The sequence below is a fragment of the Variovorax sp. Varisp41 genome, assembly GCF_047325085.1.
GTDB lineage: Bacteria > Pseudomonadota > Gammaproteobacteria > Burkholderiales > Burkholderiaceae_C > Variovorax.
Genome location: NZ_CP168540.1, coordinates 392,701 through 505,478, shown reverse-complemented (window position 1 = coordinate 505,478; position 112,778 = coordinate 392,701). Strand labels below are relative to the sequence as shown.

Sequence of the window (112,778 nt, the reverse complement as noted above, 5' to 3'; positions counted from 1 at the left end):
CAGCACGCGGCGCAGCCGCTCGACCTGGGCCGGCCCCGTGCCCTCGTGCTCGATGCGCTCGACCACGCCGACCAGCACGGTGTCGGCCTGCTTGATGGTGTCGTCGGCCTGCTGCGCCAGCGCGCGCGACAGGTTCGAGGTCGCCACGCCCATCTGCTCGAGCAGCACCGTGCGCGACTCCCAGCTGTGCCAGATGTCGAGCCCCACGAGGGCGAGGCACACGGCGGCCACGAAGGCCATCGTGCGCACGGCAATGGAGGGACGTTGGAACACGGGAAACCTGGCGGCAGTGAAGGCGGCCGGATTCTCGCCGGTATCCGGCCCCGCCGGCCTGCGCACGATCCCGCGTCAGCGGCCGGTCAGGGTGCGAGCCCCGCGGTCTTCACGACCGCCGCGTACTTGCCGGCCTCCTCGCCGACGTAGGCGGTGAACTGCGCGGCATTGCGCGGATCGGGCTCGGCGCCGATCTCGCGCAGCCGCTGCGCCAGCGCCGGCTCCTCGAGCACCTTCGCCATGGCGGCCGACAGTTGCCTGAGCACCGGCGGCGGCAGCTTCGCGGGCGCGAACACGCCGAACCAGGCGCTGACCTCGAAGCCCGGCAGCCCGCTCTCGGCCACCGTGGGCACATCGGGCAGCAGCGGGCTGCGCCGGCTGCCGGTCACGGCCAGCGGCTTGAGCTTGTGGGTGGCGATGTTGGGCAGCGACGTGGTCTGCAGGTCGAACATCAGCGGCACGTGGCCCGCGAGCACGTCGGCCAGCGCCGGCGCGCTGCCGCGGTAGGGCACGTGCAGCAGCTTGAGCTTGGCGGCCGAGGCCAGCATCTCGCCGGCCAGGTGGTTCGAGGTGCCGGGGCCGGCCGAGGCATAGCTGATCGATCCCGGCGCCTGCCGGGCCGCCGCGAGCAGCTCGGCCACGCTGCCGTAGGGCGCGCCGGGATGGGCCACCAGCACGAAGGGGATCGATGCCAGCGCGCTGACCGGCACGAAGTCCTTCACCGGGTCGTAGCCGACCTTGGACATCGCCGGGTTGATGGCCTGCGAGCTCACCGTGCCGAGCAGCAGCGTGTAGCCGTCGGGCTTCGCTTCCGCGACGAAGCGCGCGCCGATCGCCGTGCCGGCGCCGCCTTTGTTCTCGACCACCACCGGCTGCCCGAGCTGCGCCGCCAGCTTCTGCCCCACCGTGCGCGCCAGGATGTCGGCCGAGCCGCCGGCCGGATAAGGCACGACCAGCGTGACCGGGCGATCGGGAAAGCCCTGGGCCAGGGCCGGCGCGGCGATGCCGGCGGCAACGAGCAGCAGGCCCGCGAGCAGCGTGCGAGGAAGATTCATCGGGGGACTCCTTGGTGGGAACCGCATGGTGCGAACGGGGGTGGCGGTCTGTCCAATACGTTCACTGGCCGGCGTTCATATATGAAATGAATCACCGGGCCGCCGAAGTCCGGCGCCGGCTACAGTGAATCCCGCCGGTTCGAAAAAAATTTCGGATTCGTGTCGATCCGTCCGGAGCTCGTCCGTCGTGTCAGTGGAGGGTCGTCCTCCGCACCACTTCACCAGGAGAACACACCATGGCTACCCACACCGTCCGTCTGCACCGCGTGCTGCGCGCACCGCCCGAGCGCCTCTACCGCGCCTTCACCGAACCCGGCGCCTTCGAACGCTGGCTGCCGCCCTTCGGCTTCACCGGCAAGGTCCACCAGATGGAGCCGGTGGTCGGCGGCAGCTGGCGCATGTCCTTCAGCAACTTCAGCTCGGGGCACAGCCATTCGTTCGGCGGCAAGTACCTCGAGCTGGTGCCGGGCCAGCGCGTGGCCTACGACGCGACTTTCGACGACCCCAACCTGCCGGGCACGATGAAGACCACCGTCACGCTGACCGCCGTGTCCTGCGGCACCGACGTGGCCATCGTGCAGGAAGGCATTCCCGAGATGATTCCGGTCGAGATGTGCTACCTGGGCTGGCAGGAGTCTTTGGTGGCACTGGCGCAATTGGTGGAGCCGGATATTCCGGGTTGAGACGCCCTCGCTGGCGCCACCGGAATGAACCACGCCCACCCCTACTGGCCGAAGCTCGAAGCCGCCTTGTCCGACACCTCGGGAATCATCGTCCCTCAGGGCGAGGACGAGGGGGCGTATTTCGAGCGGCTGCGGTCCAGCATTCGCGAACATGCCACCGGGGCGGAGATGGTGTCGGCCACGGTCGCGGCGCCCGGATTCGCCCATCGCGAACTCGGGTCGCGGATCTCGGGCTGGCTTCTCGCGCGATCCGAAGGCTACTGGCTGGTCTACGAACCCGACGAGGACCAGTACTACTGCTTCTGGGGCGCGGACGCGGACAGCCTCGGCGCGCACGGCGTCTGCGGAAACCCGCTCTATTGCTGGTGGGACTGAGGCGACTCGGTCTTCGCGCGCCCTATCGCCCCGCCCCCTCCACCGCCTTCCTCGCCACCGCCAGGAACGACTGCACCACCGGGTTGTCGTTGCCGCTCGCATGCGCGAACACCAGGCGGTAGGTCGGCGGCGGCCGCGCGCCCGCGATCTCGAGGAAGGCGACATCGGCCATCGCGAGCACGCGCATCGCGGCCGGCACCAGCGCGATGCCCAGGCCGCCCGCGACCAGCGTGAGGATGGACTGCATCTGCGCGGCCTCCTGCACCACCTTCGGCAGGAAGCCCGCCGCCTGGCAGGCACCGAGCAGCGCGGCGACGAAGCCCGCGCCCTCCGCGGCCGGGAACGAGATGAAGGATTCGGCCGCCAGCGCCTCGATCTTCACCGAACGCTGCGCCGCCAGCGGATGACTGCGCGGCACGGCGATCACGAACTTCTGCGCCTGCAGGTCCAACAGCACCAGCCCGCGCGATTCGTAGACCGGGCCCACCACCAGCGCGAGCTCGACCTCGCCCTTGCGCAGGTCCTCGAGCTGGCGCGCGGTGGTCTCGGCCGTGAGGCGCAGCTGCACGGTCGGGTAGTCGTGCTGGAAGCGCTTGAAGATCGCGGGCAACACGTCGAGCGCGGCGCTCGGCACGAACGAGAGCCGCAGCGAACCCTCCAGCCCCTGCGCCGCGCGGCGCGCGCGTTCGCCGGCCGCCTGGGCCTGCTGCAGCAGGCGCTGCGCGTCCTTGTGGAAGACCTGGCCCGCGGGCGTGAGCCGCACGTGGTGCCGGCTGCGGTCGAACAGCACCGCGCCGAGCTGCTCCTCGAGATTGCGCATCGCCACGCTCAGCGGCGGCTGCGACATGTGGAGCCGGATCGCGGCGCGGCCGAAGTTCAGTTCCTCGGCCAGCACCACGAACTGGCGCAGTTGTCTGAATTCGAACATGGGCGTGGAGATAGCTGCAGCGAATGACGAGCCACTTTAAACAGTATTGGATGTATGAGCGCGGCCTTCCTAGCATGGCCTTTCCCCCACCCACGACGGACACCGCCCATGCAAGCCTCGCTGCTCGAAGAGATTCCTTCCGTGCCGAACCCCTATCCCGTGGTCTCGAAGGTCGAATACCCCGAGGTCTGGCGCCTGTGCACCCAGGCGCGCGAACTGGCCTGGGACCCGGTGGCCGACATCGATTACGCCGACCTGCGCGAGGCCGAGCTGCCGCCCGAGGTGCGCCAGGCCGGCGCCGAATGGTGGAGCCTGCGCGCCTGGATGGAGCACGGCGCCACGCCCTATGGCGCCGAGCGGCTGCGCGAGGCGATCTTTGGCCACCAGCCCTTCGAGATCAAGCAGCACATCACGAACTTCATCGCCGAGGAGTTCCGCCACCACGAGGCCAGCTTCCGCATCGCCGAGCACCTCGCGGCCTACGAGCCCACGCCGCGGGCCGACTACTTCCGCGACATCATCCCGCGCTTCCACGACGAGAAGGACGAAAAGGCGATGAGCTTCTTCGCGGGCCTCTCGGTCAACACGCTGTTCGAGCAGCTCTCGGGCGAACTGCTGCAGGCGCGCTACGAGAACGCGCGCTTCGGCTCGATCCGCGAGGCCTGCCGGCTGATCCTGCGCGACGAGGCGCGCCACATCCAGTTCGGCCGCATCATCATGCGGCGCTTCTTCAGCGAACTGCCGGCCGACGAGAAGCGCACCATCGGCGAGAAGGTCGCGAAGAAGCTGCGCGGCAGCCTGCTCAACGGCGTCTACGCGGTGGTCAACCTGCCCGAGGACGAACGCCGGCGCTCGGGCCGCAACCGCGCGCTGGCGGCCGACCACGGCCTGGGCGCCACCCATCCCGACGAGGAGATGGGCATCATCAAGCGCGGGGTCGACAAGATCCGCGAGGACATCGGCGCCTATGGCGTCGAGATCCCGTTCATTCCCGAACTCGACGGCGCGGTGCATTGATGACGAGCACCGCCGCCACCCGCCTCGCACCCGGGGACGTCGCGCCGCCGGTCGGCGCCTACAGCCACGGCATCGTCACCCAGGGGCCCGGCCGCTGGCTGCACATCGCGGGCCAGATCGGCACCGCGGCCGACGGCACGCTGCCCGAGGGCTTCGAGGCGCAGGCCAGGCAGGCCTGGACCAACCTGGTGGCCGTGCTGCGCGCGGCCGGCATGGACGTGTCGCACCTGGTCAAGGTCACGACCTTCCTGACCGACGCCACCGACCTGCCGCGGCTCGGCCCGGTGCGCGCCGGCTTCCTCGGCGAGGCGCGCCCGGCCTCGACCTTGCTCGTGGTGCAGGCGCTCGCGCAGCCGGCCTGGCGCATCGAGGTCGAGGCCTCGGCCTTCCATGCCGACTGAAGACGGCATGCGCCCCGACGGACGCTCCGAGGCCATCGACCGGATGCTGCGCGAGACCGGCCCGGCCTGGCAGGCCGACATCCGCGCGGCCGGCGACCGCGTGAAGGCCGCCTACCTGCCGCTGCTGCTGGCCGCGCCCGCCCACGGCTGCGAGGTCGTGCGCGACCTGCCCTACGGCGCGCATCCGCGGCAGGTGCTCGACGTCTACCGGCCGCGCGGCGCGCGGGCCGCGCCGGTGATCGTGTTCGTGCATGGCGGCGCTTTCGTGCGCGGCGGCAAGGACATCAACGCCGCGATGTACGGCAACGTGCTGCGCTGGTTCGCGCGCCGGGGCTGCGTGGGCATCAACATCGAATACCGGCTCGCGCCCGAGGCCATGCATCCGCAGGGCGCGCTCGACGTGGCCGCGGCCTGCGACTGGGTCGCGCGCCATGCGGCCGGGCACGGCGGCGATCCCGCCGCGATCTGCCTGATCGGGCATTCGGCCGGCGGCACGCATGCGGCCAGCTATGCCTGCGATCCCTCGCTGGGCTTCATGGGCCGGCACCTGCGCGCGCTGGTGCTGGTGTCGGCGCGGCTGCGCGCCGACGCGCGGCCCGAGAACCCGAACGCGGCCGGCGTGCGCGCCTATTTCGGCGACGACGCCGCGGCCTACGACGCGCTGTCGCCGATGGCGCATGCCCACCGGCTGGCGCTGCCCACCTTCGTCGTGCATGCCGAATACGAGAACCCGCTGCTCGACGTCTACGCGACCGAGTTCGCCTGGCGCATGGCCGAGACCCGGGGCCACGCGCCGCGCCACCTGAGCCTGCCCGGGCACAACCACGTCTCGGTCATGGCCCACTTCGACAGCGGCGAGCAATGGCTGGGCGAGGAGATCCTGGCCTTCCTCGAGTCGGCACGCGGCTGACTATCTCTTTCGGGGAATCGATCGCGCCGCGCCGGTGCGGTACGCTGCCGGCCTTCGCCGCGCCCGCGCGCGGCCTCCCTCCACCGCATCGACCACGGAAAGACCTCCAGCCATGACCGCGTTCACCCTCGAAGAAGCCAGGGACGTCCTCGCCACCGCCTTGCCGGGCTGCGTGCGCAGCCTCGGCGTCAGCGTCGAATCGCTGGGCGAAGGCAAGGCCACGCTGCGCATGCCGGCCGGCGAGCAGGCCACGCGCGAGGGCAACATCTTCGGCGGCCAGGCGCTCTCGGTGCTGGCCGACAGCGCGATGTGCTTCGCGATCTGGACCGACGGCCGCGGGCGCCGCCCGATCGCCACGGTCGACCTGCACATGACCTTCATGCGCGCGGGCGGCGGCGAGGACGTGCTCGCGCATGCCGAGCTGGTGCGCTCGGGCCGCTCGCTGGCCTTCGCGCGCGTGACCATGGACCTGGCCTCCACCGGCCAGACGCTCGCGACCGCGGTCGCGACATTCGCCCTACCGGCCTGAGCCAGCGCCCACGCGGGCGTCGCGCTCAGAGCTTGTAGGCCTCGACCGGTCCGTGCGAATAGAACAGGAAGTAGCCGGTCGAGGTCCGGAAGCCGTTCTTCTCCCAGCCCGGCGGCACCTTGAACAGCGCGAGCTGCTCGCTCTTCATGCCGACGAAGGCCGTCCGCGCGCCGTCGGTGGTGATGCGCCGCCAGTCGTCGCGCGTGGCGGGCGCGAGCTGCATCTTGGGCTCGCTCCAGTCGGGCGTGCGCACCTTGTCGCGCAACACGTAGCGCCCACCCTGGCGCTCGATCTTGATCAGCTCCTTGAGCGCCCCGCCCTGCTTCACGGCATAGACGCCGACCAGCTCGGCCTCGGGGCCGCCGCGCGCGCCGCAGGCGGCCAGCAGCAGCGCGCAAGCGATGCACGCGAGCGCGCGCAGTGCGTTGTTCCATGTGCTCATCGATGGTCTCCGGTGAAAGATGGGTGGCCCGCCGGGGGCGTCGCCCGGCGGGCTCGGGCCGTCAGCGCTGGAGGTTCTCGCGCAGCTTCAGGCTGCCCTGGAAGCGCAGCGCATGCGGGTACTCCTCCTTGGCGCCCGCATCCACCGCCGCCATCTTCTGCTGGCTCTCCTGCGTCTTGGCCAGCAGCGCGGTCGGCAGGTTCAGCACGCCCTTGATCTGGTCGTACTGCGCCTGCGTGATGCGCCCCACGCCGAGCAGCCGGAAGGCATCGCGCTCGATGTTCAGCAGCAGCGGCTTGTTGCCGGCGAAGTTCTGCGCCTGCGCCAGCAGCGCGCTCCACGAGGCGGCGCTGTAGTTGCTCACGTAGTAGTCCTGCCCGGTCGGCCCGGCCAGCACCGCGGTGCAGCCCGGCAGCTCGAGGTTGGTGCGGTTGCTGTCCATCACGAAGGTCTTGCGCTGCGCCATCGCGTCGCCATAGGCGAGCGTGACGGGCACGGTCCAGGTCGAGGCCGGGTACTGGTTCTGGTTCGGGAACGACTCCTGCGTGATAGCCACGTAGGTGCGGTCGCCCGCGCACTGCGCGTCGACCGTGAGCAGCGGCACGCCGGTCTGGCGAATCAGGCTGTCGCCAATGGCACTCACCTTCTTGTCGGTCGCCTTCTCGAGCGAGCTCCACAGCCGCGAGGGCGTGACGTTGCCATAGGCATAGTCCTTCAGGTAGATCTGCAGGCCCTTCTGCATTGCCTCCTCGCCGATGTAGTTCTGGATCGTCTCGAGCACGTGGCTGCCCTTGTTGTAGACGAAGATCGACGGGCTGATGAAGCCGAACGAACCCGCGTCGTTGAGGTTGCGCTGCACCGGCACCGCCGTGTTCTTGAGGTCGGCCACGATCACGCTGTGCTTGTCGAGCACGTAGTCCGAGAAGCTGTAGTACTCGGGGTGAAACTTGATCGTGGTGCGCCGTTCGAACCAGCGCGCGAACGACTCGTTGAGCCACACGTTGTCCCACCAGTCGAGCGTGACCAGGTCGCCGAACCACTGGTGCGCGACCTCGTGCGTGACCACCGTCACCGAATAGAGCGTGGGCGTGTCGCCGGGCTTGGTCAGCACCGAGTCGGCGAACTCGAAGATCGAGCCCCAGTTCTCCATGCCGCCGAAGCCGGTGTTGGGCTTGTTGTCGTAGCTGTCGTTGGCGGCCACGGTGTCGAACTTGTCGAAGGGCAGCGGGATGCCGGTGTACTTGTAGTAGTAGTCCATCGCGACCTTGGTCCACTCCATCGCGAAGGTGGCCCAGGTCGAGCGGCCGGGCGGCGTGAACCAGCGCAGCGGCATGGTCTTGCCGTCGAGCGGGCTCTTGAATGTGTCCTCGAGGATGTCGAACTTGCCGCCGCCGAAGAAGGTCAGGTACATGGGCATCGAGGGCGTCTTCTCGAACGACACCAGCTGGTAGCCGTCGGGCAGCCGGGTCTGCGATTTCTGCGCGCCGTTCGACACCGTCTTCCAGTCGCCCGGCACCTCGGCCGAGATCTCGAAGGTATGGCGGAACGCGGGCTCGTCCCAGCCCGGGAACCACTGGCGCGCGAAGTTGGTCTCGCCCTGCGTCACGATGGCATCGCTGCTCACGCCCTCGGGCGTGGAGAGGCCGACCTTGAACACGCCGGTGGCGGCCGAGCACAGCGGGTTCTTGATCATCTCGGCCGGCGGGCAGTACTCGGCATCGGAGAACTGGATCTTGCCGTCCCACTCCATGTGCAGCAGGTACTTGCCCTTCGCGATCTGGCCGTCGTTGAGCCGCAGTTGCACGAAGTCGCCGCGCGTCTGCGGCGTCGGGATCAGCGCGATCGCCTCGCCCGGGCTCGAGAGCTTGCGCAGCGTGGTGCGGCCGTTGGCGAACTTGAGGTCGTGCGCGGCCACCACGATCGCATCGACCGGCTTCAGCACCTCGATCTCGACGTCGCCGCGGCCCGTGAAGGTCTTGAGTGCCGCATCGGGCCGGAACCACAGCTTGTAGTTCTTCGGCCAGACCGTGTCGGGCAGCTCCATCGGCTGGGCCGAGCGATCGATGTTGCCGTTCGCCGCCGCGTCGGGCACGGCCGAGGGATTGCCGTCGTCGGGCGCGTTGGCGTCGCCGTTCTGCGCCACCACGTTGCCGGTGTCGGGGGCCGCGCCGGTGCCGCCGAACGATGGCGTGCCGCCACCGCCGCCACCGCAAGCCACGAGCGCGGCAAGGGTCACTGCACCGATGGCAAAGTACGGGACTGCGGGCTTGAGAAATTTCTTCATGATCGCCTCTTGTAGGGACATGCGCCGTCCTGCACCTGCCGGCGTGTGGCCGGCTCCTGCATGGAACGCGCGCGGGTTAAGGGGGTGAAAGGCTCGCGCGTCGGCAAGACGCCACCCTCCCGTCGAACCGATCGTTCGACAGGCAGGCAGTGCCAGCCATGAGCAGCGGTTTCAGTGGACGCGGCAAGCGCGTGCCGCGTGCGACCGCACCGGCGGTCGATGCGGCGGGCCGAGGATCCGCGGCATCAGCGGACTCGGCGTGCGGAAGAAGCGGATGTGCATACCCGACGATGCGCGGGGCAGCGGGAGGACGAATCGCACCAGGAGCCGGAGCGTTCGATTCAGCGAAGGGCGCGCGTGCGATGCACGCGACGCGCGATGGACGAAGCCGCGTTCGGCATGGCCCCATCGGCCGCCTTGCGTCTTCCCGCACCGGCCACGAGGCGATCGGCAGCGAGGACGCAACGGCGGGAGTATGTGCGCTTGGTGTTCGAGATCTTCACGCGTTCTCCCTCCATCGAGTGCGCACAGTTCTAACTGCCGCTCCCCCCACGCGTCAACGAAGCGCGGAACTTTTCCCTCTCAAATTGTTCGCGCTTCATACGAAGAATGGAGTCAACGAGGCGTGGTGCTTCGTGGGGTACGAAGATGGACTCACGCCATCCGCATCGCCGCGCTTTCGACGCGATGCGCCCGGACAACAGCGCGTTGCTTTTTCGTTGATGCAGCGCAGTTGCATCAATCGCGGCGCACGCGTTCTTTGGTTCGCGTCGCCGCCGCCGCTGCGGACTTTGGACCGCGCTACAGCACGTAGCCGCGTCCGCGGAAATGATCGAGCAGTATCTGCCCCACCCGCTGCGCCTGATCGAACTCGATCGCATGCCCCGCATCGGGCACCACCATCAGCTCCACGCGCGGCGCATTGACGCGCAGCCGCCGGCTCGCCACGTCGACGGCATGCAGCGCATCGTCCTCGCCGAGCAGCACGCGGGTGCCGGCCGGCAGCAGCCGCATCTCGGCATCGCTCAGGCCGGCGGCGCGCGGCGGTCCGGCGCCCTGGCTGCGCCAGCGCACGAGCAGGTCCTCGAGCGCCCAGTCGGACAGCGGGCAGGCATGCGGCGAGGAACTCAGCGCCTGCAGGCGGCGCAGGTTGCCGTCGGAGGGATGCAGCCGCGCGAGCAGCGCGAAGACGGCGGGAACGACGCGCCGCGGGCCGATGCGCGGCGGCGCGAGCAGCGCGAGCCTGGAGACGCGGCGCAGCGAGCGCCGCAGGTAGGCGGCGGCCAGCCAGGCGCCGAAGGAGGCGCCGCACAGCCCCAGCTTGGGCCGGCCGATGCCGATCAGCACGTCCTCGAGCCAGTCGCAGTAGTCGTCCTCGCTGGCCGGGCGCCGGCCCTCGCTGCGACCGGCATCGCCCACGATGTCGACCGCGTACACGCGCAGCGCACCCGAGAGCACGCCGGCCATGTGCACCCAGGTGCTGGCATTGCCGCCCTCGGCATGCAGCAGCAGCACCGGCACGCCATAGGCCGGTCCCCAGGCCAGCAGGTGGGCGCGGCCGCGCCGCGTGTCGACATGGCGCGATTCCACCGGCACCGGCCAGCGCGCGAGCACGCTGTCGTACGACCGCGAGAGTGCCGCATGGGCCTGGGCCGAGCGGAAATGCGGCAGGAAGGAAATGGCGTCGAGGGACATCGTCGAAAGGCGAAGAGGACGTGGAGGATGCGAAGCCGGCCCCGGGGACCGGCCCGTGAAGCAACGCGCGAGCCTGCTGGATCGTGGGCGGCGCAAGATGAAGGTCTGCTGAAGATTCGGCGGCTCGGCCTGCCTTGCACCTTTCAGGCCTGGTCGAGAAGCTTTAGGAATTCCTTCAGCTTCGCCGGTTAGATTGCATTCATGAAGATTCTTGTGGTGGAAGACGATTTCGACCTCGCGACCGGCATCCGGGTGGCGCTGCAGACGCAGGGCATGGAGGTGGTGTGGGTGCGCCGCATCGAGGACGCGCAGCGCATCCTCGATGGCGAGGGCTGCGACCTTCTGCTGCTCGACCTGGGCCTGCCCGACGGCGACGGCCTGGGCCTGCTGCAGCACGTGCGGCGCGCCGAATCGCGGCTGCCGGTGCTGATCCTCAGCGCGCGCGATGCGCTCGACGACCGCCTGCTCGGGCTCGACAACGGCGCCGACGACTACCTGGTGAAGCCTTTCGTTCTCGCCGAGATGCTGTCGCGCGTGCGCGCGCTCGCGCGCCGCAGCTACGGCAGCGACGGCGTGACCTTCGAGGTGCGCGGCCTGTGGCTGCACGAGCCGACGCAGCGCGTGCAGGTCAACGGCCAGCCGGTGGACCTGTCGCGCAGCGAGTTCAAGCTGCTGAGCCTGCTGATCAAGCGCACCGACCGCGTGATCACGCGGCGCATGCTCGAGCAGCAGGTGCTGCCGGCCTGGCAGACCCATGGCAGCAACGTGCTCGAGGTCCACATCTCGAACCTGCGCCGCAAGATCGGCGACGGCTACATCCGCACCGTGCGCGGCATCGGCTACGTGATCGACCAGGCCGCGCTGAAGCTGCCGGGAACGCCGTCTTGACGGCCGCGGCGGCGGCCTCCGACGCCCCGCGCGGCTGGCGCCGGCTGCTGCGGCCCACGCTGGTGCGCCGGCTGATGCTGGCGCAGGTGGCGATGCTCACGCTGCTGTGGAGCATCGCGGTGGGCCTCGTGCTCGGCACCTCGCTGACCGAGGACATGGGCATGGTCGACACCTCGCACCGCAGCGTGCTGTCGGTGGCGCACAACCTGGCCGACCGGCCCGCGGCGCTGGCCGAGAGCCTCCAGCGCATGGACACCGCGCTGCGCGAGACCATGGGCAGCGACAACGATCCCTCGCTCTCGCCGAGCCTGCTGGTGTGGCAGCACGGCCGGCTGGTCTACCACTCGGAGGGCGTGCCCACCGACATCGCCAACAGCCGCCTCGGCGTGGCCGAGGACGTGACCGCGCAGGGCAAGCAATGGCGCACGCGTTCGCTGGAGAGCGAGGACGGCGCCACGCGCGTCGCGCTGGTGCTGCCGGCCGGCCCGCAGATGTGGCTGACCTTCCATTCGCGCGGCTACTACATCCTGCCGCTGGTCATCAGCGTGCCCTTCCTGCTGCTGCCGGCCTGGCTGTCGATCCGGCTCGCGCTGCGGCCCTGGCGCAAGGTGGCGCGCGAGATCGCGTCGCGCGACGTGCGCGAGCTCGCGCCGCTGGCCACGCAGACGCGCCACGACGAGCTGCGCCCGCTGGTCGACAACTTCAATGCGCTGATGCAGCGGCTGCGCGCGAGCATCGAGCGCGAGCAGAGCTTCATCGCCGATGCCGCGCACGAGCTGCGCACGCCGATCGCGGCGCTGCGCGTGAACGTCGAGGCACTGCAGGGCCTGCAGGCGCAGCCCGCGCCGGTGCCGCCGGCGCGCCAGCAGGAGCTGATGGCGCGCGTGGTCAGCGCCAGCGCGCGCGCCGAGCGGCTGGTGAACCAGCTGCTGCACCTGATGCGCAGCGCGGCCCAGGTCTCGGCGCCGCGCCCCGCCCTGCTGCGCCTGGACGACCTGGTGCAGGAACGGCTGGCCGCGCTGTCGGTGCTCGCGCGCACGCGCGGCGTGGAGGTGGAGCTGCTGAGCGACGACCCGGCGCCGGTGGCCGGCGATCGCGACAGCCTGGTGTCGATGATCGACAACCTGATCGACAACGCCACCAAATACGCGCCGCCGGGCTCGGCCGTGACCGTGGGCATCCGGCGCGACGGCGCGCAGGCCGAACTGACCGTGGCCGACCGCGGCCCGGGCATTCCGCCCGAGCTGCGCGAGCGCGTGTTCGACCGCTTCTTCCGCGACCCCGACCAGACCCAGACCGGCAGCGGCCTGGGCCTCGCGATCGTGCGCTCGGCCACCGAGGCACATGGCGGCAGCATCGTGCTCGGCGACACGCGGCCCGGCCCGGGCCTGCTGGTGACGGTGCGGCTGCCGCTCGCGCGCGAAGGCATCGAGCCGGGCGCCACGGCCTCGGTGAAGACCCGCGCCGTGCTGACGGCGGATTGACAGCCGGTGCTCCTACGATGACGGACGCGACATCGACACAGGAGACCCCATGACCATCCAGCGCCCCCGCCTCCCGGCCTTCACGCGCCGCGCCCTGCTCGGCGCCGCCCTCGGGCTCGCGCTCGCGGGCTGCGGCAGCCCCGCCGGCAATGCCCCGGCACCGAAGCCCGAGCTCCACGTGATGACCTCGGGCGGCTTCACGGCCGCCTACAACGAGCTGCGCCCCGGCTTCGAGCGGGCCAGCGGCCGCGCGGTGAAGACCGCCTACGGCGCCTCCATGGGCAATGCCAGCGACTCGATCCCGAGCCGCCTCGCGCGCAAGGAGCCGGTCGACGTCGTGATCCTGGCGCGGCCCGCGCTCGATGCGCTGGTCGCGCAGGGCCAGGTGCGGCCCGGCAGCCAGGTCGACCTGGTGCGTTCCTCGATCGGCTTCGCGGTGCGCAAGGGCGCGCCCAGGCCCGACATCTCGAGCGTCGAGGCGCTCAAGCGCACCCTGCTCGCGGCGCCGTCGATCGCCTATTCGGCCAGCGCCAGCGGCACCTACTACGAGACCGAGCTGCTGAAGAAGCTCGGCCTCGAGGCCCAGGTCAAGCCCAAGAGCCGCCGCATCCTCAGCGAGCGCGTGGGCAGCGTGGTGGCGCGCGGCGACGCCGCGCTGGGCCTGCAGCAGGTCAGCGAGCTGCTGCCGATCGAGGGCATCGATTACGTCGGCCCGCTGCCGGCCGAGGTGCAGCAGGTGACGGTGTTCTCGGCCGGCATCGCCACGGCCTCGACGCAGCCCGAGGCGGCGCGCGAACTGATCCGCTACCTGAACTCGCCGGCCAGCGCGCCGACGATCGCGAAGACGGGGCTGGAGCCGCTGGCTTCGCGTTGAGGCGCGCGCCGCCTCAGGCGCCGCCCGGCACGGCGAGCGGCGCATGCTTCGCCATCAGTTCGTCGACCCAGTCGATGAACACGCGCAGCTTCGCGCTCAGGTGCCGGTTCGGCGGGAACACCAGGTACAGCGGCATCGAGGCCACTTCCCAGTCCTCGAACAGCGGCACCAGCTCGCCGCTGTCGAGGTGCGCCTGCGCCATGTAGCGCGGCAGCCAGAGCACGCCCATGCCCGCGACACCGGCCGCGGCATAGGCATTGCCGTCGTCGAGCGCGACCACGTAGCGGCCGCGCGGGGCGAGCTGCTCGCCCGCGCGCGACAGCGCGATCGGCGCCAGCGTGCCGCTGCGCGAGCGCAGGAAGCCGACGATGCGGTGATGCGAATCCTCGAGCTCGCGCGGATGCGCGGGCGTACCGGCGCGCGCCAGGTAGGCGGGCGAGGCATAGACGCCGAGCCGCAGGTCGCCCACGCGGCGCGCCACCAGCGAGGAGTCGGTGAGCTCGCCGCCGCGCAGCACGCAGTCGACGTTGTCGCCAATCACGTCGACCACGCGGTCGCTCACGCCCAGGTCGAGCTGGATCTCGGGATGGCGCGCATGGAAGGCCGGCAGCGCCGGCACCAGGATCAGCCGCGCCAGCGGGGCCGGCACGTCGACGCGCAGCCGCCCCTTGGGCGAGGCCGTGACGCTGGCCAGGCGGGTGTCGGCATCCTCGAGGTCGGCCAGCAGGCGCACCACGCGCTCGTAGTAGAGCGTGCCCTCGGCCGTGACCTTGACCTGCCGCGTCGTGCGGTGCAGCAGCTTCACGCGCAGCCGTGCCTCGAGCTGCTGCACCAGCTGGGTCACGGTGGTCTTGCTCATGTGCAGGGTCTGCGCCGCCTTGGTGAAGCTGCCGGCTTCCACCACGCGCGCAAAGGCCTGCATCGCATCGAAACGGTCCATGTCGTCGTCCGATTGTTTGGGATTGTCAAACAGTCATTGTGCGTCTTGCCCATTTATCCGCGAAGAGCGAACACCTAGATTCACTGCATCCGCAACCATCGAAGAAGGTGAATCCCATGTCTTCCCCCCGCGATGTCGTCTTTCCCGCCGGCCGCCAGGCGCTCTACGAGCTTCACCGCTACTCGCCGGCCGTGCGCGCCAACGGCCTGCTGTTCGTCTCGGGCCAGGTCGGCAGCCGGTCCGACGGTTCGCCCGAACCCGAGCTCGAGGCCCAGGTCCGGCTGGCCTTCCAGAACCTGAATGCCGTGCTCGCGGCCGCCGGCGCCAGCTTCGCCGACGTGATCGACGTGACGGTCTACATCGTCGATCCGGCCTCGAAGTTCGAGCGCATCTGGAACCTCGTGCTCGCCGAGTTCTGGGGCGAGGCGCCCCATCCCACGGCCACCGCCATCGGCGTGACCTGGCTCTACGGCTTCGACTTCGAGATCAAGGTGGTCGCGAAGCTGCCGGAAACGGCCGCCGCCTGAGACGCTAACGAGCGACGATCCGCTGCACGCCGAGCATGACCAGCATGCCGCCGGCCACGCCATCGACCCAGCGCTCCACGCGCAGGTAGCGCGCGCGGATCGCCTCGGCGCCGAACACCACGGTGATGCCGAAGTGCCACAGCAGCGAGAGCACCGCCACCATGAGGATGGTGGCGGGATAGAACCAGCCCGCGGCCTGCGCGGGCACCAGGGTCGCGAACACGCTGGTCCAGAAGGCCGCGCCCTTGGGGTTGGTGATGCCGGTCAGCAGGCCGGCGCGGTAGGCGCCGCGCGCATCGCGGCGCGTGCCCGCGGGCGCGCGGCGGGCGCTGCCCGCGGCGGTCTTCACGGGGCGGGCCACGGCCCGCCACAGCAGGCTCGCGCCATACCAGACCAGGTAGCTCGCGCCGAGGAAACGCACGGCCGAGGCCAGCCACGGATGGTGCGCCATCAGGGTGGACATGCCCGCGAGCGAGAGCACGACCCAGAAGATCGAGCCGGTCGTGAGCCCCAGCACCACGTAGCGCGATTCGCGCTGGCGCCCGTCGAGCGCCATCTGGCTCAGGATGAAGAAGTTGGGGCCCGGGCTCGCGAGCACGGCGAGGTAGACGCCGGCGATGAGCAGCAGGGGCGAGAGTTGGGTCATGGCGCTGGGGACGGAGGCGAACGGACCCGCCGATGCTAGCGGCAGGCGAACGCCCCTGCCCTCAGCGGGCCTCGATCAGCGCCTTGACCCGGTTCGCCAGCGCATCCATCTCGAAGGGCTTGGTCATCACGTGCATGCCGGGTGCCAGATGGCCGTGGCTCAGCACCGCGTTCTCGGCATAGCCGGTGATGAACAGCACCTTGAGGCCGGCGCGCAGGGTGCGCGCGGCGTCGGCCACCTGGCGGCCGTTCATGCCGCCGGGCAGGCCGACGTCGGTCAGCAGCAGGTCGATGCGCTGGTTCGACTCGAGGATGCGCAGCGCATCGGCGCCGTCGCCGGCCTCGAGCGTGGCATAGCCCAGGCCCTGCATCACCTCCACGATCAGCATGCGCAGCGAGGCCTCGTCGTCGACCACCAGCACGGTGTCGCCACGGTCGGCGCGCGGCGCGGTCTCGACCTGCTCGGCCTCGGCGGTGCTCTCCTCCTTGTGGTCGTGGCGCGGCAGGTAGATGCTGACCGAGGTGCCCTGGCCGACCTCGGAATAGATGCGCACCTGCCCGCCCGACTGCTTGGCGAAGCCGTAGATCATCGACAGGCCGAGCCCGGTGCCCATGCCGATGGGCTTGGTGGTGAAGAAGGGATCGAAGGCGCGCGCCACGACCTCCGCGCTCATGCCCACGCCGTTGTCGCTGACCGTGAGCGAGACGTACTGGCCCGCCGGCAGGTCGCGGCCCGGCGCGCTGCGCGCGTCGATCCAGCGGTTGGCGGTCTCGATCACCAGCGTGCCGCCCTCGGGCATGGCGTCGCGCGCGTTGATGCACAGGTTGAGCAGCGCGTTCTCGAGCTGGCTCGGGTCGGCATGCACGTTCCACAGGCCGACGGCGGCCACGGTCTCGAGCGCGATCTCGGGGCCCATGGTCCGGCGCAGCAGGTCCTCCATGCCGCTCACGAGGCGGTTGAGGTTGACCGACTTGGGCTCCAGCGTCTGCCGGCGCGAGAAGGCCAGCAGCCGGTGCGTGAGCGCGGCCGCGCGCTTGACCGCGCCGTGGGCCACGCCGATGTAGCGCTCGAGGTCGGCCTGCCGGCCCTCGAGCCCGCGCCGGCGCATCAGTTCCAGGCTGCCGCCGATGGCGGCCAGCAGGTTGTTGAAGTCGTGCGCGAGGCCGCCCGTGAGCTGGCCCACGGCCTCGAGCTTCTGGCTCTGGCGCAGCTGCTCGCGCGCCGCCTCGAGTTCGGCCGCGCGCTCCTTCTGCTCGGTGATGTCGCGCGCGGCCGAGTAGTTGAGGCCGCCATCGGGCACCGCGGTCCACGACAGCCAGCGGTAGCTGCCGTCCTTGGCGCGGTAGCGGTTCTCGAAGCCGCGCGTGCGCTCGCCGCGGGCCAGCCGCGCGAGCTCGGCCTCGGTCGCGGCCAGGTCGTCCGGATGCACCAGCTCGCGGAACGGCATCGCCATCAGCTCCTGGCGGCTCCAGCCGAGCACCTCTTCCCAGGCCGGGTTGGCGCTCTCGAAATAGCCCTGCCCGTTGGCCACGCCCAGCAGGTCCTGGCTCAGCTCCCAGGTGCGGTCGCGCTCGCGCGTGCGCACCTCGACCTCGCGCGCCAGCGATTCGGCGAAGGCCTGCAGCTCGAGCTGGGCCTCGCGCCGCGCGATCGCCGAGCGGATGCGCTCGCCGACCTCGCCGATGAAATCGAGCTCGTCGCGCGACCAGGCGCGCGCGCTGCCGTGGTTGAGGTAGAGCAGCCCGACCAGCCCGCCGCGCTCGGTCAGCGGCATGTTGACCGCGGCGCGCGCGCCGATGCCGTCGAGCGCGGCGGCATTGGCGCGCGTGCGCGGGTCTTCGTGGGCATCGGCGAAGACCACCGTCGTGCCCTGGCGCAGGTCGTCGATATAGCTGCCGTAGTCGCGAAAGCGCAGCGTGCCGGCCAGGCTCTTGACGCCCGGTGCGGTCCAGTCGCGCTCGATCTCGATGGTCTCGGCCGCCTTGTCCACCAGGCCGTAGCCCGCGCGGTCCACCTGCAGCCGCGTGCCGAGCATCTGCGAGGCGGTGTAGGCGATCTCGCAGATGCCGTCCATGTCGCGGATGCGGTCGCTGAGCTCGATCAGCGCCAGCCGGCGCGACTCGGCGGCCCCGAAGATCTCGTGGGCCACGCGCAGCTTGGCCTCGGCCGCCTGCTTGGCCTCGCGGTCGGCCGCCTCCTTGAGCGCGCGCTCCATCACCACCGGCAGCCGCGCCAGGCGGCCCTTGCTCACGTAGTCGGTGGCGCCGCGCTTGAGCAGTTCGACCGCGTTGTCCTCGCCGATCACGCCCGAGACGAAGATGAAGGGCGTGAGCGGCGCCACCGCGCGCGCGATCTCCAGCGCATGCGCGCCCGAGAAGCCCGGCAGCTCGTAGTCGGACAGGATCAGCTGGTAGCGCGCGCTTTCCAGCGCGCCCGTGAAGCCCTCCTCGTCGCACACTACGGTCACGCGCGCCCCAGGCAGCGCGGCGACCAGCGCCTCGGTCAGCAGTTCGACGTCGAAGCGCGAATCCTCGAGGACGAGGATGTCGGGGGCCGTCGTGGACGCCGTGCCGCTACTCATGGCGCCGGGTGGCCTTGAGCGACCCCGGCGGCGGTTCGTTGAGCACGGCCCAGAACACCCCGAGGTCGGCGATCGCCGAGACGAACCGGTCGAAAGCCACCGGCTTGACCACATAGGCGTTGACGCCGAGTTCGTAGCTGCGCAGCACGTCCGACTCCTCCTGCGAGGAGGTCAGCATCACCACCGGGATGCTGCGCAGCGCGGCCGAGGCGCGCACTTCCTGCAGCACCTCGAGCCCGGTCACCTTGGGCAGCTTGAGGTCGAGCAGGATCACGGCCGGATTGCCCTCGGCGCGATCGGCATGCTCGCCCTCGCGCTTGAGATAGTCGAGCGCCTGCGCGCCGTCGCGCAGCACCACTACGTCGTTCGCCAGTTGGCTGCGCTCCAGGGCCACCAGGGTGAGTTCCAGGTCGCGCTTGTCGTCCTCGACCAGCAGGATCGGCTTAAGCATCCTCTTCTCCGTCAGTTGCGTTGCTCGAATTCGTTCCATCCGCCTCCGCGCCCGGCAGCACGAAGCCGAAGCAGGCGCCCGCGCCCAGTTCGCCGCGCGCCCACACCGTGCCGCCATGCCGCTCCACGATCCGCTTCACGTTGGCCAGCCCGATGCCGGTGCCCTCGAACTCCTCGGCCTGGTGCAGCCGCTGGAACACGCCGAACAGCTTGTCGACGTACTTCATCTGGAAGCCCACGCCGTTGTCCTCGACCTCGAGGCCGGTGCCGGCGGCGTTGCGCACCGCGCGCACCGTGATGACCGCGGGCTCGCGGGTGCGCGAGTACTTGACCGCGTTGGCCAGCAGGTTGCGCACCGTGACCTGCAGCAGCAGCGGGTCGGCATACAGCGGCGGCAGGTCGGGCTCGACGCGCCATTCGATGGCGCGCGTGGGCTCGATGCGCACCAGCTCGCGCACCAGCCCCTCGACCAGCGAGGGCGTGTCGACCGCGCGCTTCTGCAGCGCGGCGCGGCCCATGCGCGAGAAGTCGAGCAGCGCATCGACCATCTGCCCCGCGAACGCGGCCGCGTCCTTCACATGCGAGAGATAGCGCCGCGCGCGGTCGGTGAGCTGCTGGCCCTCGGTCTGCGTCACCAGGTCGACATAGCCCGCGATGTGGCGCATCGGCGCGCGCAGGTCGTGCGAGACGGTGTACGAGAAGGCCTCGAGCTCGCGGTTCACGCGGCCCAGCTCGGTCGCCACGGCCGCGAGCTCCTCGGCGCGCCGCAGCACGATGCCGATCAGCGCCTGGCGCAGCTCGACGGCCGCGCCCTGCTCGGCGCCGGTCCAGGGATTGGAGCGCCCGCGGATGTGCTCGACCCAGCTCTGGAAGCTCAGCCGCGGATGCATGCGCCGGCCATCGGGCAGCATCGGCTTGCGCGGGTCGCCGGCCCATTGCACGGTCTGCACGATCTCGGGCCGGAACCACAGGATCAGGTGGCGGTGCACCTGCGAGATCGAGATCGCCAGCACGCCGGCCGCGACCGACTGGCAGTCGGCGAAGGGCGCGAAATGCGCGGCCAGCGCGTCGCTTTCGTAGACCTCGACACCGAGCCCCGCGATCCAGTGCGCGAGCTCCTGGATCTGCGCCTCGGCCGGCACGTCGCCCACGGTCCAGACCGCGTCGTCGAGCACCACGGCCGCGCCGGTGGCGCGCGCCACGCGCAGCAGCAGCGAGCCCTCGTCGACCAGGCGGCGCAGGGTGGCGTCGCTGTCGGCGAGCTGCGACACGGTCTGCAGGGTGAGCTGGCGCAGCTCGAGCCGCTCGGCCACCTCGCCGTGGGTTTCCTTGGCGTCGATCTGCATCGACAGCAGCTGGCCCATGTGCTCGCAGGCCAGCCGGGTCGCGGTGTCGAGGAAGCGCGGGTCGTGATCGTGGCAGGAGATCAGCCCCCAGAGCCGGCCGCGCACCACGATCGACACCGACATCGAGGCCAGCGTGCCCATGTTGCGCATGTACTCGAGATGGATCGGGGACACGCTGCGCAACTGCGCCTGCGACAGGTCGATGCCGGCCGGCGCCAGTGCCGCGTCGTTCGAGACCAGCGGCACCGGGCTGTAGTTGGCGTCGGCGATCAGCCGGAAGTGATTGACCAGGTAGAGCGCGCGCGCCTGCTGCGGAATGTCGGAGGCCGGGAAGTGGTGGCCGACGTAGCTGTCGTAGCCCGCGTCGGCGGCCTCGGCCAGCACCTCGCCGTGGCCCGCGGCATCGAAGCGGTAGACCAGGCAGCGGCCGAAGCCCGTGAGCTGCTTCATCGCGCGCGCGACCAGGCCGGTGAGCTCGCCCACGTCGACCGCCTGCTGCAGCGCGGGCAGCAGGATGCGGCTCAGCGCGTAGATCGGCGCCTCGTTGCCCGCGGCCGGCTTCGCGGCCTCGAACTCGGCGACCAGGTGCTGTTCGGTGCGGTGCACCGCCACGTCGAGCAGGTGGCCGGCGATGTCGAGCGCGCCCAGCGACACCGGCGAGGCGCCGGGCTGCAGCGCCGGCAACGCCATGGCGCGCAGCACCCGCGCCGCCGCGGCGGCTTCGCCCTCGGGCCAGTTGTCGCTCCAGGCCAGCGGCGCCAGGCCCTCGGGCGCCAGCACCAGCATCCGGCCATGCGGCTGGATCGAGCCCGGCACGCGGATCGGCTCGAGATCGCAACTCGACAGATCGACCGCGTCGACGCTGCCGGGGAGGGATTGCGAGGGCGTGGGGGAAGCTGGCACGTTCGGTGGAAAGGACGAGGCCGGATCGGTCGGCGCGGGGTGGGAGGGGAATGGATCGAGGTCGGTTCGATCATGCCAGCGGCCTCGGCGGCGTCCTCGTCGGCGGATTCCTACGAGGCATGCAGGTTGGCGTCGCGGCTTGGCGACGGCGCGCTTCCGCCGTCGCGCCCGAGGCCGAAGCACGGCATCAGCGCCTCGAAGCCCGCCCCCGCGCCGCGCTGCGCCGACGGCACGGCCGCGCCGTCGGCGCAGCGCCTCGCCGAGCTGGGCGACGAAATGGCGCCAGTGCGCGGGCGTGCCGTCCTCGGCGCCCACGGGCGCGAAGTAGCGCATCGGATGCGGCGCGAGCCGCGGGGCCAGCCGCCGGTGCATGACGCTGCCGCCGAGCCGCGAGCCTTCGACCACGTAGGCCAGGCCCCAGGCGAAGCCGGGATCGGTGGCCTGCGCGGCGAGCGTGCCGGTGTCCGGCAAGGCCGGCAGCGTGGCCGGCCCGGCCGCCTGCGCGTCGCGCAGATCGAGTTCGAGCGCCTCGAGGCGCAGCGCGAGCTGCCGCGCCACCGCCTCGAGCGCCGCGACGCCCGAGCCGGCGAGCGCGTCGCGCACGGCCGCCAGCCAGGGCCGCAGCGCGCGCAGGTGCTCGGCATAGTCGGCCAGCGTGGCGTCCTCGCCGCCGATGCGCAGCCGGCTGTCGAGCGCATGGTGCAGTTCGCGCGTGGCCTCGCGCAGCGGTTGCAGCGCGACCGAAGCCGCCGGTCCGGGTGCCGCCATCAGCGCGCGCCCTGGGCCTCGGCCCCGAGGCCGGCGCAGAACGAGAAGAAGTCGTCGAGCCCGCCCGACTTGTCGAACACCGCGTCGGCGCCGAGTTCGCGCGCCCAGCCCGCGATGTCGTCGGTGCCGTAGTTGGTCAGCACCACCACGCGCTGGCCGGCGCGGCGCTCGCGGTAGCGCTTGACGATGCCCAGGCCCGAGCCCTCCTCGAGGAACAGGTCGACCACCAGCAGTTCCCAGGGCGGATCGCAGGCGTCGAGCCGCTCGATGGCCTCGGCCTCGGTGGCGGCCGTGCCCACCAGCAGGATGTCGGCCTCGTCCTCCATGGCGGCGATGAGGTTGTGGCGGATGAGTGGGTTGTCTTCGACGAGAAAGGTGGAGATCGGCACGATGGGCGACAGCCTCGGTATTTTTTTTCGGATGGCGAGAGCCTACGCGATGGCGCTGAATATCCGGTGAGCGAGAACCATCACCCCGAGTAGGAAATCCGGCCGCCAGGCCCCCCGGACCACGGCAACCGGCGGGCCGGCGGCCGCGCCCGTAAACTCCGGGGCCGGGCCCGCCGCCCGCGCGCCACCCCAGACGGACCGCCATGACCCAGATCTCCCCCGCCCTCGTCTCCGCCTTCGCGCCCAGCGGCACGCTGCGCGCCTCGATCAACCTCGGCAACCCGATCCTGGCCAACAAGCACCCGGTGAGCTACCAGCCGGTGGGCGTGTCGATCGACCTGGCCCACGAGTTCGCGCGCCGCCTGGGCGTGGGCGTCGAATTGGTGGTGTTCGACAAGGCCGCGGCCTCGGTCGACGCCGTCAAGGCCGAGCGCGCCGCCATCGGCTTCTTCGCGATCGACCCGGCGCGCAGCGAGGGCCTGCGCTTCACCGCGCCCTATGTGCTGATCGAGGGCAGCTACCTGGTGCTCGACGGCTCGGCGCTGCAGGACAACGCCGAGGTCGACGCCCCCGGCCATCGCATCGGAGTCGGCGCGGGCAGCGCCTACGACCTGTTCCTCACGCGCGAGATCCACCGGGCCGAGCTCGTGCGCGTGCAGGGCGCGCAGGCCGTGCTCTCGGCGCTGCGCGCGGGCCAGGTCGACGTGGCCGCCGGCATCCGTCAGCTGCTCGAGACCGAGGCGCGCCGCTCCTCGGGCGTGCGCCTGCTGCCGGGCCGCTTCATGGTGATCCAGCAGGCCATGGGCACGCCGGCCAGCCGCGGCGCCGAGGCCCAGGCGCTGCTCGCGGCCTTCGTCGAGGAGATGAAGGCCAGCGGCTTCGTGGCCGAGGCGCTGCAGCGCCACGGCATCGAGGGCGCGAGCGTCGCGCCCTAAGAAGCCCGGGACACCCCTTCCGCAAGGCCGGCCGCCCGCGGCGCCCGGTCGCGCCGCCACAGCGCCAGCCCGCAGCCGAACACCACCACCTGCGTGCCGATCAGCAGCGCGAAGCCCGCGAAGAAACCCGCCGCCGATCCGCCGCCCGCGCCATGGCCCGCCGCGCCGGCCGACGACAGCGCGCCGATCACGCCGCCCATCAGCACCGGCATGAAGCCGGCCACCAGGCTGCCCACGCCGTTGGTCACGCCGAAGGCGCTGGCCGTGTGCTCGGGCCGCGCGCAGTGCTGCACCGTGCTCGGGATCGCCGGGCTCTGCAGGCCCCAGAAGAAGTTCGCCGCCACCAGGCAGCAGGCCGCCACGTAGGGATCGCGCGCGCTGATCGCCAGCAGCACCGACAGCGCCACGCCCGCGCTGGCGCCCATGAAGATGAAGGGCACGCGCGCGCGGCCCAGCCGGTCGACCAGCACGCCGCCCACGAACACCGCGAGCACGGTCGCGTACTGCGGCAGCGAGGCCAGCCAGCCCATCTCGCGCAGCGAGAAGCCGCGCGCCTCGCGCAGGTAGGTCGGCAGCCAGTTGCTGCTGCCCCAGAGGTAGGCCAGCGCGGCCGAGGTCAGCAGCGTGATCAGGAACAGGTGGCGCGTGTGCAGCGCGCCCTTCACGATGCCGCCCACGCGCGCCATCGCGTCGCCGAAGGACTTCGGCGCTATCGCATCGCCCTGCCCCGCCGGCATGCGCACGAAGGCCAGCACCAGCGGAATGCCCAGCACGATGTTGAGCACGCCCAGCACGTGGAACGAGGTGTCCCAGGCGTACTGCGCGAGCAGCCAGCCCACGAGCGGAAAGCCCAACGCCAGCCCGAGGCCGGTGCCCATGTTGACGATCGCGTTGGGCTTGCCGTTCTCGTCGCCGCGGAAATGCGCCTTGATGTACGACGAGGCCAGCGAGAACAGCGGCCCCTCCGACACGCCCAGCAGCACGCGCGAGGCCAGCAGCAGCCCGTAGCTGTGGAACAGCGGCGAGGCCCAGGTCACCACGCCCCACAGCACCAGCCCGAAGATCAGGCTGCGCCGCACGCCGAACAGCGCCGAGCAGAACGGCGTGAGCACGAAGGCCGAGATGCCGTAGCCCAGCATGAAGGCCGTCGCGAGGAAGCCCTGGCGCACCCGGTCATCCGGCGCGATGCCCACGTGGCGCAGGAAGTCGGCGTCGGTGATCAGCACCGCGATGTTGATGCGGTCCACGTAGGAGATCGCGACGATCAGGAACAGCGTGATCACGCCGTACCAGCGGAGGTTCTTGCTCTGGCTTCGCATAGCACTTTCCGGGCGTGGGCTCCCTCTCAGAACATGTGGCGCATGCCGAACTCGGTGCCGCTCGAGGACCGGTTCGGCGCCGTGATCGCGCCCGTGAGGGCCGCGGCCGCGCCGTTGCTGTTGCTGATGCGCGCCACGGTCGCGTAGAGCGCGGTGCGCTTCGACAGGTTGTGCACGTAGCCCAGCGCGAGCTTCGACGAGGTGGGGTTGCGCAGCGCGCCAAAGGGCTCGAGCCGGTAGCGCGCGTACGAACCCTTGATCTCGCCCGGCCCGATCGGCAGGTGGAAGCCGATCAGCGCGCCCCTGGCATCGGTGGAGCCCTTCGACTCGCCGTAGAGCTCGCCCGTGAGCTTGAGGTTCATCAGCGACGGGCCGAAGGTGTAGGAGGCGCCGAGGTTGGTCACGCGCAGGTCGCCGCTCGCGTAGCGCGTCCTGCCGGTCGCCAGCGCGATGTTGAAGCCGCCGTCGGCATAGCCCAGGCGCAGGCCCGTGTGGTTGCCGTCGCGCTTGTTCGACACCAGCGTGCCCGGCAGCACCGAGGTCGACTCGTTCTCGCCCATCGCGTACATCACCTGGCCGTAGAAGCCGCCGAGGCCGCCCGGCAGCAGGTAGCCCACGCTGTTGGAGGCGCGCGTGCCGGTCGGCGCCGTGAGGCCGCCCAGCCCCGAGAAGTAGAGCTGGTTGGCGCCGATGCCGCCGCCGGTGCCGAAGGGGTCGTAGATCGCGGTGTTCCAGAACGCCGGCACGTAGTCGCGGCCCAGGCGGATCTCGCCGAAGGGTCCCGCGAGGCTCACGGTGGCGCGGCGGTTGAAGCTCAGCACGCCGGGCGTGCCGTTGCCGCTGGCCTGGTTGTTCGAGTTCGAGGGAAAGCCCAGCGCGCTGTCGTTCTGCAGCCCCATCTCGAGCCAGAAGCCCGCCGACAGGCCGCCGCCGAGGTCCTCGGTGCCGCGGAAGCCGAGGCGGCTGAACATGTTGCCGCTGTTCGTGAGCTGCGTCTTGCTGCCCGCGCCGGGCCCGCTGCCGCGCGTGTAGGTGACGGCGGCATCGACCACGCCGAAGATCGTGAGGGAGGATTGGGCCAGCGCTCCGCCAGCCGCGCTGATCGAAACCAGCGTGAGCAAGTACTTTTTCATGGAATGTCTCGGGTGGTTTTCTTCTGGCCTGGGGCCTTGGGGGAATCAGATATCGAGCACCAGGCGCGCGCCCTTGCAGCGCGACACGCAGATCATCATGGTCTTGTTGGCCGCGCGTTCGGCCTTGGTGAGGATGCCGTCGTGATGGTCGACCTCGCCTTCGATCACGGCCGTCTCGCAGGCGCCGCACACGCCTTCCTTGCAGCTGTGGTCGGGGTCGAGGCCGGCATCGATCAGGCTGTCGAGGATCGACTTGCCCGCGGGCACCTCGACCTCGCGCTTGCTCTTCGCGCAGGCCACCACGCAGCTTTGCGTGGCGGCCGGTGCCTCCACCTGCACGGCGGCGAAACGCTCGATGTGCACGTTGGCATAGCCCAGTTGCTCGCAGCCGCGCTCGAAGGCATCGAGCATCGGCGTGGGACCGCAGCAGTAGTAGTGGCTGTCGTCGCCGCGCCCGGCCAGCAGCTTCGCGAGATCGGGCGGCGCGCCCTTCTCGTCGTCGCAGTGCCAGCTCAGTTCGATGGCCTTCTCGCGCGCCAGCGCCTCGATGGCCTCGACGAAGGCCGCTTCCTTGCGGCTGCGCGCGCAATAGACCAGCTCGACCGGCCGCCCGAGCGACGCGAGCCGCTGCAGCATGCACCAGATGGGCGTGACGCCGATGCCGCCGGCCACCAGCACCGAGCGCCGAGCGTCCTCCTCGAGCGCGAAGTTGTTGCGCGGCGCCGAGATCGGCAAGGTCATGCCCACGCGCAGTTGCTGGTGCACGTAGCGCGAGCCGCCGCGGCTCTTGCGGTCGTTGAGCACGCCCACCACGTAGCGCTGGCGGTCGCTGGCCGGGTTGCACAACGAGTAGCTGCGCACCAGGCCGTTGGGCAGGTGCAGGTCGATGTGCGAGCCGGCCTCGAAGGCGGGAAAGTCCACCGCGGGCGTGGCCGGCCGGAACTCGACACTGACGATGCCGTCGGCCTCGTAGCGCATCGTGTGCACGAGGGCGTTCAGCGTGGGAGAGGACATGGCGATCGCTTCCTCGCTCAGGCGGTGGCTGGCTCGGCCGCTTGCGCGAGCTGCGCCACCGCCAGGTTGCGCATGTGGCGGCGCAGCCGCACGATGCCCAGGTCGTGCTGGTAGAGGTTCTCGTGCTGGTTGGCGTCGGCCTCCATCTCCTCGAGCATCACGCGGTCCTGCTCGAGCACGTGCCAGTGGCGCGCCTCGAGCCGGTTGCGGTAGAGGAAGCGCCAGGTGTCGCGCTGCCAGCCCGGTGCCAGCTTGCGCACGCGCCAGAAGAAGGTGGCGGTCATGCCCTTCACGATCGGCGAGAAGGCGCCCACGATGATGAAGTTGCCGCCGGGGCCGCCGGTCTTCGGATACGGGATCTCCAGCCGCATCCAGTGAATGCCGGTGTCGGCCCATTCGGTCCAGTCGAAGTTGACGTTGCGCTGGCCTTCCTTCTCGAACACGAAGCCGATGTCGGTCGGCCGGATGCCGAACTTGGCGCTCGCGTCGCCCTCGGCCATCGAGTGCGACTGCTTGTGCAGGTAGGTGCCGTGCATCGGGTCCATCACGTTGTCGAGCACGTAGCGGTAGTCGCCCTTCCACTCGGTGTAGCAGAGGAAGCTCGAATACTCGGCGTCGTCGGTCAGTTGCTCGGGCAGCACCAGCGGCGGCGGCACGTCGACCGGCTCCTTCGCGTTGTAGAGGAACACCGCGCCCGCCCGCTCCTGCACGTGGAAGTGGCGCGTGGCCTTCGAGCCCTCGAGCTTGCAGCCCGGGCTGCCGGGCACGCGCGTGACCACGCCGTCGTGCCGCACTTCCACGCCGTGGTAGGGGCAGGAGAGCCGGTCGCCGAGCACCACGCCCTGCGACAGCGGCGCGCCGCGGTGCGGGCAGCGGTCCTCGAGCGCATGCAGCACGCCCTCGCCGTCGCGCCACAGCGCGAGCTTGCGGCCCAGGCGGCGCAGCGAGACGGGGTTCTCCTTGATGAAGTGCGAGGGGCAGATCGGATACCAGAGATCCTTGAGGCCGATCTCGAGCAGGTGGTCGACCGGGTCGGCCGGAACGGGTTGGATGGCGATGCTCATGGGTGTCTCCTCAGCCGGCCAGCGTGGCCATTTCCTTGCGGTACAGCGCCTCGGTCCAGGCCAGGCCGCCGGGCGTGGCCAGGCCGCTGTCGTTGAGCCGCTGCACCAGGCCCGGCAGGTCGTGGATGCCGTCGGCGAAGGCGCGCTCGATCACGTCGCCCAGCAGGTCTTCGTAGGTGGTGGCCGGGCGCTGGCGCGCCTGGTGCGGTTGCAGGTAGCGGTCTTGTGGCATGGGGTCCTCCGTGGGTGAGGTGGAATTCTTCAAGCGGTCGCGGCAGTCGCGGCCATCGCGGGCGTGGCCAGCGGCGCGGTCCAGGCGTCGTAGCCGTAGACCCAGTCGGCGTTGCCGCCCTCGCGCAGCCAGTTGTTGCCGCGCGAGCCGAGCTGCACCTGGCTCGCGCGCTCGATGCGGGCGGTCTCGAAGTCGGCCAGCGCGGCGGCGACGCCGTCCATCGCCACGCCCTCGAGATGGCGCGCGAGCACCACTGCGTCCTCGATCGCCATGCCCGCGCCCTGCGCCATGAATGGCAGCATCGGATGCGCTGCATCGCCGATCAGCGCCATGCGCCCCTGCGCCCAGGCGGGCATCGGGTCGCGTTCGTAGAGCGCGGTCTTGAGCACCGTGTCGCAAGCGTCGAGCAGCGCGCGCGCCTCGGGGTGGTAGGCCGTGTACTGGGCGCGCAGCTCGTCCACGTCGCCGGGCGCGGTCCAGGACTCGAGCTGCCAGCTGTCCTGCGGCGTGGTCGCGAAGATGAAGATGTCGCGGCCGCGGTTGAGCGGGAAGGTGACGATCTGGCTCTGCGGATTCGGCCCCCACCACTTGGTGAAGGCGCCGAGGTTCGGCAGGCCGGCCACGCGCTCGGCCGGCACCACGGCGCGGTAGGCCACGATGCCGGTGAAGCGCGGACTCTCGGCGCCGAACATCGCGTTGCGCACGCAGGAGTGGATGCCGTCGGCGCCGATCAGCGCGCCCACGCGGGCCTCGCTGCCGTCGGTGAAGGAGATCGACACGCCGCCCTCGTCGGCCGCGATGCGCTCGGCGCGCCTGGCCAATGCCACGCGCTCGGCCGGGAACATCTGGGCCAGCGCGGCCAGCAGGTCGGCGCGGTGGATCGTGAGCTGCGGCGCGCCGTAGCGTGCCTCGGCCGATTCGGCCATCTCGAGGCGCGAGGTCTCGGCGCCGCTGTCGTAGGTGCGGCTGATGCGGTGCGAGGGCCGCGCGGCGGTCACGCGGGCCGCCTCGCCGACGCCGAGGCCGTCGAGCGCGCGCACCGCGTTGGGCGTGAGGTTGATGTCGGCGCCGACGCGCGCGAACTGCTTCGCCTGCTCGAACACGACCACGTCGTGGCCGGCGCGGCGCAGCGCGATGGCGGCGGCCAGGCCGCCGATGCCGGCGCCGACGATGCCGATGGTGGATTCGCTGGTGTTCATGGGTGTGTGTCTCTTCCTTCTTGTTCGCGGCTCACTCGGCCACGATGTTTCGTGCCTTGACGATGCGGGCCCAGACGGCCGTCTCGTCGCGGATGTGGGCGGCGAACTCGGCCGGCTTCATCGCGGCGCCGGTCATGCCCTGCGCCTTCAGGCGCTCGCGCACCTCGGGCTGGGCCAGCATCTCGGCCGCGTCCTTCGCGAGCTGGTCGACCACCGCCGCCGGCGTGCCGCGCGGCGCCATCAGGCCGTACCAGGAGGTCACGGCCACGCCCTGGATGCCCTGCTCCGCCAGGGTGGGGATGTCGGGCGCGGCGGGGCTGCGCACGGCCTCGGTCACACCGAGCGCGATCAGCTTGCCGTTGCCGATGAACGGCAGGGTCGCGGGCAGGTTGCTGAACATCAGCGGCACCGAGCCACCGAGCACGTCGTTGAGCGCGGGCGGCGTGCCCTTGTAGGGCACATGCAGCAGGTCGATGCCGGCCTGCTGCTTGAACAGCTCGCCCGCCAGGTGCAGCCCGCTGCCCACGCCGGGCGAGGCATACGACAGCGTGCCGGGCCTGGCCTTGGCCTGCGCCACCAGCTCCTTCACGCTCTTGATGCCCGAGGCCGGCGATGCCACCAGCACGTTGGGTGCCTTGGCCAGCATGGTGATCGGCACGAAGTCCTTCTGCATGTCGAACGGGAAGTTCGGCATCAGCGTGGGATTGATCGTGACGTTGCCGGCCGGGATCACCAGCAGCGTGTGGCCGTCGCCCTTGGCGCGCTTGACCTTCTCCATGCCGATGTTGCCGGCCGCGCCGACCTGGTTGTCGACCACGGCCGCTTGCCCATAGCGCCTGGCGAGGCCGTCGGACAGCACGCGCGCCAGCGTGTCGACCGGCCCGCCCGGCGGGAACGGCGAGACGATGGTGAAGCGCTCGGCGGCCAGTTGCTTGTGCACATCGCTTTGCGCGCTCGCGGGCAAGGCGATGGCGGCCAGCGCCGCGAACAGGAGGGAGACACAGAAGCGTCGTTGCATGGTGATCGGAGCCATCATTGCTTCTCGGTGAGGAAGGCGCCCTTCGGCCCCTCCGCGTTCTTCTGGCGCCGCGTGTGGCCGTCGAGGCCGCCATCGACCGCCCATTCGGCGAACACCGTCGGCCCCGGCTCGAACTCGCGCGGCTGCCAGTCGGCCGTGAGCTGGTCCTCGTCGGCGTAGTACTCGATCAGGCCGCCGGCCGGGTTCCTGAAATACCAGAAGTAGGCCGAGGAGACCGGGTGCCGGCCCGGGCCGAGCTGCGTGTCCCAGCCCTGGCGCGAGAAGTGCAGCCCGCCGCCGAACACCTCGTGGATGTCGCGCACGGTGAAGGCCACGTGGTTGAGCCCGCGCTTGCCCGAGGGAATCTGCAGCAGGAACAGGTCGTGGTGGCCGCCTTCGGGCGCGCAGCGCATGAAGGCGCCGCGGTTCGGATAGCTGTCGGAGCCGACGAAGCCGAAGCGCTCGGCATAGAAGGCGCTCGTGGCCTTCACGTCATTGACGAAGAACACCACATGGCCGACCTCGATCGGCGTGGCGCGCTCGTAGATCGGCGCGGGCTGGTTGAGGCGCGGCTTGGCGTTCCAGGTGTTCATCGCGCCGCAGTCGACCTCGACGGCATGCTTGCGGCTCACCTGCAGCCGCACGGCCAGGCCGTTGGGATCGATGCAGCCGATGCGGCGCGCGCCGTCGATGCTGGCGTCGAGGAAGCCCGGATCGTTCGCGATCGCGGCGGCGTAGCGCTCGAGGTCGGCCTCGCTCTCCACGCCCCACACCACCTCGCGCAGGGTCGGGCCCTCCTCCATCGCGGGCGGCAGGTTCGCGTCGTCCAACGCCGCGACGACGACCCGGCATCCGTTGAGGCACTCGAAGACGAGTTCGCCGGGCGCCTCGGACTTCAGCGCGAGGCCCCAGTCCTCGAAGAAGCGGCGGCAGGTGGGCAGGTCGTCTGCCCCGTAGGTGATCTGGTCGATGCCTAGAACGCTCATGCTGTGGCCCTCTGTTCAGTTCGCCCACGCGAGCGGTTGTTCGTTGGTGCCCCAGTACATGCTCTTCTGTTCCATGTACTGGAAGATGCCTTCGCGGCCCTTCTCGCGGCCCAGGCCGCTGTCGCGCCAGCCGCCGAAGGGGGTGGAGACCGAGAATTGCTTGTAGGTGTTGACCCAGACCGTGCCGGCCTGCACCGCGCGGCCGAGCTTCCAGGCGCGCTTGAAGTCGCGGCTCCACACGCCCGCGGCCAGCGCATAGACGCTGTCGTTGGCCTGCGCGATCAGCGAGGCCTCGTCGTCGAAGGGCATCGCGACCAGCACCGGGCCGAAGATCTCCTCCTGGCTGGTGCGCGCGCCGTTGTCCAGGCCTTCGATGATGGTCGGCCGGTAGAAGTAGCCGCTGTCGTAGCCGGCGCCCTGCGGACGCACGCCACCGGTGCGGATGCGGCCGCCCTCGGACACGCCGAGCTCGACGTAGCGCTCGATGCCCTCGCGGTGCTTCGCCGTGATCAGCGGGCCCATCTGTGTGCGCTCCGAAGCCGGGTCGCCCACGCGCAGTGCGTTCGCGCCTTCGGCCAGCCGCGTGAGGAACTCGTCGTAGATGCCGCGCGCCACGAACAGCCGCGAGCCCGCGATGCACGATTCGCCCGACGAGCTGAAGATGCCGTAGAGCACGCCGTTGACGGCATGGTCGAGGTCCGCGTCCTCGAGCACCATGGTCGGCGACTTGCCGCCGAGCTCGAGCGACACCGGCATCATCTTGTCGGCCGCGATGTGGGCGATGTGCCGGCCGGTGGTGGTGCCGCCGGTGAAGGACACGCGCTTGACCAGCGGATGCTTCGTGATCGCATCGCCGATCACCGAGCCCCGGCCCGGCAGCACGCTGACGGTGCCCCTGGGCACGCCGGCCTGTTCGCAGATGCGCGCCAGCTCGAGCGCCATCAGCGGCGTGACCTCGGCGGGCTTCACCACCACCGCATTGCCGGCCGCCAGCGCGGGCGCGAGCTTCTGCGCCTCGCTCGCGATCGGCGAGTTCCACGGCGTGATCGCCGCGACCACGCCCATGGGCTCGTGCACGCTCATCGTGACGAAGGCGCCGCGCGACGGGGTGATGCTTTCCTCGAGCGTCTCGAGCGCGGCCGCGAAGAACTGGAAGGTGCCCGCGGCACTGGCCACGAGGTTGCGCGTCTCGTTGATCGGCTTGCCGTTGTCGAGGCGCTGCTTCTGCGCCAGCGACTCGGCCTCGTCGCGGATCAGCTGCGCCACGCGGTGCAGCACGGTGGCGCGCTCGTGCGGCAGGCGCTGGGCCCAGCCGCTGGTGCGGAACGCGCGGTCGGCGCCCGCGATGGCCTCCTCGACGTCGGCCAGGCTCGCGGCGCGCAGGCGCGCGATCGGTTCGCCGGTGGCCGGGTACAGGCTCTCGTAGACGTCGCCGCCGCCCAGGCGCCATTCGCCGGCGATGCAGATCGGAAGAAGTTCGGAAGAAATCATGGGGTGGCTCAGATGGCGAGCGCCGCGACGCGGTTGCGCAGCGCGCGCACGGCGCTGTAGACGGTCAGCGCGGAGGTCTTGGGATTGGCCGCGAGCGGCTTGTTGCGCATGGTCAGCTCGAAGCTGCCGAAGGCGCCCTCGGCTTCGACGGTGTGCACGTTCTCGGCCGTGGCCGGGTCGGCGATCAGCCGCACCTGCGTGCGGTCGAGCCCCAGCCCCGCGAGCGAGACGGTGGCCGCGACGTTGGCGTTCTTCGGATAGAGCAAGGCCGCCTCGCGCGCGCTGCCCTCGAAGATGACGGTGGCCTGCGCCAGCGCGTCGAGGTCGAGCCCCTGCTCGGCCGGCGTGCCCTTCCAGGCCTTCGGCGGCTTGCGGCCGGTGTAGCGCACGCTGGCCAGGCCGCCGATGCGGGCCGCGGCCAGCGCGTCGATCGCGCCGATGGCGCCCGGGATCAGCTGCACCTGGGTGCGGCCCGCGACCGCCGCGGCCTCGAGCCGTTCGGCGAAGCCGGCCGCCGACAGCGCGCCCACCGAGGCGACCACGCAGGGCGTGCCGCGTGCCAGCGCCGGCAGCACGTGCTGCTCGATGGCCGCATGGCCCGCGGTCTCGACCACGAGGTCGATGCCTTCGGCCGGCACCGCGGCGAGCACCTGCGCGCCGGGCGCGGCCTGGCGCGCGGCTTCGGCGCCGTCGGCGGGCACGACGACGGTCGTCACCTTCAGGGCCGGGTCGTCGCGCAGCAGTTCGAGCACCGCGGTGCCGATGGCGCCGCAGCCGACCAGGGCGATGCGCTTGGGGGCGGTCATGGATCGGGTCTCGCTCGCTGTCACTTTGCCGTGCCGAGCGCGGGAATCTGCGTGACCGTGTTGGTCGGCGGGCCCGCGAAGCTGGTCTTGAAGCCGCCGATCGACAGCATGTCGATCTCGAGCAGGAAGGGGCCGTCGGTGGACAGCGCCTCGTCCAGGCGTGCCGGCAGCTCGGCCAGGTCCTTCACGCGCGCATGCGGCAGCGCGATCGACCGGCACAGCAATTCGTAGTCGGGCGTGTGCAGCTCGGCATAGCACTGGCGGCCGCCGTACTGCGCGTCCTGGATGTTCTTGATCACGCCGTAGCTCTGGTCGTTCATCAGCACGATGGCCATCGGCGCCTTCTCCTGCACCATGCAGGCCAGCTCGCCCAGGTTGAGGATGAAGCCGCCGTCGCCGGCCAGGCAGAAGGTCTTGCGGCCCGAACCGGTGACCGCGGCACCGATGGCCGCGCCGATCGCCATCGGCATGCCCTGCCCGATGCCGCCGCCCGTGGCATGCACGCCGGCGCTCGGCTCGAAGATGCGCAGCTCGCGGTTGCCCCAGGTGCTGTTGGAGACGGTCACGTCGCGCACCCAGTTGAACTGGCGGCCGGCCGCCGACTGCAGGCGGCGCACGAGTTCGGCATAGGGGCCGAGGCCGTCGCGCAGCGTGGCCACCGCCTGCTCGTGCGCGGCGCGCAGGTCGACCAGCAGTTGCGGGTCGGCGCGGTAGCCGGCCGCCTCGAGGCGATCGGCCAGGCCCTCGAGCGCGAGCGCCGAGTCGCCGCAGACGAAGGCCTCGGAGGCATAGCAGCGGCCTTCGGCGGCCGCGTCGGCATCGATGCGGTAGAGCGGGCGCGGCAGCTTGAGTTCGTACTTGAGCGTCTCGTTGCCGCGCAGCCGCGAGCCGACGACCAGCAGCGCATCGCAGCTCTGGTAGAAGGCCTCGACCGGCTTCTGGATGTTGTAGGCGCCGAGCGAGCCGGCATCGTCCTCGGGCACGGTGCCGCGGCCCTGCGTGGTCGTGACCACGCCGAAGCCCAGCTTCTGCAGCCGCTGGATCGCGGCGCGGGCATGGCGCGCGCCGCCGCCGATCCACAGCAGCGGACGCTTCGCGGCGGCGAGCCGCGCGGCCAGCGCATCGAGCCCGGCAGCCGAGGGCACGGGCCGCTCGATGGGCAGCGGCGACAGGTCGGCCGGCATGGTGGTCAGCGCCGACTGGATGTCGATCGGGATCTCCACGCTGACCGGGCCGGTGGGCGCGGTCAGCGCGAGCTGCACCGCGCGCTTGAGCGTGCCGAGCACGGTCTCGACGCTGCGCACGCGCAGCGCCGCCTTCGACACCGCCTTGAGCATGGTGAGCTGGTCGGGCGCCTCGTGGATGTACGACATGCCCTTGTCGAGGTAGGGCGTCTCGATCTGGCCGGTGATGTGCAGCAGCGGCGCGCCGGCGGTCAGCGCCTCGACCAGGCTGCCCGCGATGTTGCCCGCGGCCGGACCGGTGCTGGTGATGCACACGCCCAGGCTCGCGGTGGAGCGTGCATAGGCGTCGGCCATGTTGCCCGCGCCGGCCTCGCCGCGCGCCGAGACGAAGCGGATCGTGCCGCGCTGCGCGAAGGCATCGAGGATCGGCATGTTGTGGATCGAGATCACGCCGAAGGCGGCCTTGACGCCGCACTGCTCGAGGAAGGCGGCGACGACCGCGCCCACGGTCACGGGGCTGTTGTTGTTCTGGGGGTTATGCATGGCGGGAGTGGCCTCCGGAGATGTCGATATGGCTGCCGGTCGTGTACGACGCGAGTGGCGAGGCCAGGAAAAGAATCGCGCGCGCGGCTTCGGTCGGAAGCCCCAGGCGACCCAGCGGGATGTGTTTGGTCTTCGCGAGCTGGCCGCTCCAGGCGGCCCAGTCCAGCGACTTGTCTTCGCGCGCCTCGAAGCGGCGGCGCCACTGGCCCGACTCGACCAGGCCGATCAGGATGCCGTTGACGCGCACGCCCTGCGGCGCGAACTCGGTCGCCATCGAGCGCACCAGGTTCAGCAGGCCAGCGCGCGCGGCCGAGGTCGCGACCATGTGCGGCTCGGGCTGGCGCGCCAGCAGCGAGTTGGCGCAGACGATGGCGGCGTCGCCAAGCACGGCGCGCTGCGCCGCGAGCTGCGGCAGGAAGGCGCGCGTTGGATGGATCACCGAGAAGAACTTCAGGTGCAGCTCCTGCGTCCACGCCTCGTCGTCGGTGTCGGCGAAGGTCGAGACCCGGCCCTGCCCCGCGTTGTTGACCAGCATCGAGGCCGGGCCGAGCGCGGCCTCGCTGGCGGCCGCGAAGGCGCGCACCGCGGCGGCATCGAGCACGTCGCAGGGCTGCGCGAACAGCCGCGCCTCGGGAAAGCGCGCGCGCAGGCCGGCCACGGCGCCATCGAGCCGCTCGGCGTTACGGCCGCACAGCGCGACCGCGGCGCCGCAGGCCAGCAGCAGCTCGACCGTGGCCAGGCCGATGCCCGACGACCCGCCCGTGACCACGGCCACGCGGCCGGCCAGTGCATCGGCGGCGAAGAAGGAAGAAGAGGAAGCAGCCATGGATCTCAGGCGCTGCGCAGCGGCACCACCTTGGCGGCGCGCGCGGGCGAGTAATTGAGCAGGCCCGAGATCTCGTCGGCCGTGCCGCGCACGCGCTGCACCATCTCGTCCATGCGGCTCTCGTCGATGTGGCCCGAGGTGATGGTGGCGCCCAGTGCCGCCACGATGTGGCCGCCGTGGTCGCGCACCGGCGCGGCGATGGTCGAAATGTTCGACTCGAAGAAGCCCTCGCCGAGCACATAGCCGCGCTGGCGGTCGGCTTGCACCATGTCGAACAGCTCGTTGACGGTCTTCGGCGTGCTCGGCGAGAAGGTCTCGAGCTTGTCCTCGGGATAGAGGGCGCGCAGTTGCGGCAGGGTCAGGTCCTCCAGCAGGATGCGGCCCAGCACCGTGGCATGGGCCGGCAGCCGCGTGCCCACGGTGACCGAGCTCGCGAAGGGCGTGGGCGGCGCGACCTTGGCGACGTAGACGATCGAGCGGCCGTCGCGCACCACCAGGTTGCAGGGCGTGCGCAGCTCCTCGCAGAGGCGGTTGAGCAGCGGCGTGCCGAGCTGCGTGAGCTCGAGCGAGGCCAGGTATTCGAAGCCCAGGCGCAGCACGGCTAGGCCCAGGCGGTAGTCGCGCCCGCCTTCGGCGCGCTCGAGGAAGCCCATGTTCTCGAGCGTGGTGAGCAGGCGGAACACGGTCGAGCGCGGCAGGTCGAAGCGGCGCGCCAGCTCGGGCGCCGAGAGCGTGCGGCTCTCGCGGCTGAACTCGCACAGCACGCGCAATCCGCGCTCGAGCGCAGGCACGTTGTAGCGGTCCGCGCCCTCTTCCATCGCGTCGGTGTCATTGGTGGCCATGTCTCTTGATTTCCTTCGTTGGATAGGGGTGGTGGCGCTCAGTGCGCGAGCGATTCGCGCAGCAGCGCGGCGACGGCCCGCGGTTGCTCCACGTAGCCGGCGTGGCCCGCATCGTCCACCAATTCGAGCGCCACGCCGCAGCGCCGCGCCACTTCCTCGCAGGCCGCGGGCGGCGTGACCGCATCGAGCGCGCCGCAGGCCACGCGCACCGGCATCGGCGGCGGCAGCTCGGCCAGCAGGTCGGCGTTGCACAGCAGCTCGACGGCCTGGCGGTAGCCGCGGTCGTTGAGGCGTGCCATGTTCCAGCGCACCCATTGGCGCGCGGCCTCGCTGGCCTGGTCGGACACCAGCCGGCCCGCGCGCTGCGCAGCCATGCCGGCGATGCCGAGCTGCTCGAGCGTGGCGAGCCGTTCGGCGCGGACCTTGGCGCGCGCCTCCGCGCGCTGCGCGGCGCCGTAGCCGATCGCGGGGCTGACCAGCAGCAGCCGGCGAATGCGCGCATCGCGGCGCGCGGCCGCGGCGGCGACGATCGCGCCGAGCGAATGGCCGAGCAGCACGCAGGACTCGATGCGCAGCGCATCGAGCAAGGCGCTCAGGCGCGCCGCATAGTCGGCGGCTGTCGGTGCATCGGCCTCGAGCGGCGTCGATGCGCCGTAGCCCGGGGCGTCCCAGGCGATCAGGCGCGCCTCGGGTGCGAGCAGTTCGGCGACCTCGAGCCACGAGGCCGCGCCCGAGCCGATGCCATGCAGGCAGACGATCGCCGGGCCCTGCCCGCGTTCGCGCACCGACACCACGGCGTCGCCCGCGACCGCGACCTCGCGGGCCGCGAAGCGCGCATCGAGCCGCGCCAGCTCGGCAGCGGGCGGCATCGAGGCCTGGGTATCGAGGGTCTGCATGGCCGCCGTGCTCAACGCTTGATCTTGGCCAGCGGGTGGTCGGCCGGATAGGTCGGCGTCACCGGCTTCTTGGCGCCGAGCATCACGCACATCAGGGCGTCCTCGTCGCCGATGTTGATCTCCTCGCGGTAGACGCCGGGCGGCACCGAGATCAGGTCGCGGTCGGTCATGATGGTCTCGAAGCGCTCGCCGTCCTTCTCGATCACCACCTTGAGCTTGCCGCGGATCAGGAAGAACACTTCCTCCACGTCGGTGTGCAGGTGCGGCGGGCCTTCGTGGCCGGCCGGGATCACCATGGTCGAGAAGGTGAAGTGCTCGGCCGGCACGGTGTTGACGTCCTTGGCGACGCCGGTGCCGCCCGTGCCCACGTAGCGCATCTGGGCGCGGCGGAACTTGGGATCGAAATCGGCCTGGAACTTCAGCGCGTCCCAGTCGTACTTGCGGGTCGAATAGCGCGCGATGCGGCTGTCCATCCACTCGGCGAGGCTGCTGCCCGCGGGTTGCGCCAGGCTGTTGCCGCCGGCATCGTTGATCTTTTGCTGTTCGGACAGATCGCTCATGGTGTGGGACTCCTGGGTCGAAGAGGAAGGGATTCAGTGCATCGCGAAGCCGCCGTTCACGGCCAGCAGCTGGCCGGTCACGAAGCGCGCGAGGCCGGAGAGCAGGAACACGGTGGCGCCGCAGACGTCGGCCGCCTGCTGTTCGCGCGGGATGGCGCGGCCCTCGAGGTATTTCTGGTGGCGCGCCATCGGCACGTACTCGGTGGCCTCGACCAGCGTGAGGCCGGGCGCCACGGCGTTGACCGTGATGCCGTCGCCGCCCCATTCGCGCGCCAGCGAGCGCGTCATGGAGATCACCGCGCCCTTGCTCGAGGCATAGGCCAGCAGGTTGGGCGCGCCCCACAGCGCAGTGTCGGAAGCGAGGTTGACGACGGCGCCGCGGCCGCTGTCGGCCAGCGCCGCGCGGCAGGCGCGGCCCATGAGCCAGCTGCCGCGCACGTTGACGGCCATCACGCGGTCCCACGTGTCGATCTCGAGCTGGTGCGCGTCGCGGCCGCCCGAATTGGTGATGGCGGCGTTGTTGACCAGGCCGTCGAGCCCGCCGAGCAGCCGGATCGCCTCGGCGGCGCCGGCCTCGATCGAGGCGGGGTCCGCGAGGTCGATGGCCAGCGCATGCGCCTGGCGGCCGGCGTCGCGCAGCGCCTTCGCTTCGCTTTCGGCCTGCTCGCCGAGGATGTCGGCCAGCACCACGCCGGCACCGGCCGCGGCGATGCATTGCGCGAACGCGAGGCCGAGGCCGCGCGCGCCGCCGGTGACGAGCACGCGGCGGCCGGCCAGCAGGTTGGCCGGCAGTTCGGCCAGCAGCGCCTGCAGGCTGGCGGGATCGGCGGTGGTCTTGAGTTCGGTCATGGCGGGTTCAGTCGGCCTGGATGCCGAGCTCCTTGATGACCTTGCCGAAGCGCGCGTAGTCGGCGGCATTGGTCTTGCCGAGCACCTCGGCCTCACCGCCCACGGGCGTGGTGCCGAGCACGGCCATGCGCGAGACGATCTCGGGCATCTTCAGGATCTCGTTGAAGTGGCCGTTGAGCGTCTTCACGATCTCGGGCGGCAGGTTGCGCGGGCCCCAGAGGCCGTTCCAGGCCGTCACCTCGACGTCCTTGTAGCCCTGCTCGGCCAGCGTGGGCACATGGGGCGCGAGCGGCGTGCGCTGGGCCGAGGCCACGGCCAGCGCGCGCAGCTTGCCGTTGGCGAAGTACGGCGCCACCGGGCCCAGCGTGATGAAGGTGACGGGCACGTGACCGCCGAGCACGTCGTTGACCGCCGGCGCCACGCCCTTGTAGGGCACGTGCGCGAGGCTGGCGCCCGAGGCGCGCGCGAACATCTCGCCGAGGATGTGCATCGGCGAGCCGCTGCCCGGGCTCGCGTAGCCGAGCGGCTTGGCCGGCTTGGCCGCGGCCACCGCGTCCTTCAGGCTCGCGAAGCCGCTGCCGGCGCCGGCCACCAGGAACAGCGGCTGGCTGCCGGTCTGCACGATCGGCGTGAAGCCCGCGAGCACGTCGTAGCCCGAGGTGCCGCCGGTCTTGAGCACCAGTTGCGCGATCGAGAAGGTGCTGGGCGCGAGCAGCAGCGTGTAGCCGTCGGGCGCGGCCTTCGACACGAAGGCGCTGCCGATGATGCCGCTGGCGCCGGGCCGGTTGTCGACCAGCACCGGCTGGCCGACGCGCGTGGCGAGCTTCTCGGCGAACAGCCGCGCGAGCGCGTCGGTGTCGCCGCCGGCCGGGTAGGCGACCACCAGCGTGATCGGCTTGGCCGGATAGGCGTCGGCCCAGGCGGACCCGGTGGCGCTGGCGGCGGCCGCGCAGACGGCGGCGGCAAGGGCGTGGCGGCGAGTGAGGGGCATGGATTCGTGGGTCCGGGTGGATCGCTGCTTGTTTTACTAATGAAACAACGATTTATTAATGGAACGCCACGAAGGATAACGATCAGGACAACTTCATATCTAGGTAGAAACCCTAGTCGACTTTGCGCATGCAAAAACAGGGCGGCTCCTCTCGGAACCGCCCTGCCCTGGCGTCGAAGCAGCGCTGCTCAGCTGCCGTAGCGCGCGACCGTCAGCCCTTCCATGTCGATCGCGGGCACACGCCCGCCGACCAGGTCGGCCATCACGCGGCCGGTGCCGGCCGCCATGGTCCAGCCCAGCGTGCCGTGGCCCGTGCTCAGCAGCAGGTTCGGGATGCGGCAGGCGCCGATCACGGGCGTGCCGTCGGGCGTCATCGGGCGCAGGCCGGTCCAGAAGCTGGCCGTGCCCACGTCGCCGCCGCGCGGAAAGAGATCGGTCACCACGTGCTCGAGCGTGTCGCGCCGGCCGGCATCGAGGCGCAGGTCGAAGCCCGAGAGCTGGGCCGTGCCGCCGACGCGGATGCGCTCGCCGAGCCGGGTCACGGCGACCTTGAAGGTCTCGTCCATCACGGTGGATTCGGGCGCGCCCGTCGGGTCGGCGATCGGCACCGTGATCGAGAAGCCCTTGACCGGGTACACCGGCAGGTCGATGCCCAGCGGCCTGGCGAGCGCGGGCGAGTAGCTGCCGAGCGCGAGCACGTAGCGGTCGGCGACGAAGCGACCGGCATCGGTGCGCACCGCGGTCACGCCGCCGCCGTCGTGCTCGATGGCCTCGATGTTCACGCCGAAGCGGAAGCTGGCGCCGTGGCCCTCGGCCAGCACCGCGAGTGCCTGCGTGAACTTGAAGCAGTCGCCGGTCTCGTCGCCCGGCAGCCGCAGGCCGCCGACGAACTTCTCGCGCACCGCGGCCAGCGCGGGTTCGTACGCCACGCAGCCGTCGCGGTCGAGCAGCTGGTAGGGCACGCCCGAGGCCTTCAGCACCTCGACATCCTTGGCGCTGCCGTCGAGCTGCTGCTGGCTGCGAAACAGCTGCAGCGTGCCCTGCATGCGCTCGTCGTAGGCGATGCCGGTGTCGGCGCGCAGCGCCTTCAGGCAGTCGCGACTGTATTCGGCCAGCCGAACCATGCGCGCCTTGTTGAGCTCGTAGCGCGCCTGCGTGCAGTTGCGCAGCATCGCGAGCCCCCAGCGCCACATGGCCGGGTCGAGCATCGGCTTGATGACCAGCGGGCTGTGCTGCATCAGCATCCACTTGACGGCCTTCCGCGGCACGCCGGGCCCGGCCCAGGGCGCCGAATAGCCGGGCGAGACCTCGCCCGCGTTGGCGAAGCTGGTTTCGAGCGCGGGCGCCGGCTGGCGCTCGAGCACCGTCACCTCGTGGCCGTCGCGCGCCAGGTAATACGCCACCGAGGTGCCGATGACACCGCTGCCCAGGACCAGGATCCGCATCGAAGACCTCCCGCTGCCGAAGCCGGCATGCCGCGAGGGTACAGCGGCCGACTTACAGCTTCAAAGCGTCTTGCAACTGCCGTGCCGAGAAGCGCTGCCGCGCCGCGGGCCAGGCCTCGAGCAACTCGACCATGCGCGCGTTGCGCGGCGCCTCCAGGCCGCAGGCCTCGGCCAGCCGCACGATCTCGCCGCTGAGCGCATCGATCTCGGTGCGCCGGCCGAGCGCGAGGTCGTCGGCCATGCTCGAGCGCGCCTTGGCGTCGATGCGCAGCATGCGCGCGGCGACGATGCGGAACAGCCAGTCGGGCAGCCGCAGCACGCCCGGCAGCCGGCGCGGCGGCACGGCCGTGACCTGGGCCGGCGCGATGCCGGCCTGGCGCAGCACGCGCAGGCCCTCGTCCATGAGCGCCGCGAAGCAGCGCCGGTAGCCGCGCTGCATCAGCTGCTCGCGCAGCGGCAGGCCCGACAGCGCATTGACCGGGTTGTTGAGGTTGATCAGCAGCTTGCCCCACTGGATCGGCCGCAGGTCGGCATGCAGGTCGAGCGGCACGCCGGCGCGCTCGAACACCGGCAGCCAGGGCCGCAGCGCCTCGTCGTCGCGCGCCGCGAGCCGGCCCGGCGTGCCGCGGTGGAAGGCACCGGGGCCGAGCTCGGCGACGTTGTAGGGCACCATCGCCGGCACCACGTTGAGCGTGGGGCCGGCCTCGGACGCGACCGCGGCATTCGAGACCCCGTTCTGCAGCGAGACCACCAGCGTGCCCGCGGGCAGCGAGAAGGCCAGCTCGGCCGCGGCCTCGGCGGTGGCACCGCTCTTCACGGCAAGCAGCACCAGCGCGGGCTTGATGCCGCCGGGGACCCGGTCGACCAGGTGCAGGCCTTCGGCCGGCAATTGGTGGCTGCGGCCTTCGAGATCGGTCAGGGCCAGGCCCTGCGCGGCCAGCGCCTGCAGCACGCGCGCACGCCCGACGAAGGTGACCGGCACGCCGGCCGCCGCGAGGCTGCCGCCGACGAAGCAGCCGATGGTGCCCGCGCCCATCACGAGGACTTCGCCGGGCACCGTGTCGGTCATCGCGACGGTTTCCGCGGGATCAGAGGCGTTCGCTCACCCAGGCCTGCACCGACTGCAGCGCCGCGGGCAGCGCGGCGGCATCGGTGCCGCCGGCCATCGCCAGGTCGGGCTTGCCGCCGCCCTTGCCGCCCACCTGCTGGGCCACGAAGTTGACGAGCTCGCCGGCCTTGACCTTGCCCATCGCGTCGGCCGTGACGCCGGCCGCGAGCTGCACCTTGGCGCCGTCGACCGCGGCCAGCACGATGGCGGCGCTCTTGAGCTTGTCCTTGAGCTTGTCCATGGTGTCGCGCAGCGTCTTGGCATCGGCGCCGTCGAGCTTGGCGGCCAGCACCTTCACGCCCTTGACCTCGATGGCCTGCGCCAGCAGCTCGTCGCCCTTGGACGAGGCGAGCTTGCCCTTGAGCGAGCCGACTTCGCGCTCGAGCGCCTTGACCTGGTCGAGCACCTGGGCCAGCCGGCCCTGCAGCTCGGCGGCCGGCGCCTTGAGCGTGGCGGCCGCGCTGTGCACGGTGGATTCGAGGTCCTGCAGGTAGGCCAGCGCATTGGCGCCGGTGATGGCTTCCACGCGGCGCACGCCGGCGGCCACGCCGCCTTCGCTCACGATCTTGAACAGGCCGATGTCGCCGGTGCGTGCCACGTGCGTGCCGCCGCAGAGTTCGCGGCTCGAGCCGATGTCGAGCACGCGCACGGTCTCGCCGTACTTCTCGCCGAACAGCATCATCGCGCCGGTCTTCTGGGCCGATTCCATGTCCATCACGCGCGCCTGCGTGGCGGCGTTGGCGAGGATCTCGGCATTCACGCGCTGCTCGATCTCGAGGATCTGCTCGCGCGTGACCGGTGCGTTGTGCGCGAAGTCGAAGCGCGTCTTGTCGGCATCGACCAGCGAGCCCTTCTGCTGCACATGGCCGCCGAGCACCTCGCGCAGCGCCTTGTGCATCAGGTGGGTGACCGAGTGGTTGCGCATGGTGGCGGCGCGGCGCGCGCCGTCGACCGCGGCCTTGACGCTGTCGCCGACCTTGAGCGTGCCCTGGGTCTGCGTGCCGTGGTGGCCATAGACGTCGGCCTTGATCTTGAGCGTGTCCTCGACGCCGAACTGCACGCCCTCGGCCGAGATGAAGCCCTGGTCACCAATCTGACCGCCGCTCTCGGCGTAGAACGGGGTGGTGTCGAGCACGACGATGCCGCTCTGGTCTTCATTCAGTTCACTGACGGCCGCGCCTTCGAAGTACAGCGCGACGACCTTGGCGCTTTCCTCCAGGCTTTCGTAGCCGGTGAAGGTGTTGCCCGCGCCAGCGTATTCGACGGCACGCTCCATCTTGAACTTGCCGGCAGCGCGGCCGGCTGCCTTCTGCTTTTCCATAGCAGCATTGAAGCCGGCTTCGTCGACTGTGATGCCGCGCTCTCGGCAAACGTCTTGAGTCAAGTCCAAAGGGAAGCCAGCGGTATCGTGAAGATAGAACGCAGCCTCTCCCGACAAGTGCGTGTTGTACGCCTCTGCCAGTACTCGAAGCAGTTCGGGAGAATAAACACGAATTTCGATTTGCTTGCCATGCGGCGAAAGCCGCAACTTATCAATCGGGGGTGCCTCCCCACTTCCCACAATGGCAAAAACACCGCGAGCGCATCTTGACCCATCCAGTGCTTCGGCGAAAGCGGATATCGCCTGCACTTTTTCCAGATCACGAAGTCGGAATTTGGCACTCTTGAACTCAATCGCAAGACCTTCTTTCGAGCTTGTCTCGAGAACGGCATCAAATCTAAATGAACGCGAAGACTCGAATGAAGAAGAGACCTCGCGGCCTACCGAAGTAGCACCCGTCTCCATTTGAAGGTGCATCAAGGCCACCATTTCCCAAGTTACTCGGTCGATGTATTCCATTCCCGAGCTGAGCGTCTCGAAGAAGCGCTCTTCCTCGGCTTTTAGCGTGTCGGTGATGCGCTTTTCATCAGCCACCAGCTTGGGGTAGGCCGCGCCCATAAGCCTCACGAGTTCGGGCACCAGCTTGTGGAAGAACGGCTTCTTCTGCCCCAGCTTGTACCCATGCCGGATCGCGCGGCGGATGATCCGCCGCTGCACGTAGCCACGCCCTTCGTTCGAGGGGATCACGCCGTCGGCCACCAGGAAGGCGGTGGCGCGGATGTGGTCGGCGATCACCTTGAGCGAGTTGTTCGCGAGGTCCTTCTCGCCGGTCTCGCGCGCGGCGGCCTTGATCAGCGCATCGAAGATGTCGATCTCGTAGTTGCTGTGCACGTGCTGCAGGATCGCCGCCAGGCGTTCCAGGCCCATGCCGGTGTCGACGCAGGGCGCGGGCAGCTTGACGACGCTGCCGTCGTCCTGCATGTCGAACTGCATGAACACGTGGTTCCAGATCTCGATGAAGCGGTCGCCGTCTTCCTCCGGGCTGCCCGGGGGGCCGCCGGGGATGTGCGGGCCGTGGTCGTAGAAGATCTCGGAGCACGGGCCGCAGGGGCCGGTGTCGGCCATCATCCAGAAGTTGTCGGACTTGTACTTGCCGCCCTTGTTGTCGCCGATGCGGATCACGCGCTCGGGCGGCAGGCCGATCTCCTTGGTCCAGATGTCGAAGGCCTCGTCGTCCTCGTGGTAGACCGTGGCCAGCAGGCGCTCGGGCGGCAGCTTGAAGACCTGCGTGAGCAGCTCCCAGCCCCAGTGCAGCGATTCGCGCTTGAAGTAGTCGCCGAAGCTCCAGTTGCCCAGCATCTCGAAGAAGGTGTGGTGGCGCGCGGTGTAGCCCACGTTCTCGAGGTCGTTGTGCTTGCCGCCGGCGCGCAGGCAGGCCTGGACCGAGGCGGCGCGCACGTAGGGGCGCTTGTCTTCGCCGAGGAACACGTCCTTGAACTGCACCATGCCCGAGTTGGTGAACATCAGCGTCGGGTCGTTGCCCGGCACCAGCGGGCTCGAGGCCACCACCGTGTGGCCCTTGGAGGCGAAGAAATCGAGAAAGGTCTTGCGGATGTCCGCGACAGTGAATGTGGGCTGGCTCATCTTTGGATTCGTCTTCTGTCGAGGGCGGCGCGGCGATGGCGACCCTCATGTCGAACCCACTGCGGCGAACCGGCCTAACTGCTTGATTTGCTTGAACAATCGATTATAGGTTTGGCGCCCGCCGGGCGGCCCGGCCGGATGCAATCTCCCGCTGCACGCTCCCTGGCGCGGGGCTAATATGTGCCCTGACGCGAACCCGGGGACCGGCGAGAACCAAAACCGGCCGGCCCCCTCCTATTCATCTGGACATGAATCAAGGAACACGCATGGCAAGCCACGAGGCGGAAGCGCACTGGACGATCGAAGACCTCGACTTCTCGCGCATCGCGCTCGACAGGGTGCGCAGCGACGAGAACCTCTTCTACCTGGTGGCCGCCGCCTCCTTCATCGAAAGCGGTTCCGACCTCTACACCCACAACCTGGTCGATTTCTTTCGTGGCGATGAGGAAGTCACCGCCTGGCTCAGCACCCAGTGGGAGCAGGAGGAACTGCAGCACGGCAAGGCGCTGCGCGCCTACGTCGAGTACGTCTGGCCCGAGTTTCCCTGGGAGCAGGCCTACCGCGGCTTCCTCGAGGAGTACGCCACCTACTGCAAGGTCGAGCTGCTGGCGCCCACGCGCGGCCTCGAGATGAGCGCGCGCTGCGTGGTCGAGACCGGCACCGCCACCTACTACAAGGCCATGGCGCGCAGCACCGACGAGCCCGTGCTGCACGACCTCGCGACCCGCATCGCGACCGACGAGGTCAACCACTACAAGCACTTCTATCGCTTCTTCCGCCGCTACCGCGAGCAGGAAGGACTGGGCCGCTTCCGCGTGCTCGGCACCATCGGCCGGCGCACGCTGGAACTCAAGAGCGAGGACGCGGACTGCGCGATCCGCCACGTGGTGCGCGCGCGCTCGCCCGAGCGCGCCGACGATGCCGCCTACGTGCGCGGCCTCGGCGCCACCATGAACCGCACCATCCGCACCCACCTGAGCCCGGGCGCCACGCTCAAGATGCTGATGCGTCCGCTCGAGCTGCCGGCGCGCGTGCAGACGGTGGTGCAGTACCCGATCCAGCAGTTCATGCAGCACGTGTTCCTGCGCTGAAGCGCGGTGCATGCAGGCCCGCGCGGCCATCCATTCACGACAGCGAATAAGGGACAACGAGCATGCCGCCATCGGCATGAAATTGACGCGCGTCAAGAGTTTTTGAGGCGAACGCTCCGACAGTGGAAACCGTTTCGGAAGCCATCCATGCGAAGGCTCCGAGCACCTTCCATAACTACAGACTCGCCCAGAGACAAAGGACAGGTTCGTCATGACCACTCCCTCGCCCATCGCCGTGGAGAGCAGCAGCGCGCCGCGCGCCGCCTCGGCTTCCTCCACCACCCGCAAACCCTCGACGCGCTGGATCCAGCTCTCGCTGGGCATCGTCTGCATGGCGATGATCGCCAACGTCCAGTACGGCTGGACCCTGTTCGTCGCACCGATGGAGGCCAAGCACCACTGGGGGCTGGCCGCGATCCAGATCGCGTTCTCGGTCTTCGTCGTGGTCGAGACCTGGCTGGTGCCGATCGAAGGCTGGCTGGTCGACCGCTTCGGCCCGCGGCCGGTGATCGCCGGCGGCGCGATCCTCGCGGCCTGCGGCTGGATCATCAACGCCTACGCCGACAGCCTGCCGGTGCTCTACGCCGCGGCCGTGATCTCGGGCATCGGCGCCGGCTGCGTCTACGGCACCTGCGTGGGCAACGCGCTCAAGTGGTTCCCCGACCGCCGCGGCCTGGCCGCGGGCCTCACGGCCGCTGGCTTCGGCGCCGGCGCGGCGATCACCGTGATCCCGATCGCCAACATGATCCAGACCTCGGGCTACGAGCACACCTTCCTGTACTTCGGCATCCTGCAGGGCGCCTGCATCTTCGTGATGTCGATGTTCATGGTGAAGCCCTTCGTACCCAGCGGCGTCATCGCGCAGACCCGCCTGGTGATGACCAAGGTCGACTACACGCCGGCCGCGATGGTCAAGACCCCGGTCTTCTGGCTCACCTACCTGCTGTTCGTGCTGGTGGCCGCGGGCGGCCTGATGGCCACGGCCGAGATCGGCCCGATCGCCAAGGACTACCACATCGACAAGATGCCGATGCACTTCCTCGGCCTGTCGATGCCCCTGCTGACCATGACGCTGGCCATCGACAACCTGGCCAACGGCTTCACGCGGCCGCTGTGCGGCTTCGTGTCGGACAAGATCGGTCGCGAGAACACCATGCTGATCGTCTTCATCGGCGAGGGCCTGGCCCTGCTGGGCCTGCGCCAGTACGGCCACGAGCCGGTGGCCTTCATGACCTTCGCGGCGCTGGTGTTCCTGTTCTGGGGCGAGATCTACTCGATCTTCCCGGCGCTGGTGGCCGACACCTTCGGCATCAAGAACGCCGCCGGCAACGCCGGCACCATGTACACGGCCAAGGGCACCGCCTCGCTGTTCGTGCCGCTGGGCACCGTGCTGGCCGCGGGCGGCAACTGGGACCGCGTGTTCCTGCTGGTCGCGGTGGTGTCGATCGCCTCGGGCATCGCGGCCAAGCTGGTACTGGCGCCGCTGCGCCGGCGCACCATCGAGGCCGCGAACGCGGCGGCGGCCGCGCGCAACTGAAGACGTTTCCACCCCAAAGAAAAACGGCCGCATCAGCGGCCGTTCAGATTGCTGACAAACCCCAAGCCCTCGCCCCCGGCGAGGGCTTTGTGCTTTTAAATGGCGGGATGCTCAAGAGCCCCACCCCCGCGCAGCAAGAACTCGAGATGGTGACGCTGGAGATGCTGGTGCCGCAGGACCACTTGCTGCGCAAGATCGAAGCGGCGATCGATTTCGAGTTCATCCGGGCCAAGGTCGCTCACCTGTACTGCGCCGACAACGGCCGCCCGGCGCTCGATCCGGTCGTGATGTTCAAGCTGCTGCTGGTGGGCTACTTGTTCGGCGTACGCAGCGAGCGGCAGCTGATGCGCGAAGTGCAGGTCAACGTGGCCTACCGCTGGTTTGCCGGCTTTCGCCTGACCGACAAGGTCCCCGACGCTTCCACCTTCTCGCAGAACCGGCGCCGCCGCTACAGCGACACCACCGTGTACCAGGAGATCTTCGACGAGATCGTGCGCCAGGCCATCGGCCACGGCATGGTCGATGGCCGGGTGCTGTACACCGACAGCACCCACCTGAAGGCCAACGCCAACAAGAACAAGTTCGACCTCGTGCAGGTCCAGCAGACACCCTCGGCCTACCTGGGAGCGCTGGACGCGGCGGTCGATGCGGATCGCGCCGCGCAGGGCAAGAAGCCCTTGAAGCGTGATGACGACGATACCCCGCCGCCGAGCAAGGAAGTCAAGCGCAGCCGCACCGATCCCGACAGCGGCTTCATGGTGCGCGACGACAAGCCTCGAGGCTTCTTCTACCTGGACCACCGCACGGTCGACGCCAAGCACGCCATCATCACCGACACCCACGTCACGCCGGCCTCGGTGCACGACAGCCAGCCGTACCTGGGGCGGCTGGACCATCAGCGAGAGCGCTTCGGCCTGCAGGTGCAGGCCGTGGGCCTGGATGCGGGCTACTTCACACCGGCGATCTGCCAGGGACTGGAGACGCGTGGCATCGCCGGGGTAATGGGCTACCGCACGCCGACCCACAAGCCGGGCACCTTCTACAAGCGCCAGTACGAATACGACCGCTACCGCGACGAGTATGTCTGCCCGGCGGGGCAGGCGCTGGCGTACAGCACGACCAGCCGGGTGGGCTATCGCGAGTACAAGTCCGATCCGGCAATCTGCCGACGCTGCGAGCTGCGCGGGCAGTGCACGAGCAGCGCCAATGCGGTGAAGGTGGTGGTGCGCCACGTCTGGGAGTGGGCCAAGGAGCGGGTGGACACCAGGCGTCTGACCGAAGAGGGCAAGCGCCTGTATGCGCGGCGCAAGGAGACGGTGGAGCGCAGCTTCGCCGATGCCAAGCAGCTGCACGGGCATCGCTACGCACGCATGCGAGGGCTGCGCAAGGTGGCCGAGCAGTGCTTGCTGGCGGCGGCTGCGCAGAACATCAAGAAGATCGCGCTGCTGCTGGCGCGTCTGAGGGCGCTTTTACGTCATCGCAGGCGCGTTCTGACTGCGCAACAGCGCATCCAGGCCTGCTCGGACCTCGTTGCAGCTCGATGGGGCGAGCGCCGCGCAGAAATCGGCTTCGCTTGAAAGACAAAACCCCATGTTCCGGAAAACATGGGGTTCGTCAGCAGCCTGAACGGCCGCATCAGCGGCCGTTTTGTCTTCTTTCTGCGGGCAGTGTCAGCTCGCCGAGGTCGCACCGGCACGCCGGCCGGCATCGAGCGAGTAGAGCTGAGGTTGCGGGCGCTCCTCGGACACCTTGGGCGCATCCGCACCGCTGGAGGGCTGCGGCCGGTAGAGCTCGCTCTCGAGGCGCCGCACCCGCTCGGCGTACATGCGCGCCAGCGCGCTGTGGTGCTCGGCCGCGGCCTGGTGCTCGATGCGCGCCATCTGCGCCTCCTCGAGCAGCGTCGCTGCGCGCTTCAGGTAGGCGGTCGGGCTCGAACGAAGGAAGTCGAACATCATGGGAAGCTCCTTTCGGATGTGATGCGATGGAGCCATCCTTGGCCGCCGGGCGGCGGCGGTCTGTAGTCTCATGCGCCACGCGGGCGTAGACACGAGGGAATCGTTCACGGAATCGCGGCCGGCATGAGGGCAGGGAAAGTACCGACGTTAAACTTTTGTTTTCATCGGAAACTTCGCTCGAATCCTCCCTCCCCCTGAGCTACATGCTCACCTCACCCGCTTCGGCGGGTGTTTTTTTGGGTCTCAGATCCGCTGTTGCCATTTCGCCAGGAAGGCCGCGACGGCCGCGCCGACCAGCAGCCCGATCGCGTCCGCCAGCAGGTCCTCGAACTCCGCCGAGCGATCGGGCGTGAACGACTGCAGCACCTCGATCAATCCGCCATAGGCCAGCAGCGCCGGCAACACGAAACGCAGTCGCCCGGGCCATGACCAGCAGCCCAGGCCGCCGAGCGTCGCGAAGGCCAGCAGGTGGTTGGACTTGTCCCAACCGGTGGTCGGCATCGGCACGTTCTGGGGCAGCAGGCTCAGCACGAGCACCGCGAGCATCGTGAGGGCCAGCAGCCAGCGCCACTTGCGCGGGCCGGCGAGGGCCGCATGCGAAAAGATCTCCGGTCGGCTCACGCCATCTCCTGTAGCAAAGCCCTCGATTGTGCCGCCCACGACAGCTGCGGCTTGCCCTCGCGCGCAACGTCCCCGCAGAATCGCGCGTGCCCGCATCCGGGCGCATTCGCCACAAGAAGAACACGAGGAGACAACCGATGCTGAAACGGCTTCTGGCCCTGGCCATGCTTGCCACCGCGCTCGTGGGCTGCACCACCGCGCCCCCCGTTCCACCCGATGCCGGCAAGCTGCCCAAGGGCGCGAAGGTCGGCCTGCTCGTCAACATGCCGGCGCCCGCGCAGCACATGCACGTGGGCACCACCGTCTTCACCAACTTCGCGACGAGCCACCAGTTTCCGTGGAACCCCACGTCGCGGACCTACGACATCTTCACGGCCGACCTCGAGCGAGCCGGCTTCCAGGTCGTGCGGCTCACGAACTACGCCACCACCAGCGTCAATGCGCTCGCCGTCTCGCAGAACGACGGCTGGCGCGCCAATCCGGCCCAGGCCTGGGCAACGCAGAAACTCAAGGAACAGCAGATCGCGGCGGTCGTCGTCGTCGAGGGCAAGCGCACCCTGACGCGCATGGAGTGCAGCGGCGGCCCCTGCGCCGAAAGCCACATGGCCAATTCGGGACTCTTCACGCGCAGCATGCTCGGTTCGACGCGCTATTTCGCCGTGCCCGCGATGGAGGCCAAGGTCTTCGCCATCGCCCCGCCGATCGAGCTCTCGGCCTACGAGCCGCTGAAGACGTTGCAGGCGGGACGCGTACGGCAGCTCAAGGACTTCGCGGAACCGAAGGATTTCAACCAGCTGAACCAGGCCGAGTTCCAGCCGGTGGTGACGGCGATCGATGCCCACATCGCAGCGATTTCGCGTGCGACGGTGCAGGCGCTGGTCAACGGGGCGAAGTAGCAAGACCCCATGCACGTCCAACCGCTGTTCGCCATGACCGAGCGCCACGAGCTGCACCGGCTCATGCGCGACTACCCGCTCGCCACCGTCGTCGTCGCCCGCTCGGGGAAGATGGACGCGAACCTGCTGCCCCTGCACCTCTCGGACCGCGGCGCGCATGGCCTGCTGTCGGGCCACGTGGCGCGAAGCCATTCGCTGTGGACGCAGGACCCGGGAGAGACCGAGGTCACCGCCGTCTTCCAGAGCCCCAACGCCTACATTTCCCCGCGCTGGTACGTCAACGGACAGCGCAGCGGCCGCAATGCGCCGAGCTGGAACTACGTGGCGGTGCAGGCGCAAGGGCGGCTGCGATTCATCGACGACGCCGACTGGATGCGCGCCCACCTTGCGGCGTTGACCGCGTCGCAGGAGGCGGGACGACCGCAGCCCTGGTCGGTGGAGGACGCATCGCCCGAATTCCTCGGCGAGACGGCACGGCGGCTCGTGGGCTTCGAGATCGAGATCGAGGCCTTGACCGGCAAGCGGTTTCTTTCCCAGCAGCGCACCGAGGCGGATCGGGAGAGTCTGGTGCGGAACCTGGAGGGGGAGGTGTCGCTGGCGGCGCGGGTCGTGGGTGGGCTCATCAAGCGGTGACCTTGGCCCTGGGCGTACTGCCCCACCTTCGGACTGACGTTAGAATCCGCCCCCGACGCGGGTGTAGTTCAATGGTAGAACGGCAGCTTCCCAAGCTTCATACGAGGGTTCGATTCCCTTCACCCGCTCCACACCCCTGACCCCTGACCCCCGGGCGCGCAACGCGGCCCGTCGTGCTTCTGGCAAGCACTCTTGCGCCCGCTCTCCTCCCCGCCCGACACTGGCGGCCAGCCGCCATCCGAGCGGCACGGCACGAAGAGATGGATGGAGACAAATCCCGCATGGAAAACTCGCCCACGCCCGAGCGCATGAGCCTGCCCGCGATGGAACCGCTGTCGCTCGGGCTGCGCGGACTGGTCCGCGAACTGCGCCGCGACAGCCCGAACCTCTCGACGCGCATGCTCGACACGCTGCGCGGCAGCATTCCCGAATACGGCGCGCTCGGCCAGGCGCTCGCGCACGACGTCTACCGCGTCGGCCTGCGCAACGCGGAACTCTGGTACGACGCGCTGCTGATCCGTGACAAGCCGCACGACGACGACCTGCAATGGATCGGCCGCTTCAGCCAGCGCCGCCACGCACAGGCGCTCTCGCTGTCGGCGCTGCTGCAGGCCTACCGCACCGGCACGCGCGTCTACATGGACGCGCTGCTCGCGCACGTGCGGCCGCATCCCGCGCTGTGCGACGAGGTGCTGTTCCGCGTCTCACCCTTCCTGCTGTACTACAGCGACCTGCTGAGCCGCACGGTGAGCGATGCCTACCTGGCCGAGCACACGCGCGAGATGCGCTGGAAGGCGCAGATGCAGGCCCGGCTGGCCGCGGCGGTGTTCGATCCGACCTGGGTCGGCGCCTTCGACGACGCGGCGCAGGCGCTGGGCATCCAGGCCGACCAGCCGCACGTGGCGCTGGCGCTGCGGCCGATGCCGCTGGAGCCGACCACGCCCGAGGCCGGCGAGCGGGTGCTGGAGGCGGTGGCCGCGGCGGTGCGCGAAGACCTGGGACCGGTCGCGCTGGCGCTGCATCGCGGCCACTGGGTGGCCTGGCTGCCGGCGCCGGCCGGCGAAGCGGCCGATGCGCGCGAGCGCCGGCTGCTCGCGAGCATCGAGCAGGCGATGCGGCTACGCCCGAGCATCGAGGCGGCGGGCCTGGGGCTGCCGTCGCAGGGCGCCGCGGGCTGGCGCGGCAGTGCCGAGCAGGCGCTGGCCGCGATCGAGATGGGGCAGCGCCTGCGCCGCAACGACGCCAGCTTCTGCTATTCCGAATTCGCGCTCGACACGCTGATGCGCCAGTCCTCCGAGGTCTCGGCGCTGTGCAACGAGATGATCGCGGCCCTCGCGGCCGAGCCGCCGCTGCTCGAGACGCTCGAAAGCTACTTCGACCACCGGCAGAACCACAAGGCGACCGCGGCCGCGCTTGGCATCCACCGCAACACGCTGCTGCACCGGCTCGCGCACATCGAGTCGCTGCTCGGCGCGCGGCTGGACGACATGGCCTGGCTCTCGCGGATGTACCTCGCGCTGCGCCAGCGCCGCCTGGGCCGCGGCGCCAATCCGTCGCTGCACTGACCGCGGCCGCCTTGTGCAGATGCACAGCCCGGCAGGGCACCTTGCCAATGGCGCGCGCGGCAACGCCTCCGTAGAGTGCGCGAGCCGCATCCCAACAACACGACGGAGACGAACACCCATGCCGATGCCCGACCGCGCGCAGGCCCCTGCGCGCCCACCCTTCCCCCACCCGACCCGCTGGCGCACACTGGCCGGCACCGCGCTGCTGGCCGCCGCGGCGGTGCTCGCCGGCTGCGGCGGCGGCAGCGGCGGATCGGGCCTCGGCTTCGCCGGCCTGCCGCCCGCCTCGGGACCGGGCACCGGCAATCCGCCGTCCGACCCGCCAATGCTCGCGAGCATCGATGCCCAGTTGCCCGCCGGCACGGCGGACACGGCGCAGCGCTGCGACTTCCTCGATCCCGCGCACTGCATGCTGCCGTTTCCCAACGACTACTACACGGTGGCCGACGCCAGCACCGACACCGGCCGCCGGCTGAATCTGCAGACGGCCTCGATGCCGCGCAGCGAGGTGGTGCGCAACAAGCCGATCGACACCACCGAATGGAACCGCAACGACGGCTTCTCGCCGGGCGCGATGATCGTGACGCGCGTGCCGGGCGTGGACCTCGCGCGCACCGGCGCGCCGGGCATCGGCGATCTCTCGGCTTCGCTCAAGGTCGACGCGCCCGTGGTGCTGATCGATGCCGACACGCTCGAGCGCAAGCTGATCTGGGTCGAACTCGACAAGAACAACGTCAGCGCGCCCGACCGCCAGAGCCTCAATATCCGCGTGGCGAAGAACCTCGAGTGGGGCCATCGCTACATCGTGGCGATGCGCAACATGAAGGATGCCGCCGGCAAGGCCATCGAGGCCGGGCCCGCGTTCCGCATCTACCGCGACCGCCACGAGAGCGCGCTGGGCTTCGTGAACGATCGCCGAGCGCACATGGAGAGCATCCTCTCGACGCTGCAGCGCGCGGGCGTGGCGCGCGAGCCGCTCTACCTGGCCTGGGACTTCACGGTGGGTTCGCAGCGCAGCATCACGGGCCGCATGCTCGCGATCCGCGATGCCGGCTTCGCGGCACTCACCGACGGCACGCCCGGCTTCAAGGTGACGACGGTGCAGGACCTGACGCCCGCGCAGGACGCGCGCATCGCGCGCCACATCGAGGGCACCCTCACGGTGCCGAGCTTCGTCGCGGCTCCCACGACCGGCACGGCCGACATCACGCCGGTGATCGCCGCCGTGGCGCCCTACCTCGGCGGCGGCGCGCTGTCGGTGCCGGCCGTCAAGGCGGCCTTCGACACGCTGGGCGACCGGCCGCTGCCGCTGGAGAGCTTCCGCTACGCCTCGGCCTCGCCCGGCGTCTACGACACCCCCGTGTGGGACGGCCGCTCGACGCTCACCGTGCCCTTCATCTGCAACATCCCGCGCGCGGCGCTCAACCCCGACGGCAGCATCAACCCCGCGCGCATCTCGCTGTACGGCCACGGCCTGTTCGGCAAGCCGACCGAGGTCAATGCCAGCAACGTGAAGGACATGAGCAACGAGCACAATTTCGTGTTCTGCGCGACCAACTGGTACGGCTTCTCGCAGACCGAGATCGTGCCGTCGGTGTTCGGCTTCTTCGACCTGTCGAACGCGCGCGTGCCCTTCGACACCACGCAGCAGGGCGTGCTCAACATGCTGATGCTGGGCCGCGCGATGCAAAGCGCCAAGGGCTTCGGCAGCAATGCCGCCTTCCAGATGGGCACCACGCCGCGCAGCGTGCTCGACACCAGCGAGCTGTTCTACGACGGCAACAGCCAGGGCGGCATCCTCGGCGGCATGCTGATGAGCGTGGCGCAGGACATCCACCGCGGCGTGCTCGGCGTGCCCGGCATGAACTACTCGCTGCTGCTCGAGCGCAGCGCGGACTTCCCCGAGTTCGCGACCATGGTCTACGCCGCCTACCCCGACAGCCTCGACCAGCAGTTCATCTTCTCGCTGTGGCAGACGCTGTGGGACCGCGCCGAGGCCAGCGGCTATGCGCAGGCGATGACCGACAAGCCGCTGCCCGGCACGCCGGCGCACAAGGTGCTGATGCACGTGGCCTTCGGCGACCACCAGGTCACGATGTGGTCGGCCGAGGTCGAGGCGCGCACCATCGGCGCCAGGCTCTACTGCCCGGCCACGGCCAGCGGCCGCCATCCCGACGCGGTGCCCTACTTCCAGCTCTCGTGCATGGACCTGGGCGCCGGCGGCTACGACGGTTCCGCGATGGTGGTGTGGGACAGCGGCCCGGGCCGGCTGCCGCCCCCGCCGCAGGACAACCTCGCGCCCACGGCCGGCAGCGATCCGCACGAGGATCCGCGCGCCACGCCGGCCGCGCGGCAGCAGAAGTCGGAGTTCCTGCGCAGCACCGGCAAGGTGGTCGACGTCTGCGGCGGCGCGCCCTGCCGCTCGGCGGCCTACGCGCCCTGAAGTCGTGAAGGGGACGCGGCGCGCTCAGGCCGCCGCGCCCTCGCGGTACGCGCCCGCCGGTTTCGCGGGCCTCGCCTCGCGCGCGAAGCTGCGTTCCATCGCTTCGCCGCCTTCGCGGTAGTCGCCCGGCGTGCCGCCGGTCCAGCGCCGGAACGCGCGGTGGAAGGCGGCCACGCTCGAGAAGCCGAGGTCCGAGGCGATGGCGATCAGCGGCTCGGAACCGCGCGTGAGCCGCTCGATGGCGACGTCGCGGCGCAGCGCGTCCTTGATGTCCTGGAAGGTCGCGCCCTCGGCCTGCAGGTGCCGTACGAGCGTGCGCGCCGACAGGCCGAAGGCACCCGCCACATGGGCGATGTCGCAGTCCTCGCCGAGCCGTGCCTGCAGCCAGCCGCGCACGCGATGCGCGGCGCTGTCGGCGCTCGGCGGCACGAACAGCCAGTCGAGCGGCGCGCGATGCAGCAGGTCGCGCAGCTCGAGGCCGGAGCGGCGGCGCACCGGCCGGTCGAGGTACTTCGGGTCGAAGACCATGGCCGTGACGGGCTGCCCGAAGCGCGCGGGGCCGGGGAACATGAAGAGGTAGTCGGCGGCATCGTCGGGCCGCGCGAAGCCGAAGTCGATGCGCTCGAGCTCGATGCGCGCGCCGATGATCCACGAGCACAGGCCGTGCACCAGCTTCATGTGCAGCTCCTGCACCAGGCGCGCGCTGCGGGCCTGGCGCGGATAGGCATCGATGCGGATCACGGCCTCGCGTTCGTCGCGGTGCAGGGTGAACACCGAGCCGTCGTCGAGCACGCGGTTGAACTGCATCCATCGCTTGATGGCGACCTGCAAGGTGGGCGCGTCGAGCATCAGGATGCTCAGCACCTTGAGCGTGCCGCAGCGCAGCGGCCGCGCATAGAGGCCGGGCATCTCGTCGTCCATGTGCAGCGCCACGCTGCGGAACAGCTCGGCGAACTGCTCCTCGGTGACGCGGCCGTGCCGCTGCGCGAGCAAGGTGGGCGAGATCGTGGCCAGGTGCAGCATGCCGTGCAAGGTGGGCGCATCGATCGGCAGTCCCTCGAGGAAATCCCTGACGTACGAGATCGGCAAGGTGGGCCGGCCCGCGAAGTTCAATGAAACGGATCTCGCTGCAGGAGGCATGTGCATGGCGCGATTGGCAAATGAAGTTGGCGCGATCGGAGAACACGGGATCGCATGCGCTGCATAGAGTGAAGCCGACGCCGTGCGGCGAGGGCTCGATCAGGCCGTGCGCGTCGACATCATCCGTCCCACGAAAGAAGAACACCATGAGACAAACGCTCGGTTCGACCCGAACCGCGCCGCCGCTTGCGCGGCCGGCACGCATCCTTTCCCTCGGTATCGCCTGCGCGGCGCTGCTGGCCGCCTGCGGCGGCGATGGCGGCGGCGGCGGGGGCTTCATCCCCGTCGTGCCGGCCTCGCCGCCGCCCGCGGCGCCGGCGGCGCTCGACCAGGCCTCGATCACGGTGCTGTCGTCCAAGCCGCAGTTCGTGAGCGGCGGCGATGCGCTGGTCGAGGTGAAGGCGCCCGCGGGCGCGACGGCCTCGGGGCTGGAACTCACGCTGAACGGCAAGCCGGTGACGGCCCAGTTCGCGCGCGATGCGAACGGCAACCTGCGCGGCATGGTCAAGGGCCTGGCCATGGGCGCGAACACGCTGGCGGTGAAGGCCAGCGCCGAGGGCCGCGCGTCCTCGAATGCCGAACTGGTGCTCACCAACCATCCCGACACCGGCCCGATCCTCGCGGGCGCGCTGCTCACGCCCTACGAATGCCGCACGGTCGAATCGAACATGGGCACGCCGCTCGATGCGAACTGCTCGGCGACGCGGCGCTTCGATTACTTCTACCGCACGCCTGCCGGCAGCTTCAAGCCGCTGGCCGATCCGCTCGCGCGCCCGTCCGACCTGGCGCAGACCACGACCATCGAGGGCAAGACGGTGCCCTACATCGTGCGCGTGGACTCGGGCACGGTGGGCCGCACGATCTACCGCATCGCGCTGCTCGACGACCCCACGGCCGAGACCGTGGTGCCCGCCGGCTACAAGCCCGCCGCGGGCTGGAACGGCCGGCTGGTGGTGAGCTTCGGCGGCGGCGCGGGCACGCAGTACAACCAGGGCGTGAACCAGGCCACCGATGCGCTGAGCGACCTGCACCTGTCGCGCGGCTTCGCCTACATGATCTCGACCGAGCTGGTGAACGGCCAGCGCGGCAACGCGGTGCTGCAGGGCGAGACGCTGATGATGCTGAAGGAGCGCTTCATCGAGACCTACGGCGTGCCGCGCTGGACCGCCGGCTCGGGCGGTTCGGGCGGCGCGATCCAGCAGCTGGTGATCACGCAGATCTACCCGGGCCTGCTCGACGGTCTGCAGCCCTCGCTGACCTTCCCCGACGGCAGCCTGCACGTGGCCGACTGCCGCCTGCTGGAGAACGTCTACAAGGCCGACACCGCGACCTGGACCAATGCCAAGCGCACGGCGGTCGACGGCTTCACCAACGGCACCTGCCGCGCCTGGGACCTGAGCTTCGTCAACACCATCGTCGCGACCAACGCGGCCGGCTGCGCGCTCAAGGACGTCTCGAAGGTCTACGACCCGATCAACAACCCGACCGGCGCGCGCTGCACCACCTCCGACATGCGCACCAACATCATGGGCCGCGACCCGATCACCGGCTTCGCGCGCAGCCCGCTCGACAACGTCGGCGTGCAGTACGGGCTCGAGGCCTTCAACAAGGGCGCGATCAGTGCCGAGGAGTTCGTGACGCTCAACGAGAAGGTCGGCGGCTACGACAAGGACGGCAAGCCGGTACCGCAGCGCACCGTGGGCGACGCGCTCGCGCTCGAGCGCGCCTATGCGAGCGGCCTGGTCAACTCGGGCGGCGGCGGCCTGGCCTTCGTGCCGATCCTGCATTCGCGCACCTACAACGACGCCTCGGGCGACATCCATTCGCACGAGCGCGACCTGGTGGTGCGCGCGCGGCTGCAGCGCGCCAACGGCCGCGTCGACAACCAGGTCATCTGGGTCGGCCCGCGCACCGGCTATCCGCTGGCCGCGCTGTCGCTCGACGTGATGACGCAATGGCTCGACGGCCTCGCCGCCGACCCGGCACCGCTGACCACCGACAAGGTGGTGGCGCACAAGCCCCGGGCCGCGGTGGATGCCTGCTTCGACGGCAGCGGCACCAAGTACGAGGAATCGCCTGCCTATGGCGCCACCGGCACCTGCGCCACGATGTACCCGCTGCATGGCGAGCCGCGCCAGCAGGCCGGCGCGCCGCTGACGAACGACATCAACAAGTGCCAGCTGAAACCGGTGCTGGCGTCGGACTACGCCCAGACCCTCACGCCCACGCAGCTCGCCCGGCTGCGGACCGTGTTCTCCAGTGGCGTGTGCGACTGGACCAGGCCGGGTGTCGGGCAGGTGCCGCTGAAGGGCACCTACCAGAGCTACGCGGTCGCGCCGGGCTGATCGGGCAGCCGCGGCGAGGCGGCGCGCAGCACGTGCTCCGACAGCAGGCGCGCGGCCTGCTGCAGCCGCTCGAACTGCGCCTCGCTGAGGCTCTGGCGCACCAGGTCGAAGTGGCACAGCGTGCCGGCCAGCCGGCCGTCACCATGGGTCAGCGGCACGCCGTGGTAGGCGATCACCATGCCCTGGTAGGGGCTGCCGTCGAGCAGCCGCTCCTCGCGCGAATCCTCGGTGCACAGGCGACCGTCGCGCAGCACGAATTGGCAGAAGCTGCTGCCCAGCGGCACCACGGCGAGTTGCTCGGGGCGCGCCTCGCCGAGCTTGTCGACCATGTAGAGGTTGCGCAGCAGGTCGCCGTCGAGCACGAAGACCGCGGTGTAGCGGTGCGGCACGCCCGCGTTGAGGTGGCGCAGCGCCTCCTGCACGCCGTGTTTCCGCAGCACCTCGCCCAGGTTCTCGGAAAAGGCTGCCGCGGCGTCTGGCGTGGAATTCATCGCCAGACTGTAGCAAAAAGAATTCATTTCCAGCGCCCGCCAAGGCGCCGGGCGCGGCCGGAAGCGCTTCAGGCGCGGCGTGCCGAGGCCGCGTCCTCGGCCAGCGCGGGACCGTCGTAGGACACGCGGTAGTTGCCCAGGCCCGTGAGATCGAGCACGGTGAGCCCGCGCTTCTCGAGCCGGATCAGCCCCAGCGCCTGCAGCCGCTGCAGCGCGACGTTCACGCGCTGGCGCGAGACGTTGGCGAGCAGGCCGATCTCGGTCTGCCCCACCTGCAGGTGGCGCGGCGCATCGGGATAGAGCTCGGGGTTGAACAGGCTCGCGAGGCAGTTGGCCACGCGCGCGTCGGTGTCGAGCAGGCGCTCGTGCGCGAGCGCGCCGATGAACAGGCTCAGCCGCGCGTTGAGCAGCTCCTGCAGGTAGTGGTTGAAGGGCACGCTGGTCTCGCGCAGCCAGTCGAAGGTGCGGCGCGGCATCAGCGCCACGCGCGTGGGCCGCAGCGCGAACACGTCGTAGCGGCGCGCCTCGTGCTTGAAGAGCGAGCCCTCGCCGAACCACACGCCCGCCGACACGCCCGTGAGGGTCGACACGCGGCCGTCCTCGGAGGCCACCGACATCTTCGCGAAGCCGTCGATCAGCGCCATCCAGTGCTCGACCAGCTGGCCCGCGCCCGCGATGCAGGCACCGCGCGCGTACTGGCGCTCCTGCATGCCGCCCAGCACGCGCTCGAGATCGGAAGAAGAAAGACCGGCCGCCCACCGGGAGCGCCGCACCATGCCCTCGAGGCAGGCCGCGGGCTGCGGGGTATCAGGGATTACCTGTAGCAATTCACGCCTCATCTGTCGTCGCAACGACCGTGGTGCCGCGTGCCGCTCCTTAATCTTTGTGGAGATCGACACCAACACAGGAGACCTCATGTTCGCCATCCCCCACGCACCGCGCAAGCGGGTTTCTCCGTGGCCGGCCCTTCGCGCCGGCTCCGTCGCGGCACTGGCCATTGCCGCGGCCGCGCTGCTCGCCAGTTGCGGCGGCAGCTCGGACAGCGGCGCGGTGTTCCTGCCGGTCGCGCCGCCCCCGCCCGCGCCGCCGCCCGCCCCGGCCGCCTTCGACGTGCGCACGCTGTCGTCCAAGCCCGAGATGGTGAGCGGCGGCGACACGCTGCTCGAGGTGCGCGCGCCCGAGGGCGTGGCGACCGACAAGGTGCGCGTGAGCCTCAACGGCAAGGACGTGAGCGCGCAATTGACCACGCGCGATGCCGCCACGCGCACGCTGCGCGGCCTGGTCACGGGCCTCGCCGAAGACCCGGCCTCGGCCACCGGCAAGGAGAACCTGATCGTCGTGACCAACGCCGACAAGCCCGAGCAGCGCACCGAGCTCAAGCTGGTCAACTACCCGATCACCGGCCCGATCGTCTCGGGCCCGCACATCACGCCCTACGAATGCCGCACGGTGCAGAACGGCCTTGGCGTGGCGCTCGACGCCAACTGCTCGGCCACCACGCAGGTGGTCTGGTACTACCGCAGCAAGGCCGGCAGCTTCAAGCCGCTGGCCGACCCGACCGGCACGCGCCCGGCCGACCTGGCCGACACCACCACCAACGACGGCGTCACCGTGCCCTACATCGTGCGCGTGGAGTCGGGCACCATCAACCGCGGCGTGTACCGCCTCGCGGTGCTCGACAACCCGGCGAAGGACGCCCCCGCCACCTGGAAGCCCGGCAAGGGCTGGAACAGGAAGCTGGTGCCCTACTTCGACTGCTGCGGCTCGGCCCAATACAACCAGGGCGTGCATCCGATCGAATCGATCCTCGACGCGGTGGGCGACATCTACCTGTCGCGCGGCTTCGCCTTCGTCAACTCGACCGAGCTGTGGAACAACCAGCACGCGAACCCGCACCTGCAGGGCGAGACGCTGATGATGATCAAGGAACACGTGATCGAGGAATTCGGCGAGGTGCCGAAGTGGACCGCGGGCATCGGCGGCTCGGGCGGCGCGATCCAGCAGTACCTGATCGCGCAGCTCTACCCGGGGCTGCTCGACGGCATCCAGCCGATCGTCTCGTTCCCCGAGACGCTGATGCCCGAGGTGATGGAGTGCCGGCTGCTCAACAACGTCTACAGGCTCGACATGGCGACCTGGACCACCGCCAAGCAGGACGCGGTCAACGGCTTCAACACGAATACCTGCGTGGCCTGGGACCTGTCGTTCGCGAGCATCATCAAGTCCGACAACGCGGCGGGCTGCGGCTTCCTCGAGCCGACCAACGCGGCCAACGTGTTCAACCGCGCGACCAATCCGAACGGCGTGCGCTGCGACCTGTTCCAGACCAACGTCAACCTGCTGGGCAAGCGCCCCGGCACGCAGGAGGCGCGGCGCCCGATCGACAACGTCGGCGTGCAGTACGGCCTGGCCGCGCTCAACAAGGGCACGATCACGGTGAAGGAGTTCCTCGACCTCAACGAGAAGGTCGGCGGCTACGATCGCGACGGCAACGTGCAGGCGGCGCGCGCGCAGGCCGATGCCGGCGCGCTCGAGGCCACCTACTCGGGCGGCTTCAAGAACAGCTTCACCGGCCCGGGCCTCGCGAACATCCCGATCATCACGCAGCGCGCCAATGCCGATGCGACCGGCGACATCCACGACACGCTGCAGGACCTGATCATCCGCGCGCGGCTGCAGCGCGCCAACGGCCGCAGCGACAACCAGATCATCTGGACGCTGGGCTCGACCTCGGCCGTGAACTACATCGCCGCATCGATCGACCTGATGAACAAGTGGCTCGACAACATGGCGGCCGACAGCGCCGCGGCCTCGACCGACAAGGTGGTGCGCAACAAGCCCGCGGGCGCCAACGACGCCTGCTGGGACAAGGCCGGCACGCGCATCGACGAAGCCGCGTCGCAGGACCCGGCCGCGAAGTGCAACGTGGTCTATCCGCGCTTCAGCACGCCGCGCATCGTGGCCGGCTCGCCGCTCGTGAACGACGTGCTCAAGTGCCAGCTCAAGCCGGTCGCGATGGCCGACTACACGGTGACCTTCAGCGGTGCCGAGGAGACGCGGCTCAAGACCATCTTCCCGGCCGGCGTGTGCGACTGGAGCAAGCCGGGTGCGGGGCAGCAGCCGCTGAAGGGAAGCTACCTGCGCCTGCCGCTGGGCTGAGGGTTTCATGGTGGGGATTTCGGGGCTCTTCGGAGCCCCTTTTTCGTGGCGCGGCGCGGGGCGTTCGCGCGATAGGAATTCCCCATCCGCGCCGGCTTCGGGCAAGGAGTTTTAACTGTACGTCCATACAGCATTTGTCTAGAATGCCTCGTCTCCAAGAACAACTTCGAGGCGACCGCATGACCACCGCCAATCCGCCCGCAGCCGCTGCGCGCATCCTCTTCTTCTCACGCCCCACGCAGACGCAGCCCGCCCCGCGACCCACCCCGCGTCTGCGTGCCACGGGGCGCCTCTCGACCTGGCCGTTCCGCGTGCTGCGGCACAACGAGCAGGGCGATCCGCACGACATCAAGGCGCAGGCGGCGCGGGTGTTGCGGACGACGGCGCAGCAGTGGTGGCCGAAGGTGGATTGATCGTGTCGTCGGGACCTCCTCAACTGCTCGTGGGCCTGTTTCCCGATGAGCAGGTGCAATTCGAGATCGAGCTGAACCGCCAGCAATGGCTATGGCCCCACAACAGCTACTTTCCACCAGCCGATCGACTCCACCTCACGCTCGGCTACGTCGATGAGCATTCGCACGCGCGCTGCGCGGAGCGGCTGATCGAGGCCATGTCACAGGTGCGGATGCGCTCGCTCGAACTGCTGCTCGACTATTCCTGCACATGGAACAACGATGTGTCCGTTCTGCAACCAGCAGCGCATGGAGAGCTGCATCGGCTGCGGAAAACGATCCACTGTCTCATCCGGCAGGCGGGCCTCGTGGATCAAGCCGAGATTTTCAAGTGGAAGCCGCACGTCACCATCGCACGCGATGCGGAAGGCGCCGCATGCCTGCCCATGTCACCCATTCCATGGGCCGTGAGCGAAATCCGCATCGTCCGCTCGCACTTCACGACACCGTTCCATCACGAGCACCTGGCATCGATCTCCGCACGCCACGGGCTGCGCCGCCTGACCGCCTCACTCCACTGAACCGGCAACCATCGTGCCGGCTCCGCAGGCCTCACACCAGCAAGTCCTGCACGTCCTCATCGAACCCCGCCATCGGCTGCGCCTTCGCGAGCGCCAGCCACACCGCGAACGGAATCCGCTCGAAGCTGCGATGCACCGCGGCACGCGCGACCACGAGGCGTTCGCCCTCGAGCACCATCACGCCGCATTCGGCCGGCACCTCCTCGGGCGTGGCGATGCAGCGACCGCGCGCGTCGTTGCCCAGCACGTACCAGCACTCGCCGCCGAGGTCGAGGTAGGCCGCGCGCTTGTCGGGCTTGCGCAGGTCGCCCAGCAGGTCGGCGCGGCTCACCTTCACCTCGTGCACGATCGGATGCGCATAGGCCTCGACGCTGGTGTTGCGGATCGAGAAGACATCGGGCCTGGCCATGCACCAGCGCGCCTTGCTGCCCTCTTCCGCCGGCGGCAGCTTCGCGCGCAGGCTCAGGCCGCGCCAGGCGATGCGGCCGCCGCGCGTCATCTCGCGCGCCACGCGTTCGACCAGCGCCTCGTGCGGCGACAGCGCCGCTCGGTTGATCGTGAGCGTGGTGGCGATGCGCGCGAGGCCGGCATCGGTCACGCGCAGGGTCTCGTGGCCGTGCGCCGACCGCACGCGCTCGAGGAATCCGCCCGCGAGCAGCTCGACCTCGATCGCGTCGCAGCAGGGCCAGCCGGCCGAGCGGTACATCTCGCGCAGGCGCCGCGCATGCAGCTTGCCGAAGGGCACGCCGCCCGACGCCGATGCGATGGCCAGCGAGGCCGCGAGCGACACCGCGGTCTGCATCGGTGGTTCCTCCACCGGCGGCGGAAAGCCGGGGTCGGTCACCGGCGGCATCGCGGGCGGCGGGTCGCCCTCGGGCAACGGACCCGGCGGCATGACGGGCGGTGGCGGCACCACGGGCACGTCGGGCGCAGGTGGCGGCGGGCCGATGGGCATATCGACGATGGGATCGAGGGCGAGTGCGGACATGGTGAGGAACAGGTTAGCGAAATCCGGTGGATGAGGCGAGGACTCGAACGAACGGTTGCGATCGGTTGCACAGACGGACAGAACGCGCGGATGCCGCCGTCGCGTCAGTGGAAATCCCGGCTGCTGTTGCTCTGCGCGAGCCGGCCCATCAACGGCGTCAGGTCCTTGAAGCCGGTGGCGACCAGGTGCTGCACCTTGCCGCCGCTGTCGTCGTCGCGCTGCCAGGTGCCCTGCACCGCGAGCAGGTGCGATTTCAGCAGCGGCTCGCGCCAGGCTTCGATCACGTGGTTCCAGACGATCACGTTGACGTTGCCGGTCTCGTCCTCGAGCGTGACGAAGATGGTGCCGTTGGCGGTCTGCGGCCGCTGCCGACCCTTGACGATGCCGCAGGCGCGCACCACGCGGCCGCTGGGCATGGCGCGCAGCTGCTCGGCGCTCAGCAGGTTCATGCGCGCCAGCCGCGGGCGCAGCAGCGCGAGCGGATGGCGCCGCAGCGTGAGGCGCATCGACGCATAGTCGCCGACGATCTCCTCGCCCTCGGGCGCCGCGGGCAGCGCCAGCGCCTCCTCGTGGATCGGCACGCCCTTGAGCAACCCCGGCGCGCGCCGCTGCGCCGTCGCATCCCACATCTGCTGGCGCCGATGGCCCGACAGCGAGATCAGCGCATCGGCCGCGGCCAGCGCCGCCATGTCCTTGCCGTCGAGCTCGGCGCGCAGCGCGAGGTCTTCGGTGCTGGTGAAGGGCGACTGCGCGCGGGCCTCGAGCAGGCGCTTCGCGCCGCCCTTGCTGAGGCTCGCGATGCGGTTCAGGCCCAGGCGCACCGCGGGCTGATCGTCGTGACCCAGGCGCTCGGCATAGCGTGCATCGGTGCCCGGCGGCACGCGCGGCGCATCGGCCGCGCGCGGCTCGAGCGTGGTGTCGATCTCGCTGCAGGTCACGTCGACCGGTCGCACCTCCACGCCATGCCGGCGCGCGTCCTGCACCAGCTGAGAAGGGCTGTAGAAGCCCATCGGCTGCGAGTCGAGCAAGGCGGCGAGGAAGCAGGCGGGCTCGTGGCACTTGAGCCAGCTGCTGACCGTGACCAGCAGCGCGAAGCTGGCGGCGTGGCTTTCGGGGAAGCCGTAGTCGCCGAAGCCCATGACCTGTCTGAAGATGGCTTCGGCGAATTCCTCCTTGTAGCCATGGTGGACCATGCCATCGACCAGCTTGCGGTGGAATTTGCCGAGCCCGCCCTTGCGCTTCCATGCCGCCATTGCGCGGCGCAACTGATCGGCCTCGTCGGCCGTGAACCGGGCCGCGATCATCGCGATCTGCATCACCTGTTCCTGGAAGATCGGGATGCCCAAGGTACGTTCCAGCGCGGGCCGCAGTTCGTCCTTCTCGTAGAAGATGGGCAGGCCCTTGGCGACACGTTCACGCTGTTTGAGATAAGGGTGCACCATGCCGCCCTGGATCGGCCCGGGCCGCACGATCGCGACCTCGATCACCAGGTCTTCGTAAGTGCGCGGCTTCAGACGCGGCAGCATCGACATCTGGGCACGGCTCTCGATCTGGAAGACTCCCACGGTGTCGGCGTCGCAGATCATGTCGAACACATTGGGATCGTCGCTCGGGATCTGGTGCATTTCCCGGCTCCAGCCCCGCCAGCGGTTCATGTGGTCGAGCCCCCGCTTGATCGCGCTCAGCATGCCGAGCGCCAGCACATCGACCTTGAGCATGCCGATGGCCTCGAGATCGTCCTTCTCCCACTGGATCACCGACCGGCCCTTCATCGAGGCCTTCTCGACCGGCACCAGCCGCGTGAGCTTGGTGTGCGTCAACACGAAGCCGCCGACATGCTGGCTCAGGTGGCGCGGAAAGCCCCGCAGGCGCTGCGTCATCTCGATCCACTGCACCAGCTTGAGTTCATCCTCCTCCACGCCCACGCGCGCGGCGGCGGCACGCAACTGCTCGCCGAGCACGGTGTCGTCGAACCAGTAGTGGTCCTTCGCGAATTCGTCGACCAGGCGCTCGTCGATGTCCAGGGCCTTGCCCACGTCGCGCAATGCGCTGCGCGCGCGGTAGCAGATGACGACCGCGGCAATGGCGGCGCGGTCGCGGCCGTATTTCTCGTAGATGTACTGGATGACGTCTTCGCGCCGCTGGTGCTCGAAGTCGACGTCGATGTCGGGCGGCTCATGACGATGCCGGCTCAGAAAGCGCTCGAACAGCAGATGGCCCTTGTGGGGATCGATCGCGGTGATGCCGAGGCAATAGCAGACGGCCGAGTTGGCGGAGGAACCTCGGCCCTGGCAAAGGATGTTCTGCGAGCGCGCGAAGCGCACGATGTCCTCCACCGTGAGAAAGAACATCTCGTATTCGAGCTCGAGAATCAGCGACAGCTCCTTCTCGACCTGTTCGCACACCTTGTCGGGCACGCCGTCGGGATAGCGCTTCCTCGCGCCCTCCCAGGTCTTGCGCACCAGCGTCTGCGCGGGCGATTCGTCGTGGCCGAGGGTCTCGAGCGGGTACTTGTAGTTCTCGCGGATCACCTTCGGATCGAAGCTGCAGCATGCGGCCACCTCCAGCGTGTTCGCGAGCATCTCGCGCGTGTAGAGCTCGGCCAGCCGCACGCGCTGGCGCAGATGACGCTCGGCATTCGATTGCAGCGCGAAGCCGCATTCGGCCACCGTCTTGCCCTCGCGCACGGCGGTGAGCACGTCCTGCAGCGGTTTTCGTGCGCGCGCATGCATGTGCACGTCGCCGGCCGCCACCCGACGCACGCCGGCGCGCTCGCCGGCCTCGGTCAGCGCCACGAACCAGAGGTCGTCGTCGATCTCGTTGAGCATCTCGACGGCCAGCCAGAGGTTGTCGCCATAGAGGGCCTGCGCCGCCTTCAGGTCGCCGTGCAGCGCCTCGGCGTCGAGCATGGCGCCGGGCACGCGCCGCGGCACGAACAGCACCTGGCAGTGCTGCAGCGAGGCCACGTCGCTGCCGTCCCAGGTCACGCGGTAGTCGCCCTTGGGCAGTTCGGTGGTGCGCGCGGCGGTGATGAACTCGCAGAGGTTGCCCCAGCCCTCGGTGTCGTTCGCGATCACCACCAGCTTGAAGCGCTCGAAGCGGAACTCGCTGCCGAACAGCAGCCGGAACTCGGGATGGCGCGGGATCGGCGGCTCCTCGGGATGCTCGCGCTCGTACTCGTCGAGCTGCCCCGGCAGGTCGCGCAACGCCACGTGCGCGCGCACGATGCCGGCCACCGAGCATTCGTCGGTGATGGCGAGCGCCGCATAGCCGAGGTGGTAGGCGCGCTGCACCAGCTCCTCGGGCGTGGAAGCGCCGCGCTGGAAGCTGAAGTGCGTGAGGCAATGCAGCTCGGCATAGCCCGGCAGGCCCGGCACGCCGACCGCTTCGCGCCGCGGCAGGGGCTGCACCGGGGCCGGCTTGCGCTGCTTGGCACTCGAATCAGGCATACAGCCCCTGCAGGAACCAGCGCACCTCGCCCGAGGCGAAGCAGGCCGCGGAACGCTCCCTGAAGATCCACACCAGTCCGGCCTCGGGACTCTCCGCGATGTAGTAGTCGCGCACCGCCGGCTGGCCGCCCTCGTCCACGCCACCCCACCATCCGGTCTCGACCCGCTGCGGCCCGATCAGCTTGCTCAACGGACCCTTGTAGCAAGGCCGCTCGCCGTCCATCTCGAGGCGCAGCGGCTCGGGCAGCAGCCAGGCGGGATAGAGGGCATCGGGCTGCTGGGCCGGTGCCGCGGCGGCATCGCGTGCCCGTGCCTTGGGTGCCGCGGACTTGATGCCGCTGCGGCCCAGCGCCGGCCGCCAGACCTGCGTGTGTTCGGGCTGGTGATCCGCCCGCGCCCGCGGCACCAACACCTGCATCGCTCCCAACCGCACGCTCAGCCGCTCCACCATCTCGTGCAGCTTGTCCCCCTTGCGGTTGTCCTCCGGCAGAAAACTGGTGCTCGCCCCGGCCCACGGATCGGTCTCGAGCGAGCGCAGCTTGAGCCAGCTCGCGGGCGCGGCGAGCGTGGCGAGGGCGAGCTTTTCGGACAGCAGGCGGCGCAGGTGCGCGAGGTCCTGCGTGGGCTCGGCGGTGCGCACCGCGACCTGCTGGGTCGGCGGCAGGTTCACGCCGTTGAAGCGCTTGAGGTCGAGCGTCCATTCGAGTTCGAGCGCGCGCGCGCCGCGCTGGCGCGCACGCAGCCAGATCTGCAGCGCCGACAACAACCGGTTGGCCGACCACATGAGTTCGGGCGCGGTCTCGGCCAGCGCGGGCAGCTCGAGCTTCTGCTCGAACACGTCGGGCAGCGTGAGCCAGGCATGGCTTTCGGGGCGCAGGCCCCAGGCGATGTCGAGCGCGGCGCGCAGCTCGGCACCGAAGCGCCGCGAGAGCCCGCCGCGCGGCAGCGCCGCCACCTCGCCCCAGCTGCGGCAGCCCAGCCGCGCGAGCGCATCGAGGTGCTCGCGCGCGGCGCTCAGGGTGTCGAGCGGCAGGCCGGCGGGAATCTCGGGCGGCCGCTTCTCCTCGCGCACGAACAGCCGCAGCCGCGCCAGCGCCTCGAGGCTGGTGGCGCCCTGCGCGCCGCGCAGCACGGCGGCGGCAGGCACGGGGTTCTCGTTGAGCAACTGACGCATCAGCGAGGAACGCCCGCCCCACAGGCGCTCGCAGGCCGAGACCTCGAGCATCAGCGCCTCGTCGAGCCAGCACACGTGCGGCGTGTAGCGCAGCGCCCACCAGCCCAGCGCCTCGGGCGTGGGCATGGCATCGGCGGCGGCCGTGGCGGCACCGGCCTCGGCCTGCGCCTCAAGCGACCACTGCAAGGCGATCCAGTGCATTGGCGCCTCCTGCCTTCCATGCGTCGATGCGCACCACGTTGGCGGCCGGCGGTGCTTCCACCGCCTCCACCGCCACGGCGCCCTGCTGCTGCGCGCGCAGCTTGCGCCGCAACCGCGCGGCCGCGAGCAGTGCCGCCATGCGCTCGCCGCGCGCCGGCAGCATCACCGGCGCGGCCAGCGGCGGGCCGCGGCGCTTGAGGATGTGCAGCTCGATCTGCGCCGGGTCGGCCTCGCAGCGCGCGATGCGCAGCCGCAGCCGCGCGGGCGAGGCCGACTGCGCCACCGCCTCGGGCCGGCAGACGAACAGCAGCGCCTCGTGCTGCGCGGCCGCGAGCTGCAGCCGCCGCAGCTCGCCCACGCGCGCCTGCGGCAGCCAGGCCAGCACCGCGCCCACCTCGGCGCAGCGCAGCGCCTGCTCGCAGGCCCACAGCCGCGCGGCCGCGGCCTCGCTGCGCACCCACATCAGCGCCTCGGGCCGCAGGCCATGGGCCGCGCGCGAGGCGCCGAAAGGTTCGCGCGGCGGACCGATCAGCACCACGGGGCCGCCGCGCGCCGCCACCGACTGCACCAGCGCGGGCAGCAGCAGCCGCCAGACATGGTCCTCGGGCGCGGCCTGCAGCAGCTCGCTCATGGCGCCGACCGGCCAGCCGCCACCCGGCAGCTGCGCGTCGAGCGCGGCATGGCCGGTGCCGATGACCTGCGCGTCGGCGCTGCCGAGCTCGTCGGCATGCCAGACGCCGCGGCCGGCGGCGGGAGAGAGGGAGGCGAGGGAAGGAAGGCCCATGATGAAACTGTTAACTGTATTTTTATCCAGTATTTCAGGGGTTCGCAATCGGGTCGGCAAATTTCTTTGCTGGGCCCCTTCTCCCATTCCGATGGCTCATGCGATGGCGCCAAGATCTCGTTTGAAGCCCCGCGCCGAAGCCGCTCCAATGGCTTCACGAAGAATGGTCCTCGTGGCCGCGGCGGATGGGCCGCCGCGGTCGCCAGCGGGCCATGTCCCAGGAGCCCCAGGAATGCACGCCACCCTTTCCCATTCCCCACCCGCCGGCTCGGCCATCGCCGCCGCGCCGCTGCCCGCCAGCGGCAACATCGAGGCCGGCCTCAACTACCTGCGGCCGACCGCGCTGCGGCCCTACAGCTACGCCTTCACGCCGCCGCCCGGCCTGCCTTGGGAGAGCGGCGAGTACGAGCGGATCGCCATGCCGATCGCCGATGCCCGCGGCCGGGCGACCCACATCGAGCGCGAGGGCTTCGAGCTGCGCGAGGCGCCGACCGCGGTCGCCGACTTCCTCGACGACGCCGAGGTCCAGGCCGTCTACTACCCCGAGCTGGCCGCGCTCGCGCTCGCGGTCACCGGCGGCGCGCGCGCCCACGTGTTCGACCACCTGGTGCGACAGCGCGAGCCCGAGCGCGCCGCACTGAACTTCGGCCGCGGCAAGACCGACGGCAAGGCCGCCGCCAACGGCCGCATCCACAACGACTACACCGAGGAATCGGGCCGGCGCCGGCTCGCGCTGGTGCTCGCGAGCGCGGCCGAGGCCGCCGCCGTGCGGCGCTACTGCATCGTCAACATCTGGCGCTCGATCGCCGGGCCGGTGCTCGACACCCCGCTGGCCGTCTGCGATGCGCGCACGGTGATGGCGCGCGACCTGGTGAACGCCGAGGTGCGCTATCCGAAGCGCACCGGCGAGATCTACCTCGCCACCCATGCCCCCACCCACCGCTGGTCGTACTTCTCGCGCATGGACCGGCACGAGGCGCTGGTGTTCAAACAGTACGACGCGCAGCTCGGCGGCGTCGCGCGCTTCACGCCGCACGCGGCCTTCGACCATCCGCTGGCGCCGGCCGATGCACCGCTGCGCGAAAGCATCGAGGCGCGCTGCCTGGTGGTGTTCGAGTGAGGGAGGCCATGGCCATGAACGCACCCACGCTCGATTTCTGGTTCGACTTCGGCAGCAACTACAGCTACCTCAGCGCAATGCGTATCGAGCAGGCCGCCGCCGCGCACGGCGTCGCGCTGCGCTGGCAGCCCTTCCTGCTCGGGCCGGTGTTCCGCGCGCTGGGCTGGGAGACCTCGCCCTTCGTGCTGCAGAAGGAAAAGGGCGACTACGTCTGGAAGGACATGGTGCGCCAGTGCCGCAAGTACGGCCTGCCCTGGCGGCGGCCTAGCAACTTCCCGCGGGCCGCCGTGCTGCCGCTGCGCATCGCGCTGGCCGGCGCCGGCCAGCCGTGGATCGGCGAGTTCTGCCGCCGCACGATGCAGCTGAACTTCGCCGAGGACCGCGACATCGACGCGCCCGAGACCATGGCCGCGCTGCTCGCCGACATGGGCCTGCCGGCGCACCGCGTGATCGACGAGGCGCTGTCGGACGCCAACAAGCTGCGCCTGCGCCGCCAGACCGAGACCGCGATGGAGAAAGGCATCTTCGGCGCGCCCACCTTCTTCGTCGGCGAGGAAATGTTCTGGGGCAACGACCGGCTCGACGATGCGCTGGCATTCGCCCGCGCGCAGGCCGGCGCCTGAACCCCAACGGTCTCAGCGCGGCGCGGCGCCCTTGGCTTCCGCCACCAGCCACTCGGCCACGTGCCGCACTTCCTCGCGCGGCCGCGGCTCGGCCTGGATCAGCCAGTAGGCATGGCCCGAGGGCTGGGCCGGCGACGCGGCCTCCACGCGCACCAGCCGCCGGTCGTCGAGCAGCGGCTGGATCAGTTCGAGCCGCCCGAGCGCCACGCCCTGCCCCGCCATCGCGGCCTGGATCAGCTGGTCGTACTGGTTGAAGCGCAGCATGCCGCGCGGCTTCGCGTCGGCCCAGCCGGCCGCGGCCAGCCAGTCGCGCCACTGCAGCCAGGGCCGCTGCGCATCGTCGAACTCGAGCAGGTTCAGCGCCGCGATCGCCTCGGCCGAGGTCAGCGGCGGCAGCGCCAGCGAGGGATGCGCCACCGGCGCCACCGTTTCGCCGAACAGCCGCACCGCGCCCGCCGGCGCCAGCGCGGGCGTGGTGTAGCGGATCGCGAGGTCGATGCCCTCGTTGCGCAGGTCGGCCACGCGGTTGTTGGCCGAGACGCGCACGTCCACGCCCGGATGGATGTCCTGCACCCGGCTGAGCCGCGGCAGCAGCCACAGCCCCGTGACGCCGATACTCGCGCTCAGCGTCACCGGCCGCTGCGCGCCGGTGCGGCCGATCTCGCCCATCACCTCCTGCAGCTGCTGCACCACCGCATCGGCGCTGCGGAACAGCCGCTCGCCCTCGGGCGTGAACGAGATCGAGCGATGGCCGCGCACCAGCAGCTTCACGCCGAGCTGCGCCTCGAGCGCATGCACCTGCTTGCTGACCGCCGACTGCGTCACGCACAGGTCCTGCGCCGCCAGCGAGATGCTCATGCGCCGCCCCACCGCGACGAAGCCGCGCACGAGGTCGAGCGAGGACAGGCGGACGAGCGGGAGCGGCAAGCCCATGGCGAAAGCGGCGGGATGGCGAGGGTGGAATGGGATTGGAGCACAGGCACCGCCGCGTGTCTTCGCGCCGAATGAGCCGGCCGGCTACCGTCCCCCCGCCGCCACCCCGTCCGCCACCGCCTTCAACGACTGCGAGAACGCCCGCGCCGCCGGCGTGAGCGCCGCGGGGTCGCGCATCAGCAGCGACACCCGCACCTGGGGCAGCCTGTCCGCGACCTGCAGCGCGACCAGCCCGCGCGCCGCCGCCGCATGCCTGAACAGCGAGGCCGCGGCCAGGGTCAGCGCGCCGGACTTCTTCACCAGCGTGATGCCGAGCTGCCACGAATGGCAGATCACGATGTCGCGCGGCGGCGACAGGCCGGCCGCGGCGAAGTGGCGGCGCAGCAGCTCGACGCCGTACCAGGGCACCACCCACATGGCCTCGTGCAGCTTCGCCATCGAACGCACGCGCGCCAGCGGATGCTTCGCGCCGGCCACCACCGCGAGCGGGAACTCGAGCAGCGTCTCGCGGTGCACGCCGTCGCCGGCATCGGGCTCGAGTTCGCCGAGGATCGCGAAGTCGAAGTCGCCGCGGCTCCAGAGGCCCTTCACGTCGGCGCCGCTGAGCTCCTGCAACTCGAGCGCGACGCCCGGCCACTTGCGGCGGAAGTCCTGCAGCGCGTCGGGCAGCAGCCGCTCGACCGCGAACGAGCTGAAGGCGACGCGCAGCAGGCCGCCGGCGCCGTCGCGCAACTGGGCGATCTCGTCCTCGGCGCGGCGCACCTCGTTGGCCAGCAACCGCGCGCGCTGGAGCAGGGCCTCGCCGATCACGGTGAGCGACACGCCCTGGGCGCTGCGCACCAGCAGTTGCGCGCCCACGCTCTGCTCGAGCTCGCGCATCGCGTAGGTCATGGCGGGCTGCGTGAGGCCGGCCACGCGCGCCGCGGCGCGGATGCTGCCGGCCTCGGCGATCGCTTCGAAGATCTTCAGATGGCGCAGGTTCATGGGAGGACGAGGAATGGGGTGATCAGGGATTTTGATCGCCCTGGAGTTTTTCGAGTCTTTTCCGATGCGCCGGCTTTCGCTATGGTTGACCCGCCTCGACACCTCTCTTTCATCCCTCCTTCTTCAGCCACTCATGAAACTCCGCTCCCGCTTCGCCCTGCTGATGCTCTCCGGCAGCCTCTTCCACGTCGCGGCCTCGGCCCAGACCGCCCCGGCGCCCGATGCCGGCCATGCGCTGACGGCACGCGCGCTGGCGCTCGCCGATGCCTCCGAGGCGCAGGTGATCGAATGGCGCCGCCATGTGCACCAGCATCCGGAGCTGTCGTACCAGGAGGTGCAGACGGCGGCCTACATCGCGGCGGCGCTCGCGAAGATGCCCGGCATCGAGGTCCAGACCGGCGTCGCCAAGACCGGCATCAAGGCGGTGCTGCGCGGCGGCAAGCCGGGCCCGGTGGTGGCGCTGCGCGCCGACATGGACGCGCTGCCGGTGGCCGAGCGCAACGAGCTGCCGTTCCGCTCGACCGTGAAGGCGCCCTGGCTCAACAGCGACGTGCCGGTCTCGCACGCCTGCGGCCACGACACGCACGTGGCGATGCTGCTGGGCGCGGCGCAGGCGCTGTCGAAGGTGCGCGACGAGCTGCCGGGCACGGTGGTGTTCCTGTTCCAGCCGGCCGAGGAACAGGGCCCGGGGCCGGTGGCCAGCGGCGCGCCCGCGATGGTCAAGGCCGGCGTGCTCGACAACCCGAAGGTCGACGTGGTGATGGGCCAGCACATCAGTGCGCGCGCGCCCTCGGGCACCATCAGCTACCGGCGCGGCAGCCTGATGGCCAGCGGCGACGTGTTCAAGATCGCGCTCAAGGGCAAGGGCGGCCACGGCTCCTCGCCCTGGACCGCGAAGGACCCCACGCTGGCCGCGGCCGAGATCGCGCTGGCGCTGCAGAACATCGTGAGCCACCAGATCGATCCGCTCGACGGCCCGACCGTGGTGACCGTGGGCCTGCTGCAGAGCGGCAACCGCGTCAACATCCTGCCCGACACGGCCGAGATCGCCGGCACGGTGCGCTCGCTGTCGCAGAAGAACCAGAAGACCGCGCACGACGCCATCCGGCTCAAGGCGCAGAAGATCGCCGAGAGCCACGGCCTCGCGGCCGAGGTCACGATCGACACCGGCTACGAGGTGCTGGTCAGCGATCCGGCCGCCACGCAGGCCGTGACGCAGGCGCTCGAGACCGCGGCCGGCCCCGGCAAGGCGCGCGAGTCGCAGCCGAGCATGGGCTCGGAGGACTTCGGTTCCTTCGGCAAGAACATCCCGATCGTGTTCTGGCACCTCAATGCCTCGCCCTTCGCCGACCGCAACGGCGCGCCCAACCACTCGTCCGAGTTCGTGATCGACGAGTCGGCGCTGCGCGTGGGCGTGCGCGCGCTGGTGGGCAGCACGCTGGCGTACATGAACCGGCCGGCCGGTGGGGCCGCGGGGGTCAAGGTCTCGCAAGCGCAGTGAAGACCGCGCGACGCTTCAGTTGTCCTTGACGATCTTCCAGCTCTTGCCCTCGTCCGCGGAGCGCAGGATCAGGTTGTCGGGCAGGAAGGCGATCAGGGAGCCGTCGGAGCGGTCCACCATCATCTGGCGCACGGCCTGCGGCCCGGTGACGCTCGGTGAGCTGCCGGTGTGCGTCCAGCTCTTGCCGCCGTCGCGCGTGGTCATCAGACCCATCGGCCCGGGCATGAATCCGGGCGCGATCGGCGCCACCGCATAAGCGGTCTGGCGATCCTTGAAGGCGATGGTCACGACGAAGCGGCTGGTGTTGAGGTCGGTCCAGGTCTGACCCCAGTCCGGCGACAGCATGGTGGACTTGGTGAAGATCGCCGTCTGCGACACCAGCGTGCCGTCGGGCAGCGCGTTCACGTCGAGGGTGGACTGGCCATTGCTCGAACGCGTCAGCGTACGGCCGTCGGTGACGTGAAGGTCGCCGTTCGGCATCATCACGCCGGCCCGCTCGGGCGTGCCGAAGGCCATGCTGCGCATCCACGGCACGTTGATCGAGCGCGTGTCGGAGAACTCGCCGAGCTTGCGCCACCCGGCGCCCGGGTCGGCGGACGCGTAGACCTTCCATTGGCTGTCGCTGCGCGAGATCACCACCAGGCTGCCGTCGCGCATCGGCTGCGCCATCTGGATCAGGCCGTCGTCGGGCGGCAGCAGATCCTTCCAGGTGTCGCCCTCGTCGCTCGACAGGCGCAGCAGGCCCTCCTCGCCGGCCACCAGCAGGCCGCCGCGGTACGGCCGCACCGACAGCACCTCGCGCCAGGTCTTCGCATCGATCTCGCGCCAGCGGCTCTCGCCGCTCTTGCGCCACAGCACCTTGCCGAGCTTGGCGCCGGCCATGAACTCGCCGTCGGCGGTCTGCGCCAGACCGTGCCAGGCGGACGCGAGCCGCTTGAGCTGCGGCGCCAGCGCGGCGCGGCGATGCAGGTCGGGCGAGAAGATGAAGCCGTGCTGCGGGCGATCGCGCGTCTGCGCCGCGAGCGCGGGATAGAGGGTCTCGAAGGTCTTCTGCAGCTCCTCCTCCGGCCGCACGTAGGCGACGACGAAGCGCGTGCCCCCGCGCGGCTGGATCAGCAGGGTGCCGAGCAGCGTGACCTCGTCGCGTACCACGTCGAAGCTGCCGAACTTCGCATCGATGGGAAAGGTGTAGTTCATGTTGCCCGAGCCGCCCGCCGCGTGCTTGATGATGTAGCGGCCCGGCGCGACCATGCCGCTGAACACGGCCGTGGTGTAGGTGGAATGGCGCGTGCGCCGCAGCACCACCATGTCCTGGCCGGTCTGCTTCTCGCCGGGCTCGAGCACGCGCTGCAGGTGCAGGGTCCACAGCGTTTCGGCCGGGTCGTTCTCGCCGGGGCTGTTGGTGATCAGCTTCATCACCACGGCGCCTTCGTGGCCCGTCAGGGTCTGCTCGGGGGCGATCGGCGGCGCGACGCAGGCGGCCAGCAGGGCCGCGGCCAGCAGCAGCACGAATCCGCGCAGCAGGCGGACGATGGGTCGGGGAAACGGGGTCACGGTCGTGGCTCTCTTGTTGGAATGGTTTTGCGGGATGGCTCCGGCGGATCGCTCGATCGATCGACGGCCGGACGGCAGGCCCTCCACCTGCGGACGCGGACGATACATTCGGGAACATCCGCGGGCAATCCACCGGACGAAGGTGTTGCATCGGCGCCAATCGGCGGCCCGCTGCGCGAGGGCGAGGCCGGTGCTATCGTCGATGCCACCCTCCCCCATGAAGCCCTCCGGCCCGACGTCCTCCTCGCGGCCCGCGCTCGCGGCGCCGATGCATCGCGCGCAGTTCCTGCGGCTCGCCGCGGCCCTGCCCGCGAGCGCCGCGCTGAGCGCGTTCGCGCAGCGGCCGGCCGGGTCCACGCCCCCGCCGACCATGAACACCCGCCCCATCCCCTCCACCCAGGAAGCGCTGCCCGTGATCGGCTGCGGCACCTGGATCGGTTTCGACCAGCGTCCCGGCAGCGAGGAATACCAGCGCCTCGCGGGCGTGCTCGAGGCGCTGTTCGCCGCGGGCGGCACGGTGATCGACAGCTCGCCGATGTACGGCCGCTCCGAGGAGAGCACCGGCGAGCTGCTGGCCGCCACGGCGGCGGCACGCGGCGCTCGGCGCCCCTTCCTCGCGACCAAGGTCTGGACCTCGGGCCGCGAGGCCGGCATCGCGCAGATGGCGCAGTCCTTTGCGCGGTTGCGCACCGAGCGCATGGACCTGATGCAGATCCACAACCTGGTCGACTGGCGCACCCAGCTCGCGACCTTGCGCGAATGGAAGGCGCAGGGCCGCGTGCGCTACCTGGGCATCACGCACTACACGGCCTCGGCCTACGACGAGGTCGAGGCGGTGCTGCGCGCGCAGCCGCTCGACTTCCTGCAGATCAACTATTCGCTCGACGCGCGCGCCGCCGCCGAACGGCTGCTGCCGCTGGCGGCCGAACGCGGGGTGGCGGTGATCGTCAACATGCCCTTCGGCGGCGGCGGCCTGCTGCGCCGGCTGCGCGAGCGCGCGCTGCCGGGCTGGGCCGCGGAGATCGGCTGCGCGAGCTGGGCCCAGGTGCTGCTGAAGTTCGTGCTGAGCCATCCGGCCGTGACCTGCACCATCCCCGGCACCAGCCGCGCGGCCCACATGGCCGAGAACGCCGCGGCCGGCGCGGGGCCGGTGCCCGACGCGGCGTTCTGGAAGCGGCACGCGGCGCAGGTGCTGGGCTGACGCCGCTCAGCGATCGAGGAAGTCGGCCACGCGCCGGTTGAACTCCTCGGCCCGTTCGTACTGCACCCAATGCCCCGCGCCGTCGACCACGGCGCCTTCGCGCTGCGGGCCCTCGGCCACGAGCCGCGCGACCAGCGCGCGCGAATCGGCGGTCACGTCGAACTCGCCCCAGAGGAACAGCTTGGGCCCGGGGATCTCGGCCAGCGCCGCCTGCAGGCCGCCGCGGCGCGACACCTCCTTGCTGCGAAAGCGCGTGCCGTGGCACGCGATGTCGTGGATCTCGAAGGCCAGCGGATCGGCGCGCGACATGTCGTGCAGCATCAGCGCGCCGAGGTTGTGCAGCAGCGCGGCGCGCTCCGCCTCGCGGTCCTGCGCGAGGCGCCAGTTGATCATCTCCACCGCCATGCGCCGCATCGTGCCGTGGCCGCCGCTGCCCACCAGCAGCATGCGGCGCACCGCGCGCCGGTGCAGCGCGAACTGCGAGGCCACGACGCCGCCGAAGGAGAAGCCGCCGAGGTCGATCGGCGTGCCGGCGCCGATCAATGCATCGAGAGAGCCGGCCAGCGCCGCGAGCGAGGGCGCGAGCGGATGCTCGTCGGGCGCCGGCGGGGGCGGCGTGCCCGAATCGTTGAAGCCCGGCATGTCGGGCAGCCACAGCGCGCGCTCGGCCGACAGGGCCTCGGCATTGCGCAGCCAGTGCATCCAGCTGCCATGGCCGCCATGCAGCAGCACCAGCGGCGGATGGGCGCCGCCGTCGGCGGGACCGAAGCGGCGCCAGCGGACGCGCACGCCGGCCTGCTCGATGTCGTGGTGGGTGGACAGCGCATCGACGCGCGCGATGACGGCGCGGGCTTCTTCCTCGGTCGCGGCCGAGAGTCCGGACGGGCCCGCGCTCACGGCAGCATCCTCTGCAGCTCGGCCTCGCCATCGAGGAACTGGTGCTTGAGCGCACCGACCAGGTGCAGCGCGAACAGCACATAGAGCACATAGCCGGCCCAGGTGTGCACGCCGCCCAGCACGGTGTGGAGGTTCTCCTTGGCGGCGGCCTCGATGTCCATGATCCAGCCGATGCGCGGCCATTCGAACAGGCCGAACAGCTGCATCGGGTGCGTGGCCGCGTCCTTCCAGGCCGAGTCGTGCATCCAGCCCGACAGCGGCAGCGCGATCATCACGAGGTACAGCGCGCCATGGGCCGCATGCGCGCCGATGCGTTCGAGCCGGCCGTAGCTGCCGGGCATGGCCGGCGGCCGGTGGGTGGCGCGCCACAGGATGCGCAGGATCACCAGCCCCAGCACGGTGATGCCGATCGACTTGTGGGTGTCGATGGCCGGGCGCACCCAGTCGTCGGGAAAGCGGTCGACCGAGAGGATCAGCGCGATGTTGACGATCATCAGCAGTGCGATGATCCAGTGCAGCGCGATGGCGGTGCGTGTGTAGCGATGGTGAGGGGGCATGCGGGAATTTTCGGCGGGAGTCCGACTCAGCCTGTCAGGCGCGCGATTGTCCGGTCTTCGGCCTCGGACATTCGAAACCGCCGGCCCGTTCCGTGCGTACACCTTCCCATCGCCCTGGCGCCCCTGTCTTGAACGACCTGCTCCGCTCCGCCTTCGTCGCCGCATCGCCGCGACTCTCGCCCCCCGCCACGCCGCTGCGAAGCTGGCTCATCCATGGCGGCGTGCTGCTGCTGTGGGGCCTGCTGTTCGCCATGGCCTTCCGCCTGGGCAACGTGCAGGCCTGGTCGGTGGGCGTGGCCTACGTGCTCTACGACACCGTGCTGCTGCTGTTCGTGGGCTGGCAGACGCTCGCGATCCTGCGCCCGCGCGGCATCGCGCTGGCCTCGGCGCCGCTGCCGCATCCCGCCGTGGCCCCGCACCGCGCCACGCTGGGCGTGATCGTCGCCGCGCACGACGAGGCCGCGGTGCTGCCCGTGACGCTGGCCGCGCTGCTGGGCCAGACCGATGCGCCCGACCGCATCGTGATCGCCGACGACGGCTCGACCGACGGCACGGCCGAGCTGCTGACCACGCGCTACGGGCTCGAGGCGCCCGAGCCGGGGCAGCTCAGCGCCGCCAGCACCCTGCATCCCAACCTGCACTGGCTGCGGCTGCCGCACGGCGGCAAGGCGGTGGCGCTGAACGCCGCGGTGCTGTGCATAGACACCGAGACCGTGCTCACCGTCGACGGCGACACCCTGCTCGACGCGCGCGCCATCGCCGCGGTGCGCCGCGCCTTCTCGGACGAGCCCGCGCTGGTGGCGGCCACCGGCGTCATCACGCCGGTGTGCAGCCGCACGCTGGGCGGTCGGCTGCTGCAGTGGTTCCAGACTTACGAGTACATCCGCAACTTCCTCTCGCGCTATGCCTGGATGCGGGTCGACGGCCTGCTGCTGATCTCGGGCGCCTTCGCGGGCTTCCGGCGCGACGCGGTGCGCGCCGTGGGCGGCTTCGACACCGACTGCCTGGTCGAGGACTACGAGCTCATCCACCGGCTGCACCGCCATGCCCAGGCGCACGGCCTCGACTGGCGCGTGCGCGTGCTCGGCGACGCGCAGGCGCGCACCGACGCGCCCAGCAGCGTGGGCGCCTTCCTGCGCCAGCGCCGGCGCTGGTTCGGCGGCTTCCTGCAGACCCAGTACTGGTACCGCGCGATGGTGGGCGACCGCCGCTACGGCTGGCTCGGCACCGCGATGCTGCCGGTCAAGGCCATCGACACCCTGCAGCCGCTGTACGGCCTCGCGGCCTTCGGCCTGCTCGTGATGTACCTGGTGCGCGGCGACTTCGGCGTACTGTTGCCCGCGGCCGGCGTGATCGCCGCCAAGATCGTGCTCGACCTCGTCTTCCACCTGTGGTCGGTGCACCTGTACCGGCGCTGGGTCGGCCACGGCGGCGAGGCCGGCATGCTGCAGGCCTTCGCGGCCGCGCTGATCGAGCCCTTCACCTTCCAGCTGCTGCGCCACACGGGCGCGGCCTGGGGCTGGTGGACCTTCCTGACCGGGCGCGGCACCTGGGGCCGGCAGCAGCGCGTCGGGCTGGTCGATTCAGACGGCGCCGAGCGCCGGGTCGATCAGAAGTAACCCGCGCCGCCGAAGCGATAGCTCGACACCACGAGGCCGCCCATGAAGGCCTCCTCGTGGTACACGCGCTCGCCCGCCTCCTGCTCGGCCGCCCCCACCGCCACCATCAGCGGAATCAGGTGCTCCTCGCGCGGATGCGCCATGCGCGCCGAGGGGGCGGCGGCCCAGTCCCGCAGGCGCTGCACGCGTTCCGCCGGTGCGGCCTCGACCGAGGTGGCGTCGAGCCAGTCGCCGAAGGCCTTCGACACGCCATGCGCCTGCGGCCCGAAGTTGCGCAGGTTGTGATAGCTCAGGCCGCTGCCGACGATCAGCACGTCCTCGTCGCGCAGCGGCGCGAGCGCGCGGCCCAGCGCGATGTGCTCGGCCGGGTCGAGGCCGCGGCGCAGCGAGAGCTGCACCACCGGCACCTCGGCCTGCGGGTAGATCGCGGCCATCGGCGAGAACATGCCGTGGTCGTAGCCGCGCTCGGGATCGACGGCGGCCGGCAGCCCGGCCGCGGCGATCAGCGACTGCACGCGCTGCGCGAGCGCGGGCGAACCGGGCGCGTCGTAGTGCACCTCGTAGGTGTGGGCCGGGAAGCCGCCGTAGTCGTAGATCATCGGCGGACGCGGATTGCCCTGCACCGTGAACACCGGCGCCTCCCAGTGGGCCGAGACCATGAGGATGGCCTTGGGCGTGCGGCCGAGCTGGCGCGGCATGTCGGCCAGCGCGGCGGCGAGCCGGTCGTAGGTAGCGCCCATCTCGCGCTTCATCCAGGGCCAGGGGCCGCCGCCGTGCGAGATGAAGTAGGTGGGCAGGCGATTCGGGTTGTCGTGGGTCATGTCGTTGCTTCCTTGAATTGAAGGCGTTGCAGCGACTGTAGATATTTCCTGCGAGGAAATCGACAGGCTACGATTCATCAAATCGTTTCTCCAGAGGAAATCATCGATGGACCGCATGACCAGCCTGCGCGTGTTCCGCGAGGTCGTCGAATCGGGCAGCTTCGTGGCCGCCGCCGAGCGGCTCGGGCTGTCGGCGCCGATGGCCAGCAAGCACGTGGCGCAGCTCGAGAAGTCGCTGGGCGCGCGCCTCTTGCACCGCTCGAGCCGCCACCTGAGCCTGACCGAGGCCGGTACCGCCTGGTACGAGCAGAGCCGGCGCGCGCTCGACCTGCTCGATGCCGCCGAGGCCGCGATCGGCCAGACCCGCGAGGCGCCGCGCGGCCAGCTCAAGCTCAGCGCGCCCGTGTGGTGCGCCACCGCGCGCTTCGCGCAGGTGCTGGCCGACTACCGTGCGCGCTATCCCGAGGTGCTGCTCGACATCCACCTCGAGAACCGCAAGGTCGACCTCGCGGCCGACGGCTACGACCTCGCGCTGCGCGCCACGCAGGAGCCCTCGCCCGCGCTGATCGCGCGGCCGCTGTGCCGCGTGCCCTTCTTCCTCGCGGGCACGCCCGAGTACCTCGCGCGCATGGGCGGCAGCCCCGCGGTGCCGGCCGAGGTGGCGCGGCTCGGCGCGATCGTGCCGAGCTACGTGGCGCTCGACCACCTGGCGCTCACGGGGCCGGGCGGGCGCCTGTTCCCGCTACGGCTCACGCCGGTCATGCGCTCGGACGACACCACGCTCACGCTGCATGCGGTGCGCGCGGGCATGGGCGTGGCGTTCATGCCGGGCTGGCTGCTCGAGGACGACCTCGCGCAGGGCCGGCTGGTGCGCCTGTTGCCCGACCACGAACCGCACCCGGTGACGCTGTTCGCGGTCTACACCAGCCGCCAGTACATGGCACCCAAGCTGCGTACTTTCATCGACTTCCTCGGCGAGCGGCTCGCGGCGCTCGAACCAAAGACCGCGCCCGTTCCCGCCACTTCGTCGCGCAAACCACGCAGAAGCTGAAGAAACGCACCTTTTCAGGGCAAGGTCATGCGCTCACGGCTACAGTCTTCGGCTCTTCGGGAGAGTCAGTCCTTGTTCCGTTTCTTCGAAAAACTTCTACACCCCTACCCCGCCGCCGAACCTCCGCTTCCGCCGCAAGGCTTCTTCGCCTTCCTCTGGGCCTGCACGCAGGGCGTGCGCGGCAAGATCCTCGCGATGGCGGTGCTCACCGCCGTGATGTCGACCTTCGAGGCGCTGCTGTTCGCGCTGCTCGGACGCGTGGTCGACTGGCTCGGCGGCCAGGCGCCCTCGCGCCTGTGGGAAGACCGCGGCACCACGCTCGCCTGGATGGCCGGGCTGCTGGTCGCCAGCATCGCGGTGGTCGCGTTGCAGACCATCGTCAAGCACCAGACGCTCGCGATCAACCTGCCGATGCGGCTGCGCTGGAACTTCCACCGCCTGATGCTGGGCCAGAGCATGGCCTTCTACCAGGACGAGTTCGCGGGCCGCATCACGGCCAAGGTGATGCAGACCGCGCTCGCGGTGCGCGAGACCGTGTTCGTGCTGGCCGATGTGCTGGTGGCGATGGGCGTGTACGTCGCGACCATGATCGTGCTGGTGGGCGTGCTCGACACGCAGCTGATCTGGCCGTTCCTGATCTGGCTGGCCTTCTACATCGGCGCGCTGATCTACTTCGTGCCGCGCCTGGGCGCGGTCGGCAAGGCGCAGGCCGATGCGCGCGCGCTGATGACCGGCCGCGTGACCGATGCCTACACAAACATCGCGACGGTGAAGCTGTTCTCGCACACGCAGCGCGAGGCCGGCTTCGCGCGCGACGCGATGCGCGAGTTCATGCACACGGGCTACGGCCAGATGCGGCTGGTGAGCGCCTTCGAGATCGTCAACCACACGCTGAGCATGGGCCTGACCGCCGGCATGGCGGGCACGGCGCTGTGGCTGTGGTCCACCGGCGCGGTCGGCGTGGGCGCGGTGGCCGCGGCCACCGCCATGGCGCTGCGGCTGCAGGGCATGTCGCACTGGATCATGTGGGAGATGACCAGCCTGTTCGAGAACATCGGCACGGTGCAGGACGGCATGAAGACGCTGTCGCGCCCGCGCGCCGTGCTCGATGCGCCGGGCGCGAAGCCGCTCGAGGTGCCGCGCGGCGAGGTGCGCTTCGAGCATGCGAGCTTCCGCTACGGCGCGGCCGGCGGCCGGCGCGTGATCGAGGACCTCACGCTGACCGTGGCGCCCGGCGAGAAGATCGGCCTGGTGGGCCGCTCGGGCGCCGGCAAGTCGACGCTGGTGAACCTGCTGCTGCGCTTCCACGACCTGGAGAGCGGCCGCATCCTGATCGACGGCCAGGACATCGCGCTGGCCACGCAGGATTCGCTGCGCAGCCACATCGGCATGGTGACGCAGGACACCTCGCTGATGCACCGCTCGGTGGCCGACAACATCGCCTACGGCCGCCCCGACGCGACGCCGGCGCAGATCGAGGCCGCCGCGCGCCGCGCCGAGGCGCACGACTTCATCGGCACGCTGGGCGACGCCAGCGGGCGCCGCGGCTACGAGGCCCATGTGGGCGAGCGCGGCGTGAAGCTCTCGGGCGGCCAGCGCCAGCGCATCGCGATCGCGCGCGTGATGCTCAAGGACGCGCCGATCCTGCTGCTCGACGAGGCCACCAGCGCGCTCGACTCCGAGGTCGAGGCCGCGATCCAGCAGAGCCTCTACACGCTGATGGAAGGCAAGACCGTGATCGCGATCGCGCACCGGCTGTCGACCATCGCGGCGATGGACCGGCTGATCGTGCTCGACGAGGGCCGCGTGGTGGAGGAAGGCGACCACCGCACGCTGATGGCCAAGGGCGGGCTCTATGCGCGGCTGTGGGCGCACCAGAGCGGCGGCTTCCTGGGCGACGCGCTCGACGAGGAAGAAGCGGCGCTGGCCTGAAAAGGCGGGATCGGGCAGCCGAACGCAGAAGGAAGACAAAAACTACGCAGAAGTCGCAGAAGGAATTCCAATTTTTGGTCTTCTCTTCTGCGACTTCTGCGTGACCTTCGCGACCTCTGCGTTCGGCTGTCCGCTCCCGCATTCAGACAGGCAACGCCCCCGCCTCGTACTGCGCCACGAACTCCCCGCTCGGCGGAATCGGCTTGATGATGTCGATCAGCACCCCGTTCGGGTCGCTGGTGATGAAGTGGCGCTGGCCGAAGGCCTCGTCGCGCAGCGGCAGCAGCACCGGCAGGCCGGCCGCGGCCAGGCGGTCGTGCACCGCGTCGGGATCGTCCACCTCGAAGTTCAACAGCAGCCCGCCCGCCACCTTGCCTCGGCCCGCGGCGGGAATGGTCTCGTGCCGGCCGTCGAGCACCGCGAGGTTGACCGAGGGCTCCCCCTCCAGTTGCAGGTGCACGTACCAGTCGCTCGTGAACAGCGGCGCGAAGCCGAAGTGGCGCTGGTAGAAGTCCGCCGTGCCGGCGACGTCGTTGGTCATGATGACCGGGTAGTAGCTCGTGACTTTCATGAGGGGGCTCCTTGAGATGGCTGGAACTGACATACAGTCTGTATGTTTGATTGAATATACATACATACAGTCTGCATGTAAATGACCTCCAAGATCATCCGGACCAACAAGGAGCGCACCGAGACCACGCGGCAGGCGCTGACCGAGGCGGCGCGCGCCCTCTTCGTCGACCAGGGCTATGGCCAGACCTCCACGCCCGACATCGTGGCCGCGGCCGGCATCACGCGCGGCGCGCTCTATCACCACTACGCCGACAAGCGCGACCTGTTCCGCCATGTGCTCGAGCAGGAGTCGCGCGCGGTGGCCGCCGAGATCGCGGCCGCCACGCCCGAGGCGCTGGCGCCGCGCGAGGCGCTGCTGGCCGGCAGCGACGCCTACCTGCGCGCGATGACGGTGCCGGGCCGCACCCGGCTGCTGCTGATCGACGGACCGGCCGTGCTCGGCATGGCGGAGATCATGGCGATGGACGATGCGAACGCCGCCCATTCGCTGCGCCAGGGGCTGGCCGAGGCCGGCATGGGCCGCGGCGAGGTCTCGCTCGATGCGCTCTCGCAACTGCTGTCGGCCGCCTTCGACCGCGCCGCGCTCGAGATCGACGCGGGCGCCGATGCCACCGAGGTGCGCGACGCGATGCGCTGGCTGCTGCAACAAGCTCTCGGCGCGGAGGCGCCAGCCAAACCCGCGCCCAGGCGCAAGAACTAGAGCGAGCGCTAGACGATCCCGCGCCCGCCCATGCGCACCGGCCAGCGCGCGACCGTGCCGCGCTGCAGCGATTCGAGCGTGGTCTGCGTGAAGACGTTGATGCTCACGTGGCGCGCGAGATAGCGTTCGAGCACGAGCCCGAACAGGTAGGGGCTGGCGCCCGAGAAGCCCTGTTCGTCCACGCTCAGCGTGCAGGCCACGCCGCGGCCGTAGACCAGCGGCCCATGGCCCGGCAACCGGCGCGTGACCGGCGCGATGCGCGAGGCCACGAGCGCGTCGACCTGCAGCCGCATCGCCTCGTCGTCGCCCGCGACGAACAACCGCAGCATGTCGCGCAGCGCCTGCGCGCCCTCGCGCCGCGGCAGGCCGGCCAGCGGCAGGTGGTTGAAGCCCAGTTGCCGGATCAGCCGCCAGGCGATCTCGCGCTGCGCGAACGGCGGCCGCGGCATGCTCGGCGGGCGCACCAGCCCCACCGCCGACACCGGCATCGACTCTGCCGCCGCGAGGTCGCTGCGGCCGTTGCGCGGCACCAGGCACGGCAGGTCGCGGTTGGTGAGCCAAGCCTGCGCCCACAGGCTGCGCAGGCCCTCGGGGTACGGCGCCTCGTGCTGGTCGACCAGCGACACGAACGCCTCGCTGCCGATGTACGGCGTGCGCGTGCCGTGGCGGCGCGCGGTGTCCGACACCAGCCGCGGCTCGCGCCGCAAAGAGAAGTAGCGCCCGTGGTTGCCCTGGTCCTCGTTGAGCGTCTGGTAGAGCGGCCGGAACTGCGTCGGGGCCGTGGTCCCTGGCTGCTGGCCGCTCAGCTGCTCGACCGCGTAGACCTCGAAGTCCAGCGGGCGCGAGCGGTCTGGCACGAGGTGGAACTCGGTGCGCGCGGCATCGAGTTCGATGCGGTCGGTGCGGCGCTGGAACAGGTTGACCACCGGCGTGGCGAACAGCGCGAACTGCGCCGCGTCGACCAGGCTTGGCGCCAGCCCGGGGCTCGCGGGCGATCGCGCGAGCAGCACCACGATCTCGGCCTCGCGCCCCTCGATGCGCGACAGGCCCGGCGCGAGTTGCGTCAGCGTGAAGAAGAGAAAGCGCTCGGGGCAGGCGAAGTATTCGTGCAGCAGGTTGTGGCCATGGAGGCTGTTCCATGCCGGCGGCAGCAGTCCCTCGCCGGGCTCGAGGCCCTCGTGCACCAGCGCCTCGTGCACGACCACGTGCGGACGCTCGCCGAGCCGTCCGGGCGTGCCCGTGACGGTGGCGACGGCCGCGGTGTGCAGCAGCTCGAACAGGTGCGAAGCCAGGCGCGCATCGCCGACCAGGCAGACCGGCAGCCGGTCGAGCCCGGCCAGCGCGGAGAAACCGAGCGGCCCGATCGTGCGCAGGCGCAGCCGCAGCGCGCCGCCGACCTGCACCTGCGGCGGCAGATGGCGCTCGAGCGCCGGCAGGTCGGGCGGCGCGCCCGCGAGGCTGGCCTGCGCGATCTCGATCGGCCACAGCGTCACGGCCTGGCTCGAGCGGAACTCGCAGGGTGTCTGCTCGCCCGGCGCCACCTTCGCATGGAAGGCCGTGCCGCGCGGCACCACGAAGCCGCGCCGCAGGTCGCCCTCGTTCGCGCTCGGGTGCAGTTGCGCCACCGCCATCGAGGGCGTGGGGCTCAGGTAGTGGGGATGCATCACCTCGAGCAGCCGCTGCGTGAAGCGCGGGAACTCGGCATCGAGCTTGATCCGCATGCGCGCCGACAGGAAGCTGAAGGCCTCGATCAGCCGCTCGACGTAGGGATCGGCCACCTCGATGCCCTGCATGCCGAGCCGGTGCGCGATCTTCGGATGGGCGGCGGCGAACTCGGCCGCGGCTTCGCGCATGTAGGCCAGTTCCTGGCTGTAGGCCTCGAGCATTCGGGGGTCCATGGGAGTGCTCCAGGTGTCTCAGCGCGCGGAGGGCGCGACGCTCACGCGGCGCGACTCGAGGTCCAGCGTGCTGTGCACCATGAACTCGAGCGGACAGGGCCGCAGGTCGATCAGCGCATGGATCTCGAAGCGCAGTTCGTTGCCCGCGAGACCCGCGCCGGCCAGCGGCACGATGCGCAGCGACCGGGCGATCAGGCGCGGCTCGTAGTCGCGGATCGCGCGCCGCAGCATGCGCTCGAGTTCGCTCCAGCGCCGCTGCGACGCGGGGCCGCCCGCGAACGCCGGCAGGCCGAAGTTCAGCGTGGAAGCCGCGGCCAGCGCATGGCGCGCGCGGTCGATGCGGTCCTCGGCGCTGGTGGTGTCGAGCAGGATTGAGAGGTCGCGCCGCACGATCTCGCGCAGGCGCGCGGGGCTCGCCGCGACGTCGGACATGGCGTCGCGCCGTTGGCTCGGCGCCTCGTCGCGCAGGCGGTCGAACAGCGTGGGCAGCAGCCATGCATGCGGGCGCCGCACGGGCGCGAAAGCCGCTCGCGCCACGCGCGCGCCGGGATGCACGGGATCGATGGAATCGTCGGACATGGTCGCTACCTCCGCCAAGGCCGCCGAGTGTGGCGGCGCCCGCGATGCGGCAGTGCAAACAATGGTCACGCCGCCGCGCACGGGGCCAGACAGGCCCGCGAAGCGGGAGATATGTCATGACCGGCCCCGCAAGTCCTACAGAACCCGCCGCCCCTCGCCGACACCTCCCGCACCCCTTGCGCCGCGATGCTGACCCCATCGTCAACAACGTGGAGTGCTCGCGGTGAATTCCATCATCTACATCGTCGGTCTGGTCGTCGTCATCGTGGCCGTGCTTTCGTTCTTCGGCCTGCGCTGAAAGACGTCAGTCCCCCTCGAACCATCCACACGCCAGAAAGAACGGGGCCGCCACGCGGCCCCGTTTCGCTTTGGGACGCCGGGCATAATCCGCGCGCTGAGCCGCCCTCGGCCGTGGGCGCATTCGCCGGCACCGAGCCGGCCCCGCCTCCGTTCGCGAAGGGACGCTGTTGACCACCACCGCACTGCGCGAGACCCCAGACTTTTCCGATGCGGTGATCACCGAGGCGATCCGATGGGCCGAGCAGAACGGCCCGCTCGACGACGCGCAGGCCATGCGCATCGCCGCGCAGGCGCCGCACACGCCGGCACGCATCGCCGAACGTGCACGCCTGCTCGGCGAACGACTGGGCCTGCAGGCCGAACTGCGGCGCGCGCGCCAGTGGTCGCCCTGGGTGCTGCTCGGGCTCGTGGCCCTCATCGTCGTCGCCGGCCTCGCGCTCGCTGGCAACGTGGTGGGCGGCAGCGAACGCCACATCAACGTGATCGTCGCGCTCGTGAGCCTGCTCGGCGTGCACCTGCTGACGCTGCTGCTGTGGCTGCTCGGGCTGTGGCTGCCGCTGGCCTCCTTCAGCTCGGCGTCGCTGGGCTGGATCTGGCTCTCGCTGACCGCGCGCGTGGCCGGCGGCCGGCATGGCCAGGCGCCGCTGCTGGTGCGCGCCACCACGGGCCTGCTGGGTCGCGCGAAGCTGCTGCCCTGGGCCTTCGGCATCGTGAGCCACGGCATCTGGTCGCTGTCCTTCGCGGTGGTGCTGGCGGCGATGCTGTTCGCGCTGGCCTTCCGCAGCTACACGCTGAGCTGGGAAACCACCATCCTCGATCCGGCCTTCTTCGTGCGCGCGGTCGACGCGCTGGGCTGGGCGCCGTCGCGCCTGGGCTTCCCGGTGCCCGACGCCGCCACCGTGCTGGCCGCCACGCCGCCGGCCTCGGGCCAGCGCACCTGGGCGCTGTGGCTCACGGGCTGCATCCTGACCTACGGCCTGCTGCCGCGCCTCGTGCTGCTGGGCTGGAGCGCCGCCGTGTGGCGCCTGCGCCGCCAGGCGCTGCAGCCCGCGCTCGACGCGCCCTACTACCGCCAGCTCGCGGCCCGCTTCGCGGCACTCGCACCCAGCGCCATCGTCGATGCCGATCCGGGCCGCCGCGCGCGCGAGGCGCCCGTGGGCCTCGCGCCCTCGGACCTGCGCGACCTGCGCGTGCTGGTCGGCTTCGAGCTGCCGCCCGACGTCGCCTGGCCGCCCGAAGGCCTGCCCGCGGACCTGCGGCTCGAGCGCATCGACGGCAGCGCCCCCGAGCGCCGCGCGCTGCTCGATCGCCTCGCGCTCGCGCGGCCGCGCAGCGTGGTGCTGGCCTGCCGCGCGGCCGCGAGCCCCGATCGCGGCACCGAGCGCTTCGTGCGCGACCTGCTCGCGCACAGCGGCGAATGCCGCCTATGGCTGATCGCCGAGGGCGGCAACGACGCCCCGGCGATCGCGCGCTGGCTCGCCTGGCTGCGCGACGCCGGCCTCGACCGCGTGGCCGCGGGCACCTCGCTCGCCGAGCTGCTGGGCGCCACCGACAGCGTCGCATCATGAGCGACCCGATCCGCATCGCCGTCGTCGGCCACACCAATGCCGGCAAGACCTCGCTGCTGCGCACGCTCACGCGGCGCATCGATTTCGGCGCCGTGTCCGACCGCCCCGGCACCACGCGCCATGTCGAGTCGGTCGACCTCGAGATCGACGGCCGCCCCGCCGTGCGCTTCTACGACACGCCGGGCCTCGAGGACGCGGTGGCCTTGCGCGAGCACCTCGCGCGCATCGATCCCGCGGGTCAGGCCACGCCGCCCGAGCGCATCCGCCGCTTCCTGCAGGGCCCCGAGGCACACGGCGCCTTCGAGCAGGAGGCCAAGGTGCTGCGCGCCATGCTCGACATCGACGCCGCCTTCCTCGTGATCGACGTGCGCGAACCGGTGCTGCCCAAGTTCCGCGACGAGATCGAGCTGCTCAATGCCTGCGCGCGGCCGGTGCTGCCGGTGCTCAACTTCGTGCGCGACGCGGCCAGCCGCGAGGCCGCCTGGAAGGAACTGCTCTCGGCCTACGGCCTGCACGTGCAGGTGCGCTTCGACGCGGCGGCGCCCTTCGTGGGCGCCGAGCGCGATCTCTATGGCGACCTCGCGACGCTGCTGCGCGACCGGCGCGAACTGCTGCGCGGCGTGGCCGACGCGCTCGAGGCCGAGGCCGCGGCGCGGCGCCGCGCGGCCGCCGCGCACGTGGCCGAGTTGCTGGTCGACGCCACCGCGCTGCGGCGCGGCGTGCCGGCCGCCGAGTTCGCCGATCCCGCGCGCCGCGACGCGCTGGTCGCCGCGCTGCGCAAGACCGTGTTCGACAAGGCGGAGCGCTGCGCCGACGACCTGCTCGCGCTCTACGGCTTCCGCCAGGGCGATGCGGCCGAGGCGCCGCTGCCGATGATCGAGGGCCGCTGGGCGCTCGACTTCTTCAACCCCGAGGCGATGAAGGACGCCGGCCTGCGCCTGGGCAAGGGCGCGGCCATCGGCGCCGCGGTCGGCGCGGTGGCCGATCTCGCGGTGGCCGGCCTCTCGCTCGGCGCCGGCGTGGCGCTGGGCAGCGCGATCGGCAGCGCGGTGTCGCAGGGCTGGGGCCCGCTGGGCCGCAAGCTCGCGAACAAGCTGCGCGACGTGCACGAGCTCACGGTGGAGGACGGCGTGCTGTTCACGCTCGCGGCCTGGCAGCTGCAGCTCGCACGCGCGCTCGAGCGCCGCGGCCATGCGGCCACGCAGCGCATCGAGGCGGTGGACGGCGGCGCCGACGCGGCCGGCGAGGCCATCGCCGCCGCGCTGCGTGCCGCGCAGCCGGCGCGCAGCCATCCCGAATGGGAGAGCGGCCAGGGCGCGGCCGGTGCCTTGCAGTCGGTGCGCGCGCTGTGGCGTCCCGCGCCGCAGCGCGAGGCGCTGGTGGCGACGCTCGCGGGGCTGCTGCAGGGCGGCTTCGAGGCCTGAGCCCGAGCCGCGCTCAGTCCAGCAGATCCTCCAGCCGCAGCGGCAGCCGCCGCAGCCGCTTGCCCGTGGCATGGAACACCGCGTTCACGATCGCGGGCGCCACGCCCACCATCGCGACCTCGCCGAGCCCCTTCACGCCGAGCGCGTTGAAGCGCGTGTCGGGCTTGCCGACGAAGCCGACCTCGATGCGGCCGATGTCGGCCGCCACCGGCAGCACGTACTCGGCCAGGTCGGCGTTGAGGAAGCCGCCATGGCGCGGATCGACCTCGCTGGCCTCGCGCAGCGCGGCGCCGATGCCCCAGACCACGCCGCCCTCGACCTGGCTGCGCGCGGTGCGCGGACTCGCGACCGCGCCGCAGTCGGCCACGCTCACCACCCGCGGCACGCGGATGCGGCGCGTGGTCGGCTCGATGCGCACCTCGACGAAATGCGCGATGAAGCTGAAGCCCACGTAATCGGGATAGACCGGCCCGGCCGCGGCCGGCAGCCCGCCCGTGAGCCGGCCATAGACCTGCTCGGGCTGGCCGGGCGCGCGGCGCCGGCTCTCGGCCTCGGCCTGCGCGCGGCCCGAGGCACGCAGCAGTTCGAGCGCGGTGGCGTTCGCGCCCGCGCCGGGCGCACGGGTGCGCAGGTCCTCCATCAGCCGCTGCGCCGCCTCCTGCACCGGCGGCAGCGCGGTCGCGGTGCCCCAGGAGCCGGCGGTCAGGTGCTGCGGCGCGGCGCCGGTGTCGCCGAGGGCAATCTCCACCGCGGCCACCGGCGCGCCGAGCACGCGCGACACGGTGAGCGCGATCGCGGTGCGCATGCCCTGCCCCATCTCGTGGCCGCCCACCGCCACGCGCACCCGGCCGTCGCCGGCCAGGCTCACGGTGGCGAAGGCCGGCGCCATCGCAGCCTTGTAGGCGCCCACGGCCACGCCCCAGCCGATGCGACTGCCGTCGGCGGCGCGCATCGAGCCCGGCGCCATGTCGCGCCGCGCCCAGCCGAAGGCCTCGCTGCCCTGCACCAGGCATTCGGCCAGGTGGCGCGAGGAGAAGGGCTTGCCGCTCAGCGGATCGACCGCGGTGTCGTTGGCGAGCCGGAAGGCCACCGGGTCGCGGCCCAGCAGGTAGGCCATCTCGTCGACCGCGCTCTCGAACGCGAAGGCGGCCGGATGCTCGAAGGGCGCGCGCATGTAGCCCGGCGTCTGCACGTCGGTGCGCACCAGCCGGTCGCGGCCGAGGAAGTGCTTCACGCCGTACAGCCGCGAGGTGATCTCGCTGCCACTCGAGGGAAAGAGGTCGTGGCGCGAGGTCTGCTGGTCGATGTCGTGCACCGCCGCGACCAGCCGGCCCTCGCGGTCCGCGCCCAGGCGCACGTGGTGCCGGCTCGCGGGCCGGAAGCTGGCGTTGTGGAACAGCTGCGCGCGCGTCAGCACCAGCTTGACCGGCCGGCCGAGCTCGCGCGCGGCGATCGCCACCGCCGCGGTGTGCGACTGCAGCGAGTTCTTCTGGCCGAAGCCGCCGCCCAGCGTGGGCGAGAGCACGCGCACGCGCGCCGGCTCGATGCCGAGCTGCTTCGCGAGGCCGTGGCGCACGCCCTCGGCGTTCTGCGTCGGCTCGCGCACGGTCAGCACGCCTTCGCTCCATTCGGCCACGGTCGCGATGATCTCCATCGGGTTCTGGTGCTGGATCGGCAGCTCGTAGCGCGCCTCCACCGTGAAGGCCGCCGCGGCCAGCGCGGCCTCGGCATCGCCCACGCGGCGGTCGGCGAACATGGGCTGCGGCAGCAGCGAGGACTGGGCCTGCGGCTGCGCGTCGGACGCGTCGATGCCCGCGACGAAGGGCTGGGCCTCGTAGCGCACTTCCACCAGGGCCGCTGCCTCGCGCGCGGCTTCGAGCGTGTCGGCGACCACCATCGCGACCGTCTGGCCGCGATAGGCGATCTGCGCCGAGCGCAGCGGATAGAAGCTCTGGAAGCCGAAGCCGCCGCCCATCAGGAAGCCGCCCGATTCGAAGGCGCCGATGTTCTGGTGCGTGTAGACCTTGCGCACGCCGCGCACGCGCTCGGCGGCGGCGGTGTCGATGCGCGCCACGCTGCCGCGCGCGATGCGCGACGGCACCAGCGCGGCATGCAGCAGACCGGCGCGCGCATCGTCGGCCGCATAGCGGGTGGCGCCGCGCACCTTGTCGTGCGCATCGACGCGCTCGGCACCGGGCCGCGCGCCGCGTTGGGGGTTGCTTGTCGTGGTTGCCATGGTTCAGCTCCTGTCCCGGGCCAGCATCAGCGCGTCGGTCACCGTCTCGATGCCGAGCGCCACCTTGAAACCGTTGTGTTCGAGCGGCTTCGCCTGCGCGAACGCGATCTCGGCCGCGCGTCGCGCCGCGGCCTGCGTGAAAGGCCGCCCGACCAGGCTGCGCTCGGCCTCGAGCGCGCGCCACGGGTGCGTGGCCACGCCGCCGAGCGCGATGCGCGCATCGACCACGCGGTTGGCGCGCAGGTGCAGGCCCACCGCCGCCGAAGCCAGCGCGAAGGCATAGGACTCGCGGTCGCGGATCTTGTGGTACGTGGAGGCCCGCCCCGCCGGCGTGCGCGGCACGCGGATGCGCACGATCAGCTCGTCGGCCGCGAGCACGGTCTCGAGGTGCGGCGTGGCGCCGGGCGCGCGGTGCAGTTCGCGCACGGCCACCGTGCGTTCGCCGCGCGGACTCAGCGTGTCGACCTGCGCATCGAAGGCCGCGAGCGCCACCGCCCAGTCGCCCGGGTAGACCGCCACGCAGGCCTCGCTGCCGCCGAGCACCGCATGGCCGCGGTTCACGCCGGCCAGCGCCGCGCAGCCGCTGCCGGGCACACGCTTGTTGCAGGCGAACTCGGGGCCGCCGCGGAAATAGGCGCAGCGCGTGCGCTGCAGCAGGTTGCCGCCCACGCTCGCCATGTTGCGCAGCTGCTGCGAGGCGGCCTTCCACAGCGATTCCGACAGCGCGGTGAACTCGCGCTGCACCACGGGATGCTCGGCCACGTCGCTCATCGCGGCGAGCGCGCCGATGCGCAGTTCGGCCCGGTCGCTGGCGTCGATCTCTCGCAGGCCCTCGATGCGGCCGATGTCGACGACCGTGGCCGGCGCTTCCACGCCGAGTTTCATCAGGTCGAACAGGGTGGTGCCGCCCGCGAAGTAGCGCGCGCCGGGCTGGCTGCGTGCCAGCAGCTGCACGGCCTCGGCGCTGCTGCGCGGCCGGTGGTAGGCGAAGTCATGCATGGCGGCGGCCCTCCATGCGTTCGGCGGCATCGCGGATCGCCTCGAGGATGCCGGCGTAGGCGCCGCAGCGACAGAGGTTGCCGCTCATGTACTCGCGGATCTGCGCCTCGCTGGTGGCATGGTCCTCGCGCACGCAGGCGATGGCGGCCATCACCTGGCCCGGCGTGCAGTAGCCGCACTGCAGCGCGTCGTGGTCGACGAAGGCCTGCTGCATCGGATGCAGCGTGCCGTCGGGCGCGGCGATGCCCTCGATGGTGGTGACGGCGCAGCCGTCGGCCTTCACGCCCAGCGTGAGGCAGGAGGCGACGCGCCGGCCGTCGAGGTGCACGGTGCAGGCACCGCACTGGCCGTGGTCGCAGCCCTTCTTGGCGCCGGTGAGGCCGAGCTGCTCGCGCAGCACGTCGAGCAGCGAGGCGCGCGGCTCGAGCTGCAGCGCATGCGGCTGGCCGTTGATGACGACGCGGGTATCGATGCGCGGCGGCGCGGGCGTGGCCGCGGCCTCGTGCGCGCTCGCCAGGCCGGTGCCCGCGGCACCGGCGGCACCGGCCGCGGTGCTCATCATGAAGGTGCGGCGGCTCAGCGCGGGCGCGCCGGTGCCGGGGGATGGGGTGGGGTTCATCGTGGCGTCCTTTCTTCTTCTGCTCAGACCTCGCGCCCGATGCGCGCATCGAGCGACAGCCGGCCGCCGCCGCGCGCCAGCAGGCACAGCGCGATGAAGAACAGCATCAGCGGGTATTCGAAGCCGCGGTCGATCCACGGGAAGGTCGGGCCCATCACGTAGCAGATGACCAGCATCTGCACCGCGACCATCGCGGCGACCACGCGCGTGAACAGGCCGGCCGCCAGCATCAGCCCGCCCACGCCCTCGAGGAGGGCGACGAACCAGCCGAGCAGCTCGGCGCCCGGCAGGTGCAGCACGTTGGCGATCAGGTTGACCGAGCCCTTCATCGGGTCGGCCATGCTGCCGTGGCTGCGGCCCAGCAGCTTGGGCAGGCCGTGGGTCACGAGCATCAGGCCGAAAGCCAGGCGCAGCAGCGCGTAGCTCAGCGGCTCGAAGCGGTCATAGGTGCCGCGCAGGCGCGGAAAGATCAACTGCATGGGGGTCGCTCCTCGGAAGGAAAAGGTGACGAGGCGCGGCGGGATGGCCGGCGCGCTGGCAGTCTCTCTGTTCTGCATTGGCGAATAAATATGCGAATTTCGTCAATACAATTCAACACAGGCCAACAATCTGCCGAGCTCATTCCATGGACCGCTTCGATGCCATGCGCCTGTTCACCCGCATCGTGGAGCTCGGCAGCTTCACGCAGGCCGCGGCCGCGCTCGAGCTGCCGCGCGCCACCGCCACCCATGCGATCAAGGAGCTCGAGGCCCGGCTGCAGGTGCGCCTGCTCGAGCGCACCACGCGCCAGGTGCGCACCACGGTCGACGGCCAGGCCTACTACGAGCGCTGCCGCCACCTGCTGCTCGAGCTCGAGGACGCCGAGTCCTCGCTCGCGCAGCTCGCGGTCAATCCGCGCGGGCGGCTGCGCATCGACATCCACGGCGCGGCCGCCAACGACATCGTGCTGCCGCGCATCGGCGACTTCCATGCGCGCTATCCGAACATCGTGCTCGCCGTGGGCAGCGGCGACCGGCTCGTGGAGCTGGTGCGCGAGGGCGTGGATTGCGTGGTGCGCGCGGGCGAGCCCAAGGACTCCTCGCTGGTCACGCGCCGGCTCGCGCTGCTGCCGCAAGTGACCTGCGCGAGCCCGGCCTACCTGGCCGAACGCGGCACGCCGCTGACACCGGCCGACCTGCTGGGCCAGCGGCACCTGGCGGTGAACTTCTTCTCGTCCTCGCGGCCCGACCACTTCCCCTACCTGTTCGAGGTGAACGGGCGCGTCGAGCAGGTCGTGCTGCCCGACTGGATCAGCGTGAACAACGCCGACAGCTACAAGACCTGCGCCGAGCAGGGCTGCGGGATCATCCAGGTGCCGCGCTATCACATCGAGCGCCAGCTGCGCGCCGGCACGCTGGTCGAGATCCTCTCCGATACGCCCTGCCCGCCGATGGTCTATTCGGTGCTCTACCCGCAGCACCGGCTGCTGTCGCCACGCGTGCGGGTGTTCGTGGACTGGGTGACGGCGCTCTATGCGGAGCGCTTCGGGGCGCTGACGTAGCGGCCATGCCGTGGGACCGTGCCGCGCCGACAGGCATGGCCGCGGCATCCGGGCCGGCCGCTCATTCGTCGTCCGACAGCTGCGCCAGCTTGACGCGCAAGGTCTCGCGCTCGCGATCGAACAGCAGCGGAAGCGCCAGCCATTGCTCGTAGAGCGTGGCGATCCAGCAGCAATAGCCGCTGTCGGGCCGATGCGCCTCCAGGCGCTCGAAGCACTGATGGATGTCGAGCATGTGGGCCGGTTCATGGCGGCCGATCCACGCGAGCGCGCGGATCGCCGCACAGGTCGACCAATCGGCGGGACCGAGCATCGCGCAGAGCAGCAGCTCGCGCCGCCGCGAACCCTGCCAGCCCTCGTCAACCTGCGCCAGGACCTGCGCCGCGACCATCTGCACGCGCGGTAGCCAGGCCAGCGCCTCGGTGCCCGCCGGCAGCGCGGGTGGATGCACCATGCAGGCCAGCACCTCGAGCGAACGGTCTTGCCCCGAAGCGGGACCGAGAGCCAGCGCCGCGTGGCTGGCGGCGGCCCAGTTGGCATCCGGTTCGTAGGGCATCCGGGCCAGCCCGGCAATGCGTTCGAGCACCTCCGGCGCGGGCGCCGGCAATGCCGGGCTCGCATCGGTGCCGTCGTAGCGCCACAGCGAATGTGCCACCGGACCGGCCGGCTCCCGCGGATCGGGATGCGGGATGCCGTCGACCCGCACCGTCAGGGTCACGGGCTGATCCAGTGCCGCCAGCGCGAGCGTGAAAGCCAGGGCATTGGAAGGCGCCTCGATCGAGGACAGGCTCATCGACAAACGATTCGGCCGGGACGGCTCGGTGCTGTTGCCGGCCGGCGGGGCGGCCCGAAGCGACGCGAGCAGCTTGCGCAGCGTGTTGGCGCTCGCGTCCTCCGGCTCGGGCAGCCTGTCGAACGCGGTATGCCAGAGCCGCTGCGCCCGCGCATTGCCTGCCTGGGCGGCTGCGAGGACGCGGTCGATCCACTGCGCGTCGCCCGTCAGCTTCCATTGGCAATACCACTGCGAGGCCTGCGCCCAGTCATGATCGGCCTCCTGCGCAAGCACATGGTCGTACCCCTGCAGCGCCTGTGCCCAGTCCTGGTTCTCGAGCCAGCCATCGGCCATCTCGAGAAAGGTGCTGAGCTCTTGCGGGTCGAACGCGATCGCACGGCGAAAGGCCTGCTCGGCCTCGGGCATGCGCCGCTGCTGGCGCAGCACCAGGCCGATCGCCGTCGCCACATGCCAGTCGGACGCTTCGGCCAATGGCCCGGCCAGCAGCAGCGCATCGTCGAACAGGCCGGCGCGCCGCAGGAAGCCGATCCGCAGCATGCGCCACTGCGCCTGGAACTCGTCCGGCGGCGCGATGCGCGCCAGCACCCGTGCCCAGCGCTGCATCGACCAGAGTCGGCGGGCGCTGCTGAGTCGGGCTTCGGAAGACTGCGTCAGCATCGCCTTGGCCAGGCGCATCTGCAGCCCGACGGAGAGCGACTCGATCGCCCCCGCGGGCTCGAGCCACTCGAGCAGCCAGGCACTCAGCCTGCCCGCGCCCCCGGGTTCCGACTGCATGATCTCCACCACGAGTTCGGTGGCCTCCTCCAGCCGGCCATCGCGCCGCCAGAGCCATGCCCGCAAGGCCTCGGGGCCCGCGTACCTTTGCTGTTCAGGAGGCAGCAGCGTCTCGGCGGCACCGCTGCCCGCCTTGTGCGCATAGCGCCCGGCCAAGGCCAGCGAGTCCGCATCGGTCGGCGCCATCAGCAGCAGATTGCCCAGATGCTGCGCGCCATGCGCGAGTTCGCCGTCCATCTCGAGTGAGTTGCGCGCGATCCATCGTTCGAACTCGAAGGTGCCGGCGCGAAGTTCCACCGCGCCGCTTTCCTTCGGCACCGCGTCCACCGCGTTCCGCGGCGCGGCGCGACCGCCGATCCAGCGTTTCCACCATGACATCGCCTTGTTCTCCCTCGATTGCACATCGCGCACATCGCGCAGGACATTGCCTGGCCTCGGCCATCGAGCGCGAATGTACCGGACGCAAAACACTCCTTCGATGGACGCCGCCGCATGGCCGCGCATCCGCGTTGAAAGCGGCACGCAGGCCGGTGCTCGGCCAGCGGATCGGAGGCTTCATGGCGCCACGATGTCGCTGCCGCGGGCCGTGGCACCAGTCATGGTTCCGTCATGGGTCAAACCTAGCATCCGGCGGCCTTCTGGCCATATCCAACACGTAAAAAACAACCATGACCTCAAAGCTTCCCGCACCCGCACCCCGTCCCCTGCGCGCCGCCTTCGCCGCGCTCGGTGGCAGCCTCGTCATCGCCGCCTGCGGCGGTGGTGGTGGCGGTGCCATCGGCCCGGTGTTACCGCCCGCCCCCCCGCCCGCACCCGCGCCCGCCCCGGCGCCCACGCCGCTGGGCACGCTCGACGGCTCGGTGCCGCTGGTGATCGGCCACCGCGGCCTGCCCGGCCTGTTCCCGGAGGAAACCCAGAAGGCCTACGAAGCGGCCGCCGATGCCGGCGCCGATTCGCTCGAGACCGACCTGCACCTGACCAAGGACTGCGTGCTGGTCGCGCGCCACAACCCCTGGCTCAGCGACAACACCGACATCGCCGACGTCGCCAAGACCAATGCCACCGTGAACGCGCGCAAGCGCACCGTGCCCGGCGTGCTGGTCGACGTGAAGTACCCGCCGATCGAGGCCAACGGCCCCAAGCAGTACCTGAGCGACCTCACCGATCCCAAGGATCCGAAGTCGGTGCTCAAGTCGCTGATCGTCGACGGCGAGGACCACACCAACGACTGGTCCATCACCGACTTCACGCTGGCCGAGCTCAAGCAGTGGATCCACGGCACCACCTACGACGCGAAGGACGAGCGCCCGACCGATCTCAACGGCAAGCTGCCGATCCTGAGCTTCCAGGAAGTGATCGACATCATGCGCGCCAAGGCCAAGGCCACCGGCCGCACGATCACCGTGTACCCGGAAACCAAGAACCCGATCTGGAACAACGCCCAGGCGATCGCCAACGGCTGCGGCCCGGCCGGCAGCCATCCGCTGGAAGACGCGCTGCTCAAGGCGATGAACGCCAACGACCTGAACCGCAAGGACGCACCGATCTTCGTGCAGAGCTTCGACCCGGTGAGCCTGAAGTACCTGCGCTCGGCCGGCCTCAAGGCACGCGCGGTGCAGCTGGTGGACGGCAACGCCATCGACTTCAAGACCGGCGAGATGATCTACGTCACCAACGACGTCTACACCTTCGTCGACGGCCGCCCCTACAGCTGGACGCTCGCGGGCGACCCGCGCTGGTTCGGCGCGATGCTCACCCCGGCCGGCCTGGCCGAGGTGAAGACCTATGCCGACGGCATCGGCCCGTGGAAGCCGCAGGTGATGGCCCACACCATCGTGCCCTTCAAGACCGGCGGCACGCTGGCCGACGTGAACACGATCAAGCCCACCGCGCTGATCGCCGACGCCCACAAGGCCGGCCTGTTCGTGCACAGCTACACCTTCCGCAACGAACAGAAGTACCTCGCGGGCGTGTTCAAGAAGGACCCCAAGGCTGAGTACCTCGCGTACTTCCGCGCCGGCATCGACGGCGTGTTCTCGGACTTCGCGAACACGGCCTTCGCGGCGCGCCAGGACTACCTGAAGGAAACCGGCCGCTGAGCCGGCAGGCGGCACGGCATGTACCCGGGCGAACGACTCAACGGGTACAGCCACCTGCTCGGCCTGCTGCTCGCCCTGCCGGCGGCCGTGCTGCTGCTGGCCAAGACTCTGCCCACGGGCGACCCGGCGAAGATCGCTGGCTCGCTCGTGTTCTCGCTCTCGGCGGTCGCGCTCTACGCGGCCTCCACCCTGTTCCACAGCACGCGCGGCCGGCTCAAACGCCTGTGGGAGTGCGCCGACCACTGCGCGATCTACCTGCTGATCGCCGGCACCTACACCCCGTTCGCGCTGGTGATGCTCGAAGGCGCCTGGGCCTGGCTGCCGCTGCTGGCGATGTGGGGCGCGGCCGCGGTCGGCATCCGGCGCGAGCTGATGGCCGCGCGCGGCGCGCCCGTGAAACCCTCGCTGCCGCTGTACATCGGCATGGGCTGGCTCGCGATCGCCGCGGCCGTGCCGCTGGCGATGCAGCTCGAGGGCGGCGGCCTCGCATGGCTGCTGATCGGCGCCGTGCTCTACACCGCGGGCACGGTCTTCTACCGCAACCGCCGCGGCTTCCGGCACGCGCATGCCGTGTGGCACCTGTTCGTGCTCGCGGGCACGGTCAGCCACTACGTGGCGGTGGGCTGGTTCGTGCTGTAACCCGGCCTCTTACTCTTCGCTGGTCCACTCCACCTGCACGCCCAGGCTGCGCAGGTTCTCGACGAAGCGCGGATGCGCGCGGCGGATCGGCGTGGCGTTGCGGATCTCGGAGCGGCCCTCGATGCTCGAGGCCACCATGAAGAGCGCGATCGCCACGCGGATGATGTAGGGGCTCTCGACCACCGCGGGCACCAGCGGGGCGCCGCCGAAGGTGATGAGCCGGTGCGGGTCGGACGAGAACACGTGGGCGCCGAATTTCGAGAGCTCGCCGGTCCAACCCAGCGCGCCGTCGTAGACCTTGTTCCAGAACATCGCGTTGCCCTGCGCGCGCACGCCCAGCGCGATGAAGATCGGCAGCAGGTCGACCGGGAAGTACGGCCAGGGCGCGGCCTCGACCTTGGTCAGCACGTTGGCCGTGAACGGCGTCTGCACCTTCAGCGGCCCCGAGCGCACGGCGCGCGACCAGCCGTCCTCGTGCACGATCTGCACGCCGAACTTGGCGAAGGTGCGGTCGATCAGCGGGAAGTTGGCCGGCGCGCTGTTGCGCACCACCACGTCGCCGCCGGTGATGGCGCCGAGCGCGAGGAAGGTGGTGATCTCGTGGAAGTCCTCGTCGAAGCGGAACTCGCCACCGCCCAGCGCATGGCCGCCATGCACCGTGAGGCGCGAGGTGCCGATGCCGTCGATGCGCGCGCCGATCATGGCCATGAAGCGGCAGAACTCCTGCACGTGCGGCTCGGAGGCCGCGTTGGTCAGGGTCGAGGTGCCCTCGGCGCCGACCGCGCACAGCACGAAGTTCTCGGTGGTGGTGACCGAGGCGTAGTCGAGCCAGTGGTCGGTGGGCACCAGGCGCCCGGCGGTGCGCACCAGCAGCGAGCCCTCGGCGCGCTCGACCTGGCCGCCGAAGCTGCGGAACACCTCCACGTGCGGATCGATCTCGCGCACGCCCAGGGTGCAGCCCTTGACGTTGTCCTCGAGCCGCGCCACGCCGAAGCGCGCCAGCAGCGGCGGCACCAGCATGATCGAGGAGCGCATCTCCTCGGGCAGCCGGTGGGCGGCGGCGTCGAACACGGTGTCGCGGTGGTGCAGCGCGAGCGTGCCGGTGGCGTGGTCGAGCTGCACCTCGCTGCCCAGCGTGCGGAAGATGTCGAGGATCTTGCGCACGTCGGTGATGTCGGGCACGCCATGCAGGCGCAGCGGCTCGCGCGTGAGCAACGTGGCGCAGAGGATCGGCAGCACCGCGTTCTTGTTGGCCGACGGCGTGATGCGGCCGCGCAGCGGCGTGCCGCCGTGGACGATGAGATTGGACATGTGTGTGTGGGACCCCTGTATGGGGTGAATGATAGGCGGCGCTAGGCCTCGTGGCCCGGCGTGCGGCGCGGAATCCAGTGGGCCAGCACGCCGGCCGCGGCGAAGGCGAGCCCGCCCGTGACCGCGATGCCCGCGGCCAGCGAGAGGCTGCCCGCGAGGAAGGACAGCAGCGCCGGCCCGCAGGAGGCGCCGATGTCGGACATCAGCCGCCACACGCCGAGGAAGTGCGCGCGGCCATGGCGCGGCGAATGGTCGGCGCCCAGGGTCATGATCATTCCCGAGCCGATGCCGTTGCCGAAGCCGATCGCCAGCGCCGCGACCAGCAGCGTGGCGGCGCCCGTGGTCAGCGGCATCAGCAGCATCGCGAGCCCCATGATCAGCATCGAGGGCACCGCGACCCAGCGCCGGCCCTTCTGGTCCATCACCTTGCCGGCCGGGTAGAACACCAGCATGTCGATGCCGCCGGCCATGCCGTAGATCAGCGAGGCCACCGAGGGAGCGAGCGCGAGGTGGTCGGCCCACAGCGGGATCACGGCCTGGCGCGAGGCGCGCACCGCGCTGACCAGGGTCACGGCGATGCCCAGCGTGAGGAACACGCGGCGGTGATCGCGCAGGGTCGAGACGATGGTGGGCTTCGCGGGCGCGGCCTGGCCCGGCGGCACGGGCGGCAGTTCGAGGTCCGGGATGCGCGCGCCCAGGATGGCCGCGCCGGCCACCGCCACGATGCCGAGCACGTAGGCCGCCATCAGGCCGAAGAAATGCACCGCGCCGGCCGCCAGGAAGGGGCCGATGAACATGCCGATGCGCATCACGCCGCCCAGCGTGGACAGCGCCCGCGCGCGGTACTCGACCGGCACCGCCTCGCTCATGTAGCTCTGGCGCGCGAGGTTGTAGACCGCCTGCGACATGCCGACCATGAAGCAGCCGAGCGCGAACAGGCCCAGGTGCGAGGTCCACACGCACAGCGCCATGCCGAGCGCGCTCCAGGCGCCGGCCGCGACGATGGCCCAGCGCTCGCCCCAGCGCATGGTGATCATCGAGGCCGGGATGTTGTTGAGCAGCGAGCCGATGCCGATCAGCGCCATCACCAGCGCCGCCATCGGCACCGAGGCGCCGAGCTCGCGCGCCGTGAGCGGCACGATCGGCAGGATCGCGCCCTCCCCGATGCCGAACAGCAGCGAGGGGCCGAAGGCCGGCACCGCGATGCGCCACAGCGAGAACGGGGCCTGGGAGGAGGACGAGGAGGTGGAGACGGCGGGCGGGGACGACATGCGGCGGGGGCTCTGGCTGGATGCCCTGGCCGCGCGGGGCGCGCAAGGCGCCGGCATTGTCCCGCCGATGGCGCGCGGGCGCAGGCGCGCCGCGCAGTGCCCGATGGGGCGGGTACGGCATTGCGGCCCGGGGCAGCGGGAACGCTCAGCCCCGCATCGCGTTCGCCACGATGCGCACCGCCGAGGCCACCACGTCGTTGCGCGTCTTCGCGCCCTTGTCGCCCGGGAAGGTCAGGTACACCGCGAGCACCAGCGGCGCGCCCGAAGCCGGCCACAGCACGCCGACGTCGTTGTTGGTGCCGTAGTCGCCCGCGCCGGTCTTGTCGCCCACGGCCCAGCCGGCCGGCACGCCGGCCAGGAAGCGCTCCTTGCTGGTGGTGTTGCCGCGCAGCCAAGCCTCGAGCCGCGCGCGCTGCGGCGCGGCCAGCGCGTCGCCGAGCACCAGCCGCTGCACGCTGGCGGCCATCGCGGCCGGGCTGGTGGTGTCGCGCGGATCGCCGGGGATGGCGCTGTTGAGCTCGGTCTCCCAGCGGTCGAGGCGGAACACCGTGTCGCCGATGGAGCGCGCATAGGCCGTGACGCCGGCGGGCCCGCCGAGCTGGTGCATCAGCAGGTTGGCCGCGGCGTTGTCGCTGTACTGCAGCGTGGCGGCGCACAGCTCGGCCACGGTCATGCCGTCGGCCAGGTGCTTCTCGGTGATCGGCGAGTTCGGCAACAGGTGGGCGCGGGTGTAGCTCAGGCGGCGCTCGAGCAGCGCCGGTTCCTGCGCGGTGCCGCGCTGCAGGATCGCGGCCGCGAGCATCAGCTTGAAGGTGCTGCACATCGGAAACAGCTCGTTGCCGCGGTGCGCGATGCGCGCGCCGCTGCCGGTGTCGAGCGCATGCACGCCCAGGCGGCCGCCGCAGTCGCGCTCGAGCGCCGCGAGCCGGGCCTCGGCGTCCGGGCCGGCGGCGGACCAGGCGGCGCAGGCGCTCGCGAGCGGAACCGCGCTGGCGGCGGCGAGGAGCGTACGGCGTCGGATCGGTGTGTTCATGAGTGTGGGATTGCGAGAGAGTGGTTGGACGAGACCGCATCGTAGGAACGGGCACCCCGCGCCGCCAGCGCGAGCGGGGCGGCGGGCGTCCCGGCTGTATCGGGTGTAACGGCACGGCCGGCATGGAAATTCAACCGAAGGGTTGAACGAAATCCGGAACCGATCTATATTCAACCTCATGGTTGAACTTGAACTGCCTGCCGAGCGCCAGGACCAGCGCCTCGACGCCATCTTCCACGCGCTGGCCGACAGCACGCGGCGCACCATGCTGCAGCTGCTGGCCCAGGGCGACTGCAGCGTGGGCGAGCTCGGCGCGCCGTTCCGCATGAGCTTCGCCGGCGCCTCCAAGCACGTGAAGACGCTGGAGCGCGCGGGGCTGGTGTCGCGCACGGTGCAGGGCCGCGCCCACGTGTGCCGGCTCGAGCCCGCCGCGCTGGCCACGGCCGACGCCTGGCTGCGCTACTACGAGGGCTTCTGGGGCGGCCGCCTCGACGCGCTCGAGCAGGCGCTGCGCGACGACGCCGCCGGCTGATTTCTTTTTTTCATCCGACACAAGGAGCAGCACCCATGACCACCACCGAACGATTCGGCCGGCTCGTCGAGCCCGGCACCCTGCGCATCGAGCGCCTGCTGGCCGCGCCCGTGGAGCGCGTCTGGTCCTACCTGACCGATCCCGGGAAGCGCGCGCGCTGGCTCGCGGGCGGCACCATGGCGGCGCAGCCCGGCGCGGTGTTCGAGCTGCGCTTCGAGCACACCACCCTCTCGGGCGAGGCCGCGCCCGAGCGCTACGCGGCCTACCGCGCGCCGCACCAGCAGAAGTCGCGGCTGCTGCGCATCGAGGCGCCGAGGCTGCTGGTCATCAGCTGGGGCAGCGAGGCGGACGACGCCTCCGAGGTCACTTTCGAACTCGCGCCGCAGGGCGATTCGACCCGTCTCGTGCTCACGCATCGGCGCCTGCCCGATCGCAAGGAAACCGTCAGCGTGGCCAGCGGCTGGCATGCGCACCTCGAGGTGCTCGAGGCGCTGCTCGAGGGCCGCGCGCCCGCGGGCTTCTGGACCGCGCTGACAGCGATCGAGCAGCACTACGAAGCGCAGATCCGCTGAGGCGCACGCGCTCGACCACCACAGGGGGCCTTCGGGCCCCTTTTCTTTTTCGGCCGGCGCTGTCGCGGCGCTGTCATGCGGCTCGCGCAGCATTCGAGGCATTGGTTGTATTTGTGGAATTTGTTGTAAATCACATTCATCTGCCCAAGTGCACATGAATGCATCGATCGCCGGCAAGCCACGCACGACCAGGAATGCCTTCGTGCCGGGGGGGGTCGAGTGCCCGCCCCGGCGTTCTTGACCTGCCGGAGTTCCCCGATGACAACGCCGAGAGGCCGCCTCGCGCGCGCCGCCCTGTGCCTGACCCCCGTGCTTCTGCTGGCCGCCTGCGGCGGCGGTGGCGGTGGCTCGACCCCCTTCCTTCCCGTTACGCCGCCCGCGCCCGCGCCGGCGCCCGCTCCAGCGCCCTCCCCCGCGCCGGCACCCCGCCCCAAGGCGCTGGTCATCGGCGTCGACGGCGTGCAATACGCGGCCCTGCAACAGGCGCTCGGCGACGCGCGCATGCCCGCGCTGCAAGGCCTGGGCACCTTGCTGCCTTCCTACACCGGCGGCGTGCTCGGCCAGCGCACGCAGCAGCAGGCCACCGACGGGCCGTCGTGGGCCACGCTGCTGACCGGCGGCTGGGCCGACCGGCACGAGATCCGCTCCAACTACGAAGGCCAGGCCTTCGGCGCCGACACCGTCTTCAAGCTGCTCAAGCAAGGCCGCGCCGACACCCGCAGCGCGGTGGTCGCGAGCTGGAGCGGCCTGCCGCAACTGCTGCGCGCCGACAAGGCCGCGGGCTACCTCGAGCTCGCGAAGGACTGCGACGGCAGCGACGACTGCGTCTCGACCGAGGCCGCGGGCGCGCTCGAGAGCGGCGGCTACGACCTCGTGGTCGCCGACTACCAGGGCCCGGCGCAGGTCGCCGACGTGGCGGGCTACGGCAGCGACTACCAGAACGCGCTCGCGCAGGTCGACAGGCAGATCGCCACGCTGCGCGCCGCGCTGGCGCGGCGCCGCGCGGCCCAGCCGCAGGAGGACTGGCTGGTGGTCGTCGCCACCACCCACGGCCTGGGCGCCACCGGCGTGGCCGACGGCATCCCGGTGCCGTCGAACCTCGCGACCGCGCTGGTGCTCGACCGCCGCGCCAACCTCGACGCAGCAGCGCCCGCCGGGCTGCCCGCGAGCATCGCGGACTGGTACGGCTATGCCTCCACGGCCGACATCGCGCCCACCCTGCTGACCCACCTGTCGGCCCTGCCCGCGGCCGACAAGTACGCGATCGACGGCGCGCCGCTGCTGGGCGCGCCCGGCGTGCGCCGGCTCGCCGCGGTGGCCAACGACAAGCGCAACGGCATCCGCCTGAGCTGGACGCTGCCGGCCCCGGTCGCCTCGATCACGGTGCTGCGCGACGGCGCGGCCGTGGCCACGCTGCCCGGCACGGCCGTCGGCTTCGAGGACACCACCATGCCCTTCGACGCCAGCGGCACCTACGCCTACGACTACACCGTGGTGGCCGACAAGACGCCGGTCTCGCTGCGCGCCTCGCTCGACTACGTGAAGCCGATCGTGCTGCTGCCCAGCGTGGCCAACGGCCTCACGCACCTGTTCCCGCTGAACGGCGCGCTCGGCGACCGCATCGCCGGTGGCCAGGTCTTCGCGCCCTGGGTCAAGGGCGCCACCGCGGTCTACGCGGCGGCCGGCGACGGTCCGCTGGGCAGCGGCACGCGCGCGCTGCTGTCGACCGACTACACCGGTGCCACGGTCTGCGCGGCCTGCGACGGCGGCTATTCGGTCCCCACGGCCAGCGTGACCAGCACCACCGCGCCCTTCAGCTTCGGCTTCTGGTTCCGCTCCGACGCCACCCGCTCGGGCATGCCGGTGATCTCGAACAAGGACTGGGGCAGCGGCAACAACCCGGGCCTCGCGATCGGCCAGTACGGCAGCGCCCTGCGCTTCAACATCGGCCGCGGCGGCGCGCGCCTGGGCGACAAGGACCTGGGCTTCAGCGCCAACACCTGGGCCTATGTCGCGATGACGGTCGACGTGCCGGCACTGAAGGTGAGCTACTACGTCTTCGATCCGGCGCTGGGCCTGCAGAGCAGCTCGGCCACGCTGACCAGCGCCTTCGCGGCCGCGCTCAACGGCCTCAACAAGGGCTTCTCGCTCAACGAGGACGGCGACGGCGGCTACGGCCCGAACTACCGCAACGGCAATGCGAGCAACACCATCGCCGGGCGCTTCGACTTCGCCGAGTTCGCGACCTGGAACCGCGTGCTGAGCGCGGCCGAGATCGAGTCGATCGCGCGCTCGCGCGGCTCGCTGACCACGCTGGTGCCCTGAGGAGAGACACGCATGCGCAACCCAACGATGCAACGCGCGGCTTGCGTTCTGGCGCTGCTCGCCGCCACCGTGCTCACGGCCTGCGGCGGCGGCGGCGGGGGTGGCGGCGCCATCGCCCTGCCCCCGGCCACGGGCCTCGTGCCCAACGACCCGGCCACCGCCGGCCCGCCGGCCGAGGCGCTGACCCCGCCGGGCGGCACGCCCGATTCCCAACTGCCGCCGCGCCGTCCCGAGTCGGTGCGCTGCGCGCCCTGAGCCCGCACACCATGAGCGACAAGCAAGCATCCCCTTCCCGCCGCGGCTTCCTGCGCGGCGCCGCCACCACCGCGGGCGCAGCCGCCGCGCTCGGCCTGCTGCCGCCCGGCATCCGCCGCGCACTGGCGATTCCCGCCGCGCAGGAGACCGGCACCATCAGCGACGTCAAGCACGTCGTGATCTTCATGCAGGAGAACCGCTCCTTCGATCACTACTTCGGCACCCTGCGCGGCGTGCGCGGCTTCGGCGACCGCTTCCCGGTGCCGCTGTCCAACGGCAAGCCGGTGTGGCAGCAGCCGCCGACCTCGGGCAGCGGCACCTGCGTGCCCTTCCGCTACGACACCACCGCCACCAGCGCGCAGCGCACCACCGGCATGGCCCACAGCTGGTCCGACGGCCAGCAGGCCTGGAACGGCGGGCGCATGAACCAGTGGGTGGCGGCCAAGACGGCGCGCGCGCTCGGCTACTACACGCAGAACGACATCGCCTACCAGTTCGCGCTGGCCGATGCCTTCACGCTGTGCGACGCCTACCACTGCAGCGAACTCACCGGCACCAACTCGAACCGCCTGTTCCTCTGGAGCGGCACCAACGACCCGCTGGGACAAGGCGGCGGTCCCGCGATCGACAACTCGAACGACGATCTCGCGAACGCGCCCGGCTACGACTGGACCACCTACCCCGAGCGCCTGGAACAGGCCGGCGTGAGCTGGCAGATCTACCAGGACATGGCGGACAACTACACCGACAACCCGCTCGAAGGCTTCACCAGCTTCCGCAAGGCCTACTACGCGGCCGAGCCGACCGAGGCGCAGCGCTCGCTCAAGGCGCGCGGCCTGTCCACGCGCTCCCTCGACGACCTGGCCGAGGACGTGAAGGCCGGCCGGCTGCCGCAGGTGAGCTGGATCGTGGCACCGGCCAAGTACTCGGAGCATCCCGGCCCCTCGTCGCCGCTGTGGGGCGCCGAATACACCGAGCGCGTGCTGAACGCCCTCACGGCCGATCCCGCGGTCTGGAGCCAGACCGTGCTGTTCATCATGTTCGACGAGAACGACGGCTACTTCGACCACATGCCGCCGCCCGCGATTCCCTCGCTCGATACCGACGGCAGCGAGGCCGGCATGAGCACGGTGTCGACGCTGGGCGAGCGCAACGACCTCAAGGCGCCCTACCGCGGCTCGCCCTTCGGCATGGGCTGGCGCGTGCCGATGTACGTGGTGTCGCCCTGGAGCCGCGGCGGCTGGGTCAACTCGCAGGTGGCCGACCACACCTCGGTGGTGCGCTTCCTCGAGACGCGCTTCGGCGTGATGGAACCCAACATCAGCCCCTGGCGGCGCGCGGTCGCGGGCGATCTCAGCACCTGCTTCGACTTCGCCACGCCCAATGCCGCGTTGCCCGCGCTGCCGCACATCGACGGCAAGGCGGCCGACGATGCCATTGCGAAGCAGCTGCTGCTGCCCACGCCGGTCGCGCCCGCGCCCGGCACCGGCACCCTGCCCCAGCAGGCCACCGGCGTGCGCTACTCGCGCGCCCTGCCCTACGAGCTGCACACCAGCGGCCGGCCCGACGTGGCGCAGCAGAAGTTCTGGCTGGTGTTCGGCAACACCGGCGGCGCGGGCGCGGTGTTCCATGTCTACGACCATCTCGCGCTCGACAAGGTGCCGCGCCGCTACACGGTGGAGCCCGGCAAGCTGCTCAACGACGCCTGGGCGGTGGCGGCCGGCGGGCGCTACGACCTCTCGGTGTTCGGCCCCAACGGCTACTTCCGGCGCTTCGGCGGCAAGCTGCCGGCCGCGCTCGCGGGCGGCACGGCACTGCCCGAGGTGCGCGTCTGCTACGACGCCGCCAACGGCGACGTGCACCTGGAAATGCACAACCTCGGCAACATCAGCTGCACCGTCGCGGTGGCGCCGAATGCCTACCGCACCGACGGCCCGTGGTCCTTCGCGCTCGCGCCGGGCCAGGTGGTGGTGCAGAAGTGGGACCTGGCACCGGCGAAGCACTGGTACGACTTCAGCGTGACGGCCAACGTGGACGACGGCACCAGCTACCTGCGCCGCTTCGCGGGCCGCGTGGAGAACGGCAGCCACGGCATCAGCGATCCGGCGATGGGCCAGGCGGCCTGAGCGTCACGCGCCTCCCCCACAATGGCGCCGGTCCGCCGCCGGCGCCATTCCTTCCTCCCCTTCGGCATCCCCATGCTCCAAGAAGAACGATTCCTGCGCATCCGCAGCCTGCTGGCCACCTTCTCGCGCCTGAGCGTCGAGCGGATCATGCAGGACCTCGCGGTCTCGCGCGAAACCGTGCGCCGCGACCTGCTCGAGCTCGAGGGCCTGGGCGAGCTGCGGCGGGTGCATGGCGGCGCCGTGGCCACGGGCGCGGAGCCCGAGCCGCCGCTGGCGGTGCGGCTGGTGGCGCGGCAGCGCGAGAAGCGCGCCATCGCCAGGGCCGCGATCGCGCTGCTCGAACCGGGCCAGACCGTGTTCCTCGACACCGGCAGCACCACCGCGCTGCTGGCCGAGGCGCTGGCCACGCTCAGCGGCATGACGGTCATCACCAACTCGCTGAGCATCGCGCTCAAGCTCGCGGGCGCGGCCGAGGGCCGCGACACCGGCGGGCGCACCGTGCTGCTCGGCGGCGAGATCGACGTCAAGACCCAGGCCACCTGCGGCGCCGGCACGGTCGAGGAGATCCGCCGCTACCGCGCCG

General features: G+C 70.7%; 99 protein-coding genes and 1 tRNA gene (2 of these 100 only partly in view). 42 read left to right on the top strand and 58 right to left on the bottom strand.

The genetic code is table 11. The features are described from left to right. Together ACEN9J_RS02185 and ACEN9J_RS02180 are read right to left on the bottom strand one after the other, a co-directional pair. On the bottom strand, positions 1-273 hold the 5' portion of the coding sequence (locus ACEN9J_RS02185; protein ID WP_413763170.1) for a diguanylate cyclase. The gene continues 1,257 nt to the left of window position 1, outside the view; 273 of the gene's 1,530 nt are visible here — the first part of the coding sequence; the start codon lies at positions 271-273; its stop codon lies off the left edge, out of view. A gap of 86 nt (positions 274-359) precedes the next feature. Continuing rightward, positions 360-1,328 (bottom strand): tripartite tricarboxylate transporter substrate binding protein, encoded by a 969-nt coding sequence (locus tag ACEN9J_RS02180; RefSeq protein WP_413763169.1) that lies wholly within the window; start codon positions 1,326-1,328, stop codon positions 360-362. Positions 1,329-1,564: 236 nt separating this feature from the next. Between ACEN9J_RS02180 and ACEN9J_RS02175 the strand changes: the two genes are divergently transcribed. Next, entirely contained in the window at positions 1,565-2,011 is a 447-nt protein-coding gene (locus tag ACEN9J_RS02175) for an SRPBCC family protein (RefSeq protein ID WP_413763168.1), read from the top strand. A 24-nt stretch (positions 2,012-2,035) separates the two neighbouring features. Continuing rightward, on the top strand, positions 2,036-2,386 hold the full coding sequence (locus ACEN9J_RS02170; RefSeq protein WP_057593099.1) for a hypothetical protein: 351 nt from the start codon (positions 2,036-2,038) through the stop codon (positions 2,384-2,386). Positions 2,387-2,408: 22 nt separating this feature from the next. Here ACEN9J_RS02170 and ACEN9J_RS02165 read toward each other — a convergent pair whose 3' ends face one another. After that, positions 2,409-3,314, bottom strand: coding sequence for a LysR family transcriptional regulator (locus tag ACEN9J_RS02165; protein ID WP_413763167.1), 906 nt, complete (start codon positions 3,312-3,314; stop codon positions 2,409-2,411). Positions 3,315-3,422: 108 nt separating this feature from the next. Between ACEN9J_RS02165 and ACEN9J_RS02160 the strand changes: the two genes are divergently transcribed. The 4 genes from ACEN9J_RS02160 to ACEN9J_RS02145 all read left to right on the top strand — a co-directional run bounded on the left by ACEN9J_RS02160 (position 3,423) and on the right by ACEN9J_RS02145 (position 6,171). Further along, entirely contained in the window at positions 3,423-4,331 is a 909-nt protein-coding gene (locus tag ACEN9J_RS02160) for a hypothetical protein (protein WP_057593097.1), read from the top strand. Continuing rightward, entirely contained in the window at positions 4,331-4,732 is a 402-nt protein-coding gene (locus tag ACEN9J_RS02155; protein WP_413763166.1) for a RidA family protein, read from the top strand. The genes ACEN9J_RS02160 and ACEN9J_RS02155 overlap by 1 nt, the downstream gene beginning before the upstream one ends. Beyond that, on the top strand, positions 4,722-5,642 hold the full coding sequence (locus ACEN9J_RS02150; RefSeq protein ID WP_413763165.1) for an alpha/beta hydrolase: 921 nt from the start codon (positions 4,722-4,724) through the stop codon (positions 5,640-5,642). The genes ACEN9J_RS02155 and ACEN9J_RS02150 overlap by 11 nt, the downstream gene beginning before the upstream one ends. 112 nt (positions 5,643-5,754) lie before the next feature. Further along, positions 5,755-6,171, top strand: coding sequence for a PaaI family thioesterase (locus ACEN9J_RS02145; RefSeq protein ID WP_057593094.1), 417 nt, complete (start codon positions 5,755-5,757; stop codon positions 6,169-6,171). Between the two features lie 25 nt (positions 6,172-6,196). Here ACEN9J_RS02145 and ACEN9J_RS02140 read toward each other — a convergent pair whose 3' ends face one another. The 3 genes from ACEN9J_RS02140 to ACEN9J_RS02130 all read right to left on the bottom strand — a co-directional run bounded on the left by ACEN9J_RS02140 (position 6,197) and on the right by ACEN9J_RS02130 (position 10,592). Further along, positions 6,197-6,613, bottom strand: a complete 417-nt coding sequence (locus ACEN9J_RS02140) for a hypothetical protein (RefSeq protein ID WP_413763164.1) — start codon at positions 6,611-6,613, stop codon at positions 6,197-6,199. Positions 6,614-6,674: 61 nt separating this feature from the next. After that, the gene (locus tag ACEN9J_RS02135; protein ID WP_413763163.1) at positions 6,675-8,897 is read right to left on the bottom strand and encodes a M1 family metallopeptidase; all 2,223 of its coding nucleotides are present in this window, start codon (positions 8,895-8,897) and stop codon (positions 6,675-6,677) included. Between the two features lie 801 nt (positions 8,898-9,698). Beyond that, positions 9,699-10,592, bottom strand: a complete 894-nt coding sequence (locus ACEN9J_RS02130) for an alpha/beta fold hydrolase (protein ID WP_413763162.1) — start codon at positions 10,590-10,592, stop codon at positions 9,699-9,701. A gap of 201 nt (positions 10,593-10,793) precedes the next feature. Between ACEN9J_RS02130 and ACEN9J_RS02125 the strand changes: the two genes are divergently transcribed. From ACEN9J_RS02125 to ACEN9J_RS02115, 3 genes are read left to right on the top strand one after another with little or no spacing between them, the layout of a single operon-like run. Then, positions 10,794-11,480 (top strand): response regulator, encoded by a 687-nt coding sequence (locus ACEN9J_RS02125; RefSeq protein WP_413763161.1) that lies wholly within the window; start codon positions 10,794-10,796, stop codon positions 11,478-11,480. After that, on the top strand, positions 11,477-12,964 hold the full coding sequence (locus tag ACEN9J_RS02120) for a sensor histidine kinase (RefSeq protein ID WP_413763160.1): 1,488 nt from the start codon (positions 11,477-11,479) through the stop codon (positions 12,962-12,964). The genes ACEN9J_RS02125 and ACEN9J_RS02120 overlap by 4 nt, the downstream gene beginning before the upstream one ends. A gap of 49 nt (positions 12,965-13,013) precedes the next feature. Beyond that, on the top strand, positions 13,014-13,838 hold the full coding sequence (locus ACEN9J_RS02115; RefSeq protein WP_413763159.1) for a substrate-binding domain-containing protein: 825 nt from the start codon (positions 13,014-13,016) through the stop codon (positions 13,836-13,838). Positions 13,839-13,851: 13 nt separating this feature from the next. Here ACEN9J_RS02115 and ACEN9J_RS02110 read toward each other — a convergent pair whose 3' ends face one another. Further along, a complete protein-coding gene (locus ACEN9J_RS02110) occupies positions 13,852-14,778 on the bottom strand; it encodes a LysR family transcriptional regulator (RefSeq protein WP_413763158.1) in 927 nt (308 codons plus the stop codon). A 116-nt stretch (positions 14,779-14,894) separates the two neighbouring features. On the opposite strand from ACEN9J_RS02110, the gene ACEN9J_RS02105 reads away from it, so the two are divergent. Then, a complete protein-coding gene (locus tag ACEN9J_RS02105) occupies positions 14,895-15,305 on the top strand; it encodes a RidA family protein (RefSeq protein WP_057593085.1) in 411 nt (136 codons plus the stop codon). 4 nt (positions 15,306-15,309) lie between these two features. On the opposite strand, the gene ACEN9J_RS02100 is transcribed toward ACEN9J_RS02105, so the two are convergent. The 5 genes from ACEN9J_RS02100 to ACEN9J_RS02080 form a co-directional block, all read right to left on the bottom strand. Further along, the gene (locus tag ACEN9J_RS02100) at positions 15,310-15,951 is read right to left on the bottom strand and encodes a LysE family transporter (RefSeq protein ID WP_057593084.1); all 642 of its coding nucleotides are present in this window, start codon (positions 15,949-15,951) and stop codon (positions 15,310-15,312) included. A 61-nt stretch (positions 15,952-16,012) separates the two neighbouring features. Continuing rightward, complete coding sequence (locus ACEN9J_RS02095) at positions 16,013-18,532, bottom strand: response regulator (protein WP_296737039.1); 2,520 nt, start codon at positions 18,530-18,532, stop codon at positions 16,013-16,015. After that, positions 18,525-18,983 carry a response regulator gene (locus tag ACEN9J_RS02090; protein WP_057593082.1) on the bottom strand — a complete coding sequence of 153 codons (459 nt, stop codon included), beginning with the start codon at positions 18,981-18,983 and terminating at the stop codon, positions 18,525-18,527. The genes ACEN9J_RS02095 and ACEN9J_RS02090 overlap by 8 nt, the downstream gene beginning before the upstream one ends. Beyond that, positions 18,976-21,999, bottom strand: a complete 3,024-nt coding sequence (locus tag ACEN9J_RS02085) for an ATP-binding protein (protein WP_413763157.1) — start codon at positions 21,997-21,999, stop codon at positions 18,976-18,978. The genes ACEN9J_RS02090 and ACEN9J_RS02085 overlap by 8 nt, the downstream gene beginning before the upstream one ends. After that, a complete protein-coding gene (locus ACEN9J_RS02080) occupies positions 21,999-22,388 on the bottom strand; it encodes a response regulator (RefSeq protein WP_057597945.1) in 390 nt (129 codons plus the stop codon). Before ACEN9J_RS02080 ends, ACEN9J_RS02085 begins: the two co-directional genes overlap by 1 nt. Before the next feature lie 203 nt (positions 22,389-22,591). Here ACEN9J_RS02080 and ACEN9J_RS02075 point away from each other — a divergent pair, with 203 nt between their 5' ends. After that, a complete protein-coding gene (locus ACEN9J_RS02075) occupies positions 22,592-23,323 on the top strand; it encodes a transporter substrate-binding domain-containing protein (protein ID WP_413763156.1) in 732 nt (243 codons plus the stop codon). On the opposite strand, the gene ACEN9J_RS02070 is transcribed toward ACEN9J_RS02075, so the two are convergent. The 20 genes from ACEN9J_RS02070 to alaS form a co-directional block, all read right to left on the bottom strand. Continuing rightward, positions 23,320-24,642 (bottom strand): MFS transporter, encoded by a 1,323-nt coding sequence (locus ACEN9J_RS02070; RefSeq protein WP_413763155.1) that lies wholly within the window; start codon positions 24,640-24,642, stop codon positions 23,320-23,322. The genes ACEN9J_RS02075 and ACEN9J_RS02070 overlap by 4 nt on opposite strands. 26 nt (positions 24,643-24,668) lie before the next feature. Beyond that, positions 24,669-25,775 (bottom strand): porin, encoded by a 1,107-nt coding sequence (locus ACEN9J_RS02065; RefSeq protein WP_413763154.1) that lies wholly within the window; start codon positions 25,773-25,775, stop codon positions 24,669-24,671. 45 nt (positions 25,776-25,820) lie between these two features. Next, entirely contained in the window at positions 25,821-26,789 is a 969-nt protein-coding gene (locus ACEN9J_RS02060) for a PDR/VanB family oxidoreductase (RefSeq protein ID WP_413763153.1), read from the bottom strand. A 17-nt stretch (positions 26,790-26,806) separates the two neighbouring features. Further along, a complete protein-coding gene (locus ACEN9J_RS02055; protein ID WP_413763152.1) occupies positions 26,807-27,853 on the bottom strand; it encodes a Rieske 2Fe-2S domain-containing protein in 1,047 nt (348 codons plus the stop codon). Positions 27,854-27,863: 10 nt separating this feature from the next. Continuing rightward, positions 27,864-28,085, bottom strand: a complete 222-nt coding sequence (locus ACEN9J_RS02050; RefSeq protein ID WP_057595700.1) for a recombinase-like helix-turn-helix domain-containing protein — start codon at positions 28,083-28,085, stop codon at positions 27,864-27,866. Between the two features lie 29 nt (positions 28,086-28,114). Continuing rightward, positions 28,115-29,284, bottom strand: coding sequence for an FAD-dependent monooxygenase (locus tag ACEN9J_RS02045; RefSeq protein WP_413763151.1), 1,170 nt, complete (start codon positions 29,282-29,284; stop codon positions 28,115-28,117). A 31-nt stretch (positions 29,285-29,315) separates the two neighbouring features. Next, positions 29,316-30,302, bottom strand: coding sequence for a Bug family tripartite tricarboxylate transporter substrate binding protein (locus ACEN9J_RS02040; RefSeq protein WP_413763150.1), 987 nt, complete (start codon positions 30,300-30,302; stop codon positions 29,316-29,318). Positions 30,303-30,316: 14 nt separating this feature from the next. Further along, a complete protein-coding gene (locus tag ACEN9J_RS02035; protein WP_413763149.1) occupies positions 30,317-31,288 on the bottom strand; it encodes a VOC family protein in 972 nt (323 codons plus the stop codon). 15 nt (positions 31,289-31,303) lie between these two features. Further along, complete coding sequence (locus tag ACEN9J_RS02030; RefSeq protein ID WP_413763148.1) at positions 31,304-32,779, bottom strand: aldehyde dehydrogenase; 1,476 nt, start codon at positions 32,777-32,779, stop codon at positions 31,304-31,306. A gap of 8 nt (positions 32,780-32,787) precedes the next feature. Then, positions 32,788-33,585 (bottom strand): aspartate dehydrogenase, encoded by a 798-nt coding sequence (locus tag ACEN9J_RS02025; protein ID WP_413763147.1) that lies wholly within the window; start codon positions 33,583-33,585, stop codon positions 32,788-32,790. A 20-nt stretch (positions 33,586-33,605) separates the two neighbouring features. Next, positions 33,606-35,312, bottom strand: coding sequence for a thiamine pyrophosphate-binding protein (locus tag ACEN9J_RS02020; protein WP_057595706.1), 1,707 nt, complete (start codon positions 35,310-35,312; stop codon positions 33,606-33,608). Further along, complete coding sequence (locus ACEN9J_RS02015) at positions 35,305-36,138, bottom strand: SDR family oxidoreductase (protein ID WP_413763146.1); 834 nt, start codon at positions 36,136-36,138, stop codon at positions 35,305-35,307. Before ACEN9J_RS02015 ends, ACEN9J_RS02020 begins: the two co-directional genes overlap by 8 nt. Before the next feature lie 5 nt (positions 36,139-36,143). After that, positions 36,144-36,980, bottom strand: a complete 837-nt coding sequence (locus ACEN9J_RS02010; RefSeq protein WP_057595708.1) for an IclR family transcriptional regulator — start codon at positions 36,978-36,980, stop codon at positions 36,144-36,146. Positions 36,981-37,018: 38 nt separating this feature from the next. Continuing rightward, the gene (locus ACEN9J_RS02005) at positions 37,019-37,876 is read right to left on the bottom strand and encodes an alpha/beta fold hydrolase (protein ID WP_413763145.1); all 858 of its coding nucleotides are present in this window, start codon (positions 37,874-37,876) and stop codon (positions 37,019-37,021) included. 11 nt (positions 37,877-37,887) lie between these two features. After that, positions 37,888-38,436 carry a cupin domain-containing protein gene (locus ACEN9J_RS02000; RefSeq protein WP_261207050.1) on the bottom strand — a complete coding sequence of 183 codons (549 nt, stop codon included), beginning with the start codon at positions 38,434-38,436 and terminating at the stop codon, positions 37,888-37,890. Between the two features lie 33 nt (positions 38,437-38,469). Further along, positions 38,470-39,285 (bottom strand): SDR family oxidoreductase, encoded by an 816-nt coding sequence (locus ACEN9J_RS01995; protein WP_057595710.1) that lies wholly within the window; start codon positions 39,283-39,285, stop codon positions 38,470-38,472. A 7-nt stretch (positions 39,286-39,292) separates the two neighbouring features. Next, positions 39,293-40,276 carry a Bug family tripartite tricarboxylate transporter substrate binding protein gene (locus ACEN9J_RS01990; protein WP_261207045.1) on the bottom strand — a complete coding sequence of 328 codons (984 nt, stop codon included), beginning with the start codon at positions 40,274-40,276 and terminating at the stop codon, positions 39,293-39,295. A 188-nt stretch (positions 40,277-40,464) separates the two neighbouring features. Continuing rightward, entirely contained in the window at positions 40,465-41,721 is a 1,257-nt protein-coding gene (locus ACEN9J_RS01985) for a D-amino acid dehydrogenase (protein ID WP_413763144.1), read from the bottom strand. A gap of 52 nt (positions 41,722-41,773) precedes the next feature. Beyond that, positions 41,774-42,790: a 2-dehydropantoate 2-reductase gene (locus ACEN9J_RS01980; protein WP_413763143.1), complete on the bottom strand. Its 1,017-nt coding sequence runs from the start codon at positions 42,788-42,790 to the stop codon at positions 41,774-41,776. A 19-nt stretch (positions 42,791-42,809) separates the two neighbouring features. After that, positions 42,810-45,794 (bottom strand): alanine--tRNA ligase, encoded by a 2,985-nt coding sequence (gene alaS / locus ACEN9J_RS01975; RefSeq protein ID WP_413763142.1) that lies wholly within the window; start codon positions 45,792-45,794, stop codon positions 42,810-42,812. A gap of 266 nt (positions 45,795-46,060) precedes the next feature. Here alaS and ACEN9J_RS01970 point away from each other — a divergent pair, with 266 nt between their 5' ends. From ACEN9J_RS01970 to ACEN9J_RS01960, 3 genes are all read left to right on the top strand, one after another. Further along, a complete protein-coding gene (locus ACEN9J_RS01970; protein ID WP_057595715.1) occupies positions 46,061-46,885 on the top strand; it encodes a ferritin-like domain-containing protein in 825 nt (274 codons plus the stop codon). Between the two features lie 211 nt (positions 46,886-47,096). Then, on the top strand, positions 47,097-48,422 hold the full coding sequence (gene oxlT / locus ACEN9J_RS01965; protein WP_296727389.1) for an oxalate/formate MFS antiporter: 1,326 nt from the start codon (positions 47,097-47,099) through the stop codon (positions 48,420-48,422). 107 nt (positions 48,423-48,529) lie between these two features. Next, entirely contained in the window at positions 48,530-49,999 is a 1,470-nt protein-coding gene (locus ACEN9J_RS01960; RefSeq protein ID WP_413761731.1) for an IS1182 family transposase, read from the top strand. A 93-nt stretch (positions 50,000-50,092) separates the two neighbouring features. Here the strand turns inward: ACEN9J_RS01960 and ACEN9J_RS01955 are convergent, their stop codons facing one another. Together ACEN9J_RS01955 and ACEN9J_RS01950 are read right to left on the bottom strand one after the other, a co-directional pair. After that, positions 50,093-50,377, bottom strand: coding sequence for a hypothetical protein (locus ACEN9J_RS01955; protein WP_057595717.1), 285 nt, complete (start codon positions 50,375-50,377; stop codon positions 50,093-50,095). A 243-nt stretch (positions 50,378-50,620) separates the two neighbouring features. Then, positions 50,621-50,998 carry a VanZ family protein gene (locus ACEN9J_RS01950; RefSeq protein WP_413763141.1) on the bottom strand — a complete coding sequence of 126 codons (378 nt, stop codon included), beginning with the start codon at positions 50,996-50,998 and terminating at the stop codon, positions 50,621-50,623. A gap of 137 nt (positions 50,999-51,135) precedes the next feature. On the opposite strand from ACEN9J_RS01950, the gene ACEN9J_RS01945 reads away from it, so the two are divergent. From ACEN9J_RS01945 to ACEN9J_RS01925, 5 genes are all read left to right on the top strand, one after another. Beyond that, on the top strand, positions 51,136-51,894 hold the full coding sequence (locus ACEN9J_RS01945; RefSeq protein WP_413763140.1) for a hypothetical protein: 759 nt from the start codon (positions 51,136-51,138) through the stop codon (positions 51,892-51,894). Positions 51,895-51,903: 9 nt separating this feature from the next. Beyond that, positions 51,904-52,527 (top strand): FMN-binding negative transcriptional regulator, encoded by a 624-nt coding sequence (locus tag ACEN9J_RS01940; protein WP_413763139.1) that lies wholly within the window; start codon positions 51,904-51,906, stop codon positions 52,525-52,527. Between the two features lie 57 nt (positions 52,528-52,584). Next, positions 52,585-52,658: transfer RNA gene (locus ACEN9J_RS01935), tRNA-Gly, on the top strand. A 150-nt stretch (positions 52,659-52,808) separates the two neighbouring features. After that, on the top strand, positions 52,809-54,092 hold the full coding sequence (locus ACEN9J_RS01930; RefSeq protein WP_057595721.1) for a PucR family transcriptional regulator: 1,284 nt from the start codon (positions 52,809-52,811) through the stop codon (positions 54,090-54,092). A gap of 118 nt (positions 54,093-54,210) precedes the next feature. Beyond that, positions 54,211-56,535 carry a hypothetical protein gene (locus ACEN9J_RS01925; RefSeq protein ID WP_261206910.1) on the top strand — a complete coding sequence of 775 codons (2,325 nt, stop codon included), beginning with the start codon at positions 54,211-54,213 and terminating at the stop codon, positions 56,533-56,535. Positions 56,536-56,559: 24 nt separating this feature from the next. Here the strand turns inward: ACEN9J_RS01925 and ACEN9J_RS01920 are convergent, their stop codons facing one another. After that, positions 56,560-57,648, bottom strand: coding sequence for an AraC family transcriptional regulator (locus ACEN9J_RS01920; protein WP_057597718.1), 1,089 nt, complete (start codon positions 57,646-57,648; stop codon positions 56,560-56,562). 173 nt (positions 57,649-57,821) lie between these two features. Between ACEN9J_RS01920 and ACEN9J_RS01915 the strand changes: the two genes are divergently transcribed. Further along, on the top strand, positions 57,822-60,020 hold the full coding sequence (locus tag ACEN9J_RS01915; RefSeq protein WP_413763138.1) for a DUF6351 family protein: 2,199 nt from the start codon (positions 57,822-57,824) through the stop codon (positions 60,018-60,020). On the opposite strand, the gene ACEN9J_RS01910 is transcribed toward ACEN9J_RS01915, so the two are convergent. Then, positions 59,999-60,511: a GAF domain-containing protein gene (locus tag ACEN9J_RS01910; RefSeq protein ID WP_057597716.1), complete on the bottom strand. Its 513-nt coding sequence runs from the start codon at positions 60,509-60,511 to the stop codon at positions 59,999-60,001. The genes ACEN9J_RS01915 and ACEN9J_RS01910 overlap by 22 nt on opposite strands. A gap of 68 nt (positions 60,512-60,579) precedes the next feature. After that, positions 60,580-61,338, bottom strand: a complete 759-nt coding sequence (locus ACEN9J_RS01905; protein ID WP_413763137.1) for a Crp/Fnr family transcriptional regulator — start codon at positions 61,336-61,338, stop codon at positions 60,580-60,582. Between the two features lie 88 nt (positions 61,339-61,426). Here ACEN9J_RS01905 and ACEN9J_RS01900 point away from each other — a divergent pair, with 88 nt between their 5' ends. The 3 genes from ACEN9J_RS01900 to ACEN9J_RS01890 all read left to right on the top strand — a co-directional run bounded on the left by ACEN9J_RS01900 (position 61,427) and on the right by ACEN9J_RS01890 (position 64,643). Beyond that, a complete protein-coding gene (locus ACEN9J_RS01900) occupies positions 61,427-63,670 on the top strand; it encodes a DUF6351 family protein (RefSeq protein ID WP_413763136.1) in 2,244 nt (747 codons plus the stop codon). 179 nt (positions 63,671-63,849) lie between these two features. Continuing rightward, entirely contained in the window at positions 63,850-64,083 is a 234-nt protein-coding gene (locus ACEN9J_RS01895) for a hypothetical protein (RefSeq protein WP_057598357.1), read from the top strand. Then, on the top strand, positions 64,065-64,643 hold the full coding sequence (locus ACEN9J_RS01890) for a 2'-5' RNA ligase family protein (RefSeq protein ID WP_413763135.1): 579 nt from the start codon (positions 64,065-64,067) through the stop codon (positions 64,641-64,643). Before ACEN9J_RS01895 ends, ACEN9J_RS01890 begins: the two co-directional genes overlap by 19 nt. 31 nt (positions 64,644-64,674) lie before the next feature. Here ACEN9J_RS01890 and ACEN9J_RS01885 read toward each other — a convergent pair whose 3' ends face one another. The 4 genes from ACEN9J_RS01885 to imuA all read right to left on the bottom strand — a co-directional run bounded on the left by ACEN9J_RS01885 (position 64,675) and on the right by imuA (position 71,239). Next, entirely contained in the window at positions 64,675-65,631 is a 957-nt protein-coding gene (locus ACEN9J_RS01885; protein WP_413763134.1) for a hypothetical protein, read from the bottom strand. A 104-nt stretch (positions 65,632-65,735) separates the two neighbouring features. Further along, complete coding sequence (locus ACEN9J_RS01880; protein WP_413763133.1) at positions 65,736-69,080, bottom strand: error-prone DNA polymerase; 3,345 nt, start codon at positions 69,078-69,080, stop codon at positions 65,736-65,738. Then, positions 69,073-70,455: a Y-family DNA polymerase gene (locus ACEN9J_RS01875; RefSeq protein ID WP_413763132.1), complete on the bottom strand. Its 1,383-nt coding sequence runs from the start codon at positions 70,453-70,455 to the stop codon at positions 69,073-69,075. The genes ACEN9J_RS01880 and ACEN9J_RS01875 overlap by 8 nt, the downstream gene beginning before the upstream one ends. After that, entirely contained in the window at positions 70,424-71,239 is an 816-nt protein-coding gene (gene imuA, locus ACEN9J_RS01870; protein WP_413763131.1) for a translesion DNA synthesis-associated protein ImuA, read from the bottom strand. The genes ACEN9J_RS01875 and imuA overlap by 32 nt, the downstream gene beginning before the upstream one ends. Before the next feature lie 232 nt (positions 71,240-71,471). On the opposite strand from imuA, the gene ACEN9J_RS01865 reads away from it, so the two are divergent. Next, on the top strand, positions 71,472-72,359 hold the full coding sequence (locus ACEN9J_RS01865; RefSeq protein ID WP_413763130.1) for a CmcJ/NvfI family oxidoreductase: 888 nt from the start codon (positions 71,472-71,474) through the stop codon (positions 72,357-72,359). A gap of 8 nt (positions 72,360-72,367) precedes the next feature. Beyond that, positions 72,368-72,982 (top strand): 2-hydroxychromene-2-carboxylate isomerase, encoded by a 615-nt coding sequence (locus tag ACEN9J_RS01860; RefSeq protein ID WP_409976481.1) that lies wholly within the window; start codon positions 72,368-72,370, stop codon positions 72,980-72,982. 12 nt (positions 72,983-72,994) lie between these two features. Here ACEN9J_RS01860 and ACEN9J_RS01855 read toward each other — a convergent pair whose 3' ends face one another. Both ACEN9J_RS01855 and ACEN9J_RS01850 read right to left on the bottom strand, forming a co-directional pair. Further along, positions 72,995-73,909, bottom strand: coding sequence for a LysR substrate-binding domain-containing protein (locus ACEN9J_RS01855; RefSeq protein WP_413764532.1), 915 nt, complete (start codon positions 73,907-73,909; stop codon positions 72,995-72,997). A 90-nt stretch (positions 73,910-73,999) separates the two neighbouring features. Further along, entirely contained in the window at positions 74,000-74,899 is a 900-nt protein-coding gene (locus ACEN9J_RS01850; protein WP_057596689.1) for a LysR family transcriptional regulator, read from the bottom strand. Between the two features lie 133 nt (positions 74,900-75,032). On the opposite strand from ACEN9J_RS01850, the gene ACEN9J_RS01845 reads away from it, so the two are divergent. Beyond that, positions 75,033-76,400 (top strand): M20 metallopeptidase family protein, encoded by a 1,368-nt coding sequence (locus tag ACEN9J_RS01845; RefSeq protein ID WP_057596690.1) that lies wholly within the window; start codon positions 75,033-75,035, stop codon positions 76,398-76,400. Between the two features lie 15 nt (positions 76,401-76,415). Here the strand turns inward: ACEN9J_RS01845 and ACEN9J_RS01840 are convergent, their stop codons facing one another. After that, positions 76,416-77,954 (bottom strand): sialidase family protein, encoded by a 1,539-nt coding sequence (locus ACEN9J_RS01840; RefSeq protein WP_057596691.1) that lies wholly within the window; start codon positions 77,952-77,954, stop codon positions 76,416-76,418. Between the two features lie 268 nt (positions 77,955-78,222). Between ACEN9J_RS01840 and ACEN9J_RS01835 the strand changes: the two genes are divergently transcribed. Beyond that, the gene (locus tag ACEN9J_RS01835; protein WP_413764531.1) at positions 78,223-79,155 is read left to right on the top strand and encodes an aldo/keto reductase; all 933 of its coding nucleotides are present in this window, start codon (positions 78,223-78,225) and stop codon (positions 79,153-79,155) included. Between the two features lie 6 nt (positions 79,156-79,161). On the opposite strand, the gene ACEN9J_RS01830 is transcribed toward ACEN9J_RS01835, so the two are convergent. Then, positions 79,162-80,052, bottom strand: a complete 891-nt coding sequence (locus tag ACEN9J_RS01830) for an alpha/beta fold hydrolase (RefSeq protein WP_057596693.1) — start codon at positions 80,050-80,052, stop codon at positions 79,162-79,164. Further along, on the bottom strand, positions 80,049-80,609 hold the full coding sequence (locus ACEN9J_RS01825; RefSeq protein WP_057596694.1) for a cytochrome b: 561 nt from the start codon (positions 80,607-80,609) through the stop codon (positions 80,049-80,051). Before ACEN9J_RS01825 ends, ACEN9J_RS01830 begins: the two co-directional genes overlap by 4 nt. A 128-nt stretch (positions 80,610-80,737) precedes the next feature. Here ACEN9J_RS01825 and ACEN9J_RS01820 point away from each other — a divergent pair, with 128 nt between their 5' ends. Next, the gene (locus tag ACEN9J_RS01820) at positions 80,738-82,228 is read left to right on the top strand and encodes a glycosyltransferase family 2 protein (RefSeq protein WP_057596695.1); all 1,491 of its coding nucleotides are present in this window, start codon (positions 80,738-80,740) and stop codon (positions 82,226-82,228) included. Here ACEN9J_RS01820 and ACEN9J_RS01815 read toward each other — a convergent pair. Then, positions 82,219-83,049 carry a DODA-type extradiol aromatic ring-opening family dioxygenase gene (locus ACEN9J_RS01815; protein ID WP_057596696.1) on the bottom strand — a complete coding sequence of 277 codons (831 nt, stop codon included), beginning with the start codon at positions 83,047-83,049 and terminating at the stop codon, positions 82,219-82,221. The genes ACEN9J_RS01820 and ACEN9J_RS01815 overlap by 10 nt on opposite strands. Positions 83,050-83,155: 106 nt before the next feature. On the opposite strand from ACEN9J_RS01815, the gene ACEN9J_RS01810 reads away from it, so the two are divergent. Both ACEN9J_RS01810 and ACEN9J_RS01805 read left to right on the top strand, forming a co-directional pair. Beyond that, positions 83,156-84,100, top strand: coding sequence for a LysR family transcriptional regulator (locus tag ACEN9J_RS01810; protein ID WP_208509112.1), 945 nt, complete (start codon positions 83,156-83,158; stop codon positions 84,098-84,100). Positions 84,101-84,172: 72 nt separating this feature from the next. Next, positions 84,173-86,032 (top strand): ABC transporter ATP-binding protein, encoded by a 1,860-nt coding sequence (locus ACEN9J_RS01805; RefSeq protein WP_172705665.1) that lies wholly within the window; start codon positions 84,173-84,175, stop codon positions 86,030-86,032. 142 nt (positions 86,033-86,174) lie between these two features. Here the strand turns inward: ACEN9J_RS01805 and ACEN9J_RS01800 are convergent, their stop codons facing one another. Continuing rightward, the gene (locus ACEN9J_RS01800; protein WP_057596699.1) at positions 86,175-86,603 is read right to left on the bottom strand and encodes a VOC family protein; all 429 of its coding nucleotides are present in this window, start codon (positions 86,601-86,603) and stop codon (positions 86,175-86,177) included. Positions 86,604-86,684: 81 nt separating this feature from the next. Here ACEN9J_RS01800 and ACEN9J_RS01795 point away from each other — a divergent pair, with 81 nt between their 5' ends. Continuing rightward, positions 86,685-87,305, top strand: coding sequence for a TetR/AcrR family transcriptional regulator (locus ACEN9J_RS01795; RefSeq protein WP_057596700.1), 621 nt, complete (start codon positions 86,685-86,687; stop codon positions 87,303-87,305). An 8-nt stretch (positions 87,306-87,313) separates the two neighbouring features. Here ACEN9J_RS01795 and tssF read toward each other — a convergent pair whose 3' ends face one another. Further along, positions 87,314-89,203, bottom strand: a complete 1,890-nt coding sequence (tssF, locus tag ACEN9J_RS01790) for a type VI secretion system baseplate subunit TssF (RefSeq protein WP_413763129.1) — start codon at positions 89,201-89,203, stop codon at positions 87,314-87,316. Positions 89,204-89,221: 18 nt separating this feature from the next. Further along, on the bottom strand, positions 89,222-89,782 hold the full coding sequence (gene tssE, locus ACEN9J_RS01785) for a type VI secretion system baseplate subunit TssE (RefSeq protein ID WP_413763128.1): 561 nt from the start codon (positions 89,780-89,782) through the stop codon (positions 89,222-89,224). Between the two features lie 467 nt (positions 89,783-90,249). On the opposite strand from tssE, the gene ACEN9J_RS01780 reads away from it, so the two are divergent. Both ACEN9J_RS01780 and ACEN9J_RS01775 read left to right on the top strand, forming a co-directional pair. Continuing rightward, positions 90,250-91,650: a DUF2868 domain-containing protein gene (locus ACEN9J_RS01780; protein ID WP_413763127.1), complete on the top strand. Its 1,401-nt coding sequence runs from the start codon at positions 90,250-90,252 to the stop codon at positions 91,648-91,650. Further along, positions 91,647-93,074, top strand: coding sequence for a GTPase/DUF3482 domain-containing protein (locus tag ACEN9J_RS01775; protein ID WP_413763126.1), 1,428 nt, complete (start codon positions 91,647-91,649; stop codon positions 93,072-93,074). The genes ACEN9J_RS01780 and ACEN9J_RS01775 overlap by 4 nt, the downstream gene beginning before the upstream one ends. 13 nt (positions 93,075-93,087) lie before the next feature. Here ACEN9J_RS01775 and ACEN9J_RS01770 read toward each other — a convergent pair whose 3' ends face one another. From ACEN9J_RS01770 to ACEN9J_RS01755, 4 genes are read right to left on the bottom strand one after another with little or no spacing between them, the layout of a single operon-like run. Continuing rightward, complete coding sequence (locus ACEN9J_RS01770) at positions 93,088-95,310, bottom strand: xanthine dehydrogenase family protein molybdopterin-binding subunit (protein ID WP_413763125.1); 2,223 nt, start codon at positions 95,308-95,310, stop codon at positions 93,088-93,090. 3 nt (positions 95,311-95,313) lie between these two features. Continuing rightward, on the bottom strand, positions 95,314-96,309 hold the full coding sequence (locus tag ACEN9J_RS01765; RefSeq protein WP_413763124.1) for an FAD binding domain-containing protein: 996 nt from the start codon (positions 96,307-96,309) through the stop codon (positions 95,314-95,316). Continuing rightward, complete coding sequence (locus ACEN9J_RS01760; RefSeq protein ID WP_413763123.1) at positions 96,302-96,928, bottom strand: (2Fe-2S)-binding protein; 627 nt, start codon at positions 96,926-96,928, stop codon at positions 96,302-96,304. The genes ACEN9J_RS01765 and ACEN9J_RS01760 overlap by 8 nt, the downstream gene beginning before the upstream one ends. Before the next feature lie 23 nt (positions 96,929-96,951). Beyond that, a complete protein-coding gene (locus ACEN9J_RS01755) occupies positions 96,952-97,407 on the bottom strand; it encodes a DoxX family protein (RefSeq protein WP_057597412.1) in 456 nt (151 codons plus the stop codon). A 146-nt stretch (positions 97,408-97,553) separates the two neighbouring features. Here ACEN9J_RS01755 and ACEN9J_RS01750 point away from each other — a divergent pair, with 146 nt between their 5' ends. After that, positions 97,554-98,468, top strand: coding sequence for a LysR family transcriptional regulator (locus tag ACEN9J_RS01750; protein WP_057597411.1), 915 nt, complete (start codon positions 97,554-97,556; stop codon positions 98,466-98,468). Between the two features lie 61 nt (positions 98,469-98,529). Here the strand turns inward: ACEN9J_RS01750 and ACEN9J_RS01745 are convergent, their stop codons facing one another. Further along, positions 98,530-100,554, bottom strand: a complete 2,025-nt coding sequence (locus ACEN9J_RS01745; protein ID WP_413763122.1) for a hypothetical protein — start codon at positions 100,552-100,554, stop codon at positions 98,530-98,532. 146 nt (positions 100,555-100,700) lie between these two features. Here ACEN9J_RS01745 and ACEN9J_RS01740 point away from each other — a divergent pair, with 146 nt between their 5' ends. Next, positions 100,701-102,131 (top strand): glycerophosphodiester phosphodiesterase family protein, encoded by a 1,431-nt coding sequence (locus ACEN9J_RS01740; protein WP_413763121.1) that lies wholly within the window; start codon positions 100,701-100,703, stop codon positions 102,129-102,131. Positions 102,132-102,149: 18 nt separating this feature from the next. Further along, the gene (trhA, locus tag ACEN9J_RS01735; RefSeq protein WP_057597838.1) at positions 102,150-102,770 is read left to right on the top strand and encodes a PAQR family membrane homeostasis protein TrhA; all 621 of its coding nucleotides are present in this window, start codon (positions 102,150-102,152) and stop codon (positions 102,768-102,770) included. Between the two features lie 9 nt (positions 102,771-102,779). Here trhA and ACEN9J_RS01730 read toward each other — a convergent pair whose 3' ends face one another. The 3 genes from ACEN9J_RS01730 to bla all read right to left on the bottom strand — a co-directional run bounded on the left by ACEN9J_RS01730 (position 102,780) and on the right by bla (position 106,385). Continuing rightward, a complete protein-coding gene (locus tag ACEN9J_RS01730; RefSeq protein ID WP_057597839.1) occupies positions 102,780-104,081 on the bottom strand; it encodes a UDP-N-acetylglucosamine 1-carboxyvinyltransferase in 1,302 nt (433 codons plus the stop codon). Positions 104,082-104,122: 41 nt separating this feature from the next. After that, positions 104,123-105,352 (bottom strand): MFS transporter, encoded by a 1,230-nt coding sequence (locus ACEN9J_RS01725; RefSeq protein WP_261206836.1) that lies wholly within the window; start codon positions 105,350-105,352, stop codon positions 104,123-104,125. Positions 105,353-105,497: 145 nt separating this feature from the next. Beyond that, on the bottom strand, positions 105,498-106,385 hold the full coding sequence (gene bla / locus ACEN9J_RS01720) for a class A beta-lactamase (protein WP_413763120.1): 888 nt from the start codon (positions 106,383-106,385) through the stop codon (positions 105,498-105,500). Positions 106,386-106,563: 178 nt separating this feature from the next. On the opposite strand from bla, the gene ACEN9J_RS01715 reads away from it, so the two are divergent. The 6 genes from ACEN9J_RS01715 to ACEN9J_RS01690 form a co-directional block, all read left to right on the top strand. Continuing rightward, complete coding sequence (locus ACEN9J_RS01715) at positions 106,564-106,917, top strand: ArsR/SmtB family transcription factor (RefSeq protein ID WP_057597914.1); 354 nt, start codon at positions 106,564-106,566, stop codon at positions 106,915-106,917. Positions 106,918-106,952: 35 nt separating this feature from the next. Next, the gene (locus ACEN9J_RS01710; protein WP_057597915.1) at positions 106,953-107,489 is read left to right on the top strand and encodes an SRPBCC family protein; all 537 of its coding nucleotides are present in this window, start codon (positions 106,953-106,955) and stop codon (positions 107,487-107,489) included. A 258-nt stretch (positions 107,490-107,747) separates the two neighbouring features. Further along, positions 107,748-109,814, top strand: a complete 2,067-nt coding sequence (locus ACEN9J_RS01705; protein ID WP_413763119.1) for a LamG-like jellyroll fold domain-containing protein — start codon at positions 107,748-107,750, stop codon at positions 109,812-109,814. 12 nt (positions 109,815-109,826) lie between these two features. Further along, positions 109,827-110,069, top strand: a complete 243-nt coding sequence (locus ACEN9J_RS01700) for a hypothetical protein (RefSeq protein ID WP_057598361.1) — start codon at positions 109,827-109,829, stop codon at positions 110,067-110,069. An 11-nt stretch (positions 110,070-110,080) separates the two neighbouring features. After that, a complete protein-coding gene (locus ACEN9J_RS01695; protein ID WP_413763118.1) occupies positions 110,081-112,195 on the top strand; it encodes a phosphocholine-specific phospholipase C in 2,115 nt (704 codons plus the stop codon). A gap of 72 nt (positions 112,196-112,267) precedes the next feature. Then, positions 112,268-112,778, top strand: partial view of a DeoR/GlpR family DNA-binding transcription regulator gene (locus ACEN9J_RS01690; RefSeq protein WP_203201563.1) — the 5' portion only. The gene runs 266 nt beyond the window's last position; the window shows 511 of its 777 coding nt (coding positions 1-511); it begins with the start codon at positions 112,268-112,270; its stop codon lies off the right edge, out of view.

Bases quoted from the DNA above. Each gene is read 5' to 3' on its own strand.
- ACEN9J_RS01960 (WP_413761731.1), top strand. From the start codon at position 48,530: ATGCTCAAGAGCCCCACCCCCGCGCAGCAAGAACTCGAGATGGTGACG.
- ACEN9J_RS01945 (WP_413763140.1), top strand. From the start codon at position 51,136: ATGCTGAAACGGCTTCTGGCCCTGGCCATGCTTGCCACCGCGCTCGTG.
- ACEN9J_RS02095 (WP_296737039.1), bottom strand. From the start codon at position 18,532: ATGAGTAGCGGCACGGCGTCCACGACGGCCCCCGACATCCTCGTCCTC.
- tssF (WP_413763129.1), bottom strand. From the start codon at position 89,203: ATGGACCCCCGAATGCTCGAGGCCTACAGCCAGGAACTGGCCTACATG.
- ACEN9J_RS01880 (WP_413763133.1), bottom strand. From the start codon at position 69,080: ATGCCTGATTCGAGTGCCAAGCAGCGCAAGCCGGCCCCGGTGCAGCCC.
- ACEN9J_RS01845 (WP_057596690.1), top strand. From the start codon at position 75,033: ATGAAACTCCGCTCCCGCTTCGCCCTGCTGATGCTCTCCGGCAGCCTC.
- ACEN9J_RS02110 (WP_413763158.1), bottom strand. From the start codon at position 14,778: ATGGACCGTTTCGATGCGATGCAGGCCTTTGCGCGCGTGGTGGAAGCC.
- ACEN9J_RS01715 (WP_057597914.1), top strand. From the start codon at position 106,564: ATGGTTGAACTTGAACTGCCTGCCGAGCGCCAGGACCAGCGCCTCGAC.
- ACEN9J_RS02140 (WP_413763164.1), bottom strand. From the start codon at position 6,613: ATGAGCACATGGAACAACGCACTGCGCGCGCTCGCGTGCATCGCTTGC.
- ACEN9J_RS02175 (WP_413763168.1), top strand. From the start codon at position 1,565: ATGGCTACCCACACCGTCCGTCTGCACCGCGTGCTGCGCGCACCGCCC.
- ACEN9J_RS01775 (WP_413763126.1), top strand. From the start codon at position 91,647: ATGAGCGACCCGATCCGCATCGCCGTCGTCGGCCACACCAATGCCGGC.
- ACEN9J_RS01730 (WP_057597839.1), bottom strand. From the start codon at position 104,081: ATGTCCAATCTCATCGTCCACGGCGGCACGCCGCTGCGCGGCCGCATC.
- ACEN9J_RS02015 (WP_413763146.1), bottom strand. From the start codon at position 36,138: ATGGCTGCTTCCTCTTCTTCCTTCTTCGCCGCCGATGCACTGGCCGGC.
- ACEN9J_RS01895 (WP_057598357.1), top strand. From the start codon at position 63,850: ATGACCACCGCCAATCCGCCCGCAGCCGCTGCGCGCATCCTCTTCTTC.
- ACEN9J_RS01755 (WP_057597412.1), bottom strand. From the start codon at position 97,407: ATGCAGTTGATCTTTCCGCGCCTGCGCGGCACCTATGACCGCTTCGAG.
- ACEN9J_RS01700 (WP_057598361.1), top strand. From the start codon at position 109,827: ATGCGCAACCCAACGATGCAACGCGCGGCTTGCGTTCTGGCGCTGCTC.
- ACEN9J_RS01835 (WP_413764531.1), top strand. From the start codon at position 78,223: ATGCATCGCGCGCAGTTCCTGCGGCTCGCCGCGGCCCTGCCCGCGAGC.
- ACEN9J_RS01760 (WP_413763123.1), bottom strand. From the start codon at position 96,928: ATGAACCCCACCCCATCCCCCGGCACCGGCGCGCCCGCGCTGAGCCGC.
- ACEN9J_RS02030 (WP_413763148.1), bottom strand. From the start codon at position 32,779: ATGATTTCTTCCGAACTTCTTCCGATCTGCATCGCCGGCGAATGGCGC.
- ACEN9J_RS02125 (WP_413763161.1), top strand. From the start codon at position 10,794: ATGAAGATTCTTGTGGTGGAAGACGATTTCGACCTCGCGACCGGCATC.
- ACEN9J_RS02180 (WP_413763169.1), bottom strand. From the start codon at position 1,328: ATGAATCTTCCTCGCACGCTGCTCGCGGGCCTGCTGCTCGTTGCCGCC.
- ACEN9J_RS02155 (WP_413763166.1), top strand. From the start codon at position 4,331: ATGACGAGCACCGCCGCCACCCGCCTCGCACCCGGGGACGTCGCGCCG.
- ACEN9J_RS01910 (WP_057597716.1), bottom strand. From the start codon at position 60,511: ATGAATTCCACGCCAGACGCCGCGGCAGCCTTTTCCGAGAACCTGGGC.
- ACEN9J_RS01850 (WP_057596689.1), bottom strand. From the start codon at position 74,899: ATGAACCTGCGCCATCTGAAGATCTTCGAAGCGATCGCCGAGGCCGGC.
- ACEN9J_RS02020 (WP_057595706.1), bottom strand. From the start codon at position 35,312: ATGCATAACCCCCAGAACAACAACAGCCCCGTGACCGTGGGCGCGGTC.
- ACEN9J_RS01940 (WP_413763139.1), top strand. From the start codon at position 51,904: ATGCACGTCCAACCGCTGTTCGCCATGACCGAGCGCCACGAGCTGCAC.
- ACEN9J_RS02075 (WP_413763156.1), top strand. From the start codon at position 22,592: ATGACCCAGATCTCCCCCGCCCTCGTCTCCGCCTTCGCGCCCAGCGGC.
- ACEN9J_RS01800 (WP_057596699.1), bottom strand. From the start codon at position 86,603: ATGAAAGTCACGAGCTACTACCCGGTCATCATGACCAACGACGTCGCC.
- ACEN9J_RS01695 (WP_413763118.1), top strand. From the start codon at position 110,081: ATGAGCGACAAGCAAGCATCCCCTTCCCGCCGCGGCTTCCTGCGCGGC.
- ACEN9J_RS02050 (WP_057595700.1), bottom strand. From the start codon at position 28,085: ATGCCACAAGACCGCTACCTGCAACCGCACCAGGCGCGCCAGCGCCCG.
- ACEN9J_RS02090 (WP_057593082.1), bottom strand. From the start codon at position 18,983: ATGCTTAAGCCGATCCTGCTGGTCGAGGACGACAAGCGCGACCTGGAA.
- ACEN9J_RS01710 (WP_057597915.1), top strand. From the start codon at position 106,953: ATGACCACCACCGAACGATTCGGCCGGCTCGTCGAGCCCGGCACCCTG.
- ACEN9J_RS02130 (WP_413763162.1), bottom strand. From the start codon at position 10,592: ATGTCCCTCGACGCCATTTCCTTCCTGCCGCATTTCCGCTCGGCCCAG.
- ACEN9J_RS02160 (WP_057593097.1), top strand. From the start codon at position 3,423: ATGCAAGCCTCGCTGCTCGAAGAGATTCCTTCCGTGCCGAACCCCTAT.
- ACEN9J_RS01825 (WP_057596694.1), bottom strand. From the start codon at position 80,609: ATGCCCCCTCACCATCGCTACACACGCACCGCCATCGCGCTGCACTGG.
- ACEN9J_RS02085 (WP_413763157.1), bottom strand. From the start codon at position 21,999: ATGGCGGCACCCGGACCGGCGGCTTCGGTCGCGCTGCAACCGCTGCGC.
- ACEN9J_RS02040 (WP_413763150.1), bottom strand. From the start codon at position 30,302: ATGCAACGACGCTTCTGTGTCTCCCTCCTGTTCGCGGCGCTGGCCGCC.
- ACEN9J_RS02145 (WP_057593094.1), top strand. From the start codon at position 5,755: ATGACCGCGTTCACCCTCGAAGAAGCCAGGGACGTCCTCGCCACCGCC.
- ACEN9J_RS01900 (WP_413763136.1), top strand. From the start codon at position 61,427: ATGTTCGCCATCCCCCACGCACCGCGCAAGCGGGTTTCTCCGTGGCCG.
- alaS (WP_413763142.1), bottom strand. From the start codon at position 45,794: ATGAGCCAGCCCACATTCACTGTCGCGGACATCCGCAAGACCTTTCTC.
- ACEN9J_RS02035 (WP_413763149.1), bottom strand. From the start codon at position 31,288: ATGAGCGTTCTAGGCATCGACCAGATCACCTACGGGGCAGACGACCTG.
- ACEN9J_RS02150 (WP_413763165.1), top strand. From the start codon at position 4,722: ATGCCGACTGAAGACGGCATGCGCCCCGACGGACGCTCCGAGGCCATC.
- ACEN9J_RS02010 (WP_057595708.1), bottom strand. From the start codon at position 36,980: ATGGCCACCAATGACACCGACGCGATGGAAGAGGGCGCGGACCGCTAC.
- ACEN9J_RS01770 (WP_413763125.1), bottom strand. From the start codon at position 95,310: ATGGCAACCACGACAAGCAACCCCCAACGCGGCGCGCGGCCCGGTGCC.
- ACEN9J_RS01990 (WP_261207045.1), bottom strand. From the start codon at position 40,276: ATGCCCCTCACTCGCCGCCACGCCCTTGCCGCCGCCGTCTGCGCGGCC.
- ACEN9J_RS01875 (WP_413763132.1), bottom strand. From the start codon at position 70,455: ATGCACTGGATCGCCTTGCAGTGGTCGCTTGAGGCGCAGGCCGAGGCC.
- ACEN9J_RS02055 (WP_413763152.1), bottom strand. From the start codon at position 27,853: ATGAGCATCGCCATCCAACCCGTTCCGGCCGACCCGGTCGACCACCTG.
- ACEN9J_RS02105 (WP_057593085.1), top strand. From the start codon at position 14,895: ATGTCTTCCCCCCGCGATGTCGTCTTTCCCGCCGGCCGCCAGGCGCTC.
- ACEN9J_RS02000 (WP_261207050.1), bottom strand. From the start codon at position 38,436: ATGAGCGATCTGTCCGAACAGCAAAAGATCAACGATGCCGGCGGCAAC.
- ACEN9J_RS01980 (WP_413763143.1), bottom strand. From the start codon at position 42,790: ATGACCGACACGGTGCCCGGCGAAGTCCTCGTGATGGGCGCGGGCACC.
- ACEN9J_RS01925 (WP_261206910.1), top strand. From the start codon at position 54,211: ATGCCGATGCCCGACCGCGCGCAGGCCCCTGCGCGCCCACCCTTCCCC.
- ACEN9J_RS01995 (WP_057595710.1), bottom strand. From the start codon at position 39,285: ATGACCGAACTCAAGACCACCGCCGATCCCGCCAGCCTGCAGGCGCTG.
- ACEN9J_RS01955 (WP_057595717.1), bottom strand. From the start codon at position 50,377: ATGATGTTCGACTTCCTTCGTTCGAGCCCGACCGCCTACCTGAAGCGC.
- imuA (WP_413763131.1), bottom strand. From the start codon at position 71,239: ATGGGCCTTCCTTCCCTCGCCTCCCTCTCTCCCGCCGCCGGCCGCGGC.
- ACEN9J_RS02100 (WP_057593084.1), bottom strand. From the start codon at position 15,951: ATGACCCAACTCTCGCCCCTGCTGCTCATCGCCGGCGTCTACCTCGCC.
- ACEN9J_RS01985 (WP_413763144.1), bottom strand. From the start codon at position 41,721: ATGCGGATCCTGGTCCTGGGCAGCGGTGTCATCGGCACCTCGGTGGCG.
- ACEN9J_RS02070 (WP_413763155.1), bottom strand. From the start codon at position 24,642: ATGCGAAGCCAGAGCAAGAACCTCCGCTGGTACGGCGTGATCACGCTG.
- ACEN9J_RS01740 (WP_413763121.1), top strand. From the start codon at position 100,701: ATGACCTCAAAGCTTCCCGCACCCGCACCCCGTCCCCTGCGCGCCGCC.
- bla (WP_413763120.1), bottom strand. From the start codon at position 106,385: ATGAACACACCGATCCGACGCCGTACGCTCCTCGCCGCCGCCAGCGCG.
- ACEN9J_RS02065 (WP_413763154.1), bottom strand. From the start codon at position 25,775: ATGAAAAAGTACTTGCTCACGCTGGTTTCGATCAGCGCGGCTGGCGGA.
- tssE (WP_413763128.1), bottom strand. From the start codon at position 89,782: ATGTCCGACGATTCCATCGATCCCGTGCATCCCGGCGCGCGCGTGGCG.
- ACEN9J_RS02045 (WP_413763151.1), bottom strand. From the start codon at position 29,284: ATGAACACCAGCGAATCCACCATCGGCATCGTCGGCGCCGGCATCGGC.
- ACEN9J_RS02115 (WP_413763159.1), top strand. From the start codon at position 13,014: ATGACCATCCAGCGCCCCCGCCTCCCGGCCTTCACGCGCCGCGCCCTG.
- ACEN9J_RS01930 (WP_057595721.1), top strand. From the start codon at position 52,809: ATGGAAAACTCGCCCACGCCCGAGCGCATGAGCCTGCCCGCGATGGAA.
- ACEN9J_RS01765 (WP_413763124.1), bottom strand. From the start codon at position 96,309: ATGCATGACTTCGCCTACCACCGGCCGCGCAGCAGCGCCGAGGCCGTG.
- ACEN9J_RS01815 (WP_057596696.1), bottom strand. From the start codon at position 83,049: ATGACCCACGACAACCCGAATCGCCTGCCCACCTACTTCATCTCGCAC.
- ACEN9J_RS02165 (WP_413763167.1), bottom strand. From the start codon at position 3,314: ATGTTCGAATTCAGACAACTGCGCCAGTTCGTGGTGCTGGCCGAGGAA.
- ACEN9J_RS02060 (WP_413763153.1), bottom strand. From the start codon at position 26,789: ATGTCCTCTCCCACGCTGAACGCCCTCGTGCACACGATGCGCTACGAG.
- ACEN9J_RS01750 (WP_057597411.1), top strand. From the start codon at position 97,554: ATGGACCGCTTCGATGCCATGCGCCTGTTCACCCGCATCGTGGAGCTC.
- ACEN9J_RS01915 (WP_413763138.1), top strand. From the start codon at position 57,822: ATGAGACAAACGCTCGGTTCGACCCGAACCGCGCCGCCGCTTGCGCGG.
- ACEN9J_RS01795 (WP_057596700.1), top strand. From the start codon at position 86,685: ATGACCTCCAAGATCATCCGGACCAACAAGGAGCGCACCGAGACCACG.
- trhA (WP_057597838.1), top strand. From the start codon at position 102,150: ATGTACCCGGGCGAACGACTCAACGGGTACAGCCACCTGCTCGGCCTG.
- oxlT (WP_296727389.1), top strand. From the start codon at position 47,097: ATGACCACTCCCTCGCCCATCGCCGTGGAGAGCAGCAGCGCGCCGCGC.
- ACEN9J_RS01865 (WP_413763130.1), top strand. From the start codon at position 71,472: ATGCACGCCACCCTTTCCCATTCCCCACCCGCCGGCTCGGCCATCGCC.
- ACEN9J_RS02135 (WP_413763163.1), bottom strand. From the start codon at position 8,897: ATGAAGAAATTTCTCAAGCCCGCAGTCCCGTACTTTGCCATCGGTGCA.
- ACEN9J_RS01860 (WP_409976481.1), top strand. From the start codon at position 72,368: ATGGCCATGAACGCACCCACGCTCGATTTCTGGTTCGACTTCGGCAGC.
- ACEN9J_RS01810 (WP_208509112.1), top strand. From the start codon at position 83,156: ATGGACCGCATGACCAGCCTGCGCGTGTTCCGCGAGGTCGTCGAATCG.
- ACEN9J_RS01970 (WP_057595715.1), top strand. From the start codon at position 46,061: ATGGCAAGCCACGAGGCGGAAGCGCACTGGACGATCGAAGACCTCGAC.
- ACEN9J_RS01725 (WP_261206836.1), bottom strand. From the start codon at position 105,352: ATGTCGTCCCCGCCCGCCGTCTCCACCTCCTCGTCCTCCTCCCAGGCC.
- ACEN9J_RS01885 (WP_413763134.1), bottom strand. From the start codon at position 65,631: ATGTCCGCACTCGCCCTCGATCCCATCGTCGATATGCCCATCGGCCCG.
- ACEN9J_RS02005 (WP_413763145.1), bottom strand. From the start codon at position 37,876: ATGCAGACCCTCGATACCCAGGCCTCGATGCCGCCCGCTGCCGAGCTG.
- ACEN9J_RS01705 (WP_413763119.1), top strand. From the start codon at position 107,748: ATGACAACGCCGAGAGGCCGCCTCGCGCGCGCCGCCCTGTGCCTGACC.
- ACEN9J_RS02170 (WP_057593099.1), top strand. From the start codon at position 2,036: ATGAACCACGCCCACCCCTACTGGCCGAAGCTCGAAGCCGCCTTGTCC.
- ACEN9J_RS02025 (WP_413763147.1), bottom strand. From the start codon at position 33,585: ATGACCGCCCCCAAGCGCATCGCCCTGGTCGGCTGCGGCGCCATCGGC.